Source organism: Pseudomonas sp. DE0157 (genome assembly GCF_007678615.1).
Lineage (GTDB): Bacteria > Pseudomonadota > Gammaproteobacteria > Pseudomonadales > Pseudomonadaceae > Aquipseudomonas > Aquipseudomonas parafulva_B.
In genome coordinates this window covers 1-115343 of sequence record NZ_VEJN01000001.1, presented here as the reverse complement: position 1 = coordinate 115343, position 115343 = coordinate 1, and the positions used below count along the sequence as shown (strand labels likewise).

96 protein-coding genes, 2 tRNA genes and 1 other RNA gene (1 of these 99 running past the window's edge) are annotated in these 115343 nt (G+C 61.2%); 60 read left to right on the top strand and 39 right to left on the bottom strand.

What is annotated here, in order from left to right; genetic code table 11:
* Together FS777_RS00505 and FS777_RS00500 are read right to left on the bottom strand one after the other, a co-directional pair.
* Nucleotides 1-529, bottom strand: partial view of an NERD domain-containing protein/DEAD/DEAH box helicase gene (locus FS777_RS00505; protein WP_058638416.1) — the beginning only. 1325 nt of this gene lie to the left of the window's left edge; only the first 529 of its 1854 coding nucleotides appear in the window; the start codon lies at nt 527-529; its stop codon lies off the left edge, out of view.
* A 121-nt stretch (nt 530-650) separates the two neighbouring features.
* On the bottom strand, nt 651-1538 hold the full coding sequence (locus FS777_RS00500) for a LysR substrate-binding domain-containing protein (RefSeq protein WP_058605883.1): 888 nt from the start codon (nt 1536-1538) through the stop codon (nt 651-653).
* Between the two features lie 169 nt (nt 1539-1707).
* Between FS777_RS00500 and FS777_RS00495 the strand changes: the two genes are divergently transcribed.
* The 11 genes from FS777_RS00495 to FS777_RS00445 all read left to right on the top strand — a co-directional run bounded on the left by FS777_RS00495 (nt 1708) and on the right by FS777_RS00445 (nt 14111).
* Nucleotides 1708-2541 (top strand): MaoC family dehydratase N-terminal domain-containing protein, encoded by an 834-nt coding sequence (locus FS777_RS00495; protein ID WP_145253560.1) that lies wholly within the window; start codon nt 1708-1710, stop codon nt 2539-2541.
* A gap of 30 nt (nt 2542-2571) precedes the next feature.
* Entirely contained in the window at nt 2572-3735 is a 1164-nt protein-coding gene (locus FS777_RS00490; protein WP_058605881.1) for an acyl-CoA dehydrogenase family protein, read from the top strand.
* 14 nt (nt 3736-3749) lie between these two features.
* Nucleotides 3750-5099, top strand: a complete 1350-nt coding sequence (locus tag FS777_RS00485) for an MmgE/PrpD family protein (RefSeq protein ID WP_100850770.1) — start codon at nt 3750-3752, stop codon at nt 5097-5099.
* A 20-nt stretch (nt 5100-5119) separates the two neighbouring features.
* Nucleotides 5120-6319 (top strand): CaiB/BaiF CoA-transferase family protein, encoded by a 1200-nt coding sequence (locus FS777_RS00480; protein ID WP_145253557.1) that lies wholly within the window; start codon nt 5120-5122, stop codon nt 6317-6319.
* A gap of 15 nt (nt 6320-6334) precedes the next feature.
* Nucleotides 6335-7162, top strand: a complete 828-nt coding sequence (locus FS777_RS00475; RefSeq protein ID WP_145253554.1) for a CoA ester lyase — start codon at nt 6335-6337, stop codon at nt 7160-7162.
* Nucleotides 7163-7316: 154 nt separating this feature from the next.
* On the top strand, nt 7317-8315 hold the full coding sequence (locus FS777_RS00470) for a TRAP transporter substrate-binding protein (RefSeq protein ID WP_058638410.1): 999 nt from the start codon (nt 7317-7319) through the stop codon (nt 8313-8315).
* A 63-nt stretch (nt 8316-8378) separates the two neighbouring features.
* On the top strand, nt 8379-9014 hold the full coding sequence (locus FS777_RS00465; RefSeq protein WP_145253550.1) for a TRAP transporter small permease: 636 nt from the start codon (nt 8379-8381) through the stop codon (nt 9012-9014).
* Nucleotides 9011-10294: a C4-dicarboxylate TRAP transporter large permease protein DctM gene (dctM, locus tag FS777_RS00460; protein ID WP_058605875.1), complete on the top strand. Its 1284-nt coding sequence runs from the start codon at nt 9011-9013 to the stop codon at nt 10292-10294. Before FS777_RS00465 ends, dctM begins: the two co-directional genes overlap by 4 nt.
* A gap of 149 nt (nt 10295-10443) precedes the next feature.
* Nucleotides 10444-12036, top strand: a complete 1593-nt coding sequence (locus tag FS777_RS00455) for an argininosuccinate lyase (RefSeq protein ID WP_145253547.1) — start codon at nt 10444-10446, stop codon at nt 12034-12036.
* A gap of 543 nt (nt 12037-12579) precedes the next feature.
* A complete protein-coding gene (locus FS777_RS00450) occupies nt 12580-13272 on the top strand; it encodes a bacteriorhodopsin (protein WP_145253545.1) in 693 nt (230 codons plus the stop codon).
* Between the two features lie 2 nt (nt 13273-13274).
* Entirely contained in the window at nt 13275-14111 is an 837-nt protein-coding gene (locus tag FS777_RS00445; RefSeq protein WP_145253542.1) for a beta-carotene 15,15'-dioxygenase, Brp/Blh family, read from the top strand.
* A 44-nt stretch (nt 14112-14155) separates the two neighbouring features.
* On the opposite strand, the gene FS777_RS00440 is transcribed toward FS777_RS00445, so the two are convergent.
* From FS777_RS00440 to FS777_RS00430, 3 genes are all read right to left on the bottom strand, one after another.
* Nucleotides 14156-14419: a DUF3077 domain-containing protein gene (locus FS777_RS00440; protein ID WP_145253539.1), complete on the bottom strand. Its 264-nt coding sequence runs from the start codon at nt 14417-14419 to the stop codon at nt 14156-14158.
* A gap of 88 nt (nt 14420-14507) precedes the next feature.
* Nucleotides 14508-14750 carry a hypothetical protein gene (locus FS777_RS00435; protein WP_145253536.1) on the bottom strand — a complete coding sequence of 81 codons (243 nt, stop codon included), beginning with the start codon at nt 14748-14750 and terminating at the stop codon, nt 14508-14510.
* A gap of 470 nt (nt 14751-15220) precedes the next feature.
* On the bottom strand, nt 15221-15991 hold the full coding sequence (locus FS777_RS00430) for a nuclease-related domain-containing protein (protein WP_145253533.1): 771 nt from the start codon (nt 15989-15991) through the stop codon (nt 15221-15223).
* A 238-nt stretch (nt 15992-16229) separates the two neighbouring features.
* Between FS777_RS00430 and FS777_RS00425 the strand changes: the two genes are divergently transcribed.
* Nucleotides 16230-17231: a restriction endonuclease gene (locus FS777_RS00425; protein WP_145253530.1), complete on the top strand. Its 1002-nt coding sequence runs from the start codon at nt 16230-16232 to the stop codon at nt 17229-17231.
* Nucleotides 17232-18069: 838 nt separating this feature from the next.
* Nucleotides 18070-20550 (top strand): BsuBI/PstI family type II restriction endonuclease, encoded by a 2481-nt coding sequence (locus tag FS777_RS21580; RefSeq protein WP_256675141.1) that lies wholly within the window; start codon nt 18070-18072, stop codon nt 20548-20550.
* 233 nt (nt 20551-20783) lie between these two features.
* Here the strand turns inward: FS777_RS21580 and FS777_RS00415 are convergent, their stop codons facing one another.
* From FS777_RS00415 to FS777_RS00360, 10 genes are all read right to left on the bottom strand, one after another.
* Nucleotides 20784-21749 (bottom strand): hypothetical protein, encoded by a 966-nt coding sequence (locus FS777_RS00415; protein ID WP_145253527.1) that lies wholly within the window; start codon nt 21747-21749, stop codon nt 20784-20786.
* An 8-nt stretch (nt 21750-21757) separates the two neighbouring features.
* Nucleotides 21758-22822, bottom strand: coding sequence for a DUF262 domain-containing protein (locus FS777_RS00410; RefSeq protein WP_145253525.1), 1065 nt, complete (start codon nt 22820-22822; stop codon nt 21758-21760).
* A gap of 1223 nt (nt 22823-24045) precedes the next feature.
* A complete protein-coding gene (locus FS777_RS00400) occupies nt 24046-24336 on the bottom strand; it encodes a hypothetical protein (protein ID WP_145253519.1) in 291 nt (96 codons plus the stop codon).
* Between the two features lie 1742 nt (nt 24337-26078).
* Nucleotides 26079-26470, bottom strand: a transfer-messenger RNA (tmRNA) gene (gene ssrA / locus FS777_RS00390).
* A gap of 98 nt (nt 26471-26568) precedes the next feature.
* Nucleotides 26569-26859, bottom strand: coding sequence for a hypothetical protein (locus FS777_RS00385; protein WP_144966634.1), 291 nt, complete (start codon nt 26857-26859; stop codon nt 26569-26571).
* Nucleotides 26860-27093: 234 nt separating this feature from the next.
* On the bottom strand, nt 27094-27462 hold the full coding sequence (locus FS777_RS00380; RefSeq protein ID WP_027915438.1) for an antibiotic biosynthesis monooxygenase: 369 nt from the start codon (nt 27460-27462) through the stop codon (nt 27094-27096).
* Between the two features lie 57 nt (nt 27463-27519).
* Nucleotides 27520-28215 (bottom strand): glutamine amidotransferase, encoded by a 696-nt coding sequence (locus FS777_RS00375; protein WP_100850847.1) that lies wholly within the window; start codon nt 28213-28215, stop codon nt 27520-27522.
* 36 nt (nt 28216-28251) lie between these two features.
* On the bottom strand, nt 28252-29313 hold the full coding sequence (locus FS777_RS00370; protein WP_145253516.1) for an iron-sulfur cluster-binding domain-containing protein: 1062 nt from the start codon (nt 29311-29313) through the stop codon (nt 28252-28254).
* A complete protein-coding gene (locus FS777_RS00365) occupies nt 29310-30272 on the bottom strand; it encodes a diiron oxygenase (protein ID WP_078477967.1) in 963 nt (320 codons plus the stop codon). Before FS777_RS00365 ends, FS777_RS00370 begins: the two co-directional genes overlap by 4 nt.
* 123 nt (nt 30273-30395) lie before the next feature.
* Nucleotides 30396-31610, bottom strand: a complete 1215-nt coding sequence (locus tag FS777_RS00360) for an MFS transporter (RefSeq protein ID WP_058638211.1) — start codon at nt 31608-31610, stop codon at nt 30396-30398.
* Nucleotides 31611-31866: 256 nt separating this feature from the next.
* Between FS777_RS00360 and FS777_RS00355 the strand changes: the two genes are divergently transcribed.
* Nucleotides 31867-33165, top strand: a complete 1299-nt coding sequence (locus tag FS777_RS00355) for a serine hydroxymethyltransferase (protein WP_145253513.1) — start codon at nt 31867-31869, stop codon at nt 33163-33165.
* Between the two features lie 9 nt (nt 33166-33174).
* On the opposite strand, the gene FS777_RS00350 is transcribed toward FS777_RS00355, so the two are convergent.
* On the bottom strand, nt 33175-34671 hold the full coding sequence (locus FS777_RS00350; protein WP_058638210.1) for a PLP-dependent aminotransferase family protein: 1497 nt from the start codon (nt 34669-34671) through the stop codon (nt 33175-33177).
* Nucleotides 34672-34802: 131 nt separating this feature from the next.
* Here FS777_RS00350 and serC point away from each other — a divergent pair, with 131 nt between their 5' ends.
* The 5 genes from serC to glyA all read left to right on the top strand — a co-directional run bounded on the left by serC (nt 34803) and on the right by glyA (nt 40588).
* Nucleotides 34803-35885: a 3-phosphoserine/phosphohydroxythreonine transaminase gene (serC, locus tag FS777_RS00345; RefSeq protein ID WP_058638209.1), complete on the top strand. Its 1083-nt coding sequence runs from the start codon at nt 34803-34805 to the stop codon at nt 35883-35885.
* Nucleotides 35886-36004: 119 nt separating this feature from the next.
* Nucleotides 36005-37252, top strand: a complete 1248-nt coding sequence (locus FS777_RS00340) for a benzoate/H(+) symporter BenE family transporter (RefSeq protein ID WP_058638208.1) — start codon at nt 36005-36007, stop codon at nt 37250-37252.
* Entirely contained in the window at nt 37252-38094 is an 843-nt protein-coding gene (locus FS777_RS00335; RefSeq protein ID WP_078477973.1) for a YggS family pyridoxal phosphate-dependent enzyme, read from the top strand. Before FS777_RS00340 ends, FS777_RS00335 begins: the two co-directional genes overlap by 1 nt.
* 23 nt (nt 38095-38117) lie before the next feature.
* Nucleotides 38118-39299, top strand: coding sequence for an aspartate aminotransferase family protein (locus FS777_RS00330; protein ID WP_145253510.1), 1182 nt, complete (start codon nt 38118-38120; stop codon nt 39297-39299).
* Nucleotides 39300-39322: 23 nt separating this feature from the next.
* On the top strand, nt 39323-40588 hold the full coding sequence (glyA, locus tag FS777_RS00325) for a serine hydroxymethyltransferase (RefSeq protein ID WP_078477975.1): 1266 nt from the start codon (nt 39323-39325) through the stop codon (nt 40586-40588).
* 179 nt (nt 40589-40767) lie between these two features.
* Here glyA and FS777_RS00320 read toward each other — a convergent pair whose 3' ends face one another.
* From FS777_RS00320 to FS777_RS00310, 3 genes are all read right to left on the bottom strand, one after another.
* Nucleotides 40768-43572 carry an FAD-binding and (Fe-S)-binding domain-containing protein gene (locus FS777_RS00320; RefSeq protein WP_145253508.1) on the bottom strand — a complete coding sequence of 935 codons (2805 nt, stop codon included), beginning with the start codon at nt 43570-43572 and terminating at the stop codon, nt 40768-40770.
* Nucleotides 43573-43646: 74 nt separating this feature from the next.
* Nucleotides 43647-44792 (bottom strand): FMN-dependent L-lactate dehydrogenase LldD, encoded by a 1146-nt coding sequence (gene lldD, locus FS777_RS00315; RefSeq protein ID WP_100850852.1) that lies wholly within the window; start codon nt 44790-44792, stop codon nt 43647-43649.
* A 63-nt stretch (nt 44793-44855) separates the two neighbouring features.
* Nucleotides 44856-46526, bottom strand: a complete 1671-nt coding sequence (locus FS777_RS00310) for a lactate permease LctP family transporter (protein ID WP_145253505.1) — start codon at nt 46524-46526, stop codon at nt 44856-44858.
* A 254-nt stretch (nt 46527-46780) separates the two neighbouring features.
* Here FS777_RS00310 and FS777_RS00305 point away from each other — a divergent pair, with 254 nt between their 5' ends.
* A complete protein-coding gene (locus FS777_RS00305) occupies nt 46781-47548 on the top strand; it encodes an FCD domain-containing protein (RefSeq protein WP_058604769.1) in 768 nt (255 codons plus the stop codon).
* A 142-nt stretch (nt 47549-47690) separates the two neighbouring features.
* Here the strand turns inward: FS777_RS00305 and smpB are convergent, their stop codons facing one another.
* Nucleotides 47691-48173: an SsrA-binding protein SmpB gene (smpB, locus tag FS777_RS00300; RefSeq protein WP_023533119.1), complete on the bottom strand. Its 483-nt coding sequence runs from the start codon at nt 48171-48173 to the stop codon at nt 47691-47693.
* 163 nt (nt 48174-48336) lie between these two features.
* Here smpB and FS777_RS00295 point away from each other — a divergent pair, with 163 nt between their 5' ends.
* Nucleotides 48337-48777 carry a type II toxin-antitoxin system RatA family toxin gene (locus tag FS777_RS00295; protein WP_023533169.1) on the top strand — a complete coding sequence of 147 codons (441 nt, stop codon included), beginning with the start codon at nt 48337-48339 and terminating at the stop codon, nt 48775-48777.
* Between the two features lie 121 nt (nt 48778-48898).
* On the opposite strand, the gene FS777_RS00290 is transcribed toward FS777_RS00295, so the two are convergent.
* Nucleotides 48899-49426, bottom strand: a complete 528-nt coding sequence (locus FS777_RS00290; RefSeq protein WP_023533140.1) for an outer membrane protein assembly factor BamE — start codon at nt 49424-49426, stop codon at nt 48899-48901.
* 97 nt (nt 49427-49523) lie between these two features.
* Here FS777_RS00290 and fur point away from each other — a divergent pair, with 97 nt between their 5' ends.
* Complete coding sequence (fur, locus tag FS777_RS00285; RefSeq protein WP_023533128.1) at nt 49524-49928, top strand: ferric iron uptake transcriptional regulator; 405 nt, start codon at nt 49524-49526, stop codon at nt 49926-49928.
* Nucleotides 49929-50029: 101 nt separating this feature from the next.
* Here the strand turns inward: fur and recN are convergent, their stop codons facing one another.
* Nucleotides 50030-51703 (bottom strand): DNA repair protein RecN, encoded by a 1674-nt coding sequence (gene recN / locus FS777_RS00280; protein ID WP_023533129.1) that lies wholly within the window; start codon nt 51701-51703, stop codon nt 50030-50032.
* Between the two features lie 193 nt (nt 51704-51896).
* Here recN and grpE point away from each other — a divergent pair, with 193 nt between their 5' ends.
* The 8 genes from grpE to FS777_RS00240 all read left to right on the top strand — a co-directional run bounded on the left by grpE (nt 51897) and on the right by FS777_RS00240 (nt 62283).
* The gene (gene grpE / locus FS777_RS00275; protein WP_078477978.1) at nt 51897-52454 is read left to right on the top strand and encodes a nucleotide exchange factor GrpE; all 558 of its coding nucleotides are present in this window, start codon (nt 51897-51899) and stop codon (nt 52452-52454) included.
* 101 nt (nt 52455-52555) lie between these two features.
* Entirely contained in the window at nt 52556-54481 is a 1926-nt protein-coding gene (gene dnaK, locus FS777_RS00270) for a molecular chaperone DnaK (RefSeq protein WP_145253502.1), read from the top strand.
* A 191-nt stretch (nt 54482-54672) separates the two neighbouring features.
* On the top strand, nt 54673-55797 hold the full coding sequence (gene dnaJ, locus FS777_RS00265; protein ID WP_023533145.1) for a molecular chaperone DnaJ: 1125 nt from the start codon (nt 54673-54675) through the stop codon (nt 55795-55797).
* Nucleotides 55798-55810: 13 nt separating this feature from the next.
* Nucleotides 55811-56614: a 4-hydroxy-tetrahydrodipicolinate reductase gene (dapB, locus tag FS777_RS00260; RefSeq protein WP_058604766.1), complete on the top strand. Its 804-nt coding sequence runs from the start codon at nt 55811-55813 to the stop codon at nt 56612-56614.
* A gap of 299 nt (nt 56615-56913) precedes the next feature.
* Nucleotides 56914-58050, top strand: coding sequence for a glutamine-hydrolyzing carbamoyl-phosphate synthase small subunit (gene carA / locus FS777_RS00255; RefSeq protein WP_058604765.1), 1137 nt, complete (start codon nt 56914-56916; stop codon nt 58048-58050).
* 105 nt (nt 58051-58155) lie between these two features.
* Nucleotides 58156-61377 (top strand): carbamoyl-phosphate synthase large subunit, encoded by a 3222-nt coding sequence (gene carB / locus FS777_RS00250; protein ID WP_078477979.1) that lies wholly within the window; start codon nt 58156-58158, stop codon nt 61375-61377.
* Nucleotides 61374-61856 carry a transcription elongation factor GreA gene (gene greA / locus FS777_RS00245; protein ID WP_178091239.1) on the top strand — a complete coding sequence of 161 codons (483 nt, stop codon included), beginning with the start codon at nt 61374-61376 and terminating at the stop codon, nt 61854-61856. Before carB ends, greA begins: the two co-directional genes overlap by 4 nt.
* On the top strand, nt 61834-62283 hold the full coding sequence (locus FS777_RS00240; RefSeq protein ID WP_081322853.1) for an MFS transporter: 450 nt from the start codon (nt 61834-61836) through the stop codon (nt 62281-62283). Before greA ends, FS777_RS00240 begins: the two co-directional genes overlap by 23 nt.
* Nucleotides 62284-62295: 12 nt before the next feature.
* On the opposite strand, the gene yhbY is transcribed toward FS777_RS00240, so the two are convergent.
* On the bottom strand, nt 62296-62604 hold the full coding sequence (gene yhbY / locus FS777_RS00235) for a ribosome assembly RNA-binding protein YhbY (RefSeq protein ID WP_023533185.1): 309 nt from the start codon (nt 62602-62604) through the stop codon (nt 62296-62298).
* A 102-nt stretch (nt 62605-62706) separates the two neighbouring features.
* Between yhbY and rlmE the strand changes: the two genes are divergently transcribed.
* The 16 genes from rlmE (at nt 62707) to FS777_RS00155 (ending at nt 78705) form a co-directional block, all read left to right on the top strand.
* The gene (rlmE, locus tag FS777_RS00230; protein WP_027915415.1) at nt 62707-63333 is read left to right on the top strand and encodes a 23S rRNA (uridine(2552)-2'-O)-methyltransferase RlmE; all 627 of its coding nucleotides are present in this window, start codon (nt 62707-62709) and stop codon (nt 63331-63333) included.
* Nucleotides 63334-63536: 203 nt separating this feature from the next.
* Nucleotides 63537-65441, top strand: a complete 1905-nt coding sequence (ftsH, locus tag FS777_RS00225) for an ATP-dependent zinc metalloprotease FtsH (RefSeq protein WP_058604763.1) — start codon at nt 63537-63539, stop codon at nt 65439-65441.
* 8 nt (nt 65442-65449) lie between these two features.
* A complete protein-coding gene (gene folP, locus FS777_RS00220) occupies nt 65450-66301 on the top strand; it encodes a dihydropteroate synthase (RefSeq protein WP_145253499.1) in 852 nt (283 codons plus the stop codon).
* Nucleotides 66302-66317: 16 nt separating this feature from the next.
* Nucleotides 66318-67658, top strand: coding sequence for a phosphoglucosamine mutase (glmM, locus tag FS777_RS00215; protein ID WP_058604761.1), 1341 nt, complete (start codon nt 66318-66320; stop codon nt 67656-67658).
* A gap of 65 nt (nt 67659-67723) precedes the next feature.
* Complete coding sequence (tpiA, locus tag FS777_RS00210) at nt 67724-68479, top strand: triose-phosphate isomerase (RefSeq protein ID WP_058639195.1); 756 nt, start codon at nt 67724-67726, stop codon at nt 68477-68479.
* Between the two features lie 4 nt (nt 68480-68483).
* The gene (gene secG, locus FS777_RS00205; protein WP_058604759.1) at nt 68484-68882 is read left to right on the top strand and encodes a preprotein translocase subunit SecG; all 399 of its coding nucleotides are present in this window, start codon (nt 68484-68486) and stop codon (nt 68880-68882) included.
* A 19-nt stretch (nt 68883-68901) separates the two neighbouring features.
* Nucleotides 68902-68987: transfer RNA gene (locus tag FS777_RS00200), tRNA-Leu, on the top strand.
* A 100-nt stretch (nt 68988-69087) separates the two neighbouring features.
* Nucleotides 69088-69164: transfer RNA gene (locus tag FS777_RS00195), tRNA-Met, on the top strand.
* Between the two features lie 129 nt (nt 69165-69293).
* Nucleotides 69294-69752, top strand: a complete 459-nt coding sequence (gene rimP / locus FS777_RS00190; RefSeq protein WP_023533134.1) for a ribosome maturation factor RimP — start codon at nt 69294-69296, stop codon at nt 69750-69752.
* Between the two features lie 59 nt (nt 69753-69811).
* A complete protein-coding gene (gene nusA, locus FS777_RS00185) occupies nt 69812-71293 on the top strand; it encodes a transcription termination factor NusA (RefSeq protein ID WP_023533184.1) in 1482 nt (493 codons plus the stop codon).
* 27 nt (nt 71294-71320) lie between these two features.
* Nucleotides 71321-73849: a translation initiation factor IF-2 gene (gene infB / locus FS777_RS00180; protein WP_058604758.1), complete on the top strand. Its 2529-nt coding sequence runs from the start codon at nt 71321-71323 to the stop codon at nt 73847-73849.
* Nucleotides 73850-73963: 114 nt separating this feature from the next.
* Entirely contained in the window at nt 73964-74362 is a 399-nt protein-coding gene (gene rbfA, locus FS777_RS00175) for a 30S ribosome-binding factor RbfA (protein ID WP_012274243.1), read from the top strand.
* 3 nt (nt 74363-74365) lie between these two features.
* Complete coding sequence (gene truB, locus FS777_RS00170) at nt 74366-75283, top strand: tRNA pseudouridine(55) synthase TruB (protein WP_027915407.1); 918 nt, start codon at nt 74366-74368, stop codon at nt 75281-75283.
* 150 nt (nt 75284-75433) lie between these two features.
* Nucleotides 75434-75703, top strand: coding sequence for a 30S ribosomal protein S15 (gene rpsO / locus FS777_RS00165; protein WP_023533188.1), 270 nt, complete (start codon nt 75434-75436; stop codon nt 75701-75703).
* Between the two features lie 248 nt (nt 75704-75951).
* The gene (pnp, locus tag FS777_RS00160) at nt 75952-78057 is read left to right on the top strand and encodes a polyribonucleotide nucleotidyltransferase (RefSeq protein WP_145253495.1); all 2106 of its coding nucleotides are present in this window, start codon (nt 75952-75954) and stop codon (nt 78055-78057) included.
* Nucleotides 78058-78351: 294 nt separating this feature from the next.
* Entirely contained in the window at nt 78352-78705 is a 354-nt protein-coding gene (locus FS777_RS00155) for a BON domain-containing protein (protein ID WP_058639193.1), read from the top strand.
* Between the two features lie 123 nt (nt 78706-78828).
* On the opposite strand, the gene FS777_RS00150 is transcribed toward FS777_RS00155, so the two are convergent.
* The 13 genes from FS777_RS00150 to dksA form a co-directional block, all read right to left on the bottom strand.
* Nucleotides 78829-81765 carry a DUF748 domain-containing protein gene (locus tag FS777_RS00150; protein ID WP_145253494.1) on the bottom strand — a complete coding sequence of 979 codons (2937 nt, stop codon included), beginning with the start codon at nt 81763-81765 and terminating at the stop codon, nt 78829-78831.
* A gap of 78 nt (nt 81766-81843) precedes the next feature.
* Complete coding sequence (locus FS777_RS00145) at nt 81844-82713, bottom strand: oxygenase MpaB family protein (protein WP_058639191.1); 870 nt, start codon at nt 82711-82713, stop codon at nt 81844-81846.
* Nucleotides 82714-82754: 41 nt separating this feature from the next.
* A complete protein-coding gene (gene acs, locus FS777_RS00140) occupies nt 82755-84689 on the bottom strand; it encodes an acetate--CoA ligase (protein WP_145253491.1) in 1935 nt (644 codons plus the stop codon).
* A gap of 276 nt (nt 84690-84965) precedes the next feature.
* The gene (gene pgi / locus FS777_RS00135; RefSeq protein WP_058604752.1) at nt 84966-86630 is read right to left on the bottom strand and encodes a glucose-6-phosphate isomerase; all 1665 of its coding nucleotides are present in this window, start codon (nt 86628-86630) and stop codon (nt 84966-84968) included.
* Between the two features lie 143 nt (nt 86631-86773).
* Nucleotides 86774-87637 (bottom strand): pantoate--beta-alanine ligase, encoded by an 864-nt coding sequence (panC, locus tag FS777_RS00130; RefSeq protein ID WP_058639189.1) that lies wholly within the window; start codon nt 87635-87637, stop codon nt 86774-86776.
* Nucleotides 87634-88434 (bottom strand): 3-methyl-2-oxobutanoate hydroxymethyltransferase, encoded by an 801-nt coding sequence (panB, locus tag FS777_RS00125; protein ID WP_058639188.1) that lies wholly within the window; start codon nt 88432-88434, stop codon nt 87634-87636. Before panB ends, panC begins: the two co-directional genes overlap by 4 nt.
* Before the next feature lie 251 nt (nt 88435-88685).
* The gene (gene folK, locus FS777_RS00120; RefSeq protein ID WP_058604749.1) at nt 88686-89165 is read right to left on the bottom strand and encodes a 2-amino-4-hydroxy-6-hydroxymethyldihydropteridine diphosphokinase; all 480 of its coding nucleotides are present in this window, start codon (nt 89163-89165) and stop codon (nt 88686-88688) included.
* Nucleotides 89162-90544, bottom strand: coding sequence for a polynucleotide adenylyltransferase PcnB (locus tag FS777_RS00115; protein WP_145253489.1), 1383 nt, complete (start codon nt 90542-90544; stop codon nt 89162-89164). The genes folK and FS777_RS00115 overlap by 4 nt, the downstream gene beginning before the upstream one ends.
* 749 nt (nt 90545-91293) lie before the next feature.
* A complete protein-coding gene (locus FS777_RS00110; protein WP_145253487.1) occupies nt 91294-92733 on the bottom strand; it encodes a sigma-54 dependent transcriptional regulator in 1440 nt (479 codons plus the stop codon).
* Nucleotides 92734-92737: 4 nt separating this feature from the next.
* Nucleotides 92738-95713, bottom strand: a complete 2976-nt coding sequence (locus FS777_RS00105) for a sensor histidine kinase (protein WP_178091238.1) — start codon at nt 95711-95713, stop codon at nt 92738-92740.
* Nucleotides 95697-95873: a hypothetical protein gene (locus FS777_RS00100; protein ID WP_003250005.1), complete on the bottom strand. Its 177-nt coding sequence runs from the start codon at nt 95871-95873 to the stop codon at nt 95697-95699. The genes FS777_RS00105 and FS777_RS00100 overlap by 17 nt, the downstream gene beginning before the upstream one ends.
* A 146-nt stretch (nt 95874-96019) precedes the next feature.
* Nucleotides 96020-96907 (bottom strand): tRNA glutamyl-Q(34) synthetase GluQRS, encoded by an 888-nt coding sequence (gene gluQRS, locus FS777_RS00095; protein ID WP_078477988.1) that lies wholly within the window; start codon nt 96905-96907, stop codon nt 96020-96022.
* 63 nt (nt 96908-96970) lie between these two features.
* Entirely contained in the window at nt 96971-97417 is a 447-nt protein-coding gene (dksA, locus tag FS777_RS00090; RefSeq protein WP_023533176.1) for an RNA polymerase-binding protein DksA, read from the bottom strand.
* A 210-nt stretch (nt 97418-97627) separates the two neighbouring features.
* Here dksA and FS777_RS00085 point away from each other — a divergent pair, with 210 nt between their 5' ends.
* Both FS777_RS00085 and sfsA read left to right on the top strand, forming a co-directional pair.
* Nucleotides 97628-98800 (top strand): pyridoxal phosphate-dependent aminotransferase, encoded by a 1173-nt coding sequence (locus tag FS777_RS00085; RefSeq protein WP_058639183.1) that lies wholly within the window; start codon nt 97628-97630, stop codon nt 98798-98800.
* The gene (gene sfsA, locus FS777_RS00080) at nt 98800-99513 is read left to right on the top strand and encodes a DNA/RNA nuclease SfsA (RefSeq protein WP_058639182.1); all 714 of its coding nucleotides are present in this window, start codon (nt 98800-98802) and stop codon (nt 99511-99513) included. The genes FS777_RS00085 and sfsA overlap by 1 nt, the downstream gene beginning before the upstream one ends.
* Here the strand turns inward: sfsA and FS777_RS00075 are convergent.
* Entirely contained in the window at nt 99503-99820 is a 318-nt protein-coding gene (locus FS777_RS00075) for a Rieske 2Fe-2S domain-containing protein (RefSeq protein WP_058639181.1), read from the bottom strand. The genes sfsA and FS777_RS00075 overlap by 11 nt on opposite strands.
* A 150-nt stretch (nt 99821-99970) precedes the next feature.
* Between FS777_RS00075 and FS777_RS00070 the strand changes: the two genes are divergently transcribed.
* From FS777_RS00070 to FS777_RS00060, 3 genes are read left to right on the top strand one after another with little or no spacing between them, the layout of a single operon-like run.
* The gene (locus FS777_RS00070; protein WP_058639180.1) at nt 99971-100855 is read left to right on the top strand and encodes a hemin ABC transporter substrate-binding protein; all 885 of its coding nucleotides are present in this window, start codon (nt 99971-99973) and stop codon (nt 100853-100855) included.
* A gap of 50 nt (nt 100856-100905) precedes the next feature.
* Nucleotides 100906-101889, top strand: a complete 984-nt coding sequence (locus FS777_RS00065; protein WP_178091237.1) for an iron ABC transporter permease — start codon at nt 100906-100908, stop codon at nt 101887-101889.
* Nucleotides 101889-102656, top strand: coding sequence for a heme ABC transporter ATP-binding protein (locus FS777_RS00060; RefSeq protein WP_058639178.1), 768 nt, complete (start codon nt 101889-101891; stop codon nt 102654-102656). Before FS777_RS00065 ends, FS777_RS00060 begins: the two co-directional genes overlap by 1 nt.
* A 207-nt stretch (nt 102657-102863) precedes the next feature.
* On the opposite strand, the gene FS777_RS00055 is transcribed toward FS777_RS00060, so the two are convergent.
* Both FS777_RS00055 and FS777_RS00050 read right to left on the bottom strand, forming a co-directional pair.
* A complete protein-coding gene (locus tag FS777_RS00055) occupies nt 102864-103148 on the bottom strand; it encodes a TfoX/Sxy family protein (protein ID WP_058639177.1) in 285 nt (94 codons plus the stop codon).
* 138 nt (nt 103149-103286) lie between these two features.
* Nucleotides 103287-104849 (bottom strand): bifunctional aminoglycoside phosphotransferase/ATP-binding protein, encoded by a 1563-nt coding sequence (locus FS777_RS00050; protein WP_145253483.1) that lies wholly within the window; start codon nt 104847-104849, stop codon nt 103287-103289.
* Nucleotides 104850-104964: 115 nt separating this feature from the next.
* Between FS777_RS00050 and mrcB the strand changes: the two genes are divergently transcribed.
* The 9 genes from mrcB to msrQ all read left to right on the top strand — a co-directional run bounded on the left by mrcB (nt 104965) and on the right by msrQ (nt 114849).
* A complete protein-coding gene (gene mrcB / locus FS777_RS00045) occupies nt 104965-107286 on the top strand; it encodes a penicillin-binding protein 1B (protein WP_058604735.1) in 2322 nt (773 codons plus the stop codon).
* Nucleotides 107287-107313: 27 nt separating this feature from the next.
* Nucleotides 107314-108093, top strand: coding sequence for a tetratricopeptide repeat protein (locus FS777_RS00040; RefSeq protein WP_078477991.1), 780 nt, complete (start codon nt 107314-107316; stop codon nt 108091-108093).
* Between the two features lie 2 nt (nt 108094-108095).
* A complete protein-coding gene (locus FS777_RS00035; RefSeq protein WP_372239202.1) occupies nt 108096-108425 on the top strand; it encodes a YqcC family protein in 330 nt (109 codons plus the stop codon).
* Nucleotides 108426-108832: 407 nt separating this feature from the next.
* Nucleotides 108833-110557 carry an acetolactate synthase 3 large subunit gene (locus FS777_RS00030; RefSeq protein ID WP_058639204.1) on the top strand — a complete coding sequence of 575 codons (1725 nt, stop codon included), beginning with the start codon at nt 108833-108835 and terminating at the stop codon, nt 110555-110557.
* A 1-nt stretch (nt 110558) separates the two neighbouring features.
* Nucleotides 110559-111050 (top strand): acetolactate synthase small subunit, encoded by a 492-nt coding sequence (gene ilvN / locus FS777_RS00025; protein WP_003250040.1) that lies wholly within the window; start codon nt 110559-110561, stop codon nt 111048-111050.
* A gap of 58 nt (nt 111051-111108) precedes the next feature.
* A complete protein-coding gene (gene ilvC / locus FS777_RS00020; protein WP_058604733.1) occupies nt 111109-112125 on the top strand; it encodes a ketol-acid reductoisomerase in 1017 nt (338 codons plus the stop codon).
* A gap of 150 nt (nt 112126-112275) precedes the next feature.
* Nucleotides 112276-113127: a CDP-diacylglycerol--serine O-phosphatidyltransferase gene (pssA, locus tag FS777_RS00015; RefSeq protein WP_023533151.1), complete on the top strand. Its 852-nt coding sequence runs from the start codon at nt 112276-112278 to the stop codon at nt 113125-113127.
* A gap of 79 nt (nt 113128-113206) precedes the next feature.
* Nucleotides 113207-114220, top strand: a complete 1014-nt coding sequence (gene msrP / locus FS777_RS00010; protein WP_145253481.1) for a protein-methionine-sulfoxide reductase catalytic subunit MsrP — start codon at nt 113207-113209, stop codon at nt 114218-114220.
* A complete protein-coding gene (gene msrQ / locus FS777_RS00005) occupies nt 114220-114849 on the top strand; it encodes a protein-methionine-sulfoxide reductase heme-binding subunit MsrQ (protein WP_058639173.1) in 630 nt (209 codons plus the stop codon). The genes msrP and msrQ overlap by 1 nt, the downstream gene beginning before the upstream one ends.
* Nucleotides 114850-115343 lie beyond the last annotated feature (494 nt).

Below are 115343 nucleotides of genomic sequence, written 5' to 3'. Positions count from 1 at the left end.
GCTGTTCGAACAGGCTTGCATCCACTGTCTCGAACATCTCGTCCTTGCAGATGACACGTACGCTCTCCAAGGCCGACCCGGCTTGCAGCGAGGTGAATTCTTTACGCGTCATCTCGGGCAGCACGATGCCCCAGGTGTAGGGCATCAACAGGTTGCCCGCTCGGACAGAGCCTGGTTTCTGGGTCAGCGCCGGGTCCTTTTCCAGCGCGTTCTTGGTTTCGAAAGCGTACTTGCGGGCCTGTGCCATGGGGTTGATAACGGTGACTTCGCGGCCGTCCTCGAGCTTGGTGACCTCGTTGACCTTCACCGCCTTCAGCGAGCCCAGCCTCCAGTCCTTGACCTCGAGAATGAGCAAGCCCACATCAGGGTGCAGAAGAACGAAGTCCGGCTGTAGCCCCTTTGGGCCAACCGGCACGTTGAACCAGCACAACCAGTCATCGGGGAGTTTCTTTTCGAGGCGCTCAGCCAGGCGTTTTTCCCCGGGCGTGTCGAAACGGCAAGCGCCGAGCGTTGGGATGATTTGGGCCATATCCTTATTGTCCATATCCAAAACGACGCGCCACAGTAGGATTTATCCGTCTGCAGTGCAAATCCGAGGAACTGTCCTGCACCCGATCTGACGGCCAAGTCACCCGTGCGGGATGGCCTGCCTACTTCCCAGGCATCAACGTCTTGATCAATGCGCGCACCGTTCCCGGCAGGGCCTCCAGTTCCCGGACCAGGATGCTGCGTTCGCGCTCGGCCCAGGGTTCGTCCAGGGCGATGGTCACCAGGTTCATGGTGTGGCTGTGACGCGATGCGGACGACTCGGGAATGATGCCGATGCCCACACCGGCCTCGACCATGCGGCAGATGGCTTCGAAGCCCGATAGCTGGATACGCAGGGCCAGGGTTTCACCCATGCGCTCGACCTGGTCACGCAGAAAGGTCAGCAGGGTGCTGCCGTCGTGCAGCCCGATGTGCTGGTAGGCCAGGGTCTGTTTCAACGTCACCTGGCGGCGGCTGGCCAGCTCGTGGCCGGTGGGCACGATCAGCACCAGCCGGTCGGTGCTGAAGTGCATCACCTGCAGGCCGCTGGCCTCCACAGGGCCGGCGATGATGCCCATGTCGGTGCTGCCATCGAGCACGCCTCGCACGATGTCGCGGGACAGGCGTTCCTGCAGGTCGACCGTAACCCCCGGCCGTTGCGCCAGAAAGCCTGCCAGTACCTCGGGCAGGAACTCGGTCACCGCCGTGGTGTTGGCAAAGATGCGGATATGCCCTGCCGAATCGCCGCCGAACTGGGTGAATTCCGCCTTCAGGTAATCGACCTGGCGCATCACCAGGCGTGCGTGGGTCAGCAGCGTGTGCCCGGCCGGGGTCAGCTCGACGCCGCGGCTGTCGCGGTACAGCAGGCGGGTGTCGAGCTGCGCTTCGAGTGCCTTGATGCGCGCACTGGCGGCGGCCGGGGACAGGTGCGCACGGCGGGCGCCTTGGGTCAGGCTAGGGGATTCGCCGATGTGGATGAACAGGCGCAAATCAGCCAGATCGAAGTGCATGGGCAAGTCCTGGAGTCGGGAAGGCGTTCGGTATTTATGAACGCCGGGTTATGGAAATGCAAATTCACAGAATGCGCGACAGGGTCGCATGATCGTCCCTGTCGCCTGCGCAGCGTCGATGACGCGCCCGCAAGTGGCCTGCCATAACAACAATTCCAGAGGCCCACCCATGCCCACTCCGCCCTTTGATTACAGCCCGTGGCTCGGCCGCACCGAGCAAGCCTGGGATGTGCTCAGCCGCAACCTGGTGCAGCGCATCGCGGCGACGTTCGGCGAGACCGCCCCGGCCCACGGCGAGGCATTGCCGCCGCTGTGGACCTGGTGCTTCTTTCAAGACCCTGTGCCCGAAGCGCAACTGGGCACCGACGGGCACCCGGCACGCGGGAGCTTTTTGCCGCCGGCCGATGGGCGCAACCGCATGTGGGCCGGTGGCCGGGTCGAGTTCATCGCCCCGCTGGTGGTCGGCGGCGAGGCGCAGCGTACCTCGACCATCCTGCACATCGAGGAGAAACACGGCCGCAGCGGCGCCTTGCTGTTCGTGACCGTGCGCCATGACTACACCCAGCACGACCAGCTGTGCATCCGTGAAGAGCAGGACATCGTCTACCGCGAGCCGACCCCGCCCAAGGCGAGCACGGGCGAGCCTTGTGAAACCGGCACCTGGGGCGAAACCGTCACGCCCACCGCGACCTTGCTGTTTCGCTATTCGGCGGTCACCTTCAACGGCCACCGCATCCATTACGACTACCCCTATGTCACTGCCACCGAAGGCTACCCGGACCTGGTGGTGCACGGCCCGCTGATCGCCACGCTCAACCTGCGGGCTTTTCTGCGCGCCAACCCCGGTGCCCGCCTGCGCCGCTACAGCTACCGCAGCCTGCGCCCGCTGACCCTGCCCACGCCCTTCGAACTCAGCGGCTGCCTTGACGGCCCAGGCCAGGCGCGCCTGTGGGCTGGCAATGCCGCCGGCGTGGCGCAAAGCGCCGACGTCACCTTCGACTGACCCCTTTTCAGCACCGTAGAGAAGCCTGCCATGCACAGCTACGACAGCGATGACCTCAACGCCATCCGCGAAGGCGTGCGCGCCTTGTGCGCCGAATTTCCGGCCGAATACTGGCGCACCCTGGACGAGCAGAAGGCCTTCCCCGAAGCCTTCGTCAAGGCCATGACCGACGCCGGCTGGCTGTCGGCGATGATCCCCGAGGCCTATGGCGGTTCAGGGCTGGGCCTGGCCGAGGCGTCGGTGATACTCGAGGAAGTGAACCACTGCGGTGGCAACTCCGGCACCATCCATGGGCAGATGTACAACATGTTCACCCTGTTGCGCCACGGCAGTGAGGAACAGAAAAGTCATTACCTGCCCAAGCTGGCCAGCGGCGAGCTGCGCCTGCAATCGATGGGCGTGACCGAGCCGACCACCGGCACCGACACCACGCAGCTTAAGACCACGGCCGTGCGCGAGGGCGACGATTACGTGATCAACGGGCAGAAAGTGTGGATCTCGCGCATCCAGCATTCGGACCTGATGATCCTGCTGGCACGTACCACGCCGCTGGCGCAGGTCACGCGCAAGTCCGAAGGCATGTCCATCTTCCTGGTGGACCTGCGCACGGCCATTGGCAACGGCCTGACCGTGCAGCCGATCGCCAACATGGTCAACCACGAAACCAACGAGCTGTTCTTCGACAACCTGCGCATTCCGGCCAGCAGCCTGATCGGCGAGGAGGGCAAGGGGTTTCGCTACATCCTCGACGGCTTGAACGCCGAGCGTACGCTGATCGCTGCCGAGTGCATCGGTGACGGGCGCTGGTTCGTCGAAAAGGCCAGCCAGTACGCCCGCGACCGTGTGGTGTTCGGCCGCCCGATCGGCCAGAACCAGGGCGTGCAATTTCCCATCGCCGAAGCCCACATCGAGCTGGAGGCTGCCGACCTGATGCGCTGGCGGGCCTGCGCCGAGTACGACAGCGGCGCCAACGCCGGTGCTGCCGCGAACATGGCCAAGTACCTGGCGGCCAAGGCCTCGTGGGAGGCGGCCAACGCCTGTCTGCAAACCCACGGCGGCTTCGGCTTCGCCAACGAGTACGACGTGGAGCGCAAATTCCGCGAGACCCGCCTGTATCAGGTGGCGCCGATTTCCACCAACCTGATCCTGTCGTACGTGGCCGAGCACCTGCTCGAGCTGCCGCGCAGCTTCTGAAGGAGGCCACGCCCATGCGTGATACCCAAGCACTGGCCACCTTCCTGGCCGACCTGCGCTACCAGGACATCCCGCCCGCTGTGCTGGCGCGTACCGAAGACCTGTTCCTCGACTGGCTCGGCTCGGCCCTGGCCAGCCAGGGCGCGCACCCGGTGCCGCTGTTCGAGCGCTACGCCGAGCGCATGGGGCCCCCTGCTGGTAAAGCCCGGTTGATGAGCACCGGCCGTGGCACCTCGCCGTATTTCGCCGCGTTGGTCAATGGCGCAGCGTCCCACCTGGTGGAGCAGGACGATTTGCACAACAGCTCGGTGCTGCACCCGGCCACGGTGGTGTTCTCCGCTGCCCTGGCCGCCGCGCAGGACCTGGACAAGTCAGGGCCGGACCTGCTGCTGGCCGCCGTGGCCGGCTATGAGGCCGGCATTCGCATCGGCGAATTCATGGGCCGCTCGCACTACCGCATCTTCCACACCACCGCCACCGTCGGCACCCTGGCGGCCGCCGTGGCGGTGGGCAAACTGATGGACTTCGACCAGGCCCAGTTCATCCATGTGCTGGGCAGTGCCGGCACGCAGGCAGCCGGGCTGTGGGAGTTCTTGCGCGATGCGGCCGATTCGAAACAGCTGCACACCGCCAAGGCCGCTGCCGACGGGCTGCTGGCGGCCTACCTGACCGCCGATGGCCTGAGCGGGGCGCGCAACATTCTGGAAGGCGACCAGGGCCTGGCGGCCGGCATGTCCAGCGACGCCGACCCGGCCCGCTTGTCGGACCGCCTGGGCAGCCGCTGGGCATTGGCCGAAACCTCGTTCAAATTCCACGCCTCGTGCCGCCACACCCACCCGGCGGCTGATGCCTTGCTCGAACTGATGCAGCGCGAAGGGCTGCGCCACGGCGACATCGCCGACGTGATCGCCCATGTGCACCAGGGCGCCATCGATGTGCTGGGCCGGGTGAAAGTGCCCACCAGCGTGCACCAGGCCAAATTCTCCATGGGCACGGTGCTCGGCCTGATTGCCGTGCATGGCAGCGCGCAGTTGCTGACATTCCGGGACCTGGCCCTGAGCGATCCGGATGTGGCCGCGTTCCGCGACAAGGTGCGCATGCAACTGGACCCGGAAGTGGATGCGGCCTACCCGGCGCGCTGGCTGGGCCGGGTGGAGGTGCGCTGCACGGACGGGCGCCACTTCACCGCCGCCATCGACGAACCCAAGGGCGACCCCGGCAACACCTTGTCCCGCGCGGAACTGGAGGACAAGTTTCAGCGCCTGCTGGCCTACGCCGGGCAGCGCAGTGCGGCCGACGGCCGTGCCTTGATTCAACGTGTCTGGCAGCTGCGCGATACCCGCTCGCTGGCCGACCTGCCATAACTTGCGCACAGGACCTTGCCATGAGTGCATCTGCCCCCCGCCCCCTGGACGGCATCACTGTCGTCAGCCTGGAACACGCCATTGCCGCGCCGTTCTGCACCCGCCAACTGGCCGACCTGGGCGCCCGCGTGATCAAGGTCGAACGCCCCGGCAGCGGTGATTTCGCCCGTGGCTACGACCAGCGCGTCGATGGCCTGGCGTCCCATTTCGTGTGGACCAACCGCTCGAAGGAAAGCCTGACCTTGGACCTGAAACAACCCCAGGCCGACGCCATTCTCGAAGCACTGTTGGCCAAGGCCGACGTGCTGGTACAGAACCTCGCACCCGGCGCCGCCGCGCGCATGGGCCTGGGGTTCGACGCACTGCACGCGCGCTTTCCACGGCTGATCGTGTGCGATATTTCCGGCTACGGCGAAGGTGGCCCGTACGAGAAGAAGAAAGCCTACGACCTGCTGATTCAGAGCGAGGGCGGCTTCTTGTCGGTCACTGGCAGCCCAGGGGAGGAGGGGATGGCCAAGGCCGGGTGTTCGGTGGCCGACATCGCCGCTGGCATGTACGCCTACACCGGCGTGCTCTCGGCCCTGTTGCTGCGCGACCGCACGGGGGTGGGCAGTCGCATCGATGTGTCCATGCTCGAAAGCCTGGTGGAATGGATGGGCTACCCCATGTACTACGCCTACAACGGCGCACCGCCGCCACCGCGGGCCGGTGCCTCCCACTCGACCATCTACCCGTATGGCCCTTTCCCCACGGGCGACGGCGGCACGGTCATGCTGGGCCTGCAGAACGAGCGTGAATGGCAGGTGTTCTGCGAGAAGGTCTTGCTCGACCCGGTGTTGGCCACCGACGAGCGCTTCTGCGCCAACTACCGGCGCTCGGAGAACCGCGATGCGCTGCGCCAGATCATCGTCGAGGGCTTTGCCGCGCTGAGCCTTGAAGACGTGGTGTCACGCCTGGAAAGCGCGCAGATCGCCAACGCTCGGGTCAACGACATGCAAGGGGTGTGGCAGCACCCTCAGTTGCAGGCCCGTGACCGTTGGCGCGAGGTGGACAGCCCAGCGGGCAAGCTGCCGTCCCTGCTGCCGCCGGGGCGCAACGCGGCCTTCAGCCCGCGCATGGACCCGGTGCCTGCACTGGGCCAACACACTGCCGCGATCCTGGCCGAGCTGGGGTATGGCGACGATCAGCAGGCGCAATTGAACAGCGCAGGCGTGGTTTAGCAGAGGAGCAAAAGCATGCCGTACCCGATTGTTCGCTCCGCCCTGTTCGTGCCCGGTAGCCGCCCGGAGCGCTTCGCCAAGGCCTTGGCTGCCGGCGCCGATGCCGTGATCGTGGACTTCGAGGACGCGGTCGAAGAGCCGCTCAAGGCCCAGGCCCGCGAGCACCTGGCGCGCTTTCTGGCCGAGCACTTGGATGCCCGGGTGTGGGTGAGGGTCAATGCCCCCAGCCACGCAAACCACGCCGAGGACCTGCAGTTTTGCGCGCAGCACCTGGGCGTGACCACGGTGCTGCTGCCCAAGGTCGAGAGCGCCGCTCAAGTGGCGGTCGCCGCCCGCACGGGCAAGGCCGTGGTGCCGATCATCGAGTCTGCCAAGGGGCTGTTGGCCCTTGAGCGCATCGCGGGCGCCGAGGGCGTCGAACGCCTGTCGTTTGGCAGCCTGGACCTGGCGCTGGACCTTTGCCTGAACACCGACAGCCCGGCAGGCCAACGCTTCATCGACCAGGCCCGCATGGCCGTGCAGCTGCATTCCCGAGGGGCCGACCTGGCGCCACCGTTGGACGGCGTGTTTCCAGCGATCCGCGACCCGCAGGGGCAGCGCGAGGCCATGCGCCATGCCTACGACATGGGCTACGGCGGGGCGCTGTGCATTCACCCAAGCCAGGTGCCGGTGATTCATGAGGCCTTGCAACCCAGTGAGCACGAACTGGCCTGGGCGCACCGCGTGATCGAGGGCAGCGCAGCGGCAGGCGGGGCAGGGGCTTTCCAGCTGGATGGGCAGATGGTCGATGCGCCGGTGGTGTTGCGTGCGCAGCGCCTGTTGGCACTGGCCCATACGGGCTAGGTTATGGCTAAAGTCATGAAGTGATGGGTTGCGTTCACTTTTGCCGAACGCAGCCTTACACAAAAGCAGATTCCCCAAACACCTATACTGGGCCACCGTACCCTTGGCTACGCTTCCCTGCTGACCTTACCAACAACAATAACAGGTGAAACCCATGTTGAAGCTGACCCAGGCGCTGTTCTGCGCCGCCGCCGTCTCCCTGACCTCGTTCGCCTACGCCGCGGACCCGGTCATCATCAAGTTCGCCCACGTGGTGGCCGACAGCACGCCCAAAGGCCAGGGCGCGCTCATGTTCCAGAAGCTCGTGGAGGCCGATGACAAGCTCAAGGGCAAGGTCAAGGTCGAGGTCTACCCCAACTCGTCGCTGTTCGGCGACGGCAAGGAAATGGAAGCGCTGCTGCTGGGCGACGTGCAGATGCTGGCGCCCTCGCTGGCCAAGTTCGAGCATTACAACAAGCAGGTGCAAATCTTCGACCTGCCGTTTCTGTTCGACAACCTGGCTGCGGTCGACCGCTTCCAACAGGGCCCCAAGGGCAAGGCACTGCTCACCTCCATGGAGGACAAGGGCATTCGCGGCCTGGCCTACTGGCACAACGGCCTGAAGCAACTGTCGGCCAACAAGAAGATCTTGCTGCCCAAGGACGCCCGCGGCCTGAAGTTCCGCGTGCAGGCCTCCAGCGTGCTGGAAGAACAGTTCAAGGCCGTGCGCGCCAACCCGCGCAAGATGAGCTTCGCCGAGGTGTACCAAGGCTTGCAGACCGGTACCGTCAACGGCACCGAGAACACTTGGTCGAACTACGAAAGCCAGAAGGTCAATGAAGTGCAGCCGTTCTTCACCGAGACCGACCACGGTCTGATCGACTACATGGTGATCACCAACGCCAAGTTCTGGAACGGCCTGCCTGAAGACGTGCGCACCGAACTGCAGGGCATCATGGACAAGGTCACCGTCGAGGTGAACAAGCAGGCCGAGGCGCTGAACCAGGCTTCGCGGCAGAAGATCATCGACGCCAAGACCAGCGAGGTCGATGCGCTCACCCCCGAGCAGCGTGATGAATGGCGCAAAGCCATGCGTCCGGTGTGGGACAAGTTCGAAGGCCAGATCGGCGCTGACCTGATCAAGGCCGCCCAGGACGCCAACACCGCTTCCTGATCCGTTCTGCTTGCAGCCGCCCCTGTGTGGGCGGCTCAGCCTCATTGTGCGCGGAGAATGCCCATGCAAACGTTACGGCGCGTCTGGGAGCGCTTCGAGGAAGGCATGATCGCCTTTCTCCTGGCGGCCATGACCCTCATCACCTTCATCTACGTGGCGCTGAACAACCTCTACACGATGTTCTACAACTTGAGCGACCGCTGGACCTTCGCCAGCGAGCCGCTGTTGAACATTGGCGATCACCTGATGGGCTACGCCCAGGAAATGACCTGGAGCATCGCCCTGACCAAGGCCCTGTTCGGCTGGCTGATCTTCTTCGGCATCGCCTATGGCGTGCGCACCGCCGGGCACCTTGGGGTCGATGTGCTGGTCAGGCGCACCCGCAAGCCGGTGCAGCGCGTGCTGGCCATGCTCGCCTGCGCCTGCTGCCTGGCCTATGCCGGGCTGTTCCTGGTCGCCAGCATCAAGTGGGTCAGCGCCGTGCTGGCCGCCGGCATCGGCGCCGAAGACCTGGACCGCTACGGCATCAAGATCGGCCACATCGCGATGATCGTGCCCTTTGGCTTTGCACTGATCATCGTGCGCTACCTGGAAATCCTCTACCGCATCTACACCCACCGCCAGACCAACCTGGGCCTGGCCGACGAAGCGGCCGAGGCGAGCAAGCTGGCCAACCCCGGTGAGGAGTCGCCGCGATGACCGTTATCTGCCTGTTCCTGCTGCTGTTCATCTTCATGTTCCTGGGCGTGCCCATCGCCATTTCCCTGGGCCTGTCGGGGGCGGTGTCGATCCTGCTGTTCAGCCAGGATTCGCTCAGTTCGCTGGCGATCAAGCTGTTCGAGACCTCCGACAGCTACACCTTTTTGGCCATTCCGTTCTTCCTGCTGTCCGGCGCCTTCATGACCACCGGCGGCGTGGCGCAGCGGCTGATCGACTTCGCCAACGCTTGCGTGGGGCACATTCGCGGTGGCCTGGCCATTGCCGCCGTGCTGGCGTGCATGCTGTTCGCCGCGCTGTCCGGCTCCTCGCCGGCCACGGTGGCGGCGGTGGGCTCGATTGCCGTGGCGGGTATGGTGCGCTCGGGCTACCCGAAGGAGTTCGGCGCCGGGATCATCTGCAACGCCGGTACCCTGGGCATCCTGATCCCGCCGTCGATCGTGATGGTGGTGTATTCGGCCGCAACCGAGACCTCCGTGGGCAAGCTGTTCATGGCCGGTGTGATCCCTGGGATTTTGCTGGGCGTATTCCTGATGATCGCCATCTACATCGTGGCGCGGGTCAAGAAACTGCCTGCCCAGCCACGTGCCAGCTTTCGCGAGTGGCTGACGGCTGCGCGGCGGGCCTTCTGGGGCCTGTTGCTGCTGGTGATCATTCTGGGCGGCATCTACAGCGGCATGTTCACCCCCACCGAAGCGGCAGCGGTGGCGGCGGTGTATTCGGCGTTCATCGCCCTGTTCGTGTACAAGGACATGACCTGGCGCGAGTGCCCCAAGGTGCTGCTGGAGTCTGGGCGGCTGACCATCATGCTGCTGTTCATCATCGCCAACGCCATGCTGTTCGCCCATGTGCTGACCACCGAGCAGATCCCGCAGCAAATTACCCAGTGGGTGCTCTCCGAAGGCCTGACGCCCCTCGGCTTCCTGATCATGGTCAACGTGGTGCTGCTGATTGCTGGCAGCTTCATGGAGCCGTCGGCGATCATCCTGATTCTGGCGCCGATCTTCTTCCCCATCGCCATGGAACTGGGCATCGACCCGATCCACCTGGGCATCGTGATGGTGGTGAACATGGAGATCGGACTGGTTCACCCGCCGGTGGGGCTGAACCTGTTCGTGACCAGTGCCGTGACGGGCCTGACACTGGGCCAGACCATTCGCGCAGCGCTGCCGTGGCTGTCGATTCTGTTGCTGTTCCTGATTCTGGTCACCTACGTGCCGTACATCTCCTTGGCGCTGCCGGAGTTTCTCGGCATGCCCTGACCGGCGGCTCGATCAACCCGCCAGTGCACCGACGCCACCGCCTACCCGGCGGTGGTTTCACTTTCGGCCAGGGGGGGCAGGGGTGTAGGTTGACCCTCCAAGGGTGCCACCAGCCCGCCAGCCCTCCACAAGCCCCGAGCGGACCCACCATGACAACAACAAGATCACTGCTTTGCCTTGCCATCGCCTACGCCTGGCTCACCAGCCCCGCAGCCCACGCCGCCAATACTGCCGACAACCCGTGCAAGACCACCGCCGAGTGCGCCGAGCAGGCCCGCAAGATCGGCGCCTTCGTAGGAAAGACCCCCGACGGCCAGCGCCACGGCGAAACCCAGTTCGACTACCTCAACCGCATCAACAAAGCCTCCCTGGTGATGCTCAAGGAAGCCGGCATCGTCACCGCCGAACAGGCTGCCACCATCGCAGGCGGCGTACGCCACGCCATCGACCAGGCCACCCAGCCAGACGGCAAGCGCCCCAGCGATGTGCTGCAACTGGAGCAGATCATCACCGACAAAATCGGCCCCGAGGCCTCGCTGATTCACTCGGGCCGCAGCCGCCAGGACATGTACGCCACCTACCGCCTGGCCTCGCTGCGGGGCCACGTGCTGGCCTATGGCGACGCCCTGGACGCCACCCGCCAGCGGTTGCTCACGCTGGCTGCCCAGCACGTCGACACCCTGGTGCCGGCCTACACCAACGGCGTACAAGCCATGCCCATCAGCTATGCCCATTACCTGCTGGCCTACGAGGCCTCGTTCGAGCGCGACGCCCAGCGCCTGCACGAGCTGTACGCCCGCCTGAACCTCAGCCCCATGGGCACCGCCGTGCTGGCCAACTCCGGCTACCCCATCAACCGCGAGCGCCTGGCCCAGCTGCTGGGCTTCGACGGCGTGCGCGAGAACTCGCTGGACGCAAGCCAAGTCTCGACCTACGACATCCCGCTGGAGGCCGCCGGCCTGGTCTCGTCCTCGGCCATCCGCATTGGCGCCTTCATCGGCGACATCCACACCCAGTACCACCAGACCCGGCCCTGGCTGCTGCTCGACGAAGGCGCCACCTACACCAGCAGCGCCATGCCGCAAAAGCGCAACCCCGGCCTCTTGATGCGCACCCGCGAAGCCGCCTCCGACGTGGTCGGCCTGGCCAACGCCACCACCCTGCGCGCCCACAACGTCACTACCGGCATGACCGACTACAAGGCCGCCTTCGACGACCTGGTCCTGTTCCGCTCCACCGGCGACATGTTCAAGCGCCTGGACCAGGTGCTCGACGCGCTGAAGATCAATGCCGCCCGCGCCGAAGAAGAACTGGACGCCGACTGGACCACTTCCATGGAACTGGCCGACACTTTGGAGCGTAAGCACCACGTCCCCTTCCGCATCGGCCACAGCTTCGCCTCGCTGATCGTCGAAAAAGCCCGCGCCGACGGCACTTTGCCCAAGGACTTCGCCTACGCCGATGCGCAGGCGTTGTTCACCCAGGCGGCGGACAAATACAAATGGAAGGACAACACCCTGCCCCTGAGCGAAGCAGATTTCCGCGCCAGCCTGTCCCCCCGCGCCATGGTGCAAAGCCGCAAGGGCACTGGCGGGCCACAGCCTGAAGAAGTGCGGCGCATGTTGGCTGAGGCGCAGGCGCGGTTGAAGGAGGATCAGGCGTGGATGCAGCAGCGGCGGCAGAAGCTGGTGGATGCGGATGTGGGGTTGGATAAGGCGTTTGATGGGTTGTCTGGGCGATGATCTGGCTGGAGCACGCGATCCGTGTGGGAGCGGCCTTGTGCCGCGATGGGGCGCGAAGCGGCCCCGGCGATTTGAGGTGCGGGCTGAAAATCTGGGGCCGCTTCGCAGCCCATCGCGGCCGGTCCGGCGCCCCGGCGAGGCCGCTCCCACATGGATCGCGCCCCAGCATCCCAGGCTCAAATCACAGATTGGCAGGTCCACTGCTCGACACAATGTTTGAGTGATCAGGCAGAAACGCGCCCTCCGTGTGGGAGCGGCCTTGCGCCGCGATGGGCCGCATGGCGGCCCCCGGCGATTTGAGGTGCGGGCTGAAATCCTGGGGCCGCTTCGCAGCCCATCGCGGCCGGTCCGGCGCCCCGGCGAGGCCGCTCCTACAGTGGATCGCGTGACCTGGGAAGAATCGCACCAAGCCCCGAAACATTTTGAACCAAAAATCTCACCCCGCTCTCCATCCGTAAACGAAGCGGCAAAAAAAACCGCGGCGAACCCCGGCACCCCCTTGCATGCACCCCGGGCCTTTTACTGCTGGTAGCGGAGCCTCAAATGATCCAAACCCCCTTGCTGATCGGTTTCATCGTCATGGCCCTGGCATCACTGGCCATCTACATCAAAGGCGCACACTACGGCCCGCTGCTCGGCCACACCCTCATCCACGCCGCCGTCCCCTTCATCGCCGCCACCGCCTACCTGTGCATGTACCTGGGCGTCGGCAACTTGATCAAAGTCGACGGCAGCATCACCTACCTGGCCCGCTACGTAGACTGGGCCTTCACCACCCCACTGCTGTTGGCAGGCGTGGTCAGCTCCGCCTACTACGGCACCCGCGACCTGTACGGCAAAAGCGGTTACATCACCGCCATCGTCACCCTCGACGTCATCATGATCGTCACCGGCCTGATCGCCTCCCTGGCCCCCTACGGCGTGATCAAGTGGGTGTTCTTCGCCTGGTCCTGCGCCGCGTTTGCTGGCGTGCTGTACCTGCTGTGGAAACCCGTCGCCAGCATCGCCAGCCAACAACCCGGCGTCAGCCCCGCCTACCGCCGCAACGTAGGCTTTCTCACCGTGCTGTGGCTGATCTACCCCGTGGTCTTCGCCGTTGGCCCTGAAGGCTTCTGGGCCGTGAGCGATGCCACCACCGTGTGGGTATTCCTGGTGCTCGACGTGCTGGCCAAGGTCGTCTACGCCTTTACCTCGGAACGTAACCTGCGCGCCGTGCCGGTAGGCCGAGGCTACTGAGCATGACCTGCACAGGGCGCAGCTGGCGCGCCCTTGTGGGGCTGGCGATAGCGGCCAGCCTTGCAGGCGGGCTGGCACCGCTGGCCTACGTGCTGCTGGTCGGGCTTGGGCTTGGCCTGCTGCATGGGGCCAGCGACCTGTACCTGGTCGAGCACGGGCAGCGCAGGCGCTTTGTGCTCAGCTACCTGGGCGTGGCCATGGTGTGCGCCCTGATCTGGCAAGTGGCGGGGGCGTTGGCGCTTACCGCCTTTTTATTGCTGTCGGTTTGGCACTTCGCCCATGAGGATGAGGTGTTTCAGCGGCGGCATGAACAGATTGCGCTGGGGCTGTTCATCCTGGGCGGGCCTGCAGTGTTGCACCGTAATGCGGTAGCCGAGTTGCTCAACCTGGCGATGGCGGCCGGTGCCTCTTCTGCCTTGGGTGGATGGCTGGCGGTGACGCTTGCGTGTGCCGGGCTGATTGCGTTCGGTGTGCTGCTGATGAGTGCCTGGCAACGGCGTGACCTGCGCCTGGCGGTGACCTTGCTGCTGGTGGTGGTGACACCGCCGCTGATCGGGTTTGCGCTCGGGTTCTACCTGCTGCATGCCGAACCCCAAACCCGGGTGCGCGAGCGAATGGTAGGTGCCTTATCGATGGGCGACTACGTGCATCGCACCTGGCCAGTGCTCGCTGGGGCAGCGGTGTTTGCCCTGGTGGGTGGGGCTGTGTTCTGGCAGCAGGAACAGACCGGCATTCGGGCACTGTTCGTGGTGCTGGCGGCGTTTGCACTGCCGCATATGGTGGTGTTGCCGCGTTTTCTCTCGGGGCGCGCAGTGCCCCAGGTGCCGGGCCCGGTCTGACCTGATCGACAGCCCCGGCGCGCAGGTGCGCCGGGGGACCGGGCTTAGCGCATCATGCCCAATTCAGCGTCGTCCAGAAGGGCTTTGCCAAGTGCGCAAAGGTAGTGGGCGGCCCAGATCAGTTTGGGTTTGTCTTCCATCAAGCCTTCTAGGGTGAGGTCGCGGGCGTAGCCCATCAATTCCGAAGCTTGTTCACGCGCGAGTTGGCAAGGGATGCCGGGTTCGATGCGGAACAGTGCGTGGGTGTGGTTTTCGCCTTGGTAGAAGACGGTTTGGCCGAGTGTGCAGGGGGTGTCTGGGGTGGACATGGGTGTGGCTCCCTGAAGTTTTTCGGGCTGGCTGTTTTTGTTCTGCGGCTGGGGTATAGCCGTTTTGACTGAGCCAGCGGCTTGAGGGTTAGTGCGTGGGGTGTCGCGAGGGAGGGTGGTGGATTTGCAGGAGGGCGGATTCCAGCAGGCGACGCAGGGATTCCAGCTCGTGCATGGAGGCCATGATCAGCGGGGCTGCCGGGGAGCGGGGCTGCATGAGGAGGGCTTGTTGGGCCACGGCTTCGGCGCAGAGGGCGTAGTCGGTGGCTAGGGTTAGGGTGTCTTCCAGGGTGACGGGTGTGGGTGGTGGGTCGGGGACGATTTTTAACATGACGGCTCCTGACGTGGTGAAGCGACCACCGGCTGCGGCTAAACAGGAGGGTGGCAGCTGTGCGCGGGTTAGCCGACCGGGACGTCAGGCACCCGGCGCACTCGAAAGTGCCCCACGCACAGCCGCCATAAGGCCACAACACCGATTTCCCGGTATTGCACAGCTGTGGTGTCCGACGATTTTTCAGGCGGCTAACCTGGTCGCTGGATGTCAGCGACATGGCGAGACTACGGTCGGCTTTTGGGGTGTGCAATGAGAAATGGGCTTGGGGAGTATCTTTGGGAAATGGACTACAGGGAAGGAAAAAAGTCTGAAAGTTCTGGGGGGGGGTTGGAGCGTGTCGCCTGTACGATTGCCAGGTCTTTGATGCTGCGATGTTGGGCGGCTTTCGCGAAGACCGCCCCGATTGATGAGAGATGTTTCAATCCAGAGTACCCGCAGCATGCGAGCACTCAGAGAAGCTTTGTGAGCTAGAAACTCTGCCGTGTTCTGCACTTAGGGAATGTCGAGCATCCCCAGAACTGTTGGCCGGCATTAGCACCTGTTTTGATCGTCCGCACCAGTAGCGCACTGCCGCATTTCGGACATTGCCTATCAGCCGTGGGATCACTACGCCGCTTCAGGTTCTCCACGTGCTCGCGGTGCGTTGCGAGAGAAGGCGCCCGCCTTCCATCCAACAAAGTTTGCACCAGCGTATCGACTTCAGAGCCCGTGAATACGGGCTGTGTGAAGGACTTGATATACCGGATAAACCTGCTGCCGTGGGTGACATTTGGCGGCATTTCGGTTTTGAACGTGCTATCACCAACGAAGGTGATGATCGAATGAAGGTGCTCAGGCGCTACTTCGAGTGTGGCTTCGAGAGCTTTCAGGTGCTTATAGTTTTGACGCAGTGGGTTCTGGAATTTGAACGTGCGCTTGAAAAGCTTTTGCGTCCATTGGGCTTGGCGCTCCGAACCAAAAATCCATCCCCTCATATTTTTAGTTTCGAGCACGAAAATACCGTACATAGACACGATGACGTGATCGATCTGCGTCGTGCCGTCTGGCGTGTCTAGGGTCACGTTATGTACCCGGTGATACGTTTTTTCATCTAGCTGTAGCCATATGAAAAAGCGCACGAGTAACTCGCCCAGGTAGCCTTTGGCTGCTGGCGTTTTCAGTATGGAGATACAGATGACGAGCGGAATGAACCAGCTCAAGGTGCCCCAGTGCTGGCTCAGGAGGGTGGTGACGTCCATTTCTTAACCTTGTGAAGATCGGGATTGTGGTGCCTGGGTTGTGACCCGTTTCTTGATTGGGTTGGAAACCAGGCTTCCGCCGGTTTGATCGAGCGCAGATGACACAGCGCAACCCGTCGGCGGGGGACGCATTATAGAGTTGATGGCCTATGAGTTGTACCTAGCGGAATAGGTGCGTTCATTTTCTTTCTAGAGATTGCTAGAGTCCCCTCAAAACCAAGGTTAGGAAAACCTGCAGATGCCGACCATGTGGATGATCCGAGGCGACGGTGGGCGCCTCTACGACGATTTCAGAGACCGCAACTTAGCTGCCATTGGCTGGGGGCAGTTCGCGATAGAGGCTAAGCCAGGGGTCTCGCGCAAAGCGCTGATTCAGGCGTACAAAAGCCTTCAACCCGGCATCAAAGACGCCAGTGCTGTATCAGGCGCGTCTCAGGTATTCCGATTCGTTAACGAAGTGAAACCAGGTGATGCAGTTGTCACCTACTCACCTGCAAACAGGACTTATCTTGTTGGCCTGTTCGTGGGCGAATGCGTCTATCGAGCAGACCTAGCGGAAGACGGCATGTCACTGACGCGTGCCGTTGAGTGGTTTCCCCACGAGGTCGATAGGGACAAATTAACCAGCGCCAGCCGCAACAGCCTCGGTTCGACGTTGACAGTCTTCAATGTGGCGGAGGAGGCGCAGAAGGAGCTGCTAGCGCTCGCCAACGGGAAAGTGTTCTCTCCCTCGCCAAAGGAAGCGATTGAAGACCCTGAGGCCCTGGAAGATCCCTTGAAAGGCGTTCAGGAGATTGCATTCGAACGCATTAAAGATCAGATCAACGGTTTGGACTGGTCAGAGATGCAAGAGCTGGTAGCAGGCATTTTGCGTGCGATGGGTTACAAAACGCTGGTATCTCCAGCAGGGGCTGATCGCGGCAAAGACATTATTGCCTCACCTGACGGCTTCGGCTTCGAGCCCCCACGTATCGTTGTCGAGGTCAAGCACCGTAGCGCGCGTATGGGCAGTAATGAAATTCGTAGCTTCCTAGGTGGACGTCATAAAGATGATCGCGGGCTCTACGTGAGTACAGGTGGATTCACTAAGGAAGCTTTGTACGAAGGGGAGCGAGCCAATGTACATCTGACCATGTGGACCTTGGACGAGTTGGCTCGCACATTGATGGCGCATTACCCAGCTACCGATCCGGAAACCAAGCGCTTGGTGCCGTTGACATACTTCTATGTTCCGGCATGATGGGGCGACTTTGAACTAACATAAGTGTGCATAACTGGATGAATCTCGGATGGTGATATACTCTGCGGCTTGTTACAGGATCTGAAGAGATCTAGTGAAATGCAAGTTTAACTCATATGAGCGGAATTTTGTTGCTGGGAACGGCGGAATAGATGCGTTACGGTGAGCCGGCGTCACCTGAGAGATTTGCCAAATTTCTACCGTTAATGAGCGACTCGGATAGGTCCGTATGTTCGATTCATTTAGCCTTCGAGAAGGGCTCGCTCACGAACCATCAGCTCAAATCTCTTAGGAAGCTATCCCACAGTGGGTTTCTGGCTCTATAGAGACTGATGGATGAGATGGCTCTCGCTTATCTGACCGCTGTAAAGTTGCTGACCCTCTGTAGGAAATAATCCTGCGATGAAATACTTCCTGAGCTGTAGTAAGGGAAGTTGAGGGCAGCTACAAATGTATTTTTCAATTTGGTTCACTCAAAGGTATGTCCTGAATACTGAAATGTTAACAAAAAAAAGAAGTTTTCGTTAGTTGCAAGAAAATCTAAGCGCTACGTGTTTAGTAATATCGCAAAAAGAAATTAATAATAGTCTCGGGGCTTAATTTTAATTCGCTATTTGCGGCGATTTTCTTAAATCTTGATTAATCGATCAGGTTGGTTTGCTACTGCAAATATAGTTCGGTGTCAAGAAGCCTTGCCTTAGTAGTTACCTATGCCAGGCTCATGGATGTAAGAAAACCGTCACTAAATTTAGCTTGTACAACAATAGAGGGAGGGTAGGCATTTCGAAAGAAAATCTGATAGTATGCAGAATGAATCAGTAGAGCTGCGAGCGATAAATTGAGCATTTTAACAGAAGTAGAAAAGTATCGATCTGAAGCAAATTCTAAACTTAACCAAAATACCAAAGGCTCGCTTGGTCAATTTTTTACGCCGCAGTCAATAGCTCTCTATATGGCAAACATGTTCGAGAGTATACAGGGAGAGGTAGTATTGCTCGATCCTGGGGCCGGGCCAGGTTCTCTCACTGCGGCATTTACTGATGAAGCAATAAAGCGTTTGAATTTAGAAAGCATTACCGTGGATGCTTTTGAAATTGACCGCATTATTCATCCTTTCTTGCAAAAAACCTTAAATCTTTGTGAGAGTGCTTGTCATGAGAGTTCAGTCCCCGCCTGTTTTAATCTTTGCCCAGATGATTTCATAGATAGTTCATGTTCTAGAAATTTTTCATGTGCTCCTGGGATGTATACCCATGTAATCATGAATCCTCCGTACAAGAAAATTGCTGCTACAAGCGATCATCGCAAGTTGTTAAGTAGACTTGGGATCGAAACGGTCAACCTATATTCCGGTTTTGTATCGCTAGCTATTAAACAGCTTGTACAGGGCGGAGAGCTTGTAGCAATCATTCCCCGATCTTTTTGCAATGGTCCATACTATCAAACTTTCCGTGAGCTTATTACCAGCACGTGCGCCATTAATCATATTCACATTTTTGATAGTCGGGCATTAGCATTCGCAGAAGATGAAGTGCTTCAAGAAAACATTATCATTCACCTGACGAGAGGTAAAGTTCAGGGTAAAGTTTTGATTACATCCAGTCCGGCGGCAGATTTCTATCTGGATAATGATTCGAACACTGTAACTGCCCCTGATATGACTATCAGGACGGTTGACTTTGAAAGTATTGTCTATCCAAATGACAAGGAAAAATTCTTTCACATTGCGGCTAACAATAGAGATTTAGCAGTAATCGAAAAGCTCTCAGTTTTTTCGTCCAATTTAAGCGATTTAGGGGTGAGTGTTTCAACAGGACCTGTCGTAAGTTTCCGAGCAAAGGATGCGCTTAGGGATGCAATCAGTCCTACTTCGGTGCCGCTTTTAGGTCCTGGCCATTTAGGTTTTTCTGTAATATGGCCAAAAAATGGCAAAAAACCTAATGCAATTGAGGTTACTCCAACAACTGAAAAGTCATTATGGAATCACAAAGGAGCATTTGTTTTCGTAAGACGATTTAGCTCCAAAGAAGAAAAACGGAGAATTGTGGCAACCTTATATGAAAGTGATTTGCCAGGAGATCTAATTGGTCTGGATAATGGGCTAAACGTCTATCATGTAGCTAAATCTGGTTTTGATCCGGCATTAGCGCGTGGCTTATTTGTGTTCTTGAATAGCACTTTGCTGGATAAATACTATAGGAATTTCGGGGGGCATACCCAAGTTAATGCGACTGATTTAAAGAACCTGCACTATCCTTCTTTAGAATCGCTGCAGCGAATGGGTGAGCGCGTTAAAAGTAATTCTCCAACCCAAGCGGAAATTGATCATTTCATTGATGAAGAGATATTTCGAATGACCGGAGTCGACAATAATCCGTTGCATGCTCAAAAGAAAATTGACGAAGCGTTGAGCATTTTGGTCGCTCTTGGTCTACCAAGAGCTCAGCAGAATGAGCGAACAGCCCTCACATTGCTAGCGCTTGTCGATCTGCACCCAACTGGCTCCTGGGCAGATTTAAAGCGCCCTCTGTTGGGCGTGACGCCAATCATGAACTGGGTTAAAGATATTTATGGCAAAGAGTACGCGCCCAATACACGAGAGACGTTCCGCCGTCAGACCTTACATCAATTCGTAGGTGCAGGTCTTTGTCTATACAACCCAGACCAGCCTGATCGGGCAGTAAACTCTCCGAGTGCTTGCTATCAAATTGCATTAGAGATTTTTCACGTTTTGACGAACTACGGAAAATTGGAGTGGGATTTAAAGCTGAAAGAGTGGCTTAATGAATCGCCGTCTCTTATATCGCAATATGCAATGAGTAGAGAAATGAAGCTTATTCCCCTAAGGCTCAATGGAAGTAATGAAATAAAGTTGAGTCCAGGCTCTCACAGCCAGTTAATTCATGACATCGTCACAGAATTTGGACCAAGGTTCGCTCCAGGTGCAGAAGTAATATATCTCGGAGATACTGGAGCTAAACAGGATTTCTTTGACCAAACTCGGCTTTCAAATCTAGGGGTTGTAGTAAACAAAAAAGGGAAACTTCCTGATGTGGTGCTTTATTGGCCTGAGCGTAATTGGCTTTTATTGATTGAGGCAGTAACCTCTCATGGCCCCGTAGACGGTAAGAGGCACGGAGAGCTTGCACAACTTTTTTCCACTAGTACTGCCGGGTTAGTATATGTTAGTGCATTTCCTGATCGTAAAACCATGGTAAAGTACCTTGCAGATCTCGCTTGGGAAACCGAAGTGTGGGTTGCTGATGCCCCGACCCATATGATTCACTTCAACGGTGATCGTTTCCTTGGTCCCCACTAATGACCGTTTTGACGACGCAAAATGAAAGCTGCGTAGGGATGATGTGCTAATTATTTGGAATTTACATTCGGTTTTCGTAAACAAGAGTTTGTAGATAGCATAAATATTTGGACCAGTTTGCTCTCATGCGGTAGTGCCATACATGGCGATGCAAAATAGGATTCATATCCAGAAAAGTCGCTAGTAAGCAAATCCTACATGCTAAGGCAACACATTGTGTTGCCTTAGGAGTGCTAACCGAGATTTATCACTTTGCTATTTTCTGATCTCATCCATTCAGGTAAGTCCATACCGCTATGTATCACGATACGCTGTTTATTGAATTTCTTAAGCTTCTTTTCTAGATCTACTTCGGTATTTCTAGCCAGTGCTTGTACAAAAAAGGCGTAGGGGGATATGTCTGCTGGGAGGAGACCGACACGTTTTCTCTCCATATGTATGATGTTTGAAAAATCAGCTACCTGAAGATTGCACGCTACTAGGATATTGCGTATGTTTTCTGCTAAACGTTTTATGTCGGCTGGGATCTTTTCCTTGGCCCAAGTTGAATTTATGCATTCAATTAAAGACAAAATTTCAATGGTTTTCTTGTCTCTTTTTGCAACTGCTGAGGAGTCAGCCAAGCGGCCAGCCTCAGCAATGGCTATTTCAGCATGCTCCAACATAGCTTTGACTTGAAAAGCAATTCGCTCGAGTGGCCAGTTCACTGTGTCACTTTTGTATATCATGTCATGAGTGGCAACGCTCCATGCATGCTGTAACACGGTTTTGATCTGAACTTCGAAAAGCATCCCGTCCAACTCTGGTTGACGGCCACTATCAAGTGGGCGTCTTTTGACATACATTCTCAAGTCATCGAAGGCAAAACTAGATGCTAATTTGTTAGTTTGAGAGTCGTTCTCAGGTCGACGATAAGCTATATCGAAGTGTTCGAGAACGATTTCCTCAGCTTTTTCGATATCAGAAAGAGTAGGTACAACTAGTGTGCATGCAAAAAAGTCTTCCATTGCATTGGGTGTGTCAACTCTACCTGTTTCAATCTTTAATGCAAAACTTTCAATTGTTTTGATTCGCGATGCATAGAACCAGTTATTGCTTTCGGTGATTCTCCTAATTGTAGCGGACGTTTCTTCTGATAGTTTTTCATACTTTGGTTTGACTTCAGAGTACAAGTCGCGAACTATTTTCACAATTTTCATACAGGTACTCACTTTGTACTCAGGGCTGAAACTAGCGCTTCATGCCGTTGAGCTCTAGGAGTTAAATCTGTGGTCGCTCCTTTTGAGCTTGATGCGTAGGATGTGGCTTCGGTAGTAAATGAGCTAACTGCTTCTTTATCATTGTTTTTTTCGTCAGCCGAGGTGGGCGCTTGATTGGTTGCTTGTCTCATAAAAGCTATATATTTGACAGCAAAATTTTTGGGTTCTAGTGCATTTGTATCTTGTTGATTTAGATAAGCCCAGAGCGAATATAAGTGGATTTGTACTTTGAGGTATTCCCTCACTTCTGGTACTTCCCGTAACATTTCAGATATGAAATCTTTTACTCTGGAAACAGAGCTGTAGAAGTCCTCCTCAATGAAGCTATCATTATCCTCGATCTCTTCATATTCAGCGTAAAGTTCATCTAAAAAATCTTGATCAAAGCCAAATATTTTGTTTTTTAGAGTAACTGCGAATAACTCAGAGATGAATTGGACATCAGCCATTCGTTTGGTTCGAGCCGTCGTTACAATCCCAAAGCTTTTCCAGGCGTTTTGGGAGGCCTCCGCCTCAACAAAGCTGATGAACCAACCGTCATATTTTGCATGCCTCATTTCTTGAGGAGTGAGCTTTCTGGAATTTCTGTTGATTCGCTCAAAAGTATTTCGGATGGCAGCATCGCTGACTTCTGGGACCATTTCAACAATCAGAACATAGTTCCAGAATATCTCGCGTGTGCTTTTATCTAGATCCTTCCAACGTTTCTTTTGAAGGTTGATATCTGCGAAATCATCTGGTATGCGAATCTTGCCTGCCGTAAAGTCTATAATTGTTTGCAGTCTCTGTTTTCCATCAACTACATGGTAAGTTGCCTTGCCGTTTTCTTGAAGAGTTTTGTGTAAAAATATAGGGGGAGCAGGATAATTGTTAAGGATAGTATCTATAAAAAAACGCTTATCTCGTGGTGACCAAACACTTCTGCGCTGGTATGGAGGATTAAGGTTAAGCTGACCTCGATCATTCATATCCAGAAACCAACTAACGTCTTGAGTGGTAAGATTCCTGTTCATACTATAGGCTCCATGGATTTCTAAGCTGCTTTGATATAGACAATTGCGCTAGCATTCTATTTCAATTCTTAAGGATCTACAATTGTATGCCTGTCTGTATTTGGCAGGCTTTAAGCAACAGTTCTGCCCATCCAGGAGCAATAGATAATGATAAGCGATTCAGATAGATGCTAGACAATTCGCGCGCTCACGTTGATTGCTGGGATGCATACTTATGATCGTAACGATGGTTCGTTCGAAAGCACTAGGCTCCGTCTGAAATCCTAAGAAGCTAAAATGTTGTCCCGTAACAACCTAGGTTCTGCACAGCTGTTGGCCATCTGCGCAAAGGAATACTGTGATGTCAAAGCGTCGGGGACTATCGGATGAGGGGTGGCCAGGGGTGCCGATCTCTTTACGACAGCCCACCTCAGGGGCGAACCCCGCAGCAGTGATCGCTTGACACTCGGGGGGATCTGGATGCGGTGCTCTGGAACAGCCTTGCGAGATATGCCCGAGTGCTTCGGATGTTGGCGACGATCTAGCACCGCCTCCGGGTCTGCCGAAACAGCAGTACATTCGATCAGATGCTCAAACTACTGCGCTTCAAACTCAATAACGAAGGTTTGATTGGTCCTGCGCCTGGATGATCCAGTCGACCGCTGTTCGAGCATAAGGGGTCCATCATCACATTCCAAGAGCCACCTGATTGGGCATCTTGCGATCCCAATTTTTTTGGAGTTGGTGGTTATTTCTGCTCGCGCTCGGGCTTTGATAACTGATCGACTCTTTGCTCGGACTCCTCAAGAAATTCCAGTACCGACTCAAGCCGCTAGAGATCCGCCGGGCTTTTTTAAAGCATGGGGACAGCTACGCTGCTTGCACCTACATGGCACTTCGTATTGCGGACTCGGAGCGGCCAGGCAATTTGGCCAGTTTCGGTATGTCGATCAATTCGGGTTCAATCCCCGGCAACCTCGCTGAGACCGCTGAACAGGGCGATTCGCCACATCCAGTTTGGTGCGAGAGCCAAAAGTCGGCAAGGGTTCGTATGAGGAACCAAGCTAAATGCCTTACCCGGAAATGGGAAGCCGACCTGTGCAAGAGAGAAAGCCTGGAGTTGAAGGTGCGGGCGCTGCTAGCTGTGCGTAGACACCGGGTCGGCTACAAAGCCCGCCTCGAGGCGGCAGTGGAAGCTTGTCGATAGCCTCTATTGCCAAGCAGCGCCTGTCGCTAATCAAGCATCAACGCCGATCAATGCTAACGACTTTATCCGTGTTGGTTGATTTTGCGGAGGCCGTGCGATCTAACACCACCTTAGCAGTTAAGGTCGCCGCATTAGGTCCGAAAACGACGGAGCTCCATCCCAGATGCAAAGCAGTGGCTCGGAACCAGTCTTTGATCTCCTGCGTGAGGTAGGTCTTATCCGTCCCGTGCGCGTAGTTATAGAGGCTGACGATTTTTTTTCGTGAGCAGTCATCAGTTGGTTTGCTCACCGAACGCGTCTTTGGATCTGGGAATGTGTAGCGTGTCATGGGGCACCTTAGCTGTTATTTGGAGCTAGAACAGCCCCAGATGATCCCGAAAGGAGCTTGCAAAACCACTAAGCTCCTGGGTCGGAACGGTAAACTGTAATATTGCATAGCTCCGACCGCGAGGGTATTACCACCGCCAGCGAACCGGCTGGCCTAACGATATCACTTAATGGATGCTTGTCGCCAGTCTGGCTTTCTGGAGTATTTTTGGGAGAATAAATCCCCCGAAAAGTGGTGATTGTTGTTGGTCATTCTGCTTCGAACCCACTGATTTATAGAGCCTTCAGAAATTCGCTCAAATATAGAAGGCAAAAACGGATTCGAAGTTCGTTATAACGTTACGAAGATAGCTAGAAATCCATAGGCTGGGATAATTGATTGCTTGAGACTGACTGAATATAGATAAGCTTAGCAAAGGCGCCTGATCGAAGTAGACTCTTGGGCTTGGCCAGCAAGTGTGCCTATAGCGGCTGACAAAACAACAGGTAGCCCCGATGGACAAGGACGAATTCGCTGCGGCAGTTGGAGCAGGCGAATGGTTTATCGCGCAGTCGATAGAAGCTTTCAAGTGGCGTTGGGAGACCAGGGACTGTGGGGGCGGCGGCCCAGGAGGTAGAGCGTCTGCGGCTCCCTTCCGAGTCCCTGGCCCAGGCGGGTTCTGACTATCAACTTCGCTCGATCGCCAGGCTTCGCGGCTAGGGCTTGCCACTTCTTGACTTGAATCCCCCACACGCTTCCAGTGACGAGCCATTTGCCGTTCAATCACTAGCAGTATTTTGATGCGCGTCCTGATCAGCCGCCTGCTACCTAAAGTTTTAGGAGAGAGAATGGAGACTCCATGTGCTCCACGCAAATGGACAATTCTGAGTGAGTAGTATCAGCTTTTCGGCATCTGCATTAGGAAAAGCGTGACTGCGGCAGCTAAAGCGAACCCTGTATGCACGATCTGAACTGAGTCGTTCACTCTTCCGATCAACTCGAAAAATCTGCTCGTAATGCTACAAGATTTTGAATCATCCACCGATGCTCTAATAAAATTTTTGCTGTCGCAGGATCACGCCGGATATTCGGTCGAGCTCGTCCTGAAGGCCTAGCGGGCCAGATATCCTGTACGTAACCAGTACACGTCTTGAATTTTTCCAGGCTTTGTACAAACAGGGTTTTAAGCGCCTGCGGTAAATCGGTATTGAGACAATCCTCCAGAAGCTCGTCGAGCGACTTGAGTAGATCCTTGATCTGTGATCATCAAGTGTCTTCTCTGGATAGCTGAAAGCGAGAGCATGACTGCCAAACCTCAGTCCCTGCATAACCGATTCGGTCAAATTACCTTTATAGTTGGACCAAGAGGTACCCATGTTGGGATGTTTAAGCATATCCTCGACTGCCTCGAACGGTTCCAAGAAAATGGCCTTGTCGCCAGGAAAAAATTCTAGAGTCGCTTGCCGTGCTTCCTCAACTAGTAAGAGTAGTTTGGCTAGGGCTTGAAATAGACCGACTGTGTCGGATCTGTCGCATTGAAAGATCGTGGCTCACGCTTCACCGGTCACGGCGTTGTCAGGAATGGTCCGGGCGGTCGTCATCAGATCTAGCATCCGTCCTGCGGGATTGTTCATGATTGTCAAGCGTCCCTCCTCCTACGCTCCACGCTGTCAGAAAGTTGGCATTACCCAGCAAAAGCAGCCATTTGGACACAAAAAAGGCACTTGCGGTAACCGCTAAGTGCCTGATTTGTAAGGATAATTTGGTGGAGCCGGGGGGATTTGAACCCCCGTCCGCCAGTACTCCGCTGTCGGTACTACATGCTTAGCCGTGTCTACTGAGTTAATCCGCAGCCGCCCGACGGGCAGGGTGCTTTGGACGAGTTGGGTAAGTTTTAGTCGCTTTGCCCCCAACGTGCTACACGACGATCCTGTTCTGTATGACAATCACTTCGGGTTTACAGGCATCCCCTGGTGATTGCTGGAGCCGAAGCTACCAGGAGAGCGGGCTCAGCTGCTTACGCAGCGAGAGCGTAGCCCTCGTAGTTTTCGTCATTGGCAACTATAGAAAGTTGCAACAGTGGATTTACGAGTTCTGTTACCAACTCGGCATGCACCTAGAGTTTCGCTACCGGCGTCGAATCCTAATCGGCCCCACACTAGCTCTAAGCTAACGCACCTTACGGCACGTGAATCGGAGTATACGGCATTGCGCGGGCGGCGTCGACAGCTGAGCGCTCACCCGCGCGATGCATTAGGCGCCGCCGCTGCTCGAGCCGCTGCCCTTGTTGGTTTTATCCAGACGTTCAACAACTTTGCTGGTGATTTCGATGCATTTCTTGGTGTCGCCGGAAGCCTGGGCTTGCTTGGCTTCGTCCACTTTGTCCTGGACGGCGGTGTCCAGGCCTTCGGAGGTGGCACCGGCGGTGGCCATGCTGTCGTTGATTTTCTGCAGGTTCAGGGCGCACAGGTCGTCGGCAGCGAAGGCCGGCGAAGCGAGCAGGGTAGCGGCCGCGAACAGGGCCGAAAGCGCGGTACCTTTCATGGGAGTCTCCTCTGTGGCCTCTGGTAGGTGGGCCTGTAAAGGTGGACTGTGCCGTTTGGCTGACAGTTCCGTTGTGATGGTGGCGGGATGGCATGAGAGTTTGTGGCGGGATGTTGCTGGGGTGTGGGGAGGGGGGCGTCGGGATGGGTATGACTCATTGGCGGGGGAAGGGGCCGCTTTGCGGCCCATCGCGGCGCGAGGCCGCTCCCACGGGGAGAGTGGCCTCGTCGGGGGTTAGGCTACTGGGCAGGCGGTTGGGCGGGTGCCGTCTACGACTTCGTTGTAGGGGGCTTGGTCGCGGTCGCGTAGGCCGTAGTCGCGAATCACTGAGGTGACGCGGACGCGGTAGTCGTCGAAGATTTTGTCGCGGCCGGCGCGTTGGGCGGAGAGGTGGGCGGTGACGTTGCGCCACTGCACCACGGCTTCTTCGTCGCGCCAGGTGGTCACCGACATCACTTTCTTGGGGTTGAGGGTGCTCTGGAAGCACTCCACCGAGATGAACCCTTCCATGGGCTTGAGCAGGGGGGTGAGCTTATTGACCAGGTCTACGTAGGTTTCGCCCTGGCCGGGCAGTGCTTGCAACTCGAACAATACGACGATCATGGGTAGTGCCTCATCCTTGATGACTTTGTTGTTTTCATGCGGTGGCGGTGCAGCGGGTTACTTCAGGTTGGCAAGCCAGGCGCGCATCACGCGGGCGGCGGCCTGGGTCAGGCGCTGGCCGAGTTCGGCGGCGGCCGAGCGCAGGGCGATAGGGTCCAGGCCGGTCTGGCCGACTTCGTTGGCGTGGCCTACCAGCCACTGCTCGATGCGGGCGGGGTCGGCTTCCAGGTGGCATTGCAGGCCCAGTATGCGGTTGTCCACGGCAAACGCCTGGTGCGCGCAGATGTCGGTCTTGGCCAGCAGCACAGCGCCCTCTGGGATGTCGAACTGGTCACCGTGCCAGTGCAGCACGGGTACGTCGCCCAGTTCGGCAAGCGGCGATTGCTGGCCTTCGGCGGTGAGGGTAAGGGGCGAGAAGCCAATTTCCTTGACGCCCATGGGGTAGACCTTGGCGTTCATGGCGCGGGCGATCAGTTGTGCGCCCAGGCAGATGCCCAGCATGGGCTTGCCCGACTCGACGCGTTGGCGCACCAGCTCAAGTTCGGCCTTGAGGAAGGGGTAGGGCTTTTCGTCGTAGGCGCCGATGGGGCCGCCCAGCACGATCAGCAGGTCGGCCTGCATCACCTGTTCGGGGTGAAGGGTTTCGACGGTGGGGTCGATGTAGGTCAGGGTGTAGCCGGCTTCGTTCAGGACGGGGGCCAGGGTGCCGACGTCTTCGAAGTGGATGTGGCGCAGTGCGATGGCTGTCTTCATGTGCAAACCCGATGATGAAAGAAGTGAGGGCGCGGTTTACGCCGAGGGGTTGAGGTCGACCTTGATCGTACCGGCCTTGGGGAAGGTGCAGCAGGCCAGGGCGTGGCCGTCGCGCTTGTCCTGGTCGGTCAGGCAGAAGTCGGGTTCGACGCTGTACTCGCCTTCCGACACTTTCAGCCGGCAGTGGCCGCAGATGCCGGCGCGGCACAGGCTGCGCACTTCGATGCCGCTGGTTTCCAGCATCTCCAGCAGGCTCTTGCCTGCGGCGGGCTCCAGCACCTGGTCGTTGTGCTGAAGGTGCAGGCGCAAGGGGCTTTCGGCCTGGGCATCGTCTGGCGTGACCGGGGCAGAGGCGGCTGGTGGGGTGAAGGATTCGATCAGCAGGGGGCAGGCGGGGAACAGCGCCAGCAGGTGCTCGCGCATGCCCTGGGCGAAGCCGTGGCTGCCACAGATCACCACGCTGTCCGGGTTGCCCAGCGCTTGCAGGTCCTGGGCTTGCGGGCGGCCGGCCTTGAAGTGGCCTTTGCCGTGCACCGCTTCGCGGGTGACGAACACCTGCAGGTCGAACCAGGGGCAGCTCAGTTCCAGTTGCAGCAGTTCGTGCAGGAACGGGATGTCGGCAATGGACGGCACGCACAGCAGCAGGCTGACCTGCGGCACGCTCAAGCCGCGCTGGGCGCGCTCGTGCAGCCCGCGCAGCAGGGCGATGGGCAGGGTGATGCCGATGCCGCCGGCCAGCAGGCCCACGTGGCGGCAGGCCTGGACCGAGGCCAGGGTGATATCACCTGCGGCGAACTGCACGTCGAAACGCGAGCCGGGTTGGCAGGTGGCGTGCAGCTGGTCCGAGACCCCGCCGCGCCCTTCGCGCTTGATCGCCAGCTCGAACTGGTCGTTGCCGAGCTTGCGGGTGATGGAGTACAGCCTTTGCTGGCGGGCGCCAGACAGGTCCGTTGCCTGCAACGCCACGTGCCGGCAGGGCACGAGGTCTGCCAGAAAGGCGCTGGAGGCGTTAAGTACGCGCAGGCCGAATACCTTGATCTGCGCGGTCTCGCTGCTGACGTGCTCGCACACGGCTTCGAAGCTTGTCGGGGTACTCATGCGCTAGCCCTCTCGCGCAGCTGTTCGACGGCTTGTTCGGCGCTCTCCAGGCCATTGCCGGCCAGGCCGATGCGGTTGACCAGGGCTTCGAGGGAGTCGGTATAGACGCTGATCTCGTTGTTGTCGCCCACGTCGTGCAGGATTTCGTTGCCGTTGGGCAAGCCCAGCATGTCGAACACCCGCGCCCAGGCGCCCATCTCGTTGTTGGCGAACATCTGCACGGTGCGCAGGATGATCGAGCGCAGGTACAGGCGTTCCTTGCGGGTCAGGCCGTTGACGATGTCGGTGGCGACGAAGCTGAACACGCTGGAGTGGCTCCACTCGTCCATGGCGTGGGTGCGGGTGACTTCGTGGCAGACCGACTGGATGGTGCTGTCTTCGGCCATGGTCTTGAGGTAGTCGGTGATCAGCGTTTCGCTGGCGCAGGCGATGCCGAAGCGGGTCAGGCGGCGTTCCCATTCGGCGGTGCAGTTGGCCAGCAGCGCTTCGCGCCAGGTCACCAGGTTGAAGGCGCTGAAGTCCAGGGGGGTAAGTTGGCGCATGTCATAGATGTAATTGCAGGCCATGATCGACATACGGGTATGCAGGGCTTCATCAAGCAGGGCTTGTGACATCACATCTTGCAGCAGTGCGCGGTTATGGCTTTGCGGCGGGGTCTTGATAATGTCTTCACACGCCGGCACTACCACATTGCATTCAATATAAATGGTCTTGAGGTTATAGATGCCCCAGGCGTAGGACATGCACTTGGACTGCAAGTCCTTGGGGGCTTCAAGCCAGGCCTGGTGGTTGCGAAACGGCAGCAGCGAATGGCTGAAGTCGTTCTTGTTGGCATCGAACGCCAGGCCCCAGTAATCGGGCTGTGGCTGGTTTACAGCAGCGCGGGTTTTCCACAGGGTTGAAAGTTTGGCCAGCATGCCTTTAACTGCATCATCGGTACCGCTATGGTTAACATCCATGTTAAAACTCCAGGCTATCGGTTGTAGTTGTTTAGTTTGATTACGCCGGCTTGGTTGCACGCACAGGTGCGGGCGGCGCCCTTCAAGTTTGCGGTACAAATGTTTCGTTATTATTGCTTCAGGTCATTTAAATGAAAGTTGCAGGGCAGTGACTTTGCGCTGCCGCGCCATTACCCATTCCTGCAGCAATGTCAGGGCCACGGTCAGGCCCATGAACGCGGCGCTGGCCCAGAAAATCGCGTTGGGGTGGCCCTGGTCCAGCAACCAGCCGAACCCGACCGGCCCGATGGCACCGCCGATGTTGAACCCCGTGGACACGATGCCGAAGGTCTTGCCTTCGGCCCCTTTGGTGGCGGCGGCCCGTACCAGCATGTCCCGTGACGGGGCGATCACGCCGGTCAAAAAGCCTGCCACGCCCAACACGGCGAGCAAGAGCGGCTCGCTCAGGCCTGCCGTGGCCACCAGCAGCATCAGCACGCACGCCACCGCAAAAGCACTGGCCGCCACCACTCCGTGACGCTGGGTGCGGTCGGCCAGTGCACCGCCTGCCAGCACGCCGAAGGCGCTGGCGAACAGAAAGGCAGTCAACGCTGAGTTGGCCCAGTACAGCGCCACGCCCTGGCCTTGCATCAGGGCCGCGACAGAAAACTTTTCGATGGCCCCGGTGCTCAGGTTCAGCAGCACGAACAGCAGGGTCAGGCTGATGATCATGGGCGAGAGCAGTGCCACGCGTTGCGCCTGCACGGGCTTGGGTGCCGGGGCGGGCGGCGTGTCACTGACCTGGGCCAGTGCCGAGCCGGGTATCAGGAGCAGGGCCAGTGCTGCAAAGCCCACCAGTGCTGCGGTCGCAAAGGCCATGGCCGGGCCGCTAGCCACCGCCACCCCCAGCAACAACACCGGGGCCACCGCCGCGCCCAGAAAACCTGCAAAGGTGTGCACCGAAAACGCCTTGCCGATGTGCGCAGGGTTGATGTGCCGCGACAGCAGGGCGTAGTCGGCAGGGTGGTAGACGGCATTGGCCACCCCCGCCAGCGCCATGCCCACCAGCAGGCAGGTGTAGCCGGGCAGCAGGGCAATGAGCAGGAAACTGCAACTGCCCAAGGCCAGGGCCATCAGCAGCAGGCGCCTGGCGCCATGGCGATCGACGGCAAACCCCATGGGGGCCTGCACCAGCGCGGTGACGATGTTGAACACGCTGAGGGCCAGGCCCAGCGCTACATAATCCACGTTCAAAAAAGCAGGCAGCAGCGGAAAGAGCGCCGCCAGCACCATGATGTGCAGGTGGCTGACAAAGTGTGCTGCGGCGACTTGCGGCAACAGGCCGATACGTATCGTCATGGTGAAACCTGTAGGGGCATGAGCTGAGTCGGCGCAGAGCTTAATGAGGCTATGGTCTTGTCGGGTAGTCCAGTTAATGGCATTAGGCCAGACCACTTTGGCCCATCTTTCGCGCGTTCTGGCATGCCCAGGGCAGACGCCTGCTTGCCGGGCCAGGACAGGTGGTCTGCAACAGCGCGGGCAACCGGTACGGTCGCAGGCGCCGCAGGCCGCTAGGGTAGTGCGGTTATTGCCGGCGTTCAGACAAGGAGTACACATGCCGCATTTCGCTTATAAAGAGGGCCACGCGCTGCCGGGCATCAGTGCCGCTGCGCTGCCGCAGGTGGACAGCGAGGTGTGGACCGCCATCGATGCCGAGCGGCTGCGACAGGTGCAGTCCATCGAGCTGATCGCCGCCGAGAACGTGGTCAGCCGCGCCGTGCTCGAAGCGCAAGGGTCGATGCTGACCAACAAGTATGCCGAGGGGTATCCGGGGCGGCGCTATTACGCCAGCTGCGCCAATGTGGATGTGGTCGAGGACCTGGCCACCGAGCGGGCCCGGTTGCTGTTCGACTGCAGCTACGCCAACGTGCAACCCCACTCTGGCAACCAGGCCAACCAGGCGGTGTTCCTGGCGCTGCTGGAGCCGGAGGACAAGATTCTCGGCCTGGACCTGAAGTCTGGCGGGCACCTGTCCCACGGCGCGGCGTTCAACGTGTCCGGGCGCTGGTTCCAGGCGGTCAGCTACGGTGTGCACCCGCTGACGCACCTGGTCGACATGGACCAGGTGGCGCACATCGCCCGCCGTGAGCGGCCACGGCTGATCATCGCTGGGGCGTCGGCGTACTCACGTGCGCTGGATTTCGCCCGTTTCCGCGCCATTGCCGACGAGGTGGGGGCGTACCTGATGGCCGACATCGCCCACGTCGCCGGGCTGGTCGCAGGCGGTGCCTATCCCTCGCCAGTGCCCCATGCCCACGTCACCACGCTGAGCACCCACGCGACCCTGCGCGGCCCACGCGGAGGGATGATCCTGTGCAACGACCAGACCCTGGCGCGCAGGATCAACGCGGCGGTGTTCCCCGGCCTGCAAGGCGCTGCGCTGATGCACACCGTCGCGGCCAAGGCCGTGGCCCTGGGCGAGGCGCTGCAACCGGGCTTCGGCCCCTACGCCCATGCGGTAGTGGCTAATGCCCGGGCCTTGTGCGGACGGTTGGCCGAAGGCGGCTTGCTGGTGGTCTCGGGCGGCACGGACTGCCACCTGGGGGTGATCGACCTGCGGCCCTGGGGCCTTGCCGGTAACGCCGCCGAAGGCGCGCTGGAGGCGGTTGGCATCACCGTGAACCGTAACGTCGTGCCCGGTGACGAGGTCAAGTCCAGCGTCACCTCGGGCATTCGCCTGGGCAGCGCGGCCTGTACCTCCCGGGGCATGGGCGAGGATGAGTTCCGCGAGATCGGGGACATGATCCTGGCCATGCTCGGGGGCGTGCGCAGCGGTGCCATGGACAGCCGCACCGAGCGCTCGATCCGCGAGGGCATCTTCGACCTGACCCGGCGTTTCAAGCTGCCTTACTGAACCCGGCGCTCAAAGCTTGAGGGCGTTAGCCAGGCGCAGCATGGCCGCTTCGATCTCGTAGGCCGTGAGCGAGGAATACCCCAGCAGCCAGCCATGGGTCTGCGGCTCGCCCAGGTACAGGCTGCTCAGGCCCGACAGCTGCACGCCGGCTGTGGCCGCCTGGCGAATGGTCTTTTCTTCGGACCAGCCTGGCTTGAGCAGGCAGGGGATCTGCAAGCCACCTGGCGGCAGGTGGGCGGTGACCACCGGGCTCAGGTACTTGGCGATGGCATCGTGCATCACCGCCCGACGCCCGGCGTACAACTTGCGCATGGCACGCACGTGGGCGTTGTAGTGCCCGTCCTCCATGAATCGCGCCAAGGTCAACTGCAAGACCTGCGGGGTGTGGCCATCCATCATGCTGCGGGCATAGGCGAAGGGCTTGACCAGTTCGGGCGGCAGCACGATGTAGCCCATGCGCAGGCCAGGGTAGAGGGTCTTGCTGAAGGTGCCGATGTACAGGGTGCGCTGGTACCGGTCCAGGCCCTGCACGCAGGCGGTGGGCTGGCCGTCGTAGTGAAACTCGCTGTCGTAGTCGTCCTCGATGATCCACTTGGCTTTTTGTGCGGCCCAGTTGATCAGCTCCAGCCGGCGCTCCAGGGGCAGGGTCGCGCCCGTGGGGTACTGGTGCGAGGGGGTGACGTACACGCAGTTGGCGCCGCTGCGGTCGGCGAACAGCAGGTCGGTGCGGATGCCCCGTTCGTCCACGTCGATGGGCAACACCTTGGTTTCGGCGATGGCGAACGCCTTGCGGGCGCCGTAGTAGCCAGGGTTTTCCAGCAGGATGGGTTTGCCGGCATCTACCAGCAATTGCGCGCACAGGTACAACGCCTGGCGCGTACTGCTGAGCACCAGCACTTGGTCGGGTGTGCACGTGGCCCCGCGTTCGAGGTTCAGGTAGGTGGCGATGGCCTTGCGCAGGGGTTCGGCGCCTTGTGGGTCACCGTGCAGCAGGACGCTGGCGCGGTAGTCCTTGACCACCTGGCGTTGCAGCCGCTCCCAGACGTCGGTGGGGAAGCTACGGGTTTCCGGCAGGCCGGTGGCGAAGGCCTTGATCACTTGCTGGTCACGCACGCCACCGGTCTCGAAGATCATGCGCCCGCGTTGGCTGAGTTCGGCGCCGGGCGCGACCACGCTGCGCCGCACCTCTTGCGTGCGTTGCCGGCGTGGCCCGGCCCCGCGCAATTCGGCGCCCACCGTGTCGCACACGTAGCTGCCCGCGCCGCCGCGGCGCACGATGAAACCGTCCCGGTGCAGCTGCACGTAGGCGTTTTCGACGGTATCGCGGGCACAACCCAGGGACTTGGATAGCACACGGGTGGAGGGCAGTTTCAGGCTCGGGCCCAAGGCGCCATCCAGGATCAACGCACGCAAGGCGCGCTGAATGCGCTGGTGCAGGTCCAGCAGCTGAAATTCGGCGTCGTTGAGCCGAATCTTCAGGGTGTCCAGCGCGAAGGTCTTCGCCATGTGGTCTGCTCTCCATCCATGAACTGGCAGGTAAGGGCAGGCCAGTTTATCCGTAGACTCCGGCCTTCGCCAGCCAGGCCAGGCCTGGTATTCACCGCGTCGGCGCGTTCACGCACAGGAGTCCACCCCCCATGGCACGGTCACACAATTTCAGCGCAGGCCCCACCGCAGTCCCCCTGGAAGTGCTCAACCAGGCGTACGACGAGTTCCACGATTTTGCCGGCACGGGCATGTCCATCATGGAGATGAGCCACCGCTCGCCCATCTTCCGCGCCATTGCCGAGCAAACCGAGGCCGACCTGCGCGAGCTGCTGGAGGTGCCGGCGCACTATCGGGTGCTGTTCGTGCAGGGCGGCGCTTCGTTGCAGTTCGCCCAGGTGCCCATGAACCTGGCCGGTGAAAACGGCAGCGTGGACTACCTGCACACCGGGTTGTGGTCGGGCAAGGCGATCGAGGCGGCGCGCCAGTATTGCGAGGTACGCGTGGTCGCCAGTGCCCAGGGCACCGGCTTTGACCGGGTGCCGGCGGTCCAGGACTGGCAGCTGAACCCGAAGGCTGCCTACCTGCACTACACCGAGAACGAGACCGTGCACGGCGTGCAGTTCGCCGAACCGCCCGCCAGCGAGGCGCCGCTGGTGTGCGATGCCTGTTCGAGCCTGCTGTCCAAGCCCATCGACATCGCCCGCCATGGCCTGGTGTATGCCGCCGCCCAGAAGAACATGGGCGTGGCCGGGCTGACGGTGGTCATCATGGACCCGGCGCTGCTGGACCGCTGCCACGGGTTCACCCCGGACATTCTCAACTACGCGTGTATCAGCGATGCCCAGTCGATGCTCAACACGCCCGCCACCTTCCCCTGGTACCTGACCGGCCTGACGTTGCAATGGATCAAGCGCAGTGGGGGCTTGCAGGTGCTGCACCAGCGCAACCAGACCAAGGCCAGCCTGTTGTACGAAACCCTCGACGGCAGCGACGGCTTCTACCGCAACCCGGTGCAGCCGGCCTACCGCTCGATCAATAACGTGCCGTTCCGACTGGCCGATCAAGCCCTTGAAGCGGCTTTCCTGCGCGAGGCCGAGGCGGCCGGGCTGCATGGCCTGAAGGGCCACGCCAGCGTCGGCGGTATCCGCGCCAGCCTGTACAACGCCATCTCCGTCGAAGCGGTGGCCGCCCTTTGCGAATTCATGGGGGCGTTCGCCCGCAGGTACGGTTGAGTGCACTGAAAGTGGTCTGGTCTGCCTAGGCGAAGCGTCGGGGTAAAACCAGCCAATCTGCGGCTATAAATGACTGCCTACCGCAGCCGGATACAGCGTCTAGCAAGGAGCCAAGACCTATGTCATTTACTCGTACCCCCTCGCCCCTGCGCTTGCAGGACCTGCTGCACCCGGTGGTGGCCGGGCTCATTTCGGTGATCGTCAACTATGGCGGCACCTTCATTCTGGTGTTCCAGGCTGCCAAGGTCGCAGGGCTCAGCCCGGAGCTGACCGCCTCCTGGGTATGGTCGGTGTCCATCGGCGTGGGCGTGACCGGGCTGCTGCTCAGCTGGGTCAGCCGCGAGCCGATCATCACCGCCTGGTCCACGCCAGCGGCGGCGTTCCTGATCGTGGCCCTGGCCACCACGCCCTACGCCGAGGCGGTGGGAGCGTACATGGTGTCAGCTGTGGCCTTCGTGCTGCTGGGCGTGTCGGGCTACTTCGAAAAAGCCGTGCGCCTGATTCCGCCAGGGGTGGCCGCAGGCCTGCTGGGCGGCATCCTGTTGCAGTTCGGTATCGGCGCCTTCGCCAGCATGAGCGTCGACCCGCTGCTGGTCGGGCTGCTGATCGGGGCGTACATCGTGTTCAAGCGCCTGAGCGCCCGCTATGCGGTGGTCGGCATCCTGGTACTGGGGCTGGTCTACCTGGTGATGCAGGGGCGGGTCGATTTCGCTGGGCTGTCCCTGGAATTCGCCACGCCAGTGTTCACCCGCCCCGAGTTCTCGCTCAACGCACTGCTGAGCGTGGCGCTGCCGCTGTTCCTGATCACCCTGACCGGCCAGTACATGCCCGGCATGCTGGTGTTGCGCAACGACGGGTTCCGCACCAGTGCCAACCCGATCCTCGGCATCACTGGGCTCGGCTCGCTGCTGATGGCGCCGTTCGGCTCCCACGCCTTCAACATCGCCGCCATCACTGCCGCCATCTGCACCGGCAAGGAAGCGTCCGAAGACCCATCCAAGCGCTGGGTGGCGGGTGTGGCCGCCGGCATCTTCTACATCCTGGTGGGCATCTTCGGGGTGACCCTGGCGGCGGTGTTCATGGCCTTCCCGGCTACCTTCATCACCACCCTGGCGGGGCTGGCCCTGCTGGGCACCATCGGCGGCAGCCTGGCCAATGCCATGCTCGATGCAAAAGCGCGCGAGGCGTCGTTGATCACCTTCCTGGCCTGTGCGGCCAATATCACCCTGCTGGGTATCGGCGGTGCGTTCTGGGGGCTGGTGATCGGCCTTGTGGCCTACGCCGTGCTCAACGGTCGCCTGCCTCGCCGGGCCAAGGCCGTTCAGGCAGAACCGGCAGCAGTGCCCACCAAAGGAGCGACAAATTGATGAGCGAGTACGCCGAAGACCTCACCACCCTGCATGCGCGCCACGGCCGCTACCCGCAGGCCAACACCGTCGAGGATTTTCGCCGCAACCTGGCCGCCGTGCATGAGCGCATCGCCCGGGCCTGCGAGCGGGTCGGGCGAGACCCGGCCGAAGTGCGCCTGCTGCCGGTCAGCAAGACCTTCGACGAAGCGCATCTGCGCCTGGCCTATGCCGCCGGTTGCCGCCTGCTGGGCGAGAACAAGGTGCAGGAGGCCCAGCGCAAGTGGGAAGCCATGGCCGACCTGCACGACTTGCAGTGGTCGGTGATCGGCCACCTGCAGACCAACAAGGCCAAGCAGGTGGCGCGCTTTGCCAGCGAGTTCCAGGCGCTGGACAGCCTACGGGTCGCCGAGGTGCTGGACCGCCGCCTGCGCATTGAAGGGCGGCAGATGGATGTGTTCGTCCAGGTCAACACCTCGGGCGAAGCCAGCAAGTACGGGCTAGTGCCTGATGACGTGGCGGCATTTGTGCAAGCGCTGCCAGCGTTCCCGGCGCTGCGTGTGCGCGGCCTGATGACCCTGGCGCTGTTTTCGGCCGACGCCGCGCGGGTACGCCCGTGCTTTGTGTTGCTGCGCGAGTTGCGCGACCGGCTGCGCGCCAGTGCGCCTGAAGGGGTGTCGTTGCAGGAGCTGTCGATGGGCATGTCGGGTGATTTCGAAGTGGCCATCGAGGAGGGCGCCACGGTGGTGCGCGTCGGCCAGGCGATCTTCGGCGCCCGCGCCATGCCCGATGCCTACTACTGGCCCACGGCCGATGCCGCGCCGCACCAGGAAGCCACCCCGTCGCTGGCCACCAGCCACTGACCCCTCTGTACAGGAAATCTGCAATGTCTGCTGCTCCCGCTTACCTGATGCACACCTCAGCCCGCCAACCGGTTGCGTTCAGCCGGGGCCAGGGCGCCCTGTTGTGGGATTCGCACGGGGTCGAGTACCTCGACGCCATCGCCGGGGTGGCCGTGACCAGCCTGGGGCACGCCAACCCCGAGATCGCCTCGGCCTTGGCCGAACAGGCCGACGTGCTGCTGCACACCACCAACATGTTTCGTATTCCGTGGCAGGAACAGCTTGGCGAGCGCCTGTGCCGGCTCTCGGGCATGGAGCGGGCGTTCTTCTGCAACTCCGGCGCCGAGGCTAACGAGGCCGCGCTGAAGCTGGCGCGCTTGCACGCCACGGCCCGGAACGTCGCCCAACCCCAGGTGCTGGTGATGGAAAACAGTTTCCATGGGCGCACCTTGGCAACCCTGGCCGCCACCGGCAACCCGGCCGTTCACCGCGGCTTCGAGCCACTGATGCCAGGCTTCATCCGCGTGCCCTACGATGACATCGAGGCCGTGCGCCAGGTCGCGGCCAACTCGCCCAACGTGGTGGCCGTGCTGGTCGAGCCCGTGCAGGGCGAGGGCGGTGTGCACCCGGCGTCGGCGGGCTATCTGCAAGCGCTGCGCCAGCTGTGCGACGCGCACCAGTGGCTGATGATGATCGACGAGGTGCAGACCGGCATGGGCCGTACCGGCACCTGGTTCGGCTTCCAGCACGCCGGCATTGAGCCCGATGTCATCACCCTGGCCAAGGCCTTGGGCAATGGCTTCCCCATCGGCGCGTGCCTGGCCCGTGGCAAGGCCGCCGAGCTGTTCTCCCCTGGCCACCATGCCTCCACCTTCGGCGGCAACCCGCTGGCATGCCGCGTGGGCTGCACGGTGGTGGACATCATGCAGCGCGATCACCTGCCGCAGCGGGCTGCGGTGCTGGGCCAGCGTTTGCTGGCGGCCCTGCAACTGGCGCTGGCCGGGCACCCTGAGGTGGTATCGGTGCGCGGCCTGGGCCTGATGGTCGGCATCGAGCTCAACCGCCCCTGCGCCGAGCTGGTGGACCGGGCCCGGGACGAGCAACACCTGCTGATCACCGTCACCCGAGGTACCACCGTGCGCCTGCTGCCGCCACTGATCTGCTCCGAGGCGCAGATCGACGACATCGCTTCACGCGTGACCTGCTTGCTGTCATCCCAAGCCTGACTCAGAACAAGGACGCTTAATACATGTACGACTCGACGCTGACCCTCAACGCCTTCGATCCAGAGCTGCACGCCTCGATTCGCAACGAAGTGAATCGCCAGGAAGACCACATCGAGCTGATCGCCTCGGAGAACTATGCCAGCCCATTGGTGATGCAGATCCAGAGCACGGTGCTCACCAACAAATACGCCGAGGGCTATCCCGGCAAGCGCTACTACAGTGGCTGTGAATACGTGGACGTGGCCGAAAGCCTGGCCATCGAGCGGGTCAAGGCCCTGTTCAACTGCGACTACGCCAACGTGCAGCCCCACGCCGGCGCCCAGGCCAACGCGGCGGTGTTTTTGGCGCTGATCCAGCCAGGCGACACCGTGATGGGCATGAACCTGGCCCAGGGCGGGCACCTGACCCACGGCAACCCGGCCAACTTCTCGGGCCGCCACTACAAGATCGTGCCCTACGGCCTGGACCCGAAGACGGGCTTTCTGGACTATGACGAGATGGAGCGCATCGCGCTGGAAACCCGCCCGAAGATGCTCATCGGTGGTTTCTCGGCCTACTCGCGCTACAAGGACTGGGCACGCATGCGCAGCATCGCCGACAAGGTCGGGGCCATCTTCTGGGTGGACATGGCCCACGTGGCCGGGCTGGTTGCCGCTGGCGAATACCCGGACCCGCTGCCCCACGCCCATGTGGTCACCAGCACCACCCACAAGACCCTGCGCGGCCCACGCGGCGGCCTGATTCTGTCCAAGGGGCAGGACGAGAGTTTCTACAAGAAGCTCGATTCGGCGGTGTTCCCTGGTGTCCAGGGCGGCCCACTGATGCACCAGATCGCGGCCAAGGCCGTGGCCTTCAAGGAAGCGCTGTCGCCGGCATTTCGCAGCTACCAGACCCAGGTGGTAACCAATGCCCGGGCCATGGCCAAAGTGTTGCAGGCGCGCGGGTACAAGATCGTGTCGGACGGGACCGACAACCACATGATGCTGATCGACCTGTCGGCCAAGCCCTACACCGGCAAGGAAGCCGATGCGGCCTTGAGCAGCGCCTATATCACGGCCAACAAGAACTCGGTGCCTAACGATCCGCGTTCGCCGTTCGTGACCTCGGGGCTGCGCATCGGTACGCCGGCAGTGACCACCCGTGGGTTCGATGTCGAGGCGTGCGAGCAGGTGGCGGGCTGGTTGTGCGATGTGCTCGATGCCTTGGAAACCGGGCGCAGTGACGAGGTGGGGCACCATGTGCGTGAGCAGGTGGTTGCGCTGTGCCGTCGTTATCCGGTTTATGGCTGAGAGGGTCGGGACCTGGCACCGGAGGTGTCGGGTTTTGATGCAGGTTTTATAACCTGTGTGAAAGGGCTGCCTGGCAGCCCTTTCTTGTTGCTGAGTTTGCTGTGCCGTTGGGTATCGGATGAAGATCACCGGGGCCGCGCAGCGGCCCCAGGCTCCCAGCATCGAACGCGGGGCTCCAGCTACCGCGCCTGGGTCACCCGATCCACCAGGTACACCAGCCCGTGATAATCGATGCCACTGTGGGTCGACAAGCCAATCTCACAGGTGCGGCTGGTAGAAATGCCCTCACCACAGTACTGCACGGCATCCTTCAGGCTGCGCAAGGCATGGGCATTGAGCTCCGGGGTGGTGAAGCCCTTGTCGCCAGCAAACCCACAGCAATGAATGCCTTCCGGTATCACCACCTGGGTGCTGCACCGCCGCGCCAGGTCGATCAGGGCCTGGCTTTCGCCCAAGTGCTGCGTACTGCAGGTCACATGCACGGCCACCGGTTCATCCTGCGGGGTGAAGGTGAGCCGGTCGACCAGGTGCGTGCGGATGAAACGCACGGGGTCGTACAGGTCCAAACGGGTATCCCCCAGGTCCTGGACCAGGCGCAACGTGCAGGGGCTGGTGTCGCAATAGATCGGGTCCAGGCCGCCACGGCTGGCGTGCAGCAAGGCATTGATCAGCTCCTGGCGCTTGTGTTCAGCCTGCTCGGGGTAGCCTTTGGAAGCGAAGGGCTGGCCGCAGCACAGGCTTTCGGCATTCTCCGGGAAGACGACCTGATACCCCGCTTTCTCCAACAGGCTGCGGGTCTTGTCCAGCAACGAGCTCTGCTCGCGATCGGCATACGCAGGGCCCATGACCTTGGACACGCAGGCAGCCAGGTAGACCACGCGAGGGCGCGGGTCGTTGCTCGCCTCACCCACGCGCACAGGGCGCAGAGGCTGGGGCATCGCCGGGGTCCAGCGGGGCACGCGGCCTTTGCTGGTCTTGCTCAGGGCGGCGCTCAAGCGGTTAAGACGTGGCGCGCCCAGTAGCTTGCGGGCTGTATTGGCGGCGGTCAGGGACAGGCGCGCGCCGCCCATGGCCGTCTTGAAGTGTTCGGCCAACCAGTCGGCGGTCTTGCCATGTTCGGCCGCCTGGGCGCGCAGCTTCTTGACCAGCTCGCCGGTGTTGATGCCCACCGGGCAGCGCTGGGCACACAGCCCCGTGGCAGCGCAGGTGTCCATGCCCTGGTACTGGAAGGTGTCGCGCAGGGCGCGGGTATCCTGGCCGTTGCGTTCCTTGGCCTGGATATCCCGCCACATGACGATGCGCTGGCGCGGGCTGAGGGTCAGCCCCTTGGACGGGCACACCGGCTCGCAGAAACCGCATTCGATGCACTTGTCGACGATCGCGTCGGCAGCCGGCAGCGGCTTGAGGTGCTTGAGGTGAATGGCCGGGTCTTCGCTGAGCACCACATCAGGGTTGAGAATGCCGTTAGGGTCGAGCAGGCGCTTGAGCTGCCACATCAGCTGGTAGGCATCCTGGCCCCATTCGAGCGCCACGAAGGGCGCCATGTTGCGGCCGGTGCCGTGCTCGGCCTTGAGCGAGCCGCCGAACTCCACGGCCACCAACTGCGCCACGTCGTCCATGAAAGCCTGGTAGCGAGCCACTTCCTCGGCGCTGTTGAAACCCTGGGTGAAGACAAAATGCAGGTTGCCTTCCAGCGCATGGCCGAAAATGATCGCCTCGTCGTAGCGGTGCTGGTCGAACAGCTGGATCAGGCGGTTGACGCCCTCGGCCAGTTGCTCGACGGGGAAGGTGACGTCTTCGATGATGACCGTGGTGCCGGTCTGGCGCACGGCGCCCACGGCGGGGAAGGTGTCCTTGCGGATCTTCCACAGCTGGTTGTACACCACCGGGTCTTCGCTGAAATCCACTTGCTGTTCCAGGGGGAACTCGGCAATCGAGGCCATCACCTGGTGCACCTGCTCGTGCAGCAGGGTCTGGCTGGCGGCGCGGGATTCGATCAACAGCGCGCAGGCATTGGCCGACAGGCCCTTGACCCACACCGGCATGCCGGCCATGTCCTGCACCGAGCGCAGGCTGCGCCGGTCCAGCAACTCCACCGCCGACACGGGCTGGCGCTTGAGGATCGGCACGGCGCGGCAGCAGCTTTCGACACTGGGGAACACCAGCAGGGCGCTGGCCTTGTGTGGGTGGTCGGGCACGGTGTCGTAGGTCACCGCGCTGATGAAACCCAGGGTGCCCTCGGAGCCGACCAGCAGGTGCTGCAGGATGTCGAGCGGCTGGTCGAAATCCACCAGGGCATTGAGCGACAGGCCGGTGGTGTTCTTGAGCCGGTACTTGTGCCGGATGCGCTCGGCCAGGGCCGTGTTGGCGCGGGTCTCCCGGCCCAGGCGGGCGAGGGCGTCGAGCAAGGTGGCGTGGCTTTTCTGGAAGGCTGCGACGCTGGCCGGGTCCTCGCTGTCCAGGCAGGTGCCGTCGGCCAGCACCAGGCGCAGGCCGGCCAGGGTGTGGTAGGTGTTCTGCGCCGTGCCGCAGCACATGCCGCTGGCGTTGTTGGCGACGATGCCGCCAATCTTGCAAGCATTGATCGAGGCGGGGTCCGGGCCGATCTTGCGCCCGAACGGCGCCAGCCAGGCATTGGCCTGGGCGCCGATGACACCCGGCTGCAGCCTGATCTGCTCGCCCTGGCCGCGCACCTCGCGCCCGTTCCAGTTATCGCCCAGCACGATCAGGACCGAATCGCTGATGGCCTGGCCGGACAAGCTGGTGCCGGCAGCGCGGAAGGTGATGGGCACTCGCTCACGCTGGGCCAGCTTGATCAGGCCGACCACCTCGGCCTCGGACTCCACGCGCACCACCAGCTTGGGGATCAGGCGATAGAAGCTGGCATCGGTGCCGAAGGCCAGAGTAGAGGTCGGGTCGTCGAAGCGACGCTCGGCAGGTATCAGGCGCTCGGCATCGCGCAGAAACGCAGCAGGCAGGCTCATGCAGTCTCCTCGCGGGGCCGCGACGTCTGGTGCGGCGCGTGCCCCGGTAATCAGGCGGTGTTTCAGGCAGGCGCTCAGGCGCCTAGTTCGCGTACCAGCGAGTCGCGGGTGATCTCGCCGATGGACTTGGTGCCGGTCAGCACCATGGCCACGCGCATTTCTTTCTCGAACAGCTCCAGCAGGTTCTTCACACCCGCCTGGCCATGAACTGCCAGGGCATACAGGAAGGCCCGGCCGATCAGCACGGTGTCCGCGCCCAGGGCGATCATGCGCACCACGTCCAGGCCGCTGCGAATGCCGGAGTCAGCCAGGATCTTCAGGTCGCCCTTCACCGCGTCGGCAATCGCCGGCAAGGCGCGGGCACTGGATAGCACGCCGTCGAGCTGGCGGCCACCGTGGTTGGACACGACGATGCCGTCGGCGCCGAACTTGACCGCATCGCGGGCATCGTCGGCGTCGAGGATGCCTTTGATGATCATCGGGCCGTCCCAGAACTCGCGGATCCACTCCAGGTCGCGCCAGGAAATGGACGGGTCGAAGTTGTTGGCCAGCCAGCCGATGTAGTCGGCCAGGCCGGTGGGGTTGCCCCGGTAGGTGGAGATGTTGCCCAGGTCGTGCGGGCGGCCCATGACGCCCACGTCCCATGCCCACTGCGGGTGGGTCATGGCTTGCAGCATACGCCGCAGCGGGCCGTTCTTGCCGCTCATGCCCGAGTGGGCATCACGGTAGCGGGCGCCGGGAGTAGGCATGTCGACGGTGAACACCAGGGTGCGAACGCCGGCGGCCTTGGCGCGCTCCAGGGCATTGCGCATGAAGCCGCGGTCCTTGAGCACGTACAGCTGGAACCACATCGGCCGGTCGATGGCCGGGGCCACTTCTTCGATGGGGCAGACCGAAACGGTGGACATCGTGAACGGGATGCCGTGGGCGGCCGCCGCACGGGCCGCCTGCACTTCGCCACGACGGGCGTACATGCCGGTCAGGCCGACCGGGGCCAGGGCCACGGGCATGCTCAGGGTTTCACCGAACAGCTCGGTCTGCAGGCTGAGTTCGGACATGTTCTTCAGCACGCGCTGGCGCAGGGCGATGCTGGCCAGGTCCGAAACGTTGTGGCGCAGCGTGTACTCGGCGTAGGCGCCGCCGTCGGCATAGTGGAACAAGAAGGGCGGCAACTTGCGTTGGGCGGCGGCGCGGTAATCGGTAGAGGCGGAAATGATCATGGGCTCTCGCAGCTTGGCAGGTGAGTAAGGCCGGGCAATGTGGGCTGCCCGGCCCCTTTCACTTTAGTGATGAACCAGCATGCCGGTCAGCCAGTAGGCCTGCACCAAGGTGATCAGGCCGACGATGGTGGCGAAGAACAGGCTGTGCTTGACGGTGAAGCGGAACAGGTCGGACTCCTTGCCCACAAGGCCGGTGGCGGCGCACGCCACGGCGATCGACTGCGGCGAGATCATCTTGCCGGTCACGCCGCCACTGGTGTTGGCTGCAACCAGCAGGGTGTCGTTCACGCCGATCTGGTGTGCGGTGGTGGCTTGCAACGAGCTGAACAGGGCATTGGAGGAGGTGTCCGAACCGGTCAGGAACACCCCCAGCCAGCCCAGGAACGGCGAGAAGAACGGGAATGCCGCGCCGGTGCCAGCCAGTACCAGGGCCATGGTCGAGGACATGCCGGAGTAGTTGGTCACGAAGGCGAAGGCCAGCACCATGCCAATGGACAGGATGGGCCAGCGCAGCTCGTACAGGGTTTCCTTCAAAGTGGTCAGACCAGTTTTGAGGTTGATCTTGAGCACGGCCATGGAGATCAGCGCCGACAGGAAAATCGCGGTGCCTGTGGCAGAAATCGGGTCGAGCTTGAACACGGCCGGCATGGCCGTAGGCGCGGCCACGATGGGGGCGGTCTTGATCACCAGTTGATCGAGGTGCGGGATGGCGAAGTTGAACACGAAGTTGTACATCGCACCGCCCGGGGCGAACGCGGCCTTGAAGGGCTTGAGGGTCCAGATCGTGACCAGCACCGTGAGAATCAGGAACGGCGACCAGGCTTTGAAGATTTCACCCAGGCTGTAGGGGCTCGGCTGGCTGCCATCGGTTTGCACCACGGCCGCGCCAACGCTGCCGGTGGCCGCTGCGAACGAGCGCTTGGGCTGCCACACTTTCAGGAACAGGGTCAGGGCGATCAGGCTGGCCAGGGCCGAGGTGATGTCCGGCAGTTCCGGGCCGATGAAGTTCGAGGTGAAGTACTGGGTGACGGCGAAGCTCAGGCCGGCCACCAGGGCTGCGGGCCAGGTTTCTTTCACGCCGCGCAGGCCGTCCATCATGAACACCAGCCAGAAAGGCACGAACAGCGACAGCAACGGCAGCTGGCGACCGGTCATGGCGCCGATGTGGAAGGCGTCGATGCCGGTGACCTGGCCTGCCACGATGATCGGGATGCCCAGCGCGCCGAAAGCGACCGGTGCGGTGTTGGCGATCAGGCACAGGCCTGCGGCGTACAGCGGGTTGAAGCCAAGGCCCACCAGCAGCGCGGCGGTGATCGCTACCGGCGCACCAAAGCCGGCCGCCCCTTCCAGGAAGGCGCCGAAGCAGAAACCGATCAGCAGCACCTGCAAGCGCTGGTCGTCGGTGATCGACAGCACCGAGCTGCGGATCACCTCGAACTGGCCGCTCTTGACCGTGAGTTTGTACAGGAACACGGCCGCGACGATGATCCAGGCGATGGGCCACAGACCATAGAGGAAGCCGTAGCCGGCAGCGGCCAGAGCCATGTCGACAGGCATCTTGAAGGCGAAGATCGCCACCAGGATCGACAGACCCAAGGTGATGCTGCCGGCAACATGGCCCTTGAGACGGAAGACGGCCAGGGCCAGGAAGAAGAATACGATGGGGATGACCGCCGCCAGGGCGGACAGGCCGAGACTGCCCAGCGGGCTGTAGAGTTGTTGCCAGGTTTGCATATGGGGTGGCCCCTAATTGTTGTTGGTCATGCGCTGGCCCTGGATAATTGGTAAGACCAATTTACAATGGCTCGCCGCTAGGTTAAAAGCGCACACGGGGGTGTGTCAATTTGTCCGAGGCAGCACTTTGGTCGAATGCCGATAAGCGGGCAGGTGATGTGGCATGAAAAACGAGCGCTGGTGGGTGTCGGCCGGCAGCGGATCGGCGAGAATGGATGCCCCGGATGTCAGCCGGGATTCGTGGAGAGCGTGTGATGGTTTTTGATCAGGTCCGCCAGCGGCGCCTGTCCGACGACATTGTCGATCGGTTGGAAGGGATGATTCTGGAAGGCACGTTGACGTCGGGCCAGCGGCTGCCGGCCGAACGCGTGCTGGCCGAGCAGTTCGGGGTCTCACGCCCGTCGCTGCGCGAAGCGATCCAGAAGCTGGTGGCCAAGGGCTTGCTGGTCAGCAAGCAGGGCGGCGGCAACTATGTGGCGCAGTCGCTGGGCTCCACGTTCAGCGACCCGTTGTTGCAACTGCTCGAACACAGCCCCCAGGCGCAACACGACCTGCTGGAGTTCCGCCACACCCTGGAGGCGTCTTGTGCCTATTACGCTGCCCAGCGCGCCACTGCACCCGACCGGGCTCGCTTGAAGGAGGCGTTCGACGTGCTGCAGGACTGCTACGCGCGGGCAGGGGAGGTCACACGGGCCGAAGAAGGCGCCGCCGATGCGCGTTTTCACCTGGCCATTGCCGAGGCCAGTCACAATGCCGTGCTGCTGCATACCATCCGCGGGTTGTTCGACTTGCTCAAGCGCAACGTGGTCACCAACATCGGGGGCATGTATCAGCAACGCAGCGAAACGCGCGACATGCTGATCAGTCAGCACCGGGAGTTGTACCTGGCGATTGTCGAAGGTCGGGCCGAGGATGCGCGGGAGGTGTCCAGCCGGCACATTCTGTACGTGCAGGAGGTGCTTGAAGAGGCGCACGAAGAGGCGCAGCGGGTCGCGCGGGCGGAGCGGCGCAACGGGCACTAGGGGTATTTGTGCAGGCGAGTGTGCGCGTGAACAGCAGGCCGCTGCGGGCGACGTGCTGTTCATGGCAAGTACACATCCCTTTGAGGAAAAGATCGGGCAACTAGCTGCCCGTATCATCACTCGGCGGGGAAGGGGGCAAACGTTAGTCTTCCTTGCCCTTGTTGCGTACGGCCCGCTGCAGCTCGCGGTTGGAATCGCGTTCGCGCACGGTATCGCGCTTGTCGTATTCCTTCTTGCCCTTGCCCAGTGCGATTTCGCACTTGATCAGGTGCTTGCTCCAGTACAGCGCCAATGCCACGCAGGTATAACCCTTCTGCGCCACGGCCGCTTCCAGGCGCTCGAGCTCACGCTTGTTGAGCAGCAGCTTGCGGGTGCGGATGGGGTCTGCGATGACGTGGGTGCTGGCTGTGGTCAGCGGGGTGATGTGGCTGCCGAACAGCCAGGCCTCACCGTCCTTGAGCAGCACATAGCTGTCAACGAGGTGCGCCTTGCCGGCTCGCAGGCTTTTTACTTCCCAGCCGGACAGGACCAGCCCGGCCTCGAACTTGTGCTCGATGAAGTAATCGTGTCGCGCTTTCTTGTTCTGCGCGATGGTCCCGGTCGGATGTTTTTTTTGCTTAGCCATAGGGACGGCATTATAGGCAAGTCCGCGCGTCGTCCGCTATGGGATTTCTGCGTGCTTGAGCCACTGGAATGAATACCGGACAATACCTGCACTGTCATAGGTACAGAACCTGTAATCGGAATGCTGCGAAGCACCGCCACCCAGCCTTGGAAGTGACGCCTGGATGACTACCCATATTCAACGCTCCGCCCTGCTGCCATACCCCGCCCAGGCCTTGTACGACCTGGTAAACGATGTGGCCAGCTACCCGGACTTCTTGCCCTGGTGTTCCGACTCGACGGTGCTCGAAGCCAGCGAAACCCACATGCGCGCCAAGCTCGAGGTGGCCAAAGGCGGTATCAGCCAGCACTTCGTTACCCGTAATGTGCTGGTGCCGGGGCAATCCATCGAGATGAACCTGGAGGAGGGGCCGTTCTCTCAGCTGCACGGCATCTGGGTGTTCAAGCCCTTGGGTGAGAAGGCCTGCAAGATCAGCCTGGACTTGTCGTTCGACTATGCCGGCTCATTGGTGCGCGCCACTTTGGGGCCGCTGTTCAATCAGGCCGCCAATACCCTGGTGGATGCGTTTTGCGAGCGTGCCAAGCAGTTGTACGCTGCTTCCTAAGGGTTGCAATCGAGGTATGGCCACACTCAAGTGGCAGGGAGCGGTGACGCTCGATTGGAAGCGTCTCTTGCAGCAATGAAAAAGCCCGGACACTGTCCGGGCTTTTTTCGTATCAGCGCGTTTAGCGCGTTTCCAGCGGTGCCGGTGTAGGCACTGGCGTGGTTTCGATGGTGTCGATCTCGCGCTGGATGGATTCCTCGACCGAGCCTGGTTTAGCCGGTTTTTCTTCCGGTTGGGCTGCCGGCTGCTCGCCGTTGGCACCTGGGCTGACCGTGGTGTCGCCGCTGCCACCGAGGATTTCCTGGTCGCGGCTGACGCCCGGCATGAAGTCGCCAGACAGGCTTACCAGCTGGTCGCTTTCATTGAAGAAAATGCTCATGCGTTCCTGTTGGCGCTGACCGCCACCAGGTTGCAGGCTGTAGAGGTAGTCCCACCGGTTGGTGTGGAACGTATCCTGAATCAGAGGGTTGCCCATGATAAACCGCACTTGCCGCCGGGTCATTCCCGGACGCAATTGGTCTATCATGTCCTGCGTGACGACATTGCCCTGCTGGATGTCGATTTTGTAAACCCCGGGAAACGAGCAACCGGCGAGTGCGAGCAGTCCCACGAAGGTGAGGCTGGTTAGCAAGAGCTTGGTGTTTTGCATCGGTGGGCGACTTCCACTATCTTGGCTGGACAACGTAAACACCGATCATACCCGTATTAAGAGAAGCTGCGAAGCAGCATCGGCGAGAAAGCTGACCATGGTTGAAAATAGCGAATTGCGCAAAGCCGGTCTCAAGGTGACCCTGCCTCGAGTCAAGATCCTTCAAATGCTCGACTCTGCCGAGCAGCGTCACATGAGCGCCGAAGATGTGTACAAGGCCCTCATGGAGGCAGGCGAGGATGTTGGCCTGGCCACCGTGTACCGTGTACTGACCCAGTTCGAAGCAGCGGGTCTGGTGGTTCGCCACAACTTCGACGGCGGTCATGCGGTGTTCGAACTGGCCGATGGCGGTCACCACGACCATATGGTCAACGTGGATACCAGTGAAGTCATCGAGTTCATGGACGCCGAGATCGAGAAGCGCCAGCGTGAAATCGTCGAAGAGCACGGTTTCGAGCTGGTGGACCACAACCTGGTCCTTTATGTGCGTAAGAAGAAGTAACGATTACTTCGTTCTGAACAGCAAAGGCGACCCTGGGGTCGCCTTTGTTTTTTCTGCAAACGGTGGTGGTGACCGTTATTCCGGCCCTGTGCCGAAGTGCCTCAGGCCTTGCCGCTGACCACCATCTTGCGCGCATGGGCCAGCGATTCCTTGGTCAGGTCGATGCCACCCAGCATGCGCGCCACTTCTTCGACCCGCTCGCGTTTGCCAAGGCTGGCCACGGCCGTGTGCGTGGTATCGCTCTCGCGGACCTTGTGCACGAACAGGTGGTGATGCCCTTGGGCGGCTACCTGAGGCAGGTGGGTGACGGTCAGCACCTGGCCGCGTTCGCCCAGGCGACGCAACAGCTGGCCCACGATTTCCGCCGTAGGCCCGCCGATACCCACGTCCACTTCGTCGAATACCAGGGTAGGGATGCGCGACGTCTGTGCCGTAATGACCTGGATCGCCAGGCTGATCCGGGACAGTTCGCCGCCCGAGGCGACTTTGGACAGCGCCTTGAGAGGCTGGCCGGGGTTGGCGCTGACCAGCAATTCGATCTGCTCCAGCCCATTGGGTGATAGGTCGGCCGTGTCATTGGGCGTGAGCTGAATGCAGAAGCGGCCACCGGGCATGCCCAGGCGCTGGATTTCCTGCTCGACCGCCTCTGCCAGTTGCTTGGCGGCATGCTGACGCAACCCGCTCAGTTCGCGGGCCTTCTCTTTATAGTGCTGAGCGAATGCAGCCATTTCTTCGCCCAGGCGCTCCAGGGATTCATCGCTGGCGTTGAGCCCTTCGAGCTCCTCCATCAACTGCTGCTGCAGGTGCGGTAGCTCCGTGGGGTGCACCCGGTGTTTGCGCGCCAGGGTGTAGATAGTGTCGAGGCGCTCTTCCAGGGCCTGGAGGCGCATGGGGTCGGCATCGAAATTGTCGAGGAAGCGGTTGAGTTCGCCCACGGCTTCTTCCACCTGAATCTGCGCGCTGGCAATCAGGTTGGCCGCTTCCGACAGTGCCTTGGGGGCGTTGCTGGCAGCGCCCAGCCGGTTGAGGCTGGAGGTGAGCGCGCCAAGCACATTGCCCGAATCGCTTTCACTGCACTGGTCGATGACCTGGCGGCAAATGCCGAACAGGGCCTCGGCGCTGGTGAGGTTCTTGTGCTCCTGCTCCAGGTGCTCCAGTTCGTTTTCGCCCAGGCCCAGGTTGTCCAGCTCTTCGAGCTGGTAGCTGAGCAGTTGGTGGCGGGCACGCTGTTCGTCGCCGGAATTGGACAGGCGCTCCAGTTCGAGCCGGGTCTGGTTCCAGCGCTTGGCCGCCATCTGCACTTGCCGGGCCAGGTCGATGGCCCCGGCGTATTCGTCGAGCAGACGCCGGTGGGTATCGGCCTTGAGCAGGGACTGGTGCTCGTGCTGGCTGTGGATGTCGATCAGCAGCTCGCCCAGGGCCTTGAGGTCCCCAAGGGGGCAGGGTGTACCGTTGATATAGCCACGGCTGCGGCCTTCGGCAGTGATGACACGCCGCAGGATGCACAGTCCATCGCTGGCCAGGTCACGTTCGGCGAGCCAAGTGTGGGCCTCGGGGATGTCGACCAGGTCGAACGTGGCGAGGATGTCGGCCTTGTCGGTGCCGGGGCGTACCACGCCGCTGTCGGCGCGGTCGCCCAGGGCCAAGCCCAGGGCATCGAGCATGATCGACTTGCCCGCACCTGTCTCGCCCGTGATCACGGACATGCCGCGGGCGATTTCCAGGTCGAGGTGTTCGACGATGGCGTAGTTGTGAATGGACAGGTGCACCAGCATGAGGGCGACTCCAGAAAGTCATGTCTGGTTATTTATACAGTAGTTTTTTCCAGCCTGCCAATGCCCTTTTGGTGCAAACGCTTCAAGGCGTAAAAACCAGGCTGCCCCTTGAAGCTGTATTTTCCGGCCCCATATACGCCACATCACCGGCGAGCCTGGCTCGCAGTCCACCAAATTGCGCAGGAGATATCCCATGGCTGATGAGCAGCTGAACGAGAAAGACCTCAACGTCGAGCAAACCGGTGCCGACAACGCAGCTGATGCCCGCGTGCTGGAACTCGAAGAACAGCTGGCCGCGGCCAAGGACCAGTCACTGCGTACCGTGGCCGAACTGCAGAACATTCGCCGGCGTGCCGAGCAGGATGTGGAAAAGGCGCACAAGTTCGCCTTGGAGAAGTTCTCCACCGACCTGCTGCCTGTGATCGACAGCCTGGAACTGGCCCTGACTCACTCCAGCGCCCAGGACGAACACGTCAAGCAGATCCGCGAGGGCGTCGAGCTGACCCTGAAGATGTTCCAGGACACCCTCAAGCGCTACAACCTCGAAGCCATCGATCCGCATGGTCAGCCGTTCAACCCTGAGCACCACCAGGCCATGGCCATGCAGGAAAACGCCGAGGTCGAACCCAACAGCGTACTGAACGTGTTCCAGAAGGGCTACCTGCTCAATGGCCGCCTGCTGCGCCCCGCCATGGTGGTGGTCAGCAAGGCGCCGAGCGCAGCGCAACCTTCTATCGATGAAAAGGCTTGAAATCCTTTCGGGCATCCCCATCTAGGTGTCAAGCCTTCAAGTATTACCGCAGTTGGCCGCAGTAGCCGCTGCTACCTCATTCAAGTTTCGGGAGAGTTAACATGGGCAAGATCATCGGTATCGACCTGGGGACCACCAACTCGTGCGTCTCCGTGCTGGAAAACGGTAACGTCAAGGTCATCGAGAACGTCGAGGGTGCGCGTACCACCCCATCGATCGTGGCATACGCCAACGATGGTGAAATCCTGGTCGGCCAGTCGGCCAAGCGCCAGGCCGTGACCAACCCGCACAACACCCTGTTCGCAGTCAAGCGCCTGATCGGCCGCCGCTTCGAAGAAGACGTCGTACAGAAAGACATCAAGCTGGTGCCTTACAAGATCGTCAAGGCCAGCAACGGCGACGCCTGGGTCCAGGCCAGCGGCAAGGACATGGCGCCACCGCAGATCAGCGCCGAAGTTCTGAAGAAAATGAAGAAGACCGCCGAAGACTACCTCGGCGAGCCTGTGACCGAAGCGGTCATCACCGTACCGGCCTACTTCAACGACAGCCAGCGTCAGGCCACCAAGGACGCCGGCCGCATCGCCGGTCTGGACGTCAAGCGCATCATCAACGAGCCGACCGCCGCTGCACTGGCCTACGGCATGGACAAGGCCAAGGGCGACCACACCGTGATCGTCTATGACCTGGGTGGTGGTACCTTCGACGTTTCGGTCATCGAAATTGCCGAAGTCGACGGCGAGCACCAGTTTGAAGTACTGGCCACCAACGGCGACACCTTCCTGGGTGGCGAAGACTTCGACATGCGCCTGATCGACTACCTCGTCGACGAGTTCAAGAAAGAGTCCGGCATGGACCTGAAGAACGATCCACTGGCCCTGCAGCGCCTGAAGGAAGCTGCTGAAAAGGCCAAGATCGAGCTCTCTTCGGCCCAGTCGACCGACGTCAACCTGCCGTACATCACTGCAGATGCAACCGGTCCGAAGCACCTGAACGTGAAGATTTCCCGCGCCAAGCTGGAATCGCTGGTCGAGGACCTGGTCAGCCGCACCATCGAGCCTTGCCGCATCGCGCTCAAGGACGCCGGTATCGACGCCAGCAAGATCGACGACGTGATCTTGGTCGGCGGTCAGACCCGTATGCCGCTGGTTCAGAAAGCCGTTGCCGACTTCTTCGGCAAGGAAGCGCGCAAGGACGTGAACCCGGACGAAGCCGTCGCCATGGGTGCTGCCATCCAGGGCGCAGTCTTGGCCGGTGACGTGAAGGACGTCCTGCTGCTGGACGTCAGCCCGCTGACCCTCGGTATCGAAACCATGGGCGGCGTGATGACTTCGCTGATCGAGAAGAACACCACCATCCCGACCAAGAAGTCGCAGGTGTTCTCGACTGCTGACGACAACCAGGGCGCCGTGACCATTCACGTGCTGCAAGGCGAGCGCAAGCAGGCGGCACAGAACAAGTCGCTGGGCAAGTTCGACCTGGCTGACATTCCGCCAGCGCCGCGTGGCGTGCCGCAGATCGAAGTGACCTTCGACATCGACGCCAACGGCATCCTGCACGTCAGCGCCAAAGACAAGGCCACCGGCAAGTCGCAGTCCATCGTCATCAAGGCCAACTCCGGCCTGTCGGACGACGAAATCGAGCGCATGGTGCGTGACGCCGAAGCCAATGCCGAGGAAGACCGCAAGTTCGAAGAACTGGCCGCTGCCCGTAACCAGGGTGATGCACTGGTTCACTCGACCCGCAAGATGGTCGCTGACGCGGGTGACAAGGTCACCGCTGAAGAGAAGACTGCCATCGAAGCGGCCGTGGTTGCCCTGGAAACCGCCGTCAAAGGCGACGACAAGGCTGCCATCGACGCCAAGGTCGAAGAGCTGTCCAAGGTCTCTGCACCGGTTGCCCAGAAAATGTACGCCGAGCAGTCGGCCGAACAGCCTCAGGGCGGCGCGCAGCAGGCCGAGCCGGAAGCCAAGCAAGACGACGTGGTGGACGCCGAGTTCGAAGAAGTGAAAGACAACAACAAGCAGTAAGTCCTGCAAGTTGTCGGCCAGTGCACCGCCGTTTGGCGGTGGACTGGTAGGATGTCGCCGCGCGGGGGCTTGCTCCCGCGTTGACGTATCTGGAATTCGAGAATTTTTGCAGCATTTGTCAGCCCCCCGTGGGGAGCAGATGCTGACGGCGCGGCGCAGATGCCGGACGCCCAACAAGGTGCAAATGACCTATGTCCAAGCGTGATTATTATGAGGTCCTGGGTGTCGAGCGCGGCGCCACGGATGCTGACCTCAAGAAGGCCTATCGCCGATTGGCGATGAAGTACCACCCCGACCGCAACCCGGGTGATAAAGAGTCCGAAGACAAATTCAAGGAAGCCAACGAGGCGTACGAGGTCCTGTCGGATGCCAGCAAGCGCGCGGCGTTCGATCAATATGGCCATGCCGGCGTCGATCCGAGCATGGGTGGCGGCGGGGCCGGTTTCGGGGGCGCTAACTTCTCCGACATCTTCGGTGATGTGTTCAGCGACTTCTTCGGTGGTGGCCGGGGTGGCGGACGCGGCGGCGCTCAGCGCGGCAGCGACCTGCGTTACACCCTGGAGTTGAACCTGGAAGAAGCCGTGCGCGGCACCACGGTCAGCATTCGCGTGCCGACGCTGGTCAACTGCCAGCCGTGCGATGGCAGCGGTGCGAAGAAAGGTTCCACCCCGTCGACCTGCCCCACTTGCGGTGGTATCGGCCAAGTACGCATGCAGCAGGGCTTCTTCTCGGTGCAGCAGACCTGCCCGCGCTGCCATGGCCAGGGCAAGATCATCACCGACCCTTGCGGGGCCTGCCATGGCGAAGGCCGGGTCGAGGAATACAAGACCCTGTCGGTCAAGGTGCCAGCAGGTGTCGACACCGGTGATCGCATTCGCCTGTCGGGCGAGGGTGAAGCCGGCGCGCACGGTGGGCCGACCGGCGACCTGTACGTGGTGATCAACGTGCGCGAGCACGAGATCTTCCAGCGTGATGGCAAGCACCTGTACTGCGAAGTGCCGATCAGCTTCACCGACGCTGCGCTGGGTGGCGAACTCGAAGTGCCAACCCTCGATGGTCGGGTCAAGCTGCGCATCCCCGAAGGCACCCAGACCGGTAAGCAGTTCCGCCTGCGTGGCAAGGGCGTGGCGCCTGTGCGCGGTGGTGGTGCGGGTGATTTGCTGTGCCGCGTGGCGGTGGAAACGCCGGTCAACCTCAGCCGTCGTCAGCGCGAACTGCTCGAAGAGCTGCGTGATTCGCTCGAAGGCGACAGCTCCCATTCGCCCAAGGCCAGTGGCTGGTTCGATGGCGTGAAGCGCTTCTTCGGCGATCTCTGACAAGGAAAAGGCTATGCGACGTATTGCAGTGATGGGCGCGGCAGGGCGAATGGGCAAGACCCTCGTCGAAGCCGTGCAGCAAACCGCAGGTGCCGGCCTGACGGCTGCCATCGACCGCCCGGACAGCACGCTGGTGGGTGCGGACGCAGGCGAGTTGGCCGCCCTGGGGCGCATTGGCGTGCTGTTGTCCGACGACCTGGTCAAGGTTGCCGATGACTTCGACGTGCTGATCGACTTCACCCATCCATCGGTCACCCTGAAGAACCTGGCGTTCTGCCGTAAGCATGGCAAGGCCATGGTCATCGGCACCACCGGGTTCACCGTGGAAGAAAAGCACCTGCTGGCCGAGGCGGGCAAGGACATTCCGATTGTGTTCGCGGCCAACTTCAGTGTGGGGGTCAACCTCAGCCTCAAGCTGCTGGACATCGCGGCGCGTGTGCTGGGCGACGACGTCGATATCGAGATCATCGAGGCGCACCACCGCCATAAAGTCGATGCGCCTTCGGGCACCGCGCTGCGCATGGGCGAAGTGGTGGCCAATGCGCTGGGGCGCGACCTGCAGGAAGTGGCGGTGTATGGCCGCGAAGGGCAGACCGGTGCACGTGATCGCAAGACCATTGGCTTTGCCACGGTGCGCGCCGGTGACGTGGTCGGTGATCACACGGTGCTGTTTGCTGCCGAAGGCGAGCGCCTGGAGATCACCCACAAGGCCTCCAGCCGCATGACGTTCGCCAAGGGTGCCGTGCGAGCGGCCTTGTGGCTGGACGGGCGCGAGCCTGGCCTGTACGACATGCAGGATGTGCTCGAGCTGCACTGAGCCCTCGGCCCAGACCAGAGCAACCTGCCGCCGATGATACGCACCCAGGCGTGTCTGGGCGGTGGGGCCCACCTCTAGCAAGTGGCTCTGGTAGCGGTCTGTCGCATTCATGTGTTTAAAAGGCACATATGCGGTAGACCGAAAACGCACTTTTCTGTAAGCTACAGCTTTAGTGTGTCCACTAAAAGCGCGCAGCGAATTGAATTCAGCACATAAAAGCGGGGTGACGTGTCCATACGTCACTCCGCTTTTTTGCAACCTGCGATCGCCCTTTCATGCTTGATTTTCGGGAGGTCTTCTTGACAAAGCCAGCCATACTCGCCCTTGCCGACGGCAGTATTTTCCGCGGTGAGGCAATCGGTGCCGACGGCCAGACCGTTGGTGAAGTGGTATTCAACACCGCTATGACCGGCTACCAGGAAATCCTTACAGACCCTTCCTACGCGCAGCAAATCGTGACTCTGACCTACCCGCACATCGGCAACACCGGCACCACGCCAGAAGACGCAGAATCCAACCGCGTCTGGTCGGCCGGCCTGGTCATTCGCGATCTGCCGCTGCTGGCCAGCAACTGGCGTAACACCCAGTCGCTGCCCGAGTACCTCAAGGCCAACAACGTGGTGGCCATTGCGGGCATCGACACCCGTCGCCTGACTCGAATCCTGCGTGAAAAGGGCGCTCAGAACGGCTGCATCCTGGCCGGTGACGACATCAGCGAAGAAGCCGCAATCGCCGCTGCGCGCGGCTTCCCAGGCCTCAAGGGCATGGACCTGGCCAAGGTGGTTTCCACCAAGGAGCGCTACGAATGGCGTTCCAGCGTGTGGGAGCTCAAGACCGATAGCCACCCCACCCGCGAAGTTGCCGACCTGCCTTATCACGTGGTGGCGTTCGACTACGGCGTCAAGCTGAACATCCTGCGCATGCTGGTCGCCCGTGGCTGCCGCGTCACCGTGGTGCCGGCCCAGACGCCCGCCAGCGAAGTGCTGGCCCTCAACCCGGACGGTGTGTTCCTGTCCAACGGCCCGGGCGACCCCGAGCCCTGTGACTACGCCATCCAGGCGATCAAGGAAATCCTGGAAACCGACATCCCGGTCTTCGGCATCTGCCTGGGTCACCAGCTGCTGGCCCTGGCCTCCGGCGCCAAGACCGTGAAGATGGGCCACGGCCACCACGGTGCCAACCACCCGGTGCAGGACCTCGATACCGGTGTGGTCATGATCACCAGCCAGAACCACGGCTTTGCGGTGGACGAAGCGACCTTGCCTGGCAACGTGCGCGCCATTCACAAGTCGCTGTTCGACGGTACCCTGCAGGGTATCGAGCGCACCGACAAGAGCGCGTTCAGCTTCCAGGGCCACCCTGAAGCGAGCCCAGGCCCGACCGACGTCGCGCCACTGTTCGATCGTTTCACCGATGCCATGGCCAAGCGCCGCTGAGTCTCCTGCTTCAAGGCCCCGGGCTGGCATGTGCCATGCCCGGATGCGCCTGACCCAGATTGTTCAACGCGGCTTGCCGACTGACCCCGGATTTGAGTGACAACCATGCCAAAACGTACAGACATCAAAAGCATCCTGATTCTCGGCGCTGGCCCGATCGTGATCGGCCAGGCCTGCGAATTCGACTACTCCGGCGCCCAGGCTTGCAAAGCCCTGCGCGAGGAGGGGTTCCGCGTCATCCTGGTGAACTCCAACCCAGCCACCATCATGACCGACCCGGCCATGGCCGACGCCACCTACATCGAGCCGATCAAATGGCAGTCGGTGGCCAAGATCATCGAGAAAGAGCGCCCTGACGCTGTCCTGCCGACCATGGGTGGCCAGACTGCCCTGAACTGCGCCCTGGACCTTGAGCGCCACGGCGTTCTGGAGAAGTTCGGCGTGGAAATGATCGGCGCCAATGCCGACACCATCGACAAGGCCGAAGACCGCTCGCGCTTCGACAAGGCCATGAAGGACATCGGCCTGGAGTGCCCGCGCTCCGGTATCGCCCACAGCATGGAAGAGGCCAACGCGGTGCTCGAGAAGCTTGGCTTCCCTTGCATCATCCGTCCGTCGTTCACCATGGGCGGCACTGGCGGCGGCATCGCCTACAACCGCGAAGAATTCGAAGAAATCTGCACCCGTGGCCTGGACCTGTCGCCGACCAAGGAACTGCTGATCGACGAATCGCTGATCGGTTGGAAGGAATACGAGATGGAGGTGGTCCGCGACAAGAAGGACAACTGCATCATCGTCTGCTCCATCGAGAACTTCGACCCGATGGGCGTGCACACCGGCGACTCGATCACCGTCGCGCCGGCGCAGACCCTGACCGATAAGGAATACCAGATCATGCGCAACGCCTCCCTGGCGGTGCTGCGTGAAATCGGCGTCGAGACCGGCGGTTCCAACGTGCAGTTCGGCATTTGCCCGAATACCGGTCGTATGGTCGTCATCGAGATGAACCCGCGGGTGTCGCGCTCCTCGGCATTGGCTTCGAAAGCCACCGGCTTCCCGATCGCCAAGATCGCCGCCAAGCTGGCCATCGGCTACACCCTGGACGAGCTGCAGAACGACATCACCGGTGGCCGCACGCCGGCTTCCTTCGAGCCGTCGATCGACTACGTGGTGACCAAGTTGCCACGCTTTGCCTTCGAGAAATTCCCGAAGGCCGATGCTCGCCTGACGACCCAGATGAAATCTGTCGGTGAAGTCATGGCCATCGGCCGTACCTTCCAGGAATCCTTGCAGAAAGCCCTGCGCGGCCTGGAAGTCGGCGCCTGCGGCCTCGACCCGAAAGTCGACCTGGCCAGCCCCGAGGCTGCCAGTATCCTCAAGCGCGAGCTGACCGTGCCGGGCGCCGAGCGTATCTGGTATGTGGCCGACGCCATGCGTTCGGGCATGACCTGCGAGCAGATCTTCGACCTGACCGGTATCGACATGTGGTTCCTGGTGCAGATGGAAGACCTGATCAAGGAGGAAGAGAAGGTCAAGACCCTGGCCCTCACCGCGATCGACAAGGACTGCATGCTGCGCCTCAAGCGCAAGGGCTTCTCGGACCAGCGTCTGGCCAAGCTGCTCGGCATCACCGACAAGACCCTGCGCCGTCACCGCCACAAGCTGGAAGTGTTCCCGGTGTACAAGCGCGTCGACACCTGCGCCGCCGAGTTCGCCACCGATACCGCCTACCTGTATTCCACCTACGAGGAGGAATGCGAGGCGAATCCGTCGAGCCGCGACAAGATCATGATCCTCGGCGGTGGTCCTAACCGCATTGGCCAGGGCATCGAGTTCGACTACTGCTGCGTGCACGCCGCCTTGGCGCTGCGTGACGACGGTTACGAGACCATCATGGTCAACTGCAACCCGGAAACCGTGTCTACCGACTACGACACTTCCGACCGCCTGTACTTCGAGCCGCTGACCCTGGAAGACGTGCTGGAAGTCTGCCGCGTCGAGAAGCCCAAGGGCGTGATCGTGCACTACGGCGGCCAGACCCCGCTCAAGCTTGCCCGCGCCCTGGAAGAAGCCGGCGTGCCGATCATCGGCACCAGCCCCGACGCCATCGACCGTGCCGAAGACCGTGAGCGCTTCCAGCAGATGGTGCAGCGCCTGAACCTGCTACAGCCGCCAAATGCCACCGTGCGCAGCGAAGAAGAGGCCATCAGCGCCGCCGGCACCATCGGTTACCCGCTGGTCGTGCGTCCGTCCTACGTCCTGGGTGGTCGCGCCATGGAGATCGTCTACGAGCTGGACGAGCTCAAGCGCTACCTGCGCGAAGCCGTGCAGGTGTCCAACGACAGCCCGGTGCTGCTGGACCACTTCCTCAACTGCGCCATCGAGATGGACGTGGATGCGGTCTGCGACGGTACCGATGTGGTCATCGGCGCGATCATGCAGCACATCGAGCAGGCTGGCGTTCACTCCGGTGACTCGGCATGCTCGCTGCCACCTTACTCGCTGAGCAAGGAGGTGCAGGATGAAGTGCGTGTGCAGGTCAAGAAAATGGCCCTGGAGCTGGGCGTGGTTGGCCTGATGAACGTGCAGCTGGCCCTGCAGGGCGACAAGATCTACGTGATCGAAGTCAACCCGCGCGCCTCGCGTACCGTACCGTTCGTGTCCAAGTGCATCGGCACGTCGCTGGCCATGATCGCCGCTCGTGTCATGGCAGGCAAAACCCTGAAGGAGCTGGGCTTCACTCAGGAAATCATCCCGAACTTCTATAGCGTGAAGGAAGCCGTCTTCCCATTCGCCAAGTTCCCAGGGGTTGACCCGATCCTCGGCCCTGAGATGAAATCGACCGGTGAAGTGATGGGTGTCGGTGACAGCTTCGGTGAAGCCTTCGCCAAGGCCCAGATGGGTGCCAGCGAAGTGCTGCCGACCGGTGGTACCGCGTTCATCAGCGTGCGTGACGACGACAAGCCGCAAGTGGCCGGAGTCGCCCGCGACCTGATCACCCTGGGCTTCGAAGTGGTGGCAACCGCAGGTACCGCCAAGGTCATCGAGGCGGCGGGCTTGAAGGTGCGCCGCGTGAACAAGGTGACCGAAGGCCGTCCTCACGTGGTCGACATGATCAAGAACGACGAAGTGTCGCTGATCATCAACACCACCGAAGGCCGTCAGTCGATCGCCGATTCCTACTCGATTCGCCGCAATGCGCTGCAGCACAAGATCTACTGCACCACGACCATTGCGGCCGGTGAAGCCATCTGCGAGGCGCTGAAATTCGGTCCGGAAAAAACCGTTCGCCGCCTGCAGGATCTGCACGCAGGACTCAAAGCATGAGCATGACCAAATACCCGATGACCGTTCAGGGCGCTCGCGCCCTGGAAGAAGAACTGCTCTTTCTGAGCAAGACCGAGCGCCCGCGCCTGAGCCAAGCCATCGGTGAAGCGCGTGAGCTGGGCGACTTGAAGGAGAACGCCGAATACCATGCCGCCCGCGAAGAGCAGGGCATGGTCGAGGCACGTATCCGCGATATCGAAGGCCGTTTGCAGAACTCGGTCGTGATCGACGTGACCACCATTGCCCATACGGGCAAGGTCATCTTCGGCACAACCGTCGATCTGGAAAACACCGAAACGGGTGATCAGGTCACTTATCAGATCGTTGGCGAAGATGAAGCCGACGTGAAGAAAGGCAAGCTGTCCAACAGTGCGCCGATCGCTCGCGCCATCATTGGCAAGGAAGAGGGTGACACCGTTGTCGTCAAGACGCCAAACGGTACGGTCGAGTACGAGATTGTCGAAGTCAAGCACATCTGACCGGCGCCTGCGGGCGCCTTCCCTTGAGGGGATCCTCTGGCAACTGGCCCAGGTATTCTGGGTCGGTGGCCTGTGGGTGTTCCACGTGGGGTTGGTGCCTGCTTTGAAAGTCAGCGGCCTTGCGCCGTTACTGGTTCAAGACATTGCCGGGCAGATCGATCGTTGGTTGATCGGCGTGGCACTGCTCGGCTTGATCACCCAGCTGGCGGTATTGGCAAAGGTGGAAGGCCTGGCTGCCTGGTGGCGCCAGTTCCGTGGCCAGATGCTGTTGCTGGGCCTTGGGGCCTGCATCGGCTATTACACCTTGCGCTACGGAATCTCCGTGGGCGAGCGCTGGCAGATGTTCTGTTTCCTGGTGCTGGGCTTCTCCGGCATCGTGCTGGTAGCCCAGCCCGTCCCGCTCAGGGCGCGTCACGCGCGCCACTGAGCGGCGCCGCCGTTACTTGTAACGGTGGACGTTGGACAGCTGCTTGTTCGGCTGAGGGTTCTTGCGGTAGATCAGTGCTTTCTTGCCGATGGTCTGCACCAGCTCGGCGCGGCCGGCCTTGCACAGCGCGGCGATGGTTTCGGCACGCTCTTCGCGGTCTTCGGAGCGAATTTCGACCTTGATCAGCTCGTGGTCGGCCAATGCGCGTTCCAATTCGGCGACGACGCCTTCATTCAAACCGTTGCCAGCAACGATCAGGACCGGCTTGAGGTCATGACCAATGGACTTGTATTGCTTCTTCTGCTCGTTATTGAGCGGCATAATCTGACCCTTTCCGTCTGATTCTGTAAAATTGACCGGCATTTTACCCGAGGGCCACCGGCTCCGCCCAGTCAATCACCACGCATATCATCGAGGTGCCCCGTGGTACAACGTTCCAAAAGCAGCGCAAACTGGCTGCGAGAGCATTTCAACGACCCTTTCGTCAAACAGGCGCAGAAGGACGGCTACCGCTCGCGGGCAAGCTACAAGCTGCTTGAGATCCAGGAGAAGGACCGTCTGATCCGTCCTGGCATGAGTGTCATCGACCTGGGTGCAGCGCCGGGCGGCTGGTCCCAGGTGACCAGTCGTCTGATTGGCGGTCAGGGTCGACTGATCGCCTCGGACATCTTGGAGATGGACTCCATCCCCGATGTCACCTTCATCCAAGGGGACTTCACCCAGGACGAGGTGCTGCGGCAAATTCTCGAAGCCGTCGGCGATTCACACGTAGACCTTGTGATTTCGGACATGGCCCCCAATATGAGTGGTACGCCCGCGGTCGACATACCGCGAGCCATGTTCCTTTGCGAGCTGGCCCTGGATTTGGCAACCCGCGTGCTGCGGCCCGGCGGTGATTTTTTGATCAAGATCTTCCAGGGTGAAGGTTTCGATGTGTACCTCAAGGACGTGCGAACCAAGTTCGACAAGGTACAGATGCGCAAACCGTCTTCATCGCGGGACCGCTCCCGCGAGCAGTACCTGCTTGGCAAGGGGTTCAAAGGCGCGTGAACGGTACGAAGCGCAGCGGCCGATAGTTAATTCCAATCGGTCACGGCGTCAGGATCGTCCGAACTTCGTGTAGTCTGGATTTCACAAAGGGTTACAGACGGTGCCTGCGGTTGCGTGGGCAATGTAGTAAGTTAGGGCGATGAATATCATGCGAGGCACGGCTGCGTCGTGCGCCGGCCTCAGAGGGTAGCGAATTGAACGACATGGCAAAGAATCTGATCCTGTGGTTGATCATCGCAGCTGTCCTGGTGACGGTGATGAACAACTTCTCCAGCCCTAACGAGCCGCAGACCCTCAATTACTCCGACTTCATCCAGCAGGTCAAGGATGGCAAGGTCGAGCGAGTGACCGTCGACGGTTACATCATCACCGGCAAGCGCTCCGACGGCGATAGCTTCAAGACCGTGCGCCCGGCGATCACCGACAATGGCCTGATCGGCGACCTGGTGGACAACCACGTGACCGTCGAAGGCAAGCAGCCCGAGCAACAGAGCATCTGGACCCAGTTGCTGGTCGCCAGCTTCCCGATCCTGGTGATCATCGCCGTGTTCATGTTCTTCATGCGCCAGATGCAAGGCGGGGCGGGCGGCAAGGGTGGCCCCATGAGCTTTGGCAAGAGCAAGGCGCGCCTGCTCTCCGAAGATCAGGTCAAGACCACCCTGGCTGACGTCGCCGGCTGCGACGAGGCCAAGGAAGAAGTAGGCGAGCTGGTCGAGTTCCTGCGCGACCCGGGCAAGTTCCAGCGCCTGGGTGGCCGCATTCCCCGCGGTGTGCTGATGGTCGGCCCTCCCGGTACCGGTAAGACCCTGCTGGCCAAGGCCATTGCAGGTGAGGCCAAGGTGCCGTTCTTCACCATTTCCGGTTCGGACTTCGTGGAAATGTTCGTCGGTGTCGGTGCCAGCCGTGTGCGCGACATGTTCGAACAGGCCAAGAAGCACGCCCCGTGCATCATCTTCATCGACGAGATCGACGCCGTCGGCCGCCACCGTGGTGCTGGCATGGGCGGGGGCCACGACGAGCGTGAGCAGACCCTCAACCAGTTGCTGGTAGAGATGGACGGCTTCGAGATGAACGATGGCATCATCGTCATTGCCGCGACTAACCGCCCTGACGTGCTCGACCCCGCGCTGCTGCGTCCCGGGCGCTTCGACCGTCAGGTTGTTGTAGGCCTGCCGGACATCCGTGGTCGTGAGCAGATCCTCAAGGTGCACATGCGCAAGGCGCCGATTGGCGACAACGTCAACCCGGCCGTCATTGCCCGTGGTACGCCTGGCTTCTCCGGTGCCGACCTTGCCAACCTGGTCAACGAAGCCGCTCTGTTTGCCGCCCGCTCCAACAAGCGCCTGGTCGACATGAAGGAGTTCGAGCTGGCCAAGGACAAGATCATGATGGGCGCCGAGCGCAAAACCATGGTCATGTCCGAGAAGGAAAAACAGAACACCGCCTACCACGAAGCCGGCCATGCGATCGTAGGTCGCCTGGTGCCTGAGCACGATCCGGTCTACAAGGTGTCGATCATCCCGCGGGGTCGTGCGCTGGGTGTGACCATGTTCCTGCCCGAAGAAGATCGCTACAGCCTGTCCAAGCGTGCGCTGATCAGCCAGATCTGCTCCCTGTACGGCGGTCGTATCGCCGAGGAGATGACCCTGGGCTTCGACGGCGTCACCACCGGCGCTTCCAACGACATCATGCGTGCCAGCCAGATTGCGCGAAACATGGTCACCAAGTGGGGCTTGTCCGAGAAGCTGGGCCCGCTGATGTATGCCGAGGAAGACGGCGAAGTGTTCCTGGGTCGTAGCGCAGGTGGCCAGCAGACCAGCGTCTCCGGTGAGACGGCCAAGCTGATCGACTCCGAAGTGCGCAGCATCATCGACCAGTGCTACGCGACCGCCAAGCAGCTGTTGACCGAAAACCGCGACAAGCTCGATGCGATGGCCGAGGCCTTGATGAAGTACGAAACCATCGACGCCGAGCAGATCGACGATATCATGGCGGGCCGTACGCCTCGCGAACCTCGCGATTGGGATGATGATTCGGCTTCCGGTACACCGGCTGCCCAGGGTGATCGCCCGGAATCGCCAATCGGTGGTCCAGCGGCTCAACACTAAGGGCATCTATGAGCTCAGTGCAGCACCCGACCCGATTGCCTTGCGGCAATCGGGTTCTTGATTTGTCGCGTACCCATGTCATGGGTATCCTCAACGTCACGCCCGATTCCTTCTCCGACGGCGGCCGCTTCAGTCAGCGCGACGAGGCCTTGCGCCACGCCGAAGCGATGGTGGCCGCCGGAGCCACGCTGATCGATGTAGGCGGGGAGTCCACCCGCCCGGGTGCGCGGCCCGTTTCGGTCACCGAAGAGCTGGAGCGCGTGGCGCCGATGGTCGAAGCCATCCACCGTCATCTTGATGTCGTGGTGTCGGTCGATACGTCCACGCCTGCCGTCATGCGCGAAGCCGCCCGCCTGGGCGCTGGCCTGATCAACGATGTGCGGGCCCTCGAACGCGATGGTGCGCTGGATGCCGCGGCTGCCACCGGGCTGCCGGTGTGCCTGATGCACATGCGCGGCGAGCCCGGCACCATGCAGGACGACCCGCATTATGACGATGTCACCGAGGACGTGGCGCGCTACCTTCAGCAGCGCATGATGGCCTGTGCGGACGCGGGCATTGAGGCCGACCGCATCGTGCTCGATCCAGGCTTCGGTTTCGCCAAGACCCTGGCCCACAACCTCAGCCTGTTCAAACACCTCGAAGCGCTCCATCGTCTGGGGCGTCCGCTTCTGGTGGGCGTTTCCCGTAAAAGCATGATCGGCCTGACGCTCGAGCGTCCTGTCGCTGAGCGTCTCTATGGCAGCCTGGCGCTGGCGGCGTTGGCCATGACCAAGGGCGCAAGTATCCTGCGCGTGCATGACGTGGCACAAACCGTTGACGTCGTTCGCATGATCGCGGCCGTTCAGCACGCCGAATAAGAACATTGGAGTCCCTATGAGCAGAAAATATTTTGGTACCGACGGCATTCGTGGCCGCGTCGGCGAATACCCGATCACCCCGGAGTTCATGCTCAAGCTCGGCTGGGCAGCCGGCATGGCGTTTCGCAAGCAAGGCCATTGCCGCGTGCTGGTAGGCAAGGACACGCGGATCTCCGGCTACATGTTCGAATCTGCGCTCGAAGCTGGCCTTTCAGCCGCCGGGGCGGATGTGATGCTGCTGGGCCCGATGCCCACGCCTGCCATTGCCTACCTGACCCGCACCTTCCATGCCGAAGCCGGTATCGTCATCAGTGCCTCGCACAACCCGCACGATGACAATGGCATCAAGTTCTTCTCGGGGCAGGGCACCAAGCTGCCGGACGAAGTGGAGCTGATGATCGAGGAGCTGCTCGACCAGCCCATGACCGTTGTGGAATCGAGCAAGCTGGGCAAGGTCTCGCGCATCAACGACGCAGCCGGCCGCTACATCGAGTTCTGCAAGAGCAGTGTGCCCAGCAGCACCAGCTTCGCCGGCCTCAAGCTGGTGGTCGACTGCGCCCATGGCGCCACGTACAAGGTCGCGCCCAGCGTGTTCCGTGAGCTGGGTGCCGATGTCACTGTGCTGCACGCCCAGCCAGATGGCCTGAACATCAACGAAGGCTGTGGTTCGACCCACATCGAATCGCTGCAGGCCGCCGTGCTGGTCGGGCATGCGGACCTGGGCATCGCCTTCGACGGTGATGGCGACCGTGTGTTGATGGTCGATCACACCGGCGCGATCGTCGACGGTGACGAGCTGCTATTCATCATCGCGCGCGACCTGCATGACCGCGGCAAGCTGCAAGGCGGCGTGGTGGGTACGCTCATGAGCAACCTGGGGCTGGAGCTGGCGCTCAAAGACCTGGATATTCCGTTCGTGCGTGCCAAGGTCGGTGACCGCTACGTCATGGCCGAGCTGCTCGAGCGCGAGTGGCTGATAGGCGGGGAAAATTCCGGTCATGTGGTGTGCTGCAACTACACCACCACCGGTGATGCGATCATCGCCGCGCTGCAGGTGCTGATGGCGCTCAAGCGCCGTGGCGAGACCCTGGCCCAGGCGCGCCAGGCATTGCGCAAATGCCCGCAAGTGCTGATCAATGTACGCTTCGCTGCAAGCGACGTGGACCCGCTCGAGCATCCGGACGTCAAGCAAGCCAGCGCGCAGGTCACAGAGGCCCTGGCAGGCCGTGGGCGGGTATTGCTGCGTAAATCCGGGACCGAGCCGCTGTTGCGCGTCATGGTCGAAGGTGAGGATGAACACCAGGTGCGTCTGCACGCCGAAGCACTGGCAAAGCGCGTCGCAGAAGTTTGTGCCTGAAGCCGCTTGCCAGCGCGAATCTGGTTGGGTAAGATCTGCGCCCACTTTGACCGACGAGGTAAAGCATGCGTCGCCCTATGGTTGCTGGTAACTGGAAGATGCACGGTACCCGCGCCAGCGTCGCTGAGCTGACCGAGGGCTTGCGTAATCTTGCCCTGCCGAGCGGGGTGGAAGTCGCGGTATTCCCGCCAACTTTGTTCATCAACCAGGTGGTTGCTGAACTCGATGGCAAGGGTATTATCGTCGGCGCACAGAATTCTGCAGTATTGCCCGAACAGGGCGCGCTGACCGGTGAAGTTGCTCCGGAACAGCTGGCTGAAGCAGGTTGCAAGTTGGTGTTGATTGGCCATTCGGAGCGTCGCCAGGTAATCGGCGAAGATGACGAAGTGTTGAATCGCAAGTTTGCAGCGGCTCAGGCCAAAGGTTTGAAGCCAGTGCTCTGTATCGGGGAAACCCTTGAAGAGCGCGAGGCAGGCAAAACGCTCGAAGTTGTTGGGCGTCAACTCAACAGTATCATCGAAGCCTTCGGTGTTAGTGTGTTTGCCAATGCGGTAATTGCCTATGAGCCTGTATGGGCCATCGGCACCGGCCTAACGGCCACGCCTCAGCAGGCCCAGGATGTGCATGCCGCCATCCGCAGCCAGCTTGCGGCGAAAGATGCTGAAGTGGCTGCGAAGGTGCAGTTGCTCTACGGCGGCAGCGTGAAGGCGGCCAATGCGGCCGAACTGTTCGGCATGCCGGATATCGATGGGGGCCTCATTGGTGGGGCTTCCCTGAACGCAGACGAATTCGGTGCAATTTGTCGCGCCGCAGGAAACTGAACAAATGCTGGAAACAGTCATCGTTGTTTTTCATCTGTTGGCAGCGCTGTCGCTGGTAGTGCTGGTACTGTTGCAACAGGGTAAGGGGGCGGAAGCCGGTGCATCTTTTGGTGCGGGTGCTTCCAATACCGTCTTCGGAAGTCAGGGCTCTGCCACCTTCCTAAGTAAATTCACTGCAATACTCGCTGCCACTTTCTTTTTGACAGCACTTGGGTTAGGATACTTCGCGAAGCAACAAGCTCACCAGCTTAGCCAAGCAGGTCTTCCAGATCCAGCAGTGCTAGAAGTGAAAGAGCAGCCAAAGCCGGCCATCAATGATGATGTACCGGTGCTCCAAGAACAGAAGAGCGAAGCCACTCCTAATTCGAGTGATGTACCTCCTCCGGCAGAAGAGCAGAAGTAACGGGTTTCAAAGTAGTATTGCCGAGGTGGTGGAATTGGTAGACACGCAACCTTGAGGTGGTTGTGCCCATAGGGTGTAGGGGTTCGAGTCCCCTTCTCGGTACCATTTAAAGCTTGAGAGCCCGCCTTGGCGGGCTTTCTTGCAGGTGAAGGTTTGGATTTGACCCTCAAGTGGGTTCGGTCTTATACTTTCGCCCCAGCTTTGTCGCGGGGTGGAGCAGCTTGGTAGCTCGTCGGGCTCATAACCCGAAGGTCGTTGGTTCAAATCCAGCCCCCGCAACCAGCTTCAGCGAAGCCCCTTTTCAGGGGCTTTTTGCTAACCGAACAGTTCAGGCGTCGTTGTCCAACGGCGCTTTCAGGGATGGGCGCTTCGCCCATTTTTTATTTGCACAGCATGCACGAGGGGGTTCAGGTGTCGAGCAAGCTAGAACAGTTGCAGGCCTTGTTGGCCCCGGTTGTCGAGGGTCTGGGCTATCAATGCTGGGGGATCGAATTCGTTTCCCAGGGCAAGCATTCGGTATTGCGTATCTACATCGACAAGGAAGGCGGCATTCTGGTGGACGACTGCGAAGCTGTCAGCCGTCAAGCCAGCGCCATCCTGGATGTCGAGGATCCGATCAGCAGCGAGTACACCCTTGAGGTGTCTTCTCCAGGCATGGATCGCCCACTGTTCACACTGGAACAGTTTGCCTCGCATGCCGGCGAACAAGTGAAGATCAAGCTGCGCTCACCCTTCGAGGGTCGTCGTAACTTCCAGGGCCTTCTCCGCGGTGTGGAGGAGCAGGATGTGGTGGTCCAGGTGGACGACCAGGAGTTCCTACTGCCGATCGATTCGATCGACAAGGCCAATATTATTCCCAGTTTTGACTGAGACGTGCCGGGTCCGACGGATTATCCGGGCCCAATGGCTTGCGCAAGGCGAGGCGTACGATGAGCAAAGAAGTACTGCTGGTTGTTGAATCGGTATCCAACGAAAAAGGTGTACCGCCCGGCGTCATTTTCGAAGCGCTGGAGGTGGCCCTGGCCACCGCAACCAAAAAACGTTTTGAAGACGAAGTCGACCTGCGTGTGGAAATCAACCGCCACACCGGTAGCTACGAGACCTTCCGTCGTTGGACCGTGGTCGATGAAGCCGACCTCGATGATCCGGCCATCGAAACCTGGCTGGACAAGATCAAGGACACACATCCCGAAGCCAAGATTGGCGACGTGATCGAAGAAAAGATCGAGTCCATCGAGTTCGGCCGTATCGCCGCGCAGACCGCCAAGCAGGTGATCGTGCAGAAGGTCCGTGAGGCCGAGCGTGCGCAGGTGGTGGATGCCTACCGTGAGCGTGTGGGCGAAATCATCTCCGGCACCGTCAAGAAGGTCACCCGCGACAACGTCATCGTCGACCTGGGCAACAACGCCGAGGCGTTGCTGGCCCGCGAAGACATCATTGCCCGCGAAACTTTCCGTGTTGGTGTGCGCCTGCGTGCACTGCTCAAGGAAATTCGCACCGAAAACCGTGGTCCTCAGCTGATCCTGTCGCGCACCGCGCCGCAGATGCTGATCGAGCTTTTCCGCATCGAAGTGCCGGAAATCGCTGAAGGCCTCATCGAAGTCATGGCCGCCTCCCGTGATCCGGGTTCGCGAGCCAAGATCGCCGTCCGCTCCAAGGACAAGCGCATCGACCCGCAAGGCGCCTGCATCGGCATGCGTGGGTCGCGCGTCCAGGCCGTATCCGGAGAGTTGGGTGGTGAGCGTGTGGATATCGTTCTCTGGGACGATAACCCGGCGCAGTTCGTCATCAACGCCATGTCGCCGGCTGAAGTCGCGGCGATCATCGTTGATGAAGATGCCCATGCCATGGACATCGCCGTCGCCGAAGACAACCTGGCCCAAGCCATTGGCCGTGGCGGTCAGAACGTTCGCCTGGCCAGTCAGTTGACTGGCTGGACCCTGAACGTGATGACCGAGAAGGACATCCAGGCCAAGCAGCAAGCCGAAACTGGCGACATCCTGCGCAATTTCATCGATGAACTGGAAGTCGACGAGGAGCTGGCCCAAGTGCTGGTCGACGAAGGCTTCACCAGCCTTGAAGAAATTGCCTACGTACCGTTGGAAGAAATGCTCAACATCGATGGCTTTGACGAAGATATCGTCAATGAGCTCCGCGCTCGAGCCAAGGACCGTTTGTTGACCAAGGCCATCGCTACCGAAGAAAAACTGGCAGACGCCCATCCGGCCGAAGACCTGCTCTCCCTTGAGGGCATGGACAAGGACCTGGCGGCGGAACTGGCGGTGCGCGGCGTGGTTAACCGCGAAGACCTGGCCGAGCAGTCGATCGACGACCTGCTCGACATCGACGGCATCGACGAAGAGCGTGCCGGCAAGTTGATCATGGCCGCCCGAGCCCACTGGTTCGAGTAATTAGGCGCGGCCTGAGGAGAGAAGTGCATGACGCAAGTCACGGTGAAAGAACTGGCCCAAGAGGTCGAGGCACCGGTAGAGCGCCTGCTGCAGCAGATGCGTGAGGCAGGTCTGCCGCACACCGACGCCGGTCAGGTAGTGACCGACAATGAGAAGCAGACGTTGCTGACTCATTTGAAGAGCAGCCACAAGAGCAAGGCGGAAGAACCGCGCAAGATTACCTTGCAGCGCAAAACCACCAGCACCCTGCGTGTCGCCGGTAGTAAGAGCATCAGCGTAGAAGTACGCAAGAAGAAAGTATTCGTGCAGCGCAGCCCGGAAGAGATCCAGGCTGAGCAGAAGCGTGAGCTCGAAGAGCGCCGTGCAGCTGAAAACGCTGCCCGCGATAAAATTGACGCCGAAGTACGTCAGCGCAACGAAGAGCAGGCACGTCGCCAAGCTGCTGAGGCCGCTGCTGCCGCTCCGGCCCCTGCGGCCAAGGCAGAACAGGCTTCGGCCCCTGCCGCAGCGCCGGTAGTGGCCAATGCGCCGACGTCGGAAGACGCTGCCGCTCGTGCTGCCGAGCGCAAGAAAGACGAGACCCGTCGCAACGAGAGCCGCACCCGTGATGACGACCGTCGTCGTGGCGAAGCGCCGCGTGTGTCGATCAAGGTTAAGGTCAAGGAAAAGGAAAAGGCTCCGACGCCTCGTGCCGCGCCGCGTACCACCGACGAAGAGAGCGATGGCGCTCGTCGTGGTCGTGGTGGCAAGAGCAAGCTGAAGAAGCGTAACCAGCACGGCTTCCAGAACCCGACTGGTCCTGTCATTCGTGACGTGACCATCGGCGAGACCATCACCGTCTCCGAGCTTGCCAACCAGATGTCCGTCAAGGGCGCTGAAGTGGTCAAGTTCATGTTCAAGATGGGCACCCCGGTGACCATCAATCAGGTGCTCGATCAGGAAACCGCGCAGCTGATCGCCGAAGAGCTGGGCCACAAGGTCACGCTGATCAGCGATTCCGCCCTGGAAGACTCCCTGGCCGAATCCCTGAAGTTCGAAGGCCAGACCGAGTCCCGTGCGCCGGTCGTGACCGTCATGGGTCACGTTGACCACGGTAAGACCTCGCTGCTCGACTACATCCGTCGTGCCAAGGTTGCTGCTGGCGAAGCCGGTGGTATCACCCAGCACATCGGTGCCTACCACGTGGAAACCGACCGCGGCATGGTCACCTTCCTCGACACCCCAGGCCACGCTGCGTTTACCCAGATGCGTGCCCGTGGTGCCAAGGCGACCGATATCGTCATCCTGGTAGTGGCGGCGGACGACGGCGTGATGCCACAAACCCGCGAAGCCGTTCAGCATGCAAAGGCAGCTGGCGTACCGCTGGTGGTGGCGGTCAACAAGATCGACAAGCCTGGTGCTGACCTCGATCGCATCCGCAACGAGCTGGCCGTCGAAGGTGTGACCTCCGAGGACTGGGGTGGTGACACGCCATTCGTCAAGGTTTCGGCCAAGATGGGTACCGGCGTGGACGAACTGCTCGAAGCGGTATTGCTGCAGGCCGAGATCCTCGAGTTGACGGCTACGCCGACCGCCCCAGGGCGCGGTGTGGTGGTCGAATCGCGCCTGGACAAGGGCCGCGGCCCAGTCGCTACCATCCTGGTTCAGGACGGTACGCTGCGTCAGGGCGACATGGTGCTGTGCGGCTCCAACTATGGCCGCGTTCGCGCCATGCTGGATGAGAACGGCAAGCCTGTGAAGGAAGCTGGCCCGTCCATCCCGGTCGAAATCCTTGGCCTGGACGGCACGCCGGAAGCCGGTGACGAGCTGTCGGTAGTGGCTGACGAGAAGAAAGCCCGCGAAGTTGCGATGTTCCGCCAAGGCAAGTATCGCGAGGTCAAGCTGGCCCGTGCTCACGCAGGCAAGCTGGAAAACATCTTCGAGACCATGGGTCAGGAAGAGAAGAAGACGCTCAACATCGTCCTCAAGACCGATGTGCGCGGTTCTCTCGAGGCGCTGCAGGGCTCGCTCGGCGGCCTGGGCAACGACGAAGTGCAGGTTCGTGTCATTGGTGGCGGCGTAGGTGGTATCACCGAGAGCGATGCCAACCTGGCGCTGGCTTCGAACGCAGTACTGTTCGGCTTCAACGTGCGTGCTGATGCCGGTGCGCGCAAGATCGTCGAGCAGGAAGGTCTGGATATGCGTTACTACAACGTGATCTACGACATCATCGAAGACGTCAAGAAAGCACTGACCGGCATGCTCGGCAGCGATGTTCGCGAGAACATCCTGGGCGTCGCCGAAGTGCGTGACGTGTTCCGTTCGCCGAAGTTCGGCGCCATCGCTGGCTGTATGGTCATCGAAGGTACCGTCTACCGTAACCGCCCGATCCGCGTACTGCGCGACGACGTGGTTATCTTCGAGGGCGAGCTGGAATCGCTGCGTCGCTTCAAGGACGATGCCGCCGAAGTGCGTAACGGCATGGAGTGTGGTATCGGCGTGAAGAGCTACAACGACGTCAAGGTCGGCGACAAGATCGAAGTGTTCGAGAAAGTCCAGGTGGCTCGTACCCTCTAAGGGTGAGCAGGCTGCAAGCGCCTTGGCGGGCGCTTTGCAGCACCTCTTCAGGTAGCGCCCGGTCAGGCATCGTTCTGACCGGGCGTTTGCCGCTTTACGTTACAGGTAACAAGAATGGCCAAAGAATATAGCCGTACCCAACGCATTGGCGATCAGATGCAGCGCGAACTGGCTGAGCTGATCCGTCGTGAAGTCAAGGATCCGCGTGTCGGTCTGGTCACCATCACTGCCGTGGATGTGAGCCGCGACCTGGGCCATGCCAAGGTGTTCATCACCGTGATGGGTGAAGAAACCCCCGATGCCGTGCAGCAGTCGCTCAAGGCCCTGAACAGCGCTGCCAGCTTCCTGCGCCTGCACCTGGGTCGCTCCATGCAGCTGCGCAGCGTGCCGCAATTGCATTTCCACTTCGACGAGAGCGTAAGCCGTGGCGTGCACCTGTCGGCATTGATCGAGCGTGCAGTGGCTGAAGACCGCCTGCACAAGGATGCCGACGAGTCTGGCACCAAGGAGTAATCGGTGGCCCAGGTCAAACGTATCCGCCGCAACGTCAGCGGCATCATCCTGCTGGACAAGCCCTTGGGCTTCACCTCCAACGCTGCCTTGCAAAAGGTGCGCTGGTTGCTCAATGCCGAGAAGGCCGGTCATACCGGCAGCCTCGACCCGCTGGCCACCGGTGTCTTGCCGCTGTGCTTCGGCGAGGCCACCAAGTTTTCGCAGTACCTGCTCGACTCCGACAAGGGCTACGAGACGGTCATGCAACTGGGCCAGACGACCAATACTGGCGACGCCGAGGGCGAGGTGCTGCGCACCCGCGAGGTGACCGTTGGTCGCGCCGAGCTGGAAGCCGCGCTACCCGGTTTTCGTGGTCCGATCAGCCAGATACCGCCCATGTACTCGGCCCTCAAGCGTGACGGTCAGCCGTTATACAAGCTGGCGCGTGCAGGAGAGGTAGTGGAGCGCGAGGCGCGTTCTGTTACTATTAGCCGTCTTGAACTGCTCGAATGCGAAGGCACCCGTGCACGCTTGAGCGTCGGCTGCAGCAAAGGCACCTATATTCGTACCCTGGTGGAAGATATCGGTGAAGTGCTGGGCTGTGGTGCGTATGTCGCAGAGCTGCGCAGAACGCAGGCCGGGCCCTTCGCGCTGGCGCAGACGGTCACGCTCGAGGAGCTTGAGCAGGCCCACGCCGAAGGCGGCAACGAAGCGCTCGATCGCTTCCTCATGCCGTCGGACAGCGGGCTGCAGGACTGGCCGATGGTGAGCCTGTCCGAGCATAGCGCCTTCTACTGGCTGCATGGGCAGGCAGTGCGCGCACCGGACGCGCCGCAATTCGGCATGGTTCGTGTACAGGATCACAATGCCCGCTTCATCGGTATCGGTGAAGTGAGCGAAGACGGGCGGATCGCGCCACGTCGATTGATTCGGTCGGAATGACCGAAACCATGGGCCTGGGCATTTGCCGAGGTCCGTGGAGCAGAGGGTGGCTGTCAGTAGGCACGGTCACACCTCTTTCTATTGATACAGGGATAAGTCCCTGGCCTATTGGAACCCGTTAGCGGGGTCCGTTTAATCAGGAGAAGCCTCATGGCCCTCAGCGTCGAAGAAAAAGCTAAGATCGTTGCCGAACACCAGCAAGCCGCCGGCGACACCGGTAGCCCGGAAGTACAGGTTGCTCTGCTGACCGCCAACATCAACAAGCTGCAAGGCCACTTCAAGGCCAACGACAAAGACCACCACTCCCGTCGTGGTCTGATTCGCATGGTCAACCAGCGTCGTAAGCTGCTGGACTACCTGAAGGGCAAAGACACCACCCGTTACAGCGCGCTGATCGCTCGCCTGGGCCTGCGTCGCTAATAGCGGCCTGGTTGGTGGTGTGCATGGCGTGCCGCTGGCTTCGACAGGGCTGTTTTACAGCCTTGTCGTGGGGCACGCCAAGCATGACTTCGAGGCTGGCAGCCTGGTAATTCGAGCGATTTTATGCTCGGTTCCAGGCTCCCGGCCTCGAGTTGTATCTGGACGGTAGATAGGGCCGATTCCCTGCACTGCCCAAGCATTCGCAAGAAAACAGTTCCCCCAAGAGCCACTGAAGAAGGTAGGAAACCGTGAACCCGGTAATCAAGACATTCCAGTTCGGTCAATCGACCGTTACTCTCGAAACGGGCCGCATTGCCCGTCAGGCCACCGGCGCCGTGCTGGTCACCGTCGACAACGACGTCACCGTGCTGGTGACCGTGGTCGGTGCCAAGCAAGCTGATCCAGGCAAGGGCTTCTTCCCGCTGTCGGTTCACTACCAGGAAAAGACCTACGCTGCCGGCAAGATCCCAGGTGGTTTCTTCAAGCGTGAAGGTCGTCCTTCCGAGAAAGAAACCCTGACCTCGCGCCTGATCGACCGTCCGATCCGTCCGCTGTTCCCTGAAGGGTTCATGAACGAAGTGCAGGTCGTCTGCACCGTGGTTTCCACCAGCAAGAAGACCGACCCCGATGTTGCCGCAATGATCGGTACCTCGGCGGCCCTGGCCATCTCCGGCATTCCATTCGAAGGCCCGATTGGCGCGGCGCGCGTTGCCTTCCACGAAAGCACCGGCTACCTGCTGAACCCGACTTATGAGCAACTGGCTGCCTCGAGCCTGGACATGGTCGTCGCCGGTACCGAAACCGCCGTGTTGATGGTTGAATCGGAAGCCAAAGAGCTCACCGAAGACCAGATGCTGGGCGCCGTGCTGTTCGCCCACGACGAGTTCCAGGCCGTTATCCAGGCCGTTAAGGAGTTGGCTGCAGAAGCCGGCAAGCCGACGTGGGACTGGCAGCCTGCTGCCGCCAACACCGAGCTGATGAACCTGGTACGCGCCGAATTTGGCGAGCAGGTGTCGCAGGCCTACACCATCACCCAGAAAGCGGACCGCTACACCCGCCTGGGCCAGCTGCGCGATGAAGCCATTGCCCGCCTGAGCAACGAAGAAGCCGGCCCGACCGCTGGCCAGATCAAGGAAATCTTCGGCGAGCTGGAATACCGCACCGTGCGCGAGAACATCGTGAACGGCAAGCCGCGCATTGACGGCCGTGACACCCGCACCGTGCGTCCGCTGAACATCGAAGTCGGTGTTCTGCCCAAAACCCACGGCTCGGCACTGTTCACCCGTGGCGAGACCCAGGCGCTGGTCATTGCCACCCTCGGTACTGCCCGCGACGCACAGTTGCTGGACACCCTGGAAGGCGAGAAGAAAGACCCCTTCATGCTGCACTACAACTTCCCACCGTTCTCGGTCGGTGAGTGTGGTCGCATGGGCGGTGCTGGCCGTCGTGAAATCGGCCACGGTCGTTTGGCGCGTCGTGGCGTGCAGGCGATGCTGCCAAGCGACAGCGAATTCCCGTACACCATCCGTGTCGTCTCGGAAATCACCGAGTCCAACGGTTCGAGCTCCATGGCTTCGGTCTGCGGTGCCTCGCTGGCCCTGATGGATGCCGGTGTGCCGATGAAAGCACCGGTTGCCGGTATCGCCATGGGCCTGGTCAAGGAAGGCGAGAAGTTTGCCGTTCTGACCGACATCCTGGGTGACGAAGACCACCTCGGCGACATGGACTTCAAGGTAGCCGGTACCGCCAAGGGCGTCACCGCGCTGCAGATGGACATCAAGATCAACGGCATCACCGAAGAGATCATGGAAATCGCCCTGGGCCAAGCCCTGGAAGCGCGCCTGAACATCCTCGGCCAGATGAACCAGATCATTGCCCAGTCGCGTACCGAACTGTCGGCCAACGCGCCGACCATGATCGCCATGAAGATCGACTCGGACAAGATCCGCGACGTGATCGGCAAGGGCGGCGCCACCATTCGCGCCATCTGCGAAGAGACCAAGGCTTCGATCGATATCGAAGACGACGGCTCGATCAAGATCTTCGGCGAGACCAAGGAAGCGGCAGATGCCGCCAAGCAGCGCATCCTGGGTATCACTGCCGAGGCCGAGATTGGCAAGATCTACGTGGGCAAGGTCGAGCGTATCGTCGACTTCGGCGCCTTCGTCAACATCCTGCCTGGCAAGGATGGCCTGGTGCACATCTCCATGCTGAGCGATGCGCGCGTCGAGAAAGTCACCGACATCCTCAAGGAAGGTCAGGAAGTCGAAGTATTGGTACTGGACGTGGATAACCGCGGCCGTATCAAGCTGTCCATCAAGGACGTCGCGGCAGCCAAGGCGTCTGGCGTCTAATAGCATAGCGCTTCACAAAGGGCTCCCTCGGGAGCTCTTTTTTTTGGCTCGATTCTGGGCTTTGCCGTTATAAATACAAAAGTAGACCAGGAACTTTTAACGGACTTGCATCTTGCATGCAGGTTTATCGTGCAGATTGCAGAATGCACGAGTAGCAAAGATATCGATGATTTGTAAGTCTTTGATTTATAAGGAAACAAGCGAAGCGTATAACCTGGCACAGGCCATGCAACTACCTGTTTACCTGCCGCCAGACACACGGCGCAGACCTTTCGAAAAACAGGAGTGACTCACATGAAGAAGTTCGCCATTGCTGCCGCTACTGCTACCGCTCTGACCCTGACCATGGCCAATGCCGCTTTCGCAGCCCAGGCCACCCAGGCTCCGGTAATGCTGGCTGCCAACACCACCACTGAAAACGCCAAGCAAGAAGGCTCCGACACCTGGATCACCACCAAGGTCAAGGCGGATCTGCTGACCGAAAAAGGCGTACCAGGCAGCGACATCAAAGTAGAAACCAGCCACGGCGTAGTTTCTCTGTCCTCGGACGTAAAAGTGACCGAGTCGCAAAAAGCAGAAGCTGTGCGCATCGCCAAGAACATCAAAGGCGTCAAGAGCGTGATGGCTGACGGCCTGAAAGCTGAATAAGGATCGTCCTGTCGGCCAAATGGATTTGGCTAGCTACAACAAAAGCCCCGGCCTGTGCCGGGGCTTTTTCGTGTGCGGTCTAATTAGGCCGTGCAGGCTTTGCATTAAGCCTGCCGTTAGAAGTCAGTCGGCATCCAGATGCATCGGCGTCACGACGCGGCCATCTTTCTCGGGCTGCCCCAGGTGGGTATCGATGAAGTACACCCTGTCGTCCTCAAGCTTGGCCTTGTCCACCAGGTAGTCCTTTATGCTGCTGGCGCGCTCCTGCCCCAGGGTGCGTAACAGGGCTGTGCTTTCGGCCCAGGATTTGAGCACGGCGTTACGAAGGTTGGCGGTGCGCGCGTCACGGTCAAGCTGCTCCCATTCGGCAGGGGGCTGTTGCTTGAGGCGACTGCGGTAAATGCCTTCGAGCATCGCTGGCTTGTCAGCCTCGTCGACCACCATCAGGGACGCACTGGCCGGGACCTTGTCGCCGCGCCGCTGCAGGATCTTGTACCAAGTGGCCTGGTATTCCCGTTCCAGGCGCTGCTGGGCAAGGATGGGGCCGTCACTTGCCTGGGCGCTAGTGCCTTCGATTTCCAGGCGCAGTTCCGGCCGCTTTCTCAGGCCCTCGGCGAGCTTGTCCAGGGACGCCTGAGCGTCGCCTGCCAGCTCGCTGGACCCAGGGGCGAAAGCGACGGTGCCCAAGTCTTCGGCGCCGCCTCCGGCAACCAGGCCACCGATGAGCTTGAACGGTGCCTGCGCGGCGCGCAGCACAAGGTTGCGCAAGGTTTGCCACACGATCGGCATTACGCTGAACTGCGGGTTGTTCAGATCGCCCGCAACGGGCAACTCGATTGAAATCTTGCCGTGCGTATCTTTGAGCAGTGCCACTGCAAGGCGAATCGGCAGATCGACCGCGTCCGGGCTGTCTACCTTCTCCCCCAGCTGCAACTGCTCAACGACTACTTTGTTCTCGGCTTTGAGTTGGCCCTTGGTAATCAGGTAATGCAGGTCCAGGTTCAGCCGGCCTTTGCGGATGCGGTAGCCGGCAAACTTGCCCGAGTAGGGCGTCAGGGTAGTCAGTTCGACGCGTTTGAACACGGCGGCGATGTCCAGGCTCGCGAGCGGGTCGAATGGGTTGAGGCCACCTTTGATGGTGACGGGCGCGTACCGGTCGACCTTGCCTTGCACATCCACTGGGGCAGGGAGGGGCTTGCGGTTATCGATGGTGCCGACCTGGCCGTTGAGCTGTTGCACGGCCGTGGCGAAATTGGGCGTGAGCGACAGGTCGGCGAAATTGGCCGAACCATCCTTGATCACAATCTGGCCAATGCGGATACCGAGCGGCTTTTCCTCGGTGGTGCTTGCAGGCTGGGACTGGGCCTTGGCAGGCGCATCGGTTGGCTGTGGAATCAACAGGTCATTGATGTTGGTGGTACGGTCTTCATTGATGATGAAGCGTGCATAGGGCTGTTGCAGCGTCACCTTGTCGATCGACAGGGCATCGCCATGCACATACGTCAGGCCATCGAGGTTGACCTGCTGCCATTTGACGAAGTCCCGGCTCTTGATGGTGTCGAGGGTGTGCAACTGATTCACCTGGGCCTTGCCGCTCACCGTCAAGGCCAGCGGCGATGCGCTTTTCAGGTCCACCTTCAGGTCGCTGTCGAGCATGCCGCTGCGCAGCTCCAACAGAATGTAGGGGTTGATGTAGGCTTGCGCCAACCGCAGGTCGATGTCCCGGGTGCCGACATCCAGCTTCGCCCACACCGGCACCAGGTTGACCTGGCCCTGCCCTTGCAGGGTGCCTTGCTTGCCGATGCCGGTGTCGAACTTGACCGTGAAGGGCTTCCGGTTGAGGCTATCGAAGCCCTTCAAGTCAGCGTTCAAGGGGCCTACGTCCAGGGTGACCGGCTCTTTTTGCGTGCGGTCTGCCAGGTGCACGCGGTAGTTCCTGAGCTGGACATCGTTGAGCAGCACCTGCCAGGGCTTGCTCGGGGCCGCTGGCGTCCGCGGTGCCGCCGCAGGCCCTGCGGTGGGCGGCTCGGCCTTTTCTGATGGCGTTGGCTTGCCAGGCTCGCCGGCAAACAGCACCTGCCAATCGAGCTGACCGTCCTTCTCCAGCGCCGCCCAGGTTTCGAGCTTTTCACTGCGCACTTTGCCGACCGTTACCTGTTGCTTGACCAGATCGACAGAGGCATCACTCAACTCCAGACTGGCGAGCCTTGCCAACGGGCGACCGTCCGGGGCCTTGATGGCAAAGGGCGCCACCCGCACCGACGCTCTTTCCAAACGCAGTTCGGTCTTGTCTGCCAGGTTGAGCCGATAATGCGTGCTCAGGCTGAGCTTGCCGTCTTCCAGCACCAAGGGCACGGCATCGCGCACATAGGGCCAGAACAGCTTCATCTTGCTGTCGCTGACCTTGAGCGTGCCTTCGGAGGCGATAGGCGCCAGGCTCAACGTACCCTGCCAGTCGATGCGTCCACCGTTGGGGCCGTTGGCCACCATGGTCATGTCGGCATTGTCGTTGGCAAGGGTGCTGAGGTTCTTCAGCTCCAGGCTAAGGTTGTCATAGAGAAACTCGATCGGCTCGCTGGGGCGCAGGTCTTCGAAACGCACAAAACCCTGCTCGAGCTTGATGCTGCCGATACGCAGCGGGAAAGGATCGCCTGGGGGTGTATCGGGCTCGCTTTTGCTGGTGGGCAGTTGGAAAAGGCGCGTGAGGTTGAGGGTGCCATCTTTGGCGAACAACACTTCGGTGCGCGGTTTGACCAGCTCGAGGGCATCAAGGTGCAGCGCGCCGGTCCACAGGCTGTCCAGCGACAGGTTAGCGTACAGTTTTTCGAAACCGACCTGCTCTTTGCCGGGCTCACCGATCTGGAGGCCCCACAAGGTCAATTCGAGACTGAAGGGGTTGAACTCGGCCCGTTGCAAGTTGGCCGGCACCGTGGCGTAGTGGGCAAGCTGCTGGTTGGCGATACGCAGTGCCAAGCCCGGAAGAATGAGAAAGCCAAGCAGGCTGTACAGGGCGAGCAACGCCAGCAATGCGCCGATGGCGCGAGTCAGTCCTTTGTACATGAATCGCTTCGTCTGTCCGGGGCGGGATGCCTTGGAGTATGGCACGTTAAATCAGTTCCGCTGAGTGTCGCCCAGTGCTTATTCGATGCCCATGCGGCGCCTTGCCCTGTGCGCAGAGCCGTCGCGCATGGCCCAGCGCAATACCGGGGCGGTGCCATGCACGCCTAGGTGGATCAACCGTTTTTGCCAATGGCCCTGTTCGAGGCCAAGCTGCTGTTGTGCCCACTGGGGCAGTAGCTCGATACCGGCGTGCAGCATCAGCTTGGCTACGGGTTTTGCCAGCCGGCTGGGTGCCGGGGCGTTGAGCAGAATACCGATGACTTCCTGGCTGCGGGCATCGCAGCTCAGCTGTGGGCGCATCTCATGCAGGTAGTGTGCGACCTCACGGCGCGAGCGGGGCACGTCATGGGCGCCCAGACGCTCGGCGATCAGGGCGATTTCCTGGTAGTAGGCGTCCTGGTCGGCCAGGGACAAGCGGGGGTTGCGGTAGCGCAGGTGTGCGGCCAGAAAGCTGCTGACCTCGGCCACATGCACCCAAGTCAGCAGGTGGGGGTCGCTGGCTGCGTACGGGCGGCCATCCGGCGCCGTGCCTTCGACTTGCAGGTGGATCCGACGCACTTTTTCGATCAACCAGTGCGCATCTTCGGTCGCGCCGAACGTGGTCCCTGAAATGAACTGGCTGGTGCGCCGCAGGCGTCCGATCAGGTCATGGCGAAAGTTGGAGTGATCCCAGACCCCGGCGAGTGCCAGCGGGTGCAGCAACTGCAGCATCAGCGCGCTGATGCCGCCGACCAGCATGCTAGGGAAGTCACCGTGCACGCGCCAGCTGATGCTGTTGGGCCCGAACAGGCCAGGGTCGCCTTTGGGCGACTCCAGGTCGAGCTGGCCCAACGCCAGGCCGGTGAGGCTCATGGCTTGTTTTTCGATACGACGGCGAAGCGCTTCCATGGTGACCTGCAGGGCTGGGCAGCCTGGGAAGCGGCTGCCGGTTATCGGTTCAGGCGAGTGTCGATCAACCCTTGGACGACGCCCGGGTCGGCCAGGGTGGAGGTATCGCCCAGGCTGTCGAGCTCGTTGCAGGCGATCTTGCGCAGTATACGCCGCATGATCTTGCCCGACCGTGTCTTGGGCAAAGCCGGCGCCCATTGCAGTAACTCGGGCTTGGCGAAGCTGCCTATCTCCTTGCTGACCAGCGCCAACAGCTGGGCCTTGAGATCTTCATCGGGGCGGACACCGTTCATGGTGGTCACGAAGGCGTATACGCCCTGGCCCTTGAGATCGTGGGGGTAGCCCACCACGGCTGCTTCGGCCACGCTGTCGTGAAGCACCAGGGCGCTTTCGACCTCCGCCGTGCCGATGCGATGCCCGGACACGTTGATCACATCGTCCACGCGCCCAGTGATCCAGTAATGCCCGTCGGCATCGCGCCTGGCGCCGTCCCCGGTGAAGTAGTAGCCGGGCATGGGTTTGAAGTAGGTGTCGACCATGCGTTGGTGATCGCCATGGACAGTGCGAATCTGCCCAGGCCAGCTGGCCTTGATCGCCAGCAGCCCAGCCCCTGGACCCTCGATGACCTGGCCTTTGTCATCAAGCAGCACCGGCTGCACGCCGAACATGGGTTGGGTGGCACAGCCAGGCTTGAGGGTCTGGGTGCCGGGCAGTGGCGTGAGCATGATGCCGCCGGTCTCGGTCTGCCACCAGGTATCGACGATGGGGCAGCGGCGCTGTCCGACCTCATTGAAATACCAGTGCCAGGCTTCCGGGTTGATCGGTTCACCCACGCTGCCCAGCAAGCGCAGGCTTGCACGGGAGGTACTTTGCAGGGGCGCATCCCCTTCGCGCATCAGCGCGCGCAGGGCGGTGGGTGCGGTGTAGAAGATGTTGACCTGGTGCTTGTCCACGACTTGCCAGAACCGCGAGCTGTCGGGGTAGTTGGGCACGCCTTCGAACATCAGCGAGATGGCGCCATTGGCCAAGGGGCCATACACGATGTAGCTGTGGCCGGTGACCCAGCCGACGTCGGCGGTGCACCAGAAGACTTCCCCCTCCCGATAGTCGAACACCACATCGAATGTCATGGCCGCTTGCAGCAAGTACCCCGCCGTGGTGTGCAGCACGCCTTTGGGTTTGCCGGTGCTACCGGAGGTGTAGAGGATGAACAGAGGCGCCTCTGCCTCCATCGGTTCGGGTGGGCAGGCTTCATCGGCCTGCTCGATGGCGTGCTGGTACCAAAGGTCGCGACTATCGTCCCAGGCGACATCACCCCCGGTTCGCCGCACTACCACGACGGTACTGACGGCCGGGCAACTGGCCAACGCCTTGTCGACATTCTGCTTGAGGGCGATTCGCTTACCGCCGCGTACGCCTTCATCAGCGGTGATGACGGTGCGGCAGTCGGCGTCCAGGATACGGTCACGCAGCGCGTCCGGGGAAAAACCACCGAACACCACGGAGTGAACAGCGCCTATGCGCGCGCAAGCGAGCATGGCGAAGGCGGCTTCGGGGATCATCGGCATGTAGATGCACACCCGGTCACCTTTGGCCACGCCTCGCGACTTCAATACATTGGCCAGGCGACACACCTGGCGGTGCAGTTCACGGTAGCTGATGGCCTGGGTGTCGCTGGGGTCGTCGCCTTCCCATAGCAGGGCGGTCTGCTCGGCCCGTGTGGCCAAGTGGCGATCGATGCAGTTGTAGCTGACGTTCAGTTGGCCCCCGTCGAACCAGCGGGCCTGGCCGGTGCGCAGGTTCGATTGTTGAACCTGTGACCAAGGCCTCATCCAGGTCAGGCGCTGCGCTTGAGCGGCCCAGAAGGTGTCCGGGTCTTCGACCGACTGGCGGTACAGGCGGTGATAGTCGTCCTGGGAGAGGGCTGCCGCTTGGCTAACGGCGAGGGCGTGCGGGTATTTTCGAATATCGAACATGGCGGTGGTCCTGCTCTTGTGAGGGGCGAGGGACGGCAACGGCTAATGGGTAGGACAGTTTTGGGGGGAGGGGTGTTCCACCGGTTCGGCGATTGGGCGGGTACGGTCGATAGGGGCTATGGAACCGTCGACTGGCCTGCTGTAGAGGCTTGGCCCACGTGCGATGGGCGCTGCGCAACAGCCCCGGCAATTGCCCAGGGGGCGAATTGCAGAAGCTGCAGCGCATCTCTTGATGCCTTGCCTGGCGAGCACAAGCCCTGCCAGGTAGAGGTCTGATCAGCCGCGATGGCGGCCGCGGAAGTAATTGATCAGGCCCTGAGTAGAGCCGTCCTCGGCCACCTCTTCCTGGCTGCCTACAAGACGCTGGTACACGCCCTTGCCCAGTTCCTTGCCCAGTTCCACGCCCCATTGGTCGAAGGCATTGATACCCCAGACCACGCTCTGCACGAACACCTTGTGCTCATACATGGCCACCAGGGCACCCAGCCGGCGTGGGCTGATACGCTCGACCACCAAGGTGTTGCTCGGGCGATTGCCCGGGATGACCTTGTGCGGGGCAAGCTTCTGCACCTCGGCTTCGCTCATGCCCTTGGCACGCAGTTCGGTCTCGGCTTCTTCTCGCGTCTTGCCCAGCATCAGCGCCTGGCTCTGGGACAGGCAGTTGGCGTACAGCCATTGGTGATGGTCGGCTACCGGGTTGAAGCTGACGACCGGCACGATGAAGTCGGCCGGGATCAGCTGCGTGCCCTGGTGCAGCAACTGGTGGTAGGCATGCTGGCCGTTGCAGCCCACACCGCCCCAGATCACAGGGCCGGTCTCGGTTTTCACCGGGGTGCCGTCCTGCAGCACGCTCTTGCCGTTGGACTCCATGTCCAGCTGTTGCAGGTGCTTGGTGATGTTGCGCAGGTAGTGGTCGTACGGCAGGATCGCATGGCTGCTGGCACCCCAGAAATTGCCGTACCACACACCCAGTAGCGCCAGCAGCACGGGCATGTTCTTCTCGAACGGCGCGCTCTGGAAATGCTGGTCCATGGTGTAGGCACCGGAGAGCAGTTCCTTGAAGTTGGCGGTACCGATGGCCAGCGCAATCGGCAGGCCGATGGCGGACCACAGCGAATAGCGACCACCGACCCAGTCCCACATCGGGAAGATGTTCTCTTCGCGGATGCCAAACGCAACGGCGGCGGCCTTGTTGCTGGACACGGCGATGAAGTGGCGGTACAGCTCGGCTTCCGAGCCGCCCTGGGCCAGGTACCAGGTACGCGCGGCCATTGCGTTCTTCAGGGTTTCGAGGGTGTTGAACGACTTGGACGAGACGATGAACAGGGTGGTTTCGGCGCGCAGGCTGGCCGACAGTTCGTGGAACTCGCTACCGTCGATGTTCGCCAGGTAATGGCAGCGTACACCGCGCTGGGCGTAAGGCATCAATGCTTCGGATACCAGTTCCGGGCCCAGGAACGAGCCACCGATACCAATGTTGACCACGTCGGTGATGGGCTTTTCGCTGTAGCCACGCCACAGGCCATCATGAATGCGGCCGACCAGCTCGGTGATCTGGTTGAGCACCTTGTGCACTTCGGGCATGACGTTCACGCCGTTGACGCTGAGCTTGTCACCCACCGGGCGGCGCAGGGCAGTGTGTAGCACCGGCCGGCCTTCGGAGGCGTTGATGATCTCGCCGTTGAACATCGAGGTGATGGCGTCCTTGAGGCCCACTTCGTCGGCCAGGTTCACCAGCAGGTCACGTGTCTGTTCGGTGATCAGGTTCTTGGAATAATCCAGGAACAGGCCACAGGAGCTCAGGGAGAATTGTTCGAAGCGCTGAGGATCGGCGGCGAAAGCTTCTCGCATGCTGAAGCCTTGCATGGCATTGCGGTGCTGCTTAAGCGCCTGCCAGGCGGGTAGAGCCGTGACATCGTGGGGGGTACGGTAATACGCCATTGCGCGGGGGTCCCTTGGTCCGTGGTGATGCGTTGGACACGGCAGTCATTGCCGGGTTCAGGCTGGCATCATTATAGGCAAAGGCCCGGCGCTGGGAATGGGGGGCGCAAAAGTAGATGGGGTGCCTAGGCACCCCAGGCCGTTCAGGCCGTCTTGTCCTGCACCTGCACGTACAGGTTGTCGATCAGGCGGGTGTTGCCCAGGTAAGCCGCCGCGATGACCACCAGGTCTCGGTCATCGACCATGGCCGGGCGCAGGGTCAGGGCATGTCGAACTTCCAGGTAATCGGGGCGCAGACCGGCTGCACTCAATTGGGCCTGGCCGTCGGCCACCAGCGCGGCGAAGTCCTTTTGGCCACGGGCGATGGCAGCTGCCATCGTCTGGAGCACGCGATACAGCACAGGCGCCGTTGCCCGCTGCTCGGCGGTGAGGTAGCCGTTGCGCGAAGACAGTGCCAAGCCGTCTGCGGCGCGCACTGTAGGCAGCCCCATCACCTGGATGGGCATGTTCAGGTCGCGCACCATGGCGCGAATGACTGCCAGCTGCTGATAGTCCTTTTCGCCAAAGACCGCGAGATCAGGCTGCACCATGTTGAACAGCTTGCTGACCACGGTGGCCACGCCTTCGAAGTGCCCTGGCCGACTGGCGCCGCACAACCCTTCTGACAGGTTGGGCACGCTGACCCGCGTCTGCACGCTCATCCCGTCCGGATACATTTCGTCCACGGCAGGGGCAAACAGCAGGTTGCAGCCCGATTCGACCAGCAGTTGCTGGTCGGCTGCCAACGTGCGGGGGTATTTGTCCAGGTCTTCATTGGCCCCGAACTGCAGCGGGTTGACGAAGATGCTGGCAACCACGAAGTCGGCGCATTGCGCAGCCTTTACCACCAGGGCCGCATGGCCGCTGTGCAGGTTGCCCATGGTGGGCACGAAGCCGATGCGCTTGCCTTCGCTGCGGGCGCGGGCTACGGCGGCGCGCAGCTCCGGCACGGTCTTGACTGTATTCATGCGCTGAACCCGTGTTCACTGGCGGGGAACGTGACTTGCTTGACGGCCTGGACATAAGCGGCGAGGGCGCTGGCGATGTCAGGCTGGCCGTCCATGAAGTTTTTCACGAACTTGGGTACCCGGCCGCTGAGGGACAGGCCGAGCATGTCATGCAGCACCAGTACCTGGCCATCGGTGGCGCTGCCGGCACCGATGCCGATGACCGGGATGCGCACGGCCTGGGTGATCGCTGCGGCCAGTTCGCTGGGCACGCATTCGAGCAGCAGCATGGCAGCGCCTGCGGCTTCAAGCGCGATGGCATCGGCCTGCATCTGCCGGGCTTGTGCCTCCAGGCGACCTTGTACCTTATAGCCGCCGAGCACATTTACGGTCTGAGGCGTCAAGCCCAGGTGGGCGCACACAGGCACCCCACGCTCGGCCAGCAGCCGGATGGTCTCGGCCAACCAGGCTGCACCTTCGATCTTGACCATGTGGGCGCCTGCCTGCATCAGCGCCGCGCTGTTGGCGAAGGCTGATTCGGGGGTGGCGTGGGCCATGAACGGCAGGTCGGCGAGAATCAACGCGCCGTGATTGCCGCGCTTGACCGAGGCGGTGTGGTAGGCCATGTCTGCCGTGGTGACCGGCAAGGTGCTGTCATGGCCTTGCAAGACCATGCCCAAGGAGTCGCCCACCAGCAGGACGTCGACGCCGGCCTGGCTGGCTGCCTTGGCGAACGTCGCGTCATAACAGGTCAGCATGGCGATTTTTTCACCCTTGGCCTTCAGGCCATTGAGGGTGGAAAGGGTTACTTCAGGCATGTAGAGAGTTCCTCATTCTGGCGCCAGGGGAAACGACTGCATGCAACCTGAGTAGTCATCTTCCGCAGCGGCACATCATCGCGCGTGATGTTCTGGCACAGGTCCGTCCGGGCCTCGATAGGGGGGGCGCAACACAGGGGTGCCACGCGGGTCGCCTATAGTCGTGAGCGAAATGAGGGAAGTCAATCACCCTGTTACCGCATTGTTACGATGAGGTTGTTGCTGGCGTTACTGCCCTAACGAACGGCCGATTACAGGCGTTCGAGGCCAATGTATGGGCAAGCGGCGAGCAGTTGGGACAATTGGCGGCCATCGGCAAGCCGGAAGTCTGCAGGGACCAGTTCGGCCAGCGGATAGAGCACGAAGGGCCTGGCATGCATGTGATAGTGCGGTACCTGCAGGCGCGGCAGGTCCAGCACCTGGTCGCCGTACAGCAGAATGTCCAGGTCGAGGGTGCGCGGCCCCCAGCGTTCCTTGCGCACCCGGCCCTGGTCGTTTTCGATGGCCTGCAAGGCATCGAGCAGGTCAAGGGGCGCCAAGGCGCTGTCGAGCGCGGCGACGGCATTGGTGTAGCGGGGCTGGCCCGGCAGTAGCGAATCGCTGGTGTACAGCGCCGAAGCGGCCACCAGACGCGTCGCCTGGACCTGATCGAGTGCGTCCAGCGCGCTGCGCAACTGCTCGGCCGGGGCATCCAGATTGCTGCCCAGGCCGACGTACACGCGGATGCTCACTCGAAGGCCTCTTCACCACCGCGCTTGCGCTTGCTGTTGCTGCGCTTGCGCTTGCGGGACGCACCGCCTTCATCACGGCTGCCCAGGTCGCGGATCATGTCGCGGCGCTCGCTGTCATTGGCTTCCTGATACTCGGTCCACCACTGACCAAGGTCATCGGTTTCTTCGCCAGCGCTTTCGCGCAGCAGCAGGAAATCGTAACCGGCACGGAAGCGTGGGTTGTCCAGCAGCATGTCGGCGCGTTTACCGCTGCGGCGCGGCAGGCGTTCCTGCATGTCCCAGATCTCGCGGATCGGCAGGGTGAAGCGCTTGGGAATGGCAATGCGTGCGCACTGCTCGGCGATCAGGTCATGGGCTGCACCGTTCATGGCCGGAATCGGCGGCACCCCCTGGTTCTGCAGGTGCAGAACGCGCGCTGGCAGGGCAGGCCACAGCAGGGCTGCGAACATGAAGGCAGGCGTTACCGGCTTGCCTTGCTTGACGCGCAGGTCCGTATTGCTCAACGCCTGACTGATCAGCGTGTGGGTATAGGTGGGGCGGTCCTCCAGCGCCTGGGCACTGGCGGGGAACAGGGGTTCGAACAGCTGCAGGTCGACCAGCATTTCGAACGCCATGGCGCCCTGGCCCGAAAGGAACAGCTTCAGGCTCTCTTCGAACAGCCGCGCCGGCGGTATTTCACGCAGCAACGGCGCCAGTTCGCGAATCGGCTGGACGGTGTGCTTTTCAATACCGAAGTCGAGCTTGGCTGCGAAACGCACCGCACGCAGCATGCGCACGGGGTCTTCCTGATAGCGATGGGTAGGATCGCCGATCAGGCGCAACAGGCGATTGCGCACATCGTGCACGCCGTTGGCGTAATCGAGAATGCGCTCGCTCACCGGATCGTAGTACAGCGCGTTGATGGTGAAGTCGCGGCGCTGCGCGTCTTCTTCCAAGGTGCCATACACGTTGTCGCGCAGGATTCGCCCGCTGGCATTATGGGACGAGCGGTGGCTGTCGCCCTGATCGTCCTCGGAGTGAGGGGCGCGGAAGGTGGCGACTTCAATGATTTCACGGCCGAAATGCACGTGAACCAGCTTGAAGCGGCGGCCGATGATACGCGCGTTACGGAACTCGGCACGCACCTGTTCGGGGGTGGCGCTGGTGGCCACGTCGAAGTCTTTCGGCGTGATGCCCAGCATCAGGTCGCGGACACAGCCACCGACCAGATAAGCCTGGTAACCGGCGCTCTGCAGGCGCTCGACGATGTTCACCGCATGGCGGCTGAACTGGTGGCGCTGCAGCGAATGCTGGCTTTTGTTGATCACCTCGGGCGTAGTGCGCCGGTGGTGCTGGCCCGGTACGGGCGGGCGGAACGACTGGAACAGCTTCTTCAGCATGGGATGCACTGTTTGAAGGAATGTTCGGCCAAGAATATGAGAATGGCCGCATGATGGGCGGGGATTCTAGCATTTACTCGCGGGATGGTGTAGGCGGTCGCAGAATGCCTGCCCAAAGGCAGAAACGACAAGGGGAGCCTAAGCTCCCCAAGAAGTCGTTGCATGTGCTCTTATTGTTTTTTTGCGGGCTTCTTGTTTTTGTTGAGTGCCCTGCCACTAAGCGTGAAGCTTGTGGACGACCCCCAAACCAGGGGTAAAGAGCAAACGGATTGCTTTGGCCGCTGATGTCACGTTGATCGTCGATCCATCCAGTTCAGGTGCTGCTTTATAGTGCAGTTTTTGTTGTTCTCTGCCTGGGTGTGGGGCAAGCCCCAAACATGCATCCTCTCCAAAAGAATCAGTTAGCTGCGCCTCCGCCGTCTTGTTCTTATTGTGCGTGAGTCGTTTCGTCTTGTTCTTATTGTGGGTTGCAGTGCTTGTTATTGTTTTTGTACTAAGCATATAGCAGAAGGCGTGCCAACTTTGGCTGGCCCAGCAAATCCGGGGGTTTGGCTATTTTTCCAGGGAAGCATGCCAAGTGCGCGGCGTGTTTTTCGTTACCGTTTACCTCGGCAACTGTTACGCACCTGCAGGCAGGTAACAGTTTTTTGCGGCGGGGGATGCGGGGGAATCAGCCTGAGGTCCCGTTACGGGGAAGAACCTTGCAGGGTGACCGAAGACGGGCAGGAGACGCCTCCTGCCCGGTCGAATCAGTTCTCGCTGGTGGCGTTGCTTTTGCGGCGTGGAATGCCCAGGCGCTGCCTGCGCTCCCAAAGGCACTTGCGACTGACGCCCAGCTTGCGTGCCAGCTCGGTCTCGGTCATGTGGTCCTGGTGCTCGAGCACGAAATGCTGGAAGTAGTCCTCCAGCGACAAATCTTCGGTCGGCTCATGACTGGCCGTGGCGGCACTGGCTCCGGTCAGCGCACTGTCGAGCAGCTCGTCCTCGTCCAGATCGCTGAGCTCGATGTCGATGCCCAACAGCTCCGCCGAAATTTCCGGGCTTTCGCTCAGGATGACTGCGCGTTCCACGGCATTTTCCAGTTCTCGCACGTTGCCGGGCCAGCTGTAATGACGAATGGCCTGCTCTGCTTCGGGTGAGAAGTGCAGGTCGTCACGCCCGATCCGCGCGCACTGGCGTGCCAGGAAGGCACTGGCGATTTCGTTCACATCGCTGCCGCGCTCGCGCAGGGCAGGTAGCTTCAGCGCGATCACATGCAAGCGGTAGTACAAGTCTTCACGGAACTGACCGGCCTTGGCCAGGTTTTTCAGGTCCCGGTGAGTGGCCGCGATCAGGCGCACGTCGACCTTTTGCGACTGCACCGAACCCACCCGCCGAATCTCGCCTTCCTGAAGCACGCGCAACAGGCGCGCCTGGGCTTCGAGCGGGAGTTCGCCGATCTCGTCAAGGAACAGGGTGCCGCCGTCAGCGGCCTCCACCAGCCCAGCCCGACCTGCGCTGGCACCGGTAAAGGCGCCCTTTTCATGACCGAACAGCTCGGACTCGATGAGCGTCTCGGGAATCGCTGCGCAGTTGACCGAGATCATCGGTGCCTTGGCCCGTCGCGATAGGTTGTGCAGCGCACGGGCGACCAGTTCCTTGCCGGTACCTGACTCACCCTGGATCAGCACATTGGAGTCGGTAGGGGCGACCTTGCGGATCTTGCTGAACATGTCCTGCATGGGGGCGCAGGAACCGATGATGCCGATATCCCCATTGGTCGCCGGTGCGTTGCCTTTGTCCGCCGGGGCAGCCTTGGCGGAGGCCAGGCGTGGCTCAGGGGTTGCAGGTGGCGCGCTTGGCCGATCACGCAGGATGCGCGCAACGGCCTGGAGCATTTCATCATGATCGAACGGTTTGGCGATGTAGTCGACCGCACCCATTTTCATCGAGTCCACGGCCGAGCGCAGGCTTGCGTAGCTGGTCATGATCAGCACCGGCCTACCCTCGCCGAGCTTGATCAGCTCGGTACCGGGGGCACCGGGCAGGCGCAGGTCGCTGACGATCAGGTCGAAGGTCGCAATGCTGAAGCGTTCCTGTGCTTCCTGCACCGAGCCGGCTTCGCTGACTTGGTACTGGTTCCGTTCGAGCAGGCGTCGCAGGGCCGAGCGGATGATGGTTTCGTCTTCGACGATCAGAATATGCGGCATTGATTCAATTCTCTCGACGGTCTCGATTTTCAGGGGACGTCGCTACGACATGCCGGGGCAGGGTCACGCGGATCCGGGTGCCACGTTGCCGTTCGATATCGGCCGGGCTGTCGATGGTGATTTGTCCATAATGCTCCTCCACGATGGAATAGACCAGCGCAAGGCCCAGCCCGGTTCCCTCGCCAGGGTCCTTGGTGGTGAAGAAGGGTTCGAACAGGCGATCCATGATGTTCTTCGGAATGCCGCTGCCCTCGTCCTCCACGATCAGGTCGACCGTGTGCTCGCAGCCCACGGTGCGCACGCGAATCGCGCTGCCGGGTGGAGACGCGTCCCGCGCGTTGGACAGCAGATTGATCAGCACCTGGGCCAGGCGTTGCGGGTCACCCTCTGCCCAGTGGTCGGGGTCGCACAGGTTGAAGAACTGCACGTCGAAGTTACGCCGATTCAAGGCCAGCAGGCCAATGGCATCCTGGGCCACTTCTGCCAGGCACACGGGCTCTTCACTGTTCTGATGGCTGCCGCCTGCGTGGGCAAAGCTCATCAGCGATTGCACGATGCGCGACACCCGCTTGGTCTGTTCGAGGATCTGGCTGGACAGCTCGATGATTTCCCCATCGCCTTCGCGCTCCTCGCGCAGGTTCTGCGCAAGGCAGGCGATGCCGGTGATCGGGTTGCCGATCTCGTGGGCCACACCCGCCGCCAGGCGGCCGATGCTCGCCAGGCGTTCAGAGTGCACCAGCTTCTCTTCCAGGGCCTGGTTTTCGGTCAGGTCTTCCACCAGTAGCACCAGGCCACTGTTGCCTGGGGCCAGCGGTTCGTCGATGGCGGCCTTGTGCAGGTTCAGCCAGCGCGGCTGGCCGTCCAGGGCCAGGCGCTGTTTGTGCAAGTGTTCATCCGGCACATTGATGAAGCCTTGCAGCAGGCCACGCCAGGGTTCGGCAATGGTGATCAGGCGCGAACCGACCACGTGCTTGGCAGCAATGCCGGTCAGCTCTTCCATGGCCTTGTTCCACATGAGGATTTCCTGGTCCTTGGCAAGGGAGCATACCCCCATCGGCAGCTCCTGAAGCGTTTGGCGGTGATAGCGGCGCAAGGCGTCGAGTTCGGCAGCCAGGCCGGTCAGGCGCGAGTGGTAGTCCTCCAGCCGGCTTTCGATGAAGTGGATGTCTTCAGTCACATAGTTTTCATTGCCCGACTTGTAAGGCAGGAAGGTCTCCACCATGTCCTGGGCCACGCTTGGGCCCATCAGGCCGGAGAGGTTGGCCTCGATGCGGTCGCGCAGCCGACGCAGGGCGTAAGGGCGCCGCTCGTCGAAGGGCAGGTACAGGTCGCGCAGGGCTTGCTCCACTTCCTTCTGTGCGGCCTTGGCGCCCAGTGGCTTGGCCAGTTGGGTGGCGAACTCCTGCGGCGAGGCCGCATGCAGTTCGCGGCGCTGGGGGCGGCGGACGTTGTCGACGGCGCAGGCTTCGGCGGCGGCCACCTCCTCGTTGCTGGCATTGGTGAACAGGGAAATCAAGGTGAACAGCAGCACGTTGGCGGCCAGCGATGCAATGGCTGCCATGTGCCAGCTGGTGTCGTCCAGTACGTAGATCATGTCCAGCGAGGGGATGTAGAAACCCTGCAGGTTACCCAGTAGTGGCAGCAGCATGGTGCCCATCCACACCAGGGTGCCTGCCACCAGGCCGGCAATGAACCCCCGCCGATTCGCCGTGGGCCAGTACAGCACCGACAGGACCCCCGGCAGGAACTGCAAGGTGGCCACGAACGCGACGATGCCCAGGTTGGCCAGGCTCTGGTGGCTGCTCTGGGTGAGGTAGAACATGAAACCGGCGGTGATGATCGCCACGATCAAGGCCCGGCGCGTCCACTTCAGCCAGCGGTAGATGTTGCCCTCGGCAGGCGGCTGGTACAGGGGCAGGACCAGGTGATTGAGCGCCATGCCCGAGAGGGCGAGGGTGGTCACGATGATCAGCCCGCTGGCTGCCGAAAGCCCCCCGACATAGGCCAACAGGGCCAAGGCCTGGTTGTTGGCCGCGATGCCCAGCCCCAGGGTGAAGTATTCCGGGTTGGTACTGGCGCCCAGGCGCAAGCCGGCCCATAGCACCAGGGGCACGGCCAGGCTCATCAGCAGCAGAAACAGCGGCAGCCCCCAGCTGGCGCTGACCAGCGAACGCGGGTTGAGGTTTTCGGTGAACGCCATGTGGTACATGTGCGGCATGACGATCGCCGAGGCGAAGAACACCAGCAGCAAGGTGCGCCACGGGCCCTCCTGCAAAGGCGTGTGCAGGGCCGCCAACGCCGTCTGGTTCTGCAGCAGCCAGACCTCCAGGCCATGGGGCCCGCCGAAGACACCATACAGCGCATAAAGGCCGATGCCACCCAGGGAGATGAGCTTGATCACCGACTCGAAGGCGATGGCGAAGACCAGCCCCTCGTGCTTCTCACGGGTGGCGATGTGCCTTGAGCCGAAGAAGATGGTGAACAGGATGATAAGGGCACAGAAAGCGAACGCTACCCGGGCCTTGACCGGCTCCCCGGTGAGGATGCTGATGGAATCGGCCACGGCCTGGATCTGCAGAGCAAGCAGCGGCAATACCCCGATCAGCATGATCACCGTGGTCAGCGCCCCGGCCCAGGTGCTGCGAAAGCGGAAGGCCAGCAGGTCGGCTAAGGACGATAACTGGTAGGTACGGGTGATTTTAAGGATCGGATACAGCAACACCGGCGCCAACAGGAATGCCCCTGAAACCCCCAGGTAACAGGCCAGGAAGCCATAGCCGTACTGGTAGGCCAGCCCCACCGATCCGTAAAACGCCCAGGCGCTGGCATAGACCCCCAGCGACAATGTGTAGGTCAGGGGGTGGCGGATGATCGAGCGCGGTATCAAGCCGCGTTCGCTGACCCAGGCCACGCCGAACAGCACCAGCAGGTAGCCGGCACTGATCAGGATCATCTGGGTCAGGCTAAAGCTCATCGGCATCTCGTTGGCTCTGCAGGATGAAAGTGACGACGATCAGGATGAGCCAGAGCAGGTACGGGCGGTACCAGGCTCCGGTGGGCTCGATCCACCAGTCCATGATGGCCGGGGAGAACAGGTAGATCCCCACGACCAGAAGCAGGACCAAACGATAGATGTACATGCGGGCCTCGACGGTTGGGCGCTGCGGGTGTGGATCTATTATTGGCGCATATGGCGTGGCGGATGCTAGCGGGAATCGGCAGCGTTGGCCAAGGGTTTGAATTTCATGGCCTTTTGATTCAGGCGGGCGGGTTATTGAAACCCGGCCTAGTGCAAGTCGGCCTCAGGGACCGTGGTGCGCTGGGCAATGCGTTCGGGCCGCCACTGGGCACGTGCCACGGCCAGTACTTGGGCTGGGGTGGCGCTTGCGAGCTGCGCGGGCGTGTCCTGGCCTAGTGCCCTGAGCGCCCGCAGCAGCAGCGGGGTAGCCTGGTCGGCCTGCAGGGGCGGCGAGCGGTAGGACTTGCCCAGCTTGTGGCCATCAGGCTGGACGATCAGCGGCACATGCAGATAGCGCGGCTGCGTGAAACCCAGCAGCTCCTGCAGGTACAACTGACGGGGGGTGTTGTCGAGCAGGTCGGCACCGCGCACGATGTCGGTGATGCCCTGCCAGGCGTCATCGAGCACCACTGCCAACTGATAGGCATAGAGCCCGTCACGGCGCTGGATGACGAAGTCGCCCACTTCCCGGCCCAGGTGCTGCTGGTACTCACCTTGCACCCGGTCGGTGAAACGGTAGGTCAGCTCCGGCACCCGGATACGAATGGCCGCACCTTCGCGGGCGTGCCCGGCATTGCGACAAAAACCGGGGTAGATACCGCCGTACGCTTCCAGCTGCTTGCGCGAACAGGTGCAGGCGTAGGCCAGGCCCATGTTGAACAGGCGGTCGACCACGCTGGCATAGGCATCAAAGCGCTGGCTCTGAAAGGCCACTTCGCCATCCCATTCCAGGCCGTAGCGTTCCAGGGTTTGCAAGATGGCATCGCGCGCGCCGGGCATTTCCCGTGGCGGGTCGGTGTCCTCCATGCGCAGCTGCCAACGCCCGTCCACGGCTCGGGCGTCCAGCCAGGAAGCCAGGGCGGCTACCAGGGAGCCGAAGTGCAGGAAACCGCTGGGGGTGGGGGCGAAGCGGCCGGTGTAACGGGACTGGGTCATGGTCGGGCAGGGTACATAAATGAAGCGGGGCGCATGATGCGCCCCGGCTGGAGAAGAAGACGATCAGCCTTTGCCGACGGTCTTTTCTTTCTTCTCGGCAATTTCCTTGCAGTCGAAGCACAGGTCAGCGGTCGGACGGGCTTCCAGACGGCGCAGGCCGATCTCGATACCGCAGGAATCGCACCAGCCGTATTCTTCGTCCTGAATCTTCTGCAGGGTCTTGTCGATTTTCTTGATCAGCTTGCGCTCGCGGTCGCGGTTACGCAGCTCGAGGGCGAATTCTTCTTCCTGGCTGGCACGGTCGGCCGGGTCGGGGAAGTTCGCCGCTTCGTCCTTCATGTGGTCCACGGTGCGGTCCACGCTCTGCATGAGCTCGCCTTTCCAGGCATTGAGAAGCTTGGTGAAGTGCTTCTTCATGGGCTCACCCATGTATTCTTCGCCCTTGGTCTCTTGATAGGGCTCGACACCGTACATGGTTTGACCGGTTTTTTGCTTTTCTACGGTGGACATGAATAGACCGCCTCTCACTCATCTGATCCTATGCGCAGGATGCTCCATCTCCGGCGACCGCCGGCCCTGCGACTGCGAGCCGCCGAACTTACCAGATAGATCGGGGGTGCGCTAGCCCGCCCGATCCTGCTTACTGACACCGGCGCAAACCGTACGTTCGATTGCATGCAAGGGTAGAATCCAAAGTTTAGACCCGATTGAGAGAAGGACATGGCCCAACCCTACAGTGCGCGCAGCCGCGCCATCGAACCCTTCCATGTCATGGCGCTGCTGGCGCGTGCCAATGAGCTGCAGGCAGCCGGGCATGACGTGATCCACCTCGAGATCGGCGAGCCGGACTTCACCACGGCAGCGCCCATCGTCGCCGCAGGGCAGGCCGCCCTTGCCGAAGGCCACACCCGGTACACAGCCGCCCGCGGTCTGCCTGCACTGCGCCAGGCAATCGCCGGTTTCTATGGCCAGCGCTATGGTCTTGACGTTGACCCGGAGCGCATCCTGATCACGCCAGGTGGCTCCGGTGCGCTGCTGCTGGCCAGCAGCCTGCTGGTCGATCCCGGCAAACATTGGCTGCTGGCCGACCCGGGCTACCCGTGCAATCGCCACTTTCTGCGCTTGGTCGAGGGTGGGGCGCAGTTGGTGCCGGTAGGGCCTGAGGTGAACTATCAGCTCGATGCAGGGCTGGTGCACGCACACTGGAACGCCGATACGGTCGGCGCTCTGGTGGCTTCACCTGCCAACCCGACGGGGACTGTACTGGGGCGTGATGAGCTGGCCAGCCTTGCCCAAGCCACGCGCGCCCGCGCCGGTCATCTGGTTGTGGACGAGATCTACCACGGCCTGACCTATGGCATGGACGCGCCCAGCGTGCTCGAAGTCGACGATTCGGCCTTCGTACTAAATAGCTTTTCCAAATATTTCGGCATGACCGGCTGGCGCCTGGGTTGGTTGGTGGCACCCGAAGATGCTGTGGCTGACCTTGAGAAACTGGCGCAAAACCTCTACATCAGCGCACCCAGCATGGCCCAGCACGCCGCGCTGGCCTGCTTCCAGCCGGAGGCGCTCGGGATCTTCGAGGCGCGTCGTGCGGAATTTGCCAAACGCCGTGACTACCTGCTGCCAGCCCTGCGCAGCCTGGGTTTCAAAATCGCCGTAGAGCCCCAGGGCGCGTTTTACCTGTATGCCGATATCAGCGCCTTCGGGGGGGATGCCTTCGCGTTCTGCCGACATTTCCTGGAAACCGAACACGTGGCGTTTACCCCGGGGCTGGACTTCGGTCGCCACCTGGCCGGCCATCATGTACGTTTCGCCTACACCCAGAGCCTCCCGCGTCTGGAACAAGCAGTCCAGCGTATCGCCCGTGGCCTGCAGAGCTGGCAGGGCTGATGCGTTTTTCTCCTGCCCTTGAACAAGGTCGGCTGCTGCGCCGGTACAAGCGCTTTCTGGCCGACATCGAACTGCCCACTGGCGAGCAACTGACGATTCATTGCCCCAACACCGGCTCCATGCTCAATTGCATGCACGAGGGTGGCCTGGTGTGGTTCAGTCGCTCCAGCGACCCGAAACGCAAGCTGCCAGGCACCTGGGAAATCAGCGAAACCCCACAAGGGAGGCTGGCCTGCGTCAACACCGGGCGCGCCAACCCATTGGTGGAGGAGGCGCTGCGTGCGGGGATCATCACCGAGCTGGCAGGTTTCACTGCACTCAAGCGGGAGGTGGCCTACGGTGAAGAAGGCAGTCGTATCGATTTTCGTCTGGAATTCGACGGTGCACCGGCTTATGTGGAAGTCAAAAGCGTGACCCTGGGTTACGCCGACAGCACCACGGCAGCGTTTCCGGACGCCGTCACCCAGCGCGGTGCCAAGCACCTGCGCGAGCTGGCCAAGCTGGCGCGCCAGGGCATACGGGCGGTTCAGCTGTATTGCGTCAACCTGACGGGTATAGAGGCCGTGCGACCGGCCGATGACATCGACCTGGCCTATGCCCAGGCCCTGAAGGCTGCGGCGGCCGAGGGGGTCGAAGTGCTGGCCTATGGGACCCGGCTGGATGCCGAGGGCATCGTCATTGACCGGCGCCTGCCGGTGATCCTTACGCCTTGAGCCAGATGCCCTGGCTGTCTTCGAGGCAGTCCAGGGCCTGCAACGCCTCGCCTTCGCAAGGCCCGGACACACATTCGCCCGTTTCGATCAGAAACAGCGCACCGTGGTGGCTACAGTGAATAAGGCTGTTGCTGTCGTCCAGAAAACGTTCCTGCGGCCCGTTCAAGGCAATGCCACGGTGCGGGCAGCGGTTTCGGTAGAGATAAACGCTACCTTGGCGGCGAACGCCCAGCAGCAGAACGCCGTCTACCTCGAACGGGCGGCTCTGGCCTTCGGGCAAGCCGTGGGAGGGGCAAAGAAAGTGCATGGCGGGCCTGACTCTGGGTGCGGTCATCGACTTGACGCGTCAATGCGAACAATTATCAAATGGCTGTCATTCGCTGCGCCTGGCTTTGCATGGTGCGCAGTTCTGCCGCCCGCTACAAGGTGTGGGGGCCAAACCGATGAAGGAAATCCAATGATGCGTCGCCTTGCCGCCGTGCTTGTTCTCGCCGCCAGCCCACTGCTCTGCGCCAAGGCCCTGGCAGCCGACCAGCCGAGCCGTTGGGTCAGTGCGGGCGGCGCCTTGAGCGAGTGGGTGGTGGCGTTGGGCGCTGAGCCGCGGCTGGTCGGCGTCGATACCACCAGCCAACACCCAGCCTCATTGAAAGCGCTGCCCAGCATTGGTTATCAGCGCCAGTTGTCCGCTGAAGGCATTCTGAGCCTGCGCCCGGATAGGTTGATAGGTACGGATGAAATGGGCCCAGCGCCGGTGCTGGCGCAAATCACCAGGGCCGGCGTGCCCGTCGAGGTGTTCTCCAGCCAGCCCGATATCGATGCCGTGGGGCAGAACCTCAAGCGCCTGGGCGAGCTGTTGGGGGCCCAGGCACAGGCTGCACGTGCGACGGCAGACTTTCGCCATCAGCTCGACCAGTTGCACGACAAGGTACGCCAGGCACAAGCCGGGCAGCCCGCGCCCGGCGTGGTGTTGCTGGTAGGTCATGCAGGGGCCAGGCCGCTGCTGGCAGGCGCCGGCACGGCAGGGGACTGGGTCTTGAAGCAGGCCGGGGGACGTAACCTTGCAACCCATCAGGGCTACAAGGACTTTTCCAGCGAGGCGCTCGCGGCGTTGGACCCGGATGTCATCGTGTTCTCGGACCGCGTGCTCGCCGATCAAGCCGCCTTGCAGGCCCTGTTGAAAGAAAACCCTGCACTGGCCGCCTCGCGTGCAGTGCGCGATCAGCGTCTGGTTCAGCTCGACCCGACCCTGCTGGTCGGAGGGCTGGGGCCGCGCTTGCCCGCCAGCCTTCAGGTGCTGGCGGCAGCGTTCTATCCTTCGGCCAACATCCGCTTCGCGCCATGAGGCCACGGATTCGACCGCACACGTTGTTCATCTGGCTGGGCTTGGCATGCATGCTCGCCATCCTGCTTTCGTTGTCGTTGGGGCCCGTAAGCCTGCCGTTGACCGATACGCTGCAGGCCAGCTTGCGGCTTGTGGGTGTGCCGCTTTCAGCGGAGGGTTTGCAGCAGGCGCAGATGATCATTGGCCAGATCCGCCTACCGCGCACGCTGCTGGGGCTGGCTGTAGGCGCAGTGCTGGCCTTGTCCGGGGTGGCCATGCAGGGGTTGTTTCGCAACCCACTGGCAGACCCTGGGCTGGTGGGCGTGGCGGCCGGTGCGGCGGTTGGGGCGGCAGTCGCGATCGTTGGGGCTCGGTGGCTGGGTAACGTCCCCGAGAGCTTGTCACCGTATCTGTTGTCGCTTTGTGCGTTTCTCGGCGGGCTGGGTGTGACCGCGCTGGTCTACCGGCTGGGCAGGCGCGACGGGCAGACCAATGTAGCTACCATGCTGCTGGCCGGGGTCGCCATGACCGCACTGGGCGGCGCGACCGTGGGGCTTTTCAGCTACCTGGCCGATGACGCCACCCTGCGCACCCTGACGTTCTGGAACCTGGGCAGCCTCAATGGCGCCAGTTACGCGCGGATCTGGCCTCTGCTGCTGGTCGCTACGGGCATCTCGCTCTGGCTGCCTCGCCGGGCGAGGGCGCTCAATGTGTTGATGCTGGGGGAGTCCGAAGCCCGGCATCTGGGTATCGACGTCGAGTGCTTGAAGCGGGAGTTGGTGTTCTGCACGGCATTGGGCGTCGGGGCGGCAGTGGCTGCAGCCGGCTTGATCGGGTTCGTTGGCCTGGTGGTGCCGCACTTGGTGCGACTGCTGGCCGGCCCTGATCATCGGGTGGTATTGCCTGCCTCGTTGTTGGCAGGGGGCGCTTTGTTGCTGATGGCCGATCTGCTAGCGCGACTGCTGTTGGCGCCTGCCGAACTTCCCATCGGTATCGTCACTGCCTTCATTGGCGCACCGTTTTTCCTGTACCTGCTGATCCGAGGACGCGCGTGATGCTGCAAGCCGAAGGCCTCTACCTGCGCCGTGGTCAACAGGACGTTCTGCGGGGTATCGATCTGCAGCTGGCGCCTGGGCAGATCGTCGGTGTGTTGGGCCCTAACGGTGCGGGCAAGAGCAGCCTGCTGGGGGCGCTCAGTGGCGAACTCGTGCCTGCGCAGGGGCGGGTGACGCTGCAAGGGCGAGCGCTGTCGGACTGGGCCGGCCCCGAGCGCGCGCAACGGTTGGCGGTGTTGCCGCAGGTGGCCAGCCTAGGCTTTGCCTTCCAGGTGCAGGACGTCGTGGGCATGGGGCGCATGCCACACGCCACCGGGCGCCAGCGTGACGCGCAGATTGTGGAGGCGGCCTTGCAGGCGGCAGACGCGGCACACCTTGCACAGCGCAGTTATTTGGCGTTGTCGGGCGGCGAGCGCCAGCGGGTGCACCTGGCACGGGTGATGGCGCAGTTGTGGCCGGGCGAAGAGGGCGTGACGTTGTTGCTCGACGAGCCGACCTCCATGCTCGACCCGCTGCACCAACACACGACCCTGGAGGCGGTGCGTCGTTTCGCGGACCGTGGCGCTGGCGTTTTGCTCATTCTGCATGACCTTAATCTTGCAGCACGGTACTGCGACCGGATCCTGTTACTGGAACAGGGACGCAGTTACGCCCTGGACAGCCCTGCCAGTGTGCTCACCCCAAAGGCGCTGAAGGCTGTCTTCGGAATCGACGTCATCGTGCAGGCGCATCCTGAGCGGGGGCATCCGTTGGTCATCGCCCGCTGAAATAGAAGCAGGATGTGTTCATGAAGCTGTCGGACATTCGCCTGAACAGCCAGGCAAAAAAAGACCCGGCAAATTGCCGGGTCAATAACCGTGATTAGCCTGATGAGGAGATAATCTGAGAGTCCGAACCAAGGGCTCTGAGGTTATCCAACCAGTCTTGCGACCAGTTGTGATAATCATAACGATTCTCATTCATGGGTCAATAGCTTATTGCACTTTATTTTTTGCCTCGCGCTGAGTCGCGGATTCCAGCTGCTCGAGCAGTGCCGCCTTGCGCGCATGCGGCAGCGCTCTCCAGTTCACATCCAGCAGGGCGCCCTCGATGGCGAACAGCAGGACCTTGGTAGCGCGAAAGCCGCGAGCCTTCACTGCCAGGTAGGCCTGGACTGCGCCAAGCCGCCGCAAATCCGACGAGCTGTGCACCCCGGCAGCCTTCAGCCACTGGACTGAAGTCTTGCCAAGGTTTTTCAGGCAGTAAAGATCCTCGCTCATCACGCCTCCTTGCGATGGTTGAGGAAAGAGCGGATGCCGTTAGAGGAAGTGTAGCGGGGCAGGACAAGTGCGCGGCCTTTTAACAAGGCCGCAGGTCGAAGGCGCGTTGCTTGAAATGGCGGCTTGCCGTGTCAGGCATCAGAGCCCGGGCAAGCGCTGACGGATTTGCTCGATGACATGGTCCATGCTGCTGCTCGCCTGGGTGTCTACCGGCGTGCTCAACGCGACTTCCTCGGCAGCCAACGGCTCACGGCTTGCCTGCTGGGCCTGAACGACTTCCAAAGTAGCGTCCGACGGGTCCTGGCTCTGCGCCTGGCGTTGCTGCAACCAGCTGCTGATCACGGCATCCGGGGCATGGCAGTCGAGGATCAGGAACGGTACGCCAGTCTGGCTGGCGACGTCGGCGGCAGCCTGGCGCTGTGCATGCTTGAGGTAGGTGGCGTCGAGCACCACCGGCAAGCCTGCCCGCAGCACGGTAGCCGCAATCTGATGAAGGCGCTGGTAAGTGGCAGCACTGGCCTCTTGATCGTAGATGCCTGCGCTCAACTGGCCCGTCGCGTCTTGCGCCTGCTCGCCGAACAGACGTTTGCGTTCCACATCCGAGCGCACGCGCACGGCGCCCAGCGCTTCGACCAGGCGCATGGCTACGTGGCTCTTGCCGACAGCCGAAACCCCATGGGTAATGGCCAGCAGGCGTGAAGGGATGGCGCTGTAGCTTTCTGCGAGATTGGCGTAGTTGCGGTAGGTGCGCAGGGTCGTGGCCTTCTGTACGCCATCGGCGTCGGCAGGCATGCTGAACAGCGCGACCTTGGCACGTACCAGTGCGCGGTAGGCCTTGTAGAAGTTGAGCAATTCCAGCCCTTCATAGTCCCCGGTCAGTTCCAGGTACTGGCTGATGAAACGCCGGGCCAGGCACTTGAGCCCGCGGTCCTCCAGGTCCATGGCCAGGAAGGCGGTGTCGGCATACACGTCGGTCAGGCGGAAGGGCTCATTGAACTCGATGCAATCGAAGATCACCACCTGGCCATCAATCAGCGTGGCATTGCCCAGGTGAATGTCACCGTGGCATTCGCGAATGAAACCTTCGGCCTTGCGGCGTTCGAGCAGCCCATGCAAACGGTCAAAACTGCTGCGGGCCCAGGCTTGTAGGGCGTCGAGCTGTTGCAGGTCGGCCTTGTCGCTCAGAAACGGACGGATTTGTTCGAAGTTCTGTTCCACCGGTGCCATCACGCTCTCGGGCGTACCCAGCGGGTGCTCCACGGGGACGCGAGGCGCCTGCAGGTGGAATTCGGCGATCTGGCGGGCCATCTGGTCGACATGGGCAGCGGTCAGCTCACCGTTGGCCTGAAGTGTGGACAGCATCTGTCCCTGTGGGAACTGACGCATTTTCAAGGCGAACTCGATTGCCTGGCCCTCTCCACCGATCTGCGGGGCGTCGGGGCTGCCGGTGATCGGCAGCACCTCCAGGTACAGACCGTCGGTCAGGCGCTGATTCAGGCGCAGTTCTTCGTTGCAGAAGTGCTGGCGCTGATCCAGGTGGGTGAAGTCGAGGAAGCCGAAGTTCATCGGTTTCTTGATCTTGTAGGCATACTCACCCGTGAGCAATACCCAGGAGATATGCGTCTCGATGAGGTGGAACCCATCCACGGGGTGGGGGTACAGGGCAGGGTTCTGCAACGCAGTGATGAGGGCTTGGCTCACGGGAAATCCTTCCGGGGGCAGGGAATTCGAATCGGCCATTATGGTCAATGGTGCCGTCCCTGCCTACCGCCGGGCCGCCTGCCCAGCCTCAGTAAAGTGCGTATAATCCGCCGCCATGACTCGATCTCGAAATTCCCGTACCCCTAAAAAACGCCCGACCGGCCGCTCCCGTGCCTGGCTGGGCTGGGCTTTGAAGCTCAGCCTGGTCGGCTTGGTGATCATCGCCGGCTTCGCGGTCTACCTCGATGCCGTCGTGCAGGAAAAGTTTTCCGGCAAGCGCTGGACCATCCCTGCCAAGGTGTATGCCAGGCCGCTGGAGCTGTTCACCGGCCAGAAACTGAGCAAGGATGACTTCCTCACCGAACTCGACGCGCTGGGTTATCGCCGTGAAAGTGCCGCCAACGGGCCAGGCGCGGCAGCGGTGAACGGCAACACGGTAGACCTCAATACCCGTGGCTTCCAGTTCTATGAGGGCATGGAACCTGCCCAGTTCGTGCGTGTACGGTTTTCCGGTGATTACGTGGCAGGGCTTGCGGGCGCCAATGGCAAGGCCTTGGATGTGGTCCGGCTGGAGCCGCTGATGATCGGCGGCATCTACCCTAAGAACCTCGAGGATCGCATCCTGATCAAGATCGACCAGGTGCCCAAGTACCTGCTCGAAACCCTTGTGGCCACTGAAGACCGCGATTTCTACAGTCACATGGGCGTGTCGCCCAAATCCATCGCGCGGGCCATGTGGGTCAATACCTCGTCCGGATCGATGCGCCAGGGCGGCAGTACCCTGACCCAGCAGTTGGTCAAGAACTTCTACCTCACCAGTGAGCGCAGCCTGAGCCGCAAGCTGACCGAGGCGATGATGGCGGTCTTGCTGGAACTGCATTACGACAAGCGCGAGATCCTGGAGGCCTACCTCAACGAAGTGTTCGTCGGTCAGGACGGCCAGCGTGCCGTGCATGGTTTCGGCCTGGCCAGCCAGTTCTTCTTCAGCCAGCCGTTGTCCGAGCTCAAGCTGCACCAGATCGCATTGTTGGTCGGCATGGTCAAGGGCCCGTCCTACTACAACCCGCGCCGTTACCCGGAACGTGCGTTGGCCAGGCGTAACCTGGTACTGGACCTGGTCGCCGAACAGGGCGTGGCCAGCCAGGCCGAAGTGGATGCGGCGAAGAAGATGCCCCTGGGCGTCACCAAGCGCGGCAGCTTGGCCGACAGCTCGTTCCCGGCCTTCCTGGACCTGGTCAAGCGCCAGCTGCGCCAGGACTACCGCGACGAAGACTTGACCGAAGAGGGGCTGCGAATTTTCACCAGCTTCGACCCGATCCTGCAGATGAAAGCCGAAACCTCGATGAACGAGACGTTCAAGCGCCTGGCCGGGCGCAAGGGCGCCGACGAGGTGGAATCGGCAATGGTCGTGACCAACCCTGAAACCGGCGAGGTGCAGGCCCTGATCGGCAGCCGCCAGTCGGGCTTTGCCGGCTTCAACCGCGCCATCGATGCCGTGCGCCCGATTGGTTCTCTGGTCAAACCGGCGGTGTACCTGACGGCCCTCGAGCAGCCGAGCAAGTACACCCTGACCAGCTGGGTGCAGGACGAACCGTTCTCGGTCAAGGCTGCCAACGGACAGGTGTGGCGCCCGCAAAACTACGACAGGCGTTCGCACGGCACCATCTACCTGTACCAGGGGCTGGCGCATTCGTACAACCTGTCCACCGCCAAGCTTGGCCTGGAAGTAGGTGTGCCGAACGTGATCAAGACCATTGGGCGACTGGGTGTGGACGTGGACTGGCCGGCGTTCCCATCGATGTTGCTGGGTGCAGGCGGGATGTCGCCGATGCAGGTCGCGACCATGTACCAGACCCTGGCCAACGGTGGCTTCAACACGCCGATGCGCGGTATTCGCAGCGTACTGACGGCCGAAGGCGAGCCGCTCAAGCGCTATCCGTTCCAGATCCAGCAGACATTCGACCCTGCGGCCATCTACCTGGTGCAGAACGCCATGCAGCGGGTCATGCGGGAAGGCACCGGGCGCTCGGTGTACAACACCTTGCCGCGTACCCTCACCCTGGCGGGCAAGACCGGTACCAGCAACGATTCGCGTGACAGCTGGTTCTCAGGCTTCAGCCAGGACCTGCTGGCGGTGGTCTGGATGGGGCGCGACGACAACGGTAAAACGCCCTTCACCGGCGCTACCGGCGCGCTGCAGGTGTGGACCAGCTTCATGAAAAAAGCCGACCCACTGCCGCTCGACATGCCCCAGCCCGACAACGTGGTGCAGGCCTGGATTGATCCCTACAGCGGCCAGGGGTCTGACAGCAGCTGTCCGGGGGCCGTGCAGATGCCGTATATTCGCGGGAGTGAACCGCCTGCCGGCGCGACCTGTGGCGGCGAGCAGAATCCAGCTGAATCGGTCATGGACTGGGTCAAGGGCTGGATGAATTAAGCACAGGCTGCATTGAAGAGGTGTGACGTGAACAAGTGGCTGTTTCCTGCCGTGACGGCGCTGGTGGTGCTCCAGGGGTGCTCCAGCGTGCCTCGCGGCAATATACCGGTGGTCGACTCCAGTACCCGCGTGTCCAACAGCGAGCGCGTCACGGCCAAGCGCCAGGCCCCTGGCATCAATGCCGGCACGCCCCAGGCGCAGACCCTGCCGGAAGACTCCGGCGTCACGGTGATGATTCCCCAGGGGGCCGGGGCGTCCGGCATCCAGACGTTCCCTGCCGGCAATGGCGCGGCGCCTATCAGCACGACGCCGATCACTACCGAGCCGGTCAACGCCCAACCGATCACCACTGACCCTAACCCCATTGCCGACGAGCCTTTCGATATTGCGTCGATGAACAGCGCGTCGGCCCCCAAGGCCAGCAGCGCGCCAACCGGTATTCCGCGTAGCGGCGCTGGCGGCGGGTTGTCTGCTGACGAACAGCTCGATGGGCCGGTGCTGGCACTGCTGACCACCGCTCAGACGCAGCAGGGCAGCGGCGATTTCAACGGCGCTGCCTCGAGCCTAGAGCGGGCCCAGCGGATCGCGCCGCGGGAGCCGCAGGTACTCTACCGGTTGGCGCAGGTCAGGCTGTCCCAGGGTGACGCCCCGCAGGCCGAGCAGTTGGCGCGTCGTGCGCTGACCTATGCCAATGGGCGTCCGAGCCTGCAGGCCGAGTTGTGGAACACGATCGCCCAGGCGCGTGAGAAGCAAGGCGACAGTGCCGGGGCAGCGCAGGCACGGCAAAAAGCACGGGTGAGCTCGTGACGGTGCAGCCGCGGGTACTGGCCATCGCCGACCACCTGATGCTGATCGAGCGTGAGTTGCAGGTGCAAGGTTGGTGGGACGACGAGGCGCCTGAGGACGATGCACTGGAGAGCACGGTGCCCTTCGCGGTCGACACCCTGCGTTTCGAGCAGTGGCTGCAGTGGATTTTTCTGCCGCGTATGAAGATCATCATCGAGTTGGGTCACCCATTGCCCAACGCGTCGGGGATCCTCACCATGGCTGAAACCGTGTTCGTGAACCGGCCGGAGCAGAGCCGGGAGCTGCGCCGGCTGTTGGCAGCATTCGACCAATTGATCGCCCCGACCGCCTGATTTATTCCAATTTTCCTTCAAGGGCCGCAGATTGTGGCCCTTTTTTATAGAAATCTTAATTTTTCTGCTGCTTTAGTGATTTTTAGTGGTGCCAGGAATTCATCTTGGCTGAAAATTGGCAATAATTTTTCTTGACTTGTCGCCGCCAAATCACAAGAATCCAACTTCCGCTGTAGTGGGACTGCCAGAAGCAGACCCGCTAAGCAGATCATGAGGCGCACACCCGCGCCGACCTGTTACACCCCGCAACGCGTTACCTCGCGCTGGGTGGGAAACCCCCGCAACACTCTGGGGAGCTCCCAATACTTGCTCAGTCAGTGCTGACGTTCGCTCATGCTCTGCTTGGCAGTAAACCTATTAAGACCCGCCTGTTGGGGCGGTATTCTGGCGTTTTAGAGGTGAACAACGTGGAGCTTTTATCTGGCGCTGAGATGGTCGTCCGCTTCTTGCGCGACGAAGGCGTTAAGCACATCTACGGGTACCCTGGTGGTGCTCTCCTGCACGTCTACGACGCGCTGTTCAAGGAACCGGAAGTCGAGCACATCCTGGTTCGCCACGAACAGGCGGCGACGCACATGGCTGACGGCTACGCCCGCGCTACCGGCAAGGCCGGCGTGGTGCTGGTGACGTCCGGCCCGGGTGCGACCAATGCCATCACGGGCATTGCCACTGCCTACATGGACTCCATTCCGATGGTCATCCTGTCCGGCCAGGTGCCTAGCACCATGGTAGGTACCGATGCCTTCCAGGAAACCGACATGATCGGTATCTCCCGGCCTATCGTGAAGCACAGCTTCATGATCAAGAACCCGACCGAGATTCCGGAAATCCTGAAAAAAGCGTTCTACCTGGCGCAATCCGGCCGCCCAGGTCCGGTAGTGGTCGATATCCCCAAGGACATGACCAACCCGGCCGAAAAATTCGAGTACGTGTACCCCAAGAAGGTCAAGCTGCGCTCTTACAGCCCGGCGGTGCGCGGGCATTCCGGGCAGATTCGCAAGGCAGCAGAAATGTTGCTGGCCGCCAAGCGCCCGATCGTCTACGCCGGCGGCGGCGTGATCCTGGGCGGTGGGTCCGAGTCCCTGACCGAGATCGCCAAGTCGCTGAACCTGCCGGTCACCAATACCCTGATGGGGTTGGGCTGCTTCCCGGGTACCGATCGCCAGTTCCTTGGCATGCTGGGTATGCATGGCAGCTTCACTGCCAACATGGCCATGCACAACGCCGATGTCATCTTCGCCGTCGGTGCGCGTTTCGACGACCGTGTGGTCAACGGCCCGGCCAAGTTCTGCCCGAACGCCAAGATCATCCATATCGACATCGACCCGGCTTCGATCTCCAAGATGATCAAGGCCGACGTACCGATCGTTGGCCCAGTGGACAGCGTGTTGTCCGAGATGATCGGCATTCTCAAGGAAATCGGCGAACAGCCTGAGAAGGCGGCGCTGGATGCCTGGTGGAAGCAGATCGATGAATGGCGTGGCAATGGCGAACTGTTCCCTTATGACAAGGGCGACGGCAATGTCATCAAGCCGCAGAAAGTCATCGAGACGCTGTGCGAAGTCACCAACGGTGATGCCTTCGTGACCTCGGACGTGGGTCAGCACCAGATGTTCGCTGCCCAGTACTACCGCTTCAACAAACCCAACCGCTGGATCAACTCCGGTGGCCTGGGCACGATGGGCTTCGGCTTCCCGGCAGCGATGGGCATCAAGCTCAATTTCCCGGATCAGGACGTTGCCTGTGTAACCGGTGAAGGCAGCATCCAGATGAACATCCAGGAGCTGTCGACCTGCATGCAGTACGGCCTGCCGGTCAAGATCGTCAACATGAACAATGGTGTGCTGGGCATGGTTCGCCAGTGGCAGGACATGGCCTACAACGGCCGTCACTCGCACTCTTATGTCGAGTCGCTGCCTGACTTCATCAAGCTGGCTGAGGCCTATGGCCATGTGGGCATCCGCATCACCAGCCTGAAGGACCTCAAGCCCAAGCTTGAAGAGGCCTTCGCGATGAAGGATCGCCTGGTGTTCATCGACATCGCGGTTGACCGCAGCGAGCATGTCTATCCGATGCAGATCAAGGACGGCTCGATGCGTGACATGTGGCTGAGCAAGACGGAGCGTACCTGATATGCGGCACATCATTTCCCTGCTGCTGGAAAACGAACCGGGTGCCTTGTCCCGTGTGGTCGGCCTGTTCTCCCAGCGCAACTACAACATTGAAAGCCTGACCGTGGCGCCGACCGAAGACCCGACCCTGTCGCGTCTGACGTTGACCACCGTTGGCCATGACGAAGTGATCGAACAGATCACCAAGAACCTGAACAAGCTGGTCGAAGTGGTCAAGCTTGTCGACCTGTCGGAAAGCGCTCATATCGAACGCGAGCTGATGCTGGTCAAGGTCAAGGCCACCGGTGCCCAGCGTGCCGAGATCAAGCGCACCACGGATATCTTCCGTGGCCAGATCGTCGATGTGACTGCCAGCGTGTACACCGTGCAGCTGAGCGGCACCAGCGACAAGCTGGACAGCTTCATCCAGGCCATCGGCACTGCATCGATTCTCGAAACCGTGCGCAGCGGCGTTACCGGCATTGCCCGTGGCGACAAAGTGCTCAGCATCTGAATTCAACAATAAATTAGCGATGGCTCCATTGGGGCCGGGATATAACCAGGGGTATTTCATGAAAGTTTTCTACGATAAAGACTGCGACCTTTCCATCATCCAGGGTAAGAAAGTCGCCATCATCGGCTACGGCTCCCAGGGCCACGCTCAGGCGTGCAACCTGAAAGACTCCGGTGTGGATGTCACTATCGGTCTGCGTAAAGGTTCGGCCACCGTTGCCAAGGCAGAAGCCCACGGCCTGAAAGTGACCGACGTAGCTTCGGCAGTCGCCGCTGCCGACCTGGTCATGATCCTGACCCCGGACGAATTCCAGGGCCAGCTGTACAAGCAGGAAATCGAACCGAACATCAAGAAGGGCGCTACCCTGGCGTTCTCCCATGGCTTCGCGATCCACTACAACCAGGTGGTTCCACGTGCCGATCTCGACGTGATCATGATCGCCCCGAAAGCCCCGGGTCACACCGTGCGCTCCGAGTTCGTCAAAGGTGGCGGTATCCCTGACCTGATCGCTATCTACCAGGATGCTTCGGGCAACGCCAAGAACGTCGCCCTGTCCTACGCCTCGGGTGTAGGCGGTGGCCGTACCGGCATCATCGAAACCACCTTCAAGGACGAGACCGAAACCGACCTGTTCGGCGAGCAGGCTGTGCTGTGTGGCGGTACCGTCGAACTGGTCAAGGCTGGTTTCGAGACCCTGGTCGAAGCCGGCTATGCCCCGGAAATGGCCTACTTCGAGTGCTTGCACGAGCTGAAGCTGATCGTTGACCTCATGTACGAAGGCGGTATCGCCAACATGAACTACTCGATCTCCAACAACGCCGAATACGGCGAGTACGTGACCGGTCCAGAAGTCATCAACGAAGAATCCCGTAAAGCGATGCGCAATGCACTCAAGCGCATCCAGGACGGCGAGTACGCGAAGATGTTCATCTCCGAAGGCGCTACCAACTACCCATCGATGACCGCCAAGCGCCGTAACAACGCCGCGCACGGCATCGAAGTCATCGGCGAGAAGCTGCGTTCGATGATGCCGTGGATCTCGGCCAACAAGATCGTCGACAAGACCAAGAACTAAGGTTTATCGAACGATGAAAAACGCGGCTTAGGCCGCGTTTTTTCGTTCTGGCAGCCAGCTTCTGGTATAAAGCAGACCAGTGGCCCGCCGTCAGAACCTGTTTAGCGGGCCCGTGTCGAACTTTTTCCATCCTGTTGCAAGGTACCCTCCATGAGCGAACGTCCCGAAGAGCCGAACAAGCCCTCCGACGCCGAAAGCCTGCTACCTGTCGATGAGCACATTGAAGAGGGGCATGACGACGAAGGGCGCAAGGTGCGTCATCGCGGCATTTATCTGCTGCCCAACCTGTTCACTACCGCGAACCTGTTCGCTGGTTTCTATTCCATCATCAGTTCGATGAACGCACAGAGTGCCCTGAGCGCTGGCGACCCGCGCGAAGCGAGCAAGTATTTTGCCTTTGCTGCCATCGCCATCTTCGTGGCCATGGTGCTCGATGGCCTCGATGGCCGGGTAGCGCGCATGACCAATACCCAGAGCGCCTTCGGCGCCGAGTACGATTCGCTGTCGGACATGGTCGCCTTCGGCGTGGCCCCCGCGCTGCTGGCCTTTGGCTGGGCGCTGGGTGACATGGGCAAGGTCGGCTGGATGGTGGCCTTCATTTATGTGGCCGGTGCTGCGCTTCGTCTGGCGCGTTTCAATACACAGGTGGGCACCGCCGACAAACGCTACTTCATCGGCCTGGCCAGCCCGGCTGCAGCCGGCGTGGTGGCCGGTACGGTATGGGCGTTCAGCGACTATGGCATCCAGGGCTCGAAGCTCTCGTTCCTGGTGGCGCTTCTGGTGGCGGCTGCGGGCATGCTGATGGTCAGCAACATCAAGTACAACAGCTTCAAGGAACTTGACCTCAAGGGGCGCGTGCCTTTCGTGGCGATCCTTGCCGTGGTGCTGGTGTTCGCAGTGGTCTTCAGCGATCCTCCGCGCATTCTGCTGCTGGCCTTCCTGGCCTATGCGGCTTCCGGCCCTATCCAGTTCCTGCTGCGCTCGCGTCGTCGCAAAGGGTGACAATCCCTTAATTGTGGAATAACCCTCCGGTTCCATAGTCTTACTGGTACATCCGTTACCCAGTGCTATGGAGCCGCTCATGCTTATCAAGCTTCCCAGGTCAGGCGAATGCAAGGCGTCGGAGATCACCCCTGAAGGCCTCTATCTCTCACGCCGCACCCTGATGGGTGGCTCGCTCGCGGGTTTGGCACTGGGTACGTTGCCGGGCAACGTTCTGGCCGGCGAGCCGTCTCGCTACCCTGACGTACAGGCTGGCAAGGCGCCTGCCTGGTTTGCCGAAAAGCTGCCTGGTACCCGTTGGCAGGCGGTGACGGTCCAAAACGAAGCCGTGACCCCCTTCAAGGATGCCACCCACTACAACAACTTCTATGAGTTCGGGCCCGACAAGGGCGACCCGGCTGCGAACGCAGGCAGCCTTAAGACCGAACCCTGGAGCGTTGTCATTGATGGGGAAGTGGGTAAACCCGGTCGCTATGCACTGGAGGACTTCGTCAAACCCTACCAACTCGAAGAGCGTGTCTATCGACTTCGCTGCGTGGAAGCGTGGTCGATGGTCATTCCGTGGCTGGGCTTCCCATTGGCACACGTGCTCAAGCAGGTCGAACCCACCTCCAAGGCCCGTTACGTCCGTTTCAAAACCCTCGAGGATCCCAAGAGCATGCCTGGCCAGCGTTCTGGCTTTGCACTGATCGATTGGCCTTATGAAGAGGGGCTGCGCCTGGACGAGGCGATGCATCCGCTGGCCATCCTGGCAGTCGGTATGTATGGCCGGGAGCTGCCGAACCAGAACGGAGCCCCGCTCAGGTTGGTCGTGCCCTGGAAGTATGGCTTCAAAAGCATCAAGTCGATCGTGCGCATCAGCCTGGTGGCAGAGCAACCGAAAACCACTTGGCAGGGGTTGGCTCCGGATGAGTATGGCTTCTATGCCAACGTGAACCCGACCGTCGACCACCCGCGCTGGAGCCAGGCTCGTGAACGCAGGTTGCCTAGCGGGCTGTTCAGTCCCAATGTGCGAGAGACACAGATGTTCAACGGCTATGCCGATGAGGTGGCGTCGCTGTATGACGGGCTGGATCTGCGGAAGAACTACTGATGAGATATCCCTGGTTTCGTCTAGGTATATTCATGGCAGGCTGCGTATTTCCGGCCTGGTGGCTGTATGAGGCATCGGCCAGCCTGTTGGGCCCTGATCCGGGCAAGGTGTTGATGGACCGGTTGGGGTTGGGCGCCTTGGTGTTTCTGTTAATCAGCCTGTGCATGACGCCATTGCAGCGGGTTACCGGTTGGCCGGGCTGGATCGTGGTGCGACGTCAGCTCGGGCTGTGGGTGTTTGCCTACATCGTGTTGCATGTGCTGGCGTACCTGTTCTTCATCCTGGGGTTGGACTGGGGACAGTTGACGGTAGAACTGCGCAAGCGACCGTACATCATCGTGGGTGCCCTTGGTTTGCTGGGTTTGCTGGTGTTGGCGGTCACGTCCAATCGCTACAGCCAGCGCCGCCTGGGCGCGCGGTGGAAGAAGCTGCATAGGCTGGTCTACGCAGTACTGGGCCTGGGGCTGCTGCATTTTCTGTGGATCGTACGCTCTGACCTGCGGGAGTGGGCTGTCTATGCCTTTATTGGGATGTTGTTGATGGTGCTGAGGATACCGGCTGTTGCGCGTTCGCTTGCGCGCGTGAACCGCAGCAAGGGGAGGGCGGTTCGAGGTGGCCTTGGAAGGTGACAGGCACTTATCTCACGATTTCTGAAATTAATGGTTGACGCGGTTTCGAATCCCCTTATAATGCGCACCACTTCCAGCGACATCGGAACGCGAAACTCCTTGAGATTCAATGGGTTAGCTAGTTCGGGTGGTGCTGTAAGGGCTACGATCGAACAGATCGGCAGCGGTTGAGAAGAAGGTTGACAGCGTGTTGAAGCGCTGTAGAATTCGCCTCCCGCTACGAGAGATCGAAGCGAGTCAAGTGTTTGAAGTTGAACGAGTTTCTCGAAATAAACTTCAAAATAAACGCTTGACAGGCAGTGAGGAAAGCGTAGAATGCGCGCCTCGGTTGAGACGAAACGCGCTCAGCCAAACGCTCTTTAACAAATCGAATCAAGCAATTCGTGTGGGTGCTTGTGAGTACGGACTGATAGTCAGAAAGATTATCAGCATCACAAGTGACCATGCGAGAAATCACATAGTCATTTGAGATTGCTGAGCCAAGTTTAGGGTTT

Bases quoted from the DNA above. Each gene is read 5' to 3' on its own strand.
- grpE (WP_078477978.1), top strand. From the start codon at position 51,897: ATGGCTGATGAGCAGCTGAACGAGAAAGACCTCAACGTCGAGCAAACC.
- glyA (WP_078477975.1), top strand. From the start codon at position 39,323: ATGTACGACTCGACGCTGACCCTCAACGCCTTCGATCCAGAGCTGCAC.
- FS777_RS00150 (WP_145253494.1), bottom strand. From the start codon at position 81,765: ATGTACAAAGGACTGACTCGCGCCATCGGCGCATTGCTGGCGTTGCTC.
- nusA (WP_023533184.1), top strand. From the start codon at position 69,812: ATGAGCAAAGAAGTACTGCTGGTTGTTGAATCGGTATCCAACGAAAAA.
- msrP (WP_145253481.1), top strand. From the start codon at position 113,207: ATGCTTATCAAGCTTCCCAGGTCAGGCGAATGCAAGGCGTCGGAGATC.
- ftsH (WP_058604763.1), top strand. From the start codon at position 63,537: ATGGCAAAGAATCTGATCCTGTGGTTGATCATCGCAGCTGTCCTGGTG.
- FS777_RS00385 (WP_144966634.1), bottom strand. From the start codon at position 26,859: ATGAAAGGTACCGCGCTTTCGGCCCTGTTCGCGGCCGCTACCCTGCTC.
- FS777_RS00425 (WP_145253530.1), top strand. From the start codon at position 16,230: ATGCCGACCATGTGGATGATCCGAGGCGACGGTGGGCGCCTCTACGAC.
- FS777_RS00360 (WP_058638211.1), bottom strand. From the start codon at position 31,610: ATGACGATACGTATCGGCCTGTTGCCGCAAGTCGCCGCAGCACACTTT.
- FS777_RS00430 (WP_145253533.1), bottom strand. From the start codon at position 15,991: ATGGACGTCACCACCCTCCTGAGCCAGCACTGGGGCACCTTGAGCTGG.
- secG (WP_058604759.1), top strand. From the start codon at position 68,484: ATGCTGGAAACAGTCATCGTTGTTTTTCATCTGTTGGCAGCGCTGTCG.
- ilvN (WP_003250040.1), top strand. From the start codon at position 110,559: ATGCGGCACATCATTTCCCTGCTGCTGGAAAACGAACCGGGTGCCTTG.
- glmM (WP_058604761.1), top strand. From the start codon at position 66,318: ATGAGCAGAAAATATTTTGGTACCGACGGCATTCGTGGCCGCGTCGGC.
- FS777_RS00330 (WP_145253510.1), top strand. From the start codon at position 38,118: ATGTCTGCTGCTCCCGCTTACCTGATGCACACCTCAGCCCGCCAACCG.
- FS777_RS00495 (WP_145253560.1), top strand. From the start codon at position 1,708: ATGCCCACTCCGCCCTTTGATTACAGCCCGTGGCTCGGCCGCACCGAG.
- dnaJ (WP_023533145.1), top strand. From the start codon at position 54,673: ATGTCCAAGCGTGATTATTATGAGGTCCTGGGTGTCGAGCGCGGCGCC.
- panC (WP_058639189.1), bottom strand. From the start codon at position 87,637: ATGAATACAGTCAAGACCGTGCCGGAGCTGCGCGCCGCCGTAGCCCGC.
- mrcB (WP_058604735.1), top strand. From the start codon at position 104,965: ATGACTCGATCTCGAAATTCCCGTACCCCTAAAAAACGCCCGACCGGC.
- gluQRS (WP_078477988.1), bottom strand. From the start codon at position 96,907: ATGACCCAGTCCCGTTACACCGGCCGCTTCGCCCCCACCCCCAGCGGT.
- carB (WP_078477979.1), top strand. From the start codon at position 58,156: ATGCCAAAACGTACAGACATCAAAAGCATCCTGATTCTCGGCGCTGGC.
- FS777_RS00155 (WP_058639193.1), top strand. From the start codon at position 78,352: ATGAAGAAGTTCGCCATTGCTGCCGCTACTGCTACCGCTCTGACCCTG.
- FS777_RS00450 (WP_145253545.1), top strand. From the start codon at position 12,580: ATGATCCAAACCCCCTTGCTGATCGGTTTCATCGTCATGGCCCTGGCA.
- FS777_RS00365 (WP_078477967.1), bottom strand. From the start codon at position 30,272: ATGGATGTTAACCATAGCGGTACCGATGATGCAGTTAAAGGCATGCTG.
- FS777_RS00490 (WP_058605881.1), top strand. From the start codon at position 2,572: ATGCACAGCTACGACAGCGATGACCTCAACGCCATCCGCGAAGGCGTG.
- yhbY (WP_023533185.1), bottom strand. From the start codon at position 62,604: ATGCCGCTCAATAACGAGCAGAAGAAGCAATACAAGTCCATTGGTCAT.
- lldD (WP_100850852.1), bottom strand. From the start codon at position 44,792: ATGATCATTTCCGCCTCTACCGATTACCGCGCCGCCGCCCAACGCAAG.
- tpiA (WP_058639195.1), top strand. From the start codon at position 67,724: ATGCGTCGCCCTATGGTTGCTGGTAACTGGAAGATGCACGGTACCCGC.
- FS777_RS00355 (WP_145253513.1), top strand. From the start codon at position 31,867: ATGCCGCATTTCGCTTATAAAGAGGGCCACGCGCTGCCGGGCATCAGT.
- FS777_RS00110 (WP_145253487.1), bottom strand. From the start codon at position 92,733: ATGCCGCATATTCTGATCGTCGAAGACGAAACCATCATCCGCTCGGCC.
- FS777_RS00440 (WP_145253539.1), bottom strand. From the start codon at position 14,419: ATGTCCACCCCAGACACCCCCTGCACACTCGGCCAAACCGTCTTCTAC.
- FS777_RS00400 (WP_145253519.1), bottom strand. From the start codon at position 24,336: ATGACACGCTACACATTCCCAGATCCAAAGACGCGTTCGGTGAGCAAA.
- FS777_RS00100 (WP_003250005.1), bottom strand. From the start codon at position 95,873: ATGTACATCTATCGTTTGGTCCTGCTTCTGGTCGTGGGGATCTACCTG.
- FS777_RS00105 (WP_178091238.1), bottom strand. From the start codon at position 95,713: ATGCCGATGAGCTTTAGCCTGACCCAGATGATCCTGATCAGTGCCGGC.
- FS777_RS00350 (WP_058638210.1), bottom strand. From the start codon at position 34,671: ATGGCGAAGACCTTCGCGCTGGACACCCTGAAGATTCGGCTCAACGAC.
- rbfA (WP_012274243.1), top strand. From the start codon at position 73,964: ATGGCCAAAGAATATAGCCGTACCCAACGCATTGGCGATCAGATGCAG.
- panB (WP_058639188.1), bottom strand. From the start codon at position 88,434: ATGCCTGAAGTAACCCTTTCCACCCTCAATGGCCTGAAGGCCAAGGGT.
- folP (WP_145253499.1), top strand. From the start codon at position 65,450: ATGAGCTCAGTGCAGCACCCGACCCGATTGCCTTGCGGCAATCGGGTT.
- FS777_RS00115 (WP_145253489.1), bottom strand. From the start codon at position 90,544: ATGCTGAAGAAGCTGTTCCAGTCGTTCCGCCCGCCCGTACCGGGCCAG.
- FS777_RS00060 (WP_058639178.1), top strand. From the start codon at position 101,889: ATGCTGCAAGCCGAAGGCCTCTACCTGCGCCGTGGTCAACAGGACGTT.
- dksA (WP_023533176.1), bottom strand. From the start codon at position 97,417: ATGTCCACCGTAGAAAAGCAAAAAACCGGTCAAACCATGTACGGTGTC.
- FS777_RS00055 (WP_058639177.1), bottom strand. From the start codon at position 103,148: ATGAGCGAGGATCTTTACTGCCTGAAAAACCTTGGCAAGACTTCAGTC.
- FS777_RS00085 (WP_058639183.1), top strand. From the start codon at position 97,628: ATGGCCCAACCCTACAGTGCGCGCAGCCGCGCCATCGAACCCTTCCAT.
- FS777_RS00335 (WP_078477973.1), top strand. From the start codon at position 37,252: ATGAGCGAGTACGCCGAAGACCTCACCACCCTGCATGCGCGCCACGGC.
- FS777_RS00480 (WP_145253557.1), top strand. From the start codon at position 5,120: ATGAGTGCATCTGCCCCCCGCCCCCTGGACGGCATCACTGTCGTCAGC.
- fur (WP_023533128.1), top strand. From the start codon at position 49,524: ATGGTTGAAAATAGCGAATTGCGCAAAGCCGGTCTCAAGGTGACCCTG.
- pssA (WP_023533151.1), top strand. From the start codon at position 112,276: ATGAGCGAACGTCCCGAAGAGCCGAACAAGCCCTCCGACGCCGAAAGC.
- FS777_RS00370 (WP_145253516.1), bottom strand. From the start codon at position 29,313: ATGAGTACCCCGACAAGCTTCGAAGCCGTGTGCGAGCACGTCAGCAGC.
- smpB (WP_023533119.1), bottom strand. From the start codon at position 48,173: ATGGCTAAGCAAAAAAAACATCCGACCGGGACCATCGCGCAGAACAAG.
- FS777_RS00305 (WP_058604769.1), top strand. From the start codon at position 46,781: ATGGTTTTTGATCAGGTCCGCCAGCGGCGCCTGTCCGACGACATTGTC.
- FS777_RS00415 (WP_145253527.1), bottom strand. From the start codon at position 21,749: ATGAAAATTGTGAAAATAGTTCGCGACTTGTACTCTGAAGTCAAACCA.
- FS777_RS00485 (WP_100850770.1), top strand. From the start codon at position 3,750: ATGCGTGATACCCAAGCACTGGCCACCTTCCTGGCCGACCTGCGCTAC.
- pgi (WP_058604752.1), bottom strand. From the start codon at position 86,630: ATGGCGTATTACCGTACCCCCCACGATGTCACGGCTCTACCCGCCTGG.
- rpsO (WP_023533188.1), top strand. From the start codon at position 75,434: ATGGCCCTCAGCGTCGAAGAAAAAGCTAAGATCGTTGCCGAACACCAG.
- FS777_RS00500 (WP_058605883.1), bottom strand. From the start codon at position 1,538: ATGCACTTCGATCTGGCTGATTTGCGCCTGTTCATCCACATCGGCGAA.
- FS777_RS00070 (WP_058639180.1), top strand. From the start codon at position 99,971: ATGATGCGTCGCCTTGCCGCCGTGCTTGTTCTCGCCGCCAGCCCACTG.
- recN (WP_023533129.1), bottom strand. From the start codon at position 51,703: ATGCTGGTGCACCTGTCCATTCACAACTACGCCATCGTCGAACACCTC.
- FS777_RS00470 (WP_058638410.1), top strand. From the start codon at position 7,317: ATGTTGAAGCTGACCCAGGCGCTGTTCTGCGCCGCCGCCGTCTCCCTG.
- FS777_RS00310 (WP_145253505.1), bottom strand. From the start codon at position 46,526: ATGCAAACCTGGCAACAACTCTACAGCCCGCTGGGCAGTCTCGGCCTG.
- FS777_RS00065 (WP_178091237.1), top strand. From the start codon at position 100,906: ATGCTCGCCATCCTGCTTTCGTTGTCGTTGGGGCCCGTAAGCCTGCCG.
- FS777_RS00445 (WP_145253542.1), top strand. From the start codon at position 13,275: ATGACCTGCACAGGGCGCAGCTGGCGCGCCCTTGTGGGGCTGGCGATA.
- FS777_RS00455 (WP_145253547.1), top strand. From the start codon at position 10,444: ATGACAACAACAAGATCACTGCTTTGCCTTGCCATCGCCTACGCCTGG.
- FS777_RS00295 (WP_023533169.1), top strand. From the start codon at position 48,337: ATGACTACCCATATTCAACGCTCCGCCCTGCTGCCATACCCCGCCCAG.
- FS777_RS00410 (WP_145253525.1), bottom strand. From the start codon at position 22,822: ATGAACAGGAATCTTACCACTCAAGACGTTAGTTGGTTTCTGGATATG.
- sfsA (WP_058639182.1), top strand. From the start codon at position 98,800: ATGCGTTTTTCTCCTGCCCTTGAACAAGGTCGGCTGCTGCGCCGGTAC.
- FS777_RS00320 (WP_145253508.1), bottom strand. From the start codon at position 43,572: ATGAGCCTGCCTGCTGCGTTTCTGCGCGATGCCGAGCGCCTGATACCT.
- acs (WP_145253491.1), bottom strand. From the start codon at position 84,689: ATGTTCGATATTCGAAAATACCCGCACGCCCTCGCCGTTAGCCAAGCG.
- infB (WP_058604758.1), top strand. From the start codon at position 71,321: ATGACGCAAGTCACGGTGAAAGAACTGGCCCAAGAGGTCGAGGCACCG.
- FS777_RS00340 (WP_058638208.1), top strand. From the start codon at position 36,005: ATGTCATTTACTCGTACCCCCTCGCCCCTGCGCTTGCAGGACCTGCTG.
- msrQ (WP_058639173.1), top strand. From the start codon at position 114,220: ATGAGATATCCCTGGTTTCGTCTAGGTATATTCATGGCAGGCTGCGTA.
- FS777_RS00145 (WP_058639191.1), bottom strand. From the start codon at position 82,713: ATGGAAGCGCTTCGCCGTCGTATCGAAAAACAAGCCATGAGCCTCACC.
- FS777_RS00375 (WP_100850847.1), bottom strand. From the start codon at position 28,215: ATGAAGACAGCCATCGCACTGCGCCACATCCACTTCGAAGACGTCGGC.
- dnaK (WP_145253502.1), top strand. From the start codon at position 52,556: ATGGGCAAGATCATCGGTATCGACCTGGGGACCACCAACTCGTGCGTC.
- FS777_RS00465 (WP_145253550.1), top strand. From the start codon at position 8,379: ATGCAAACGTTACGGCGCGTCTGGGAGCGCTTCGAGGAAGGCATGATC.
- FS777_RS00435 (WP_145253536.1), bottom strand. From the start codon at position 14,750: ATGTTAAAAATCGTCCCCGACCCACCACCCACACCCGTCACCCTGGAA.
- FS777_RS00290 (WP_023533140.1), bottom strand. From the start codon at position 49,426: ATGCAAAACACCAAGCTCTTGCTAACCAGCCTCACCTTCGTGGGACTG.
- FS777_RS00380 (WP_027915438.1), bottom strand. From the start codon at position 27,462: ATGATCGTCGTATTGTTCGAGTTGCAAGCACTGCCCGGCCAGGGCGAA.
- ilvC (WP_058604733.1), top strand. From the start codon at position 111,109: ATGAAAGTTTTCTACGATAAAGACTGCGACCTTTCCATCATCCAGGGT.
- dapB (WP_058604766.1), top strand. From the start codon at position 55,811: ATGCGACGTATTGCAGTGATGGGCGCGGCAGGGCGAATGGGCAAGACC.
- greA (WP_178091239.1), top strand. From the start codon at position 61,374: ATGAGCATGACCAAATACCCGATGACCGTTCAGGGCGCTCGCGCCCTG.
- FS777_RS00075 (WP_058639181.1), bottom strand. From the start codon at position 99,820: ATGCACTTTCTTTGCCCCTCCCACGGCTTGCCCGAAGGCCAGAGCCGC.
- FS777_RS00475 (WP_145253554.1), top strand. From the start codon at position 6,335: ATGCCGTACCCGATTGTTCGCTCCGCCCTGTTCGTGCCCGGTAGCCGC.
- serC (WP_058638209.1), top strand. From the start codon at position 34,803: ATGGCACGGTCACACAATTTCAGCGCAGGCCCCACCGCAGTCCCCCTG.
- dctM (WP_058605875.1), top strand. From the start codon at position 9,011: ATGACCGTTATCTGCCTGTTCCTGCTGCTGTTCATCTTCATGTTCCTG.